General features: G+C 68.1%; 92 protein-coding genes and 17 pseudogenes (2 of these 109 cut by a window edge). 30 read left to right on the forward strand and 79 right to left on the reverse strand.

Annotated features, from left to right (window positions below; all coding sequences use genetic code 11):
* The 10 genes from RGU41_RS07545 to hrcA all read right to left on the reverse strand — a co-directional run.
* A protein-coding gene (locus RGU41_RS07545) for a bifunctional lysylphosphatidylglycerol flippase/synthetase MprF (RefSeq protein WP_134446049.1) crosses the window boundary here: on the reverse strand, positions 1–2,465 show its 5' portion. Its footprint begins 109 nt before the window's first position; only the first 2,465 of its 2,574 coding nucleotides appear in the window; the start codon lies at positions 2,463–2,465; its stop codon lies off the left edge, out of view.
* 5 nt (positions 2,466–2,470) lie between these two features.
* Entirely contained in the window at positions 2,471–3,733 is a 1,263-nt protein-coding gene (locus RGU41_RS07550) for an alpha/beta hydrolase (protein ID WP_322135908.1), read from the reverse strand.
* A gap of 133 nt (positions 3,734–3,866) precedes the next feature.
* Positions 3,867–4,769, reverse strand: coding sequence for a GTPase Era (gene era / locus RGU41_RS07555; RefSeq protein ID WP_134446051.1), 903 nt, complete (start codon positions 4,767–4,769; stop codon positions 3,867–3,869).
* Complete coding sequence (locus tag RGU41_RS07560) at positions 4,753–6,081, reverse strand: hemolysin family protein (RefSeq protein ID WP_322135909.1); 1,329 nt, start codon at positions 6,079–6,081, stop codon at positions 4,753–4,755. The genes era and RGU41_RS07560 overlap by 17 nt, the downstream gene beginning before the upstream one ends.
* On the reverse strand, positions 6,078–6,545 hold the full coding sequence (gene ybeY, locus RGU41_RS07565; protein WP_134446053.1) for an rRNA maturation RNase YbeY: 468 nt from the start codon (positions 6,543–6,545) through the stop codon (positions 6,078–6,080). The genes RGU41_RS07560 and ybeY overlap by 4 nt, the downstream gene beginning before the upstream one ends.
* Entirely contained in the window at positions 6,542–7,558 is a 1,017-nt protein-coding gene (locus RGU41_RS07570) for a PhoH family protein (protein ID WP_134446126.1), read from the reverse strand. Before RGU41_RS07570 ends, ybeY begins: the two co-directional genes overlap by 4 nt.
* 100 nt (positions 7,559–7,658) lie before the next feature.
* Positions 7,659–8,048: an HIT domain-containing protein gene (locus RGU41_RS07575; RefSeq protein WP_134558466.1), complete on the reverse strand. Its 390-nt coding sequence runs from the start codon at positions 8,046–8,048 to the stop codon at positions 7,659–7,661.
* 24 nt (positions 8,049–8,072) lie between these two features.
* Positions 8,073–8,846: a 16S rRNA (uracil(1498)-N(3))-methyltransferase gene (locus tag RGU41_RS07580; protein WP_322135910.1), complete on the reverse strand. Its 774-nt coding sequence runs from the start codon at positions 8,844–8,846 to the stop codon at positions 8,073–8,075.
* 4 nt (positions 8,847–8,850) lie between these two features.
* Positions 8,851–9,963, reverse strand: a complete 1,113-nt coding sequence (gene dnaJ / locus RGU41_RS07585; protein ID WP_134561406.1) for a molecular chaperone DnaJ — start codon at positions 9,961–9,963, stop codon at positions 8,851–8,853.
* Positions 9,964–10,025: 62 nt separating this feature from the next.
* On the reverse strand, positions 10,026–11,039 hold the full coding sequence (gene hrcA, locus RGU41_RS07590; RefSeq protein WP_134446057.1) for a heat-inducible transcriptional repressor HrcA: 1,014 nt from the start codon (positions 11,037–11,039) through the stop codon (positions 10,026–10,028).
* Between the two features lie 167 nt (positions 11,040–11,206).
* On the opposite strand from hrcA, the gene RGU41_RS07595 reads away from it, so the two are divergent.
* Positions 11,207–11,629 (forward strand): DUF4870 domain-containing protein, encoded by a 423-nt coding sequence (locus RGU41_RS07595; protein WP_134446058.1) that lies wholly within the window; start codon positions 11,207–11,209, stop codon positions 11,627–11,629.
* A gap of 125 nt (positions 11,630–11,754) precedes the next feature.
* Positions 11,755–12,078 (forward strand): DUF4870 domain-containing protein, encoded by a 324-nt coding sequence (locus tag RGU41_RS07600; RefSeq protein ID WP_134446127.1) that lies wholly within the window; start codon positions 11,755–11,757, stop codon positions 12,076–12,078.
* Between the two features lie 11 nt (positions 12,079–12,089).
* Here RGU41_RS07600 and hemW read toward each other — a convergent pair.
* The 3 genes and pseudogenes from hemW to lepA all read right to left on the reverse strand — a co-directional run bounded on the left by hemW (position 12,090) and on the right by lepA (position 15,822).
* A pseudogene (gene hemW / locus RGU41_RS07605) lies at positions 12,090–13,315 on the reverse strand (radical SAM family heme chaperone HemW).
* A 2-nt stretch (positions 13,316–13,317) separates the two neighbouring features.
* On the reverse strand, positions 13,318–13,965 hold the full coding sequence (locus RGU41_RS07610; RefSeq protein WP_134446060.1) for a DUF1990 family protein: 648 nt from the start codon (positions 13,963–13,965) through the stop codon (positions 13,318–13,320).
* A gap of 4 nt (positions 13,966–13,969) precedes the next feature.
* Positions 13,970–15,822, reverse strand: a pseudogene (gene lepA / locus RGU41_RS07615) (translation elongation factor 4).
* Positions 15,823–16,063: 241 nt separating this feature from the next.
* On the opposite strand from lepA, the gene rpsT reads away from it, so the two are divergent.
* From rpsT to RGU41_RS07630, 3 genes are all read left to right on the forward strand, one after another.
* Positions 16,064–16,327 (forward strand): 30S ribosomal protein S20, encoded by a 264-nt coding sequence (rpsT, locus tag RGU41_RS07620; RefSeq protein ID WP_134446062.1) that lies wholly within the window; start codon positions 16,064–16,066, stop codon positions 16,325–16,327.
* Positions 16,328–17,084: 757 nt separating this feature from the next.
* Positions 17,085–17,705 (forward strand): hypothetical protein, encoded by a 621-nt coding sequence (locus RGU41_RS07625; RefSeq protein WP_322135911.1) that lies wholly within the window; start codon positions 17,085–17,087, stop codon positions 17,703–17,705.
* A gap of 1,333 nt (positions 17,706–19,038) precedes the next feature.
* Positions 19,039–19,368, forward strand: coding sequence for a hypothetical protein (locus RGU41_RS07630; RefSeq protein ID WP_322135912.1), 330 nt, complete (start codon positions 19,039–19,041; stop codon positions 19,366–19,368).
* 24 nt (positions 19,369–19,392) lie between these two features.
* Here RGU41_RS07630 and istB read toward each other — a convergent pair whose 3' ends face one another.
* Positions 19,393–20,157, reverse strand: coding sequence for an IS21-like element helper ATPase IstB (gene istB / locus RGU41_RS07635; RefSeq protein ID WP_322135186.1), 765 nt, complete (start codon positions 20,155–20,157; stop codon positions 19,393–19,395).
* Positions 20,154–21,395, reverse strand: coding sequence for a Mu transposase domain-containing protein (locus tag RGU41_RS07640; protein WP_322135187.1), 1,242 nt, complete (start codon positions 21,393–21,395; stop codon positions 20,154–20,156). Before RGU41_RS07640 ends, istB begins: the two co-directional genes overlap by 4 nt.
* A gap of 198 nt (positions 21,396–21,593) precedes the next feature.
* On the opposite strand from RGU41_RS07640, the gene RGU41_RS07645 reads away from it, so the two are divergent.
* From RGU41_RS07645 to RGU41_RS07660, 4 genes are all read left to right on the forward strand, one after another.
* A complete protein-coding gene (locus RGU41_RS07645; RefSeq protein WP_322135913.1) occupies positions 21,594–22,415 on the forward strand; it encodes a hypothetical protein in 822 nt (273 codons plus the stop codon).
* On the forward strand, positions 22,399–23,286 hold the full coding sequence (locus RGU41_RS07650; protein WP_322135914.1) for a hypothetical protein: 888 nt from the start codon (positions 22,399–22,401) through the stop codon (positions 23,284–23,286). The genes RGU41_RS07645 and RGU41_RS07650 overlap by 17 nt, the downstream gene beginning before the upstream one ends.
* Before the next feature lie 579 nt (positions 23,287–23,865).
* On the forward strand, positions 23,866–24,396 hold the full coding sequence (locus RGU41_RS07655; RefSeq protein WP_322135915.1) for a hypothetical protein: 531 nt from the start codon (positions 23,866–23,868) through the stop codon (positions 24,394–24,396).
* Between the two features lie 274 nt (positions 24,397–24,670).
* Positions 24,671–24,862 carry a hypothetical protein gene (locus RGU41_RS07660; protein ID WP_322135916.1) on the forward strand — a complete coding sequence of 64 codons (192 nt, stop codon included), beginning with the start codon at positions 24,671–24,673 and terminating at the stop codon, positions 24,860–24,862.
* Positions 24,863–25,409: 547 nt separating this feature from the next.
* On the opposite strand, the gene RGU41_RS07665 is transcribed toward RGU41_RS07660, so the two are convergent.
* Genes RGU41_RS07665 through RGU41_RS07675 form a run of 3 tightly spaced genes read right to left on the reverse strand, consistent with a single transcriptional unit; the run spans position 25,410 to position 27,818 of the window.
* Positions 25,410–26,246: an ABC transporter permease gene (locus RGU41_RS07665; RefSeq protein WP_134446063.1), complete on the reverse strand. Its 837-nt coding sequence runs from the start codon at positions 26,244–26,246 to the stop codon at positions 25,410–25,412.
* Entirely contained in the window at positions 26,243–27,205 is a 963-nt protein-coding gene (locus RGU41_RS07670; RefSeq protein WP_134446064.1) for an ATP-binding cassette domain-containing protein, read from the reverse strand. The genes RGU41_RS07665 and RGU41_RS07670 overlap by 4 nt, the downstream gene beginning before the upstream one ends.
* Before the next feature lie 52 nt (positions 27,206–27,257).
* Entirely contained in the window at positions 27,258–27,818 is a 561-nt protein-coding gene (locus RGU41_RS07675; protein WP_322135917.1) for a DUF4097 family beta strand repeat-containing protein, read from the reverse strand.
* Between the two features lie 68 nt (positions 27,819–27,886).
* On the opposite strand from RGU41_RS07675, the gene RGU41_RS07680 reads away from it, so the two are divergent.
* Entirely contained in the window at positions 27,887–28,096 is a 210-nt protein-coding gene (locus tag RGU41_RS07680; RefSeq protein ID WP_322135918.1) for a hypothetical protein, read from the forward strand.
* 99 nt (positions 28,097–28,195) lie between these two features.
* On the opposite strand, the gene RGU41_RS07685 is transcribed toward RGU41_RS07680, so the two are convergent.
* The 12 genes and pseudogenes from RGU41_RS07685 to RGU41_RS07740 form a co-directional block, all read right to left on the reverse strand.
* Complete coding sequence (locus tag RGU41_RS07685; protein WP_134446066.1) at positions 28,196–28,684, reverse strand: toxin-antitoxin system HicB family antitoxin; 489 nt, start codon at positions 28,682–28,684, stop codon at positions 28,196–28,198.
* A gap of 82 nt (positions 28,685–28,766) precedes the next feature.
* Positions 28,767–29,803: pseudogene (holA, locus tag RGU41_RS07690) on the reverse strand (DNA polymerase III subunit delta).
* A 93-nt stretch (positions 29,804–29,896) separates the two neighbouring features.
* A complete protein-coding gene (locus RGU41_RS07695; protein ID WP_322135919.1) occupies positions 29,897–32,479 on the reverse strand; it encodes a ComEC/Rec2 family competence protein in 2,583 nt (860 codons plus the stop codon).
* A gap of 41 nt (positions 32,480–32,520) precedes the next feature.
* The gene (locus RGU41_RS07700) at positions 32,521–33,411 is read right to left on the reverse strand and encodes a helix-hairpin-helix domain-containing protein (RefSeq protein WP_322135920.1); all 891 of its coding nucleotides are present in this window, start codon (positions 33,409–33,411) and stop codon (positions 32,521–32,523) included.
* Between the two features lie 163 nt (positions 33,412–33,574).
* A pseudogene (gene leuS, locus RGU41_RS07705) lies at positions 33,575–36,171 on the reverse strand (leucine--tRNA ligase).
* A 59-nt stretch (positions 36,172–36,230) separates the two neighbouring features.
* On the reverse strand, positions 36,231–37,739 hold the full coding sequence (locus tag RGU41_RS07710) for an anthranilate synthase component I family protein (RefSeq protein ID WP_322135921.1): 1,509 nt from the start codon (positions 37,737–37,739) through the stop codon (positions 36,231–36,233).
* Between the two features lie 87 nt (positions 37,740–37,826).
* The gene (locus tag RGU41_RS07715; RefSeq protein ID WP_322135922.1) at positions 37,827–38,660 is read right to left on the reverse strand and encodes an ATP-binding cassette domain-containing protein; all 834 of its coding nucleotides are present in this window, start codon (positions 38,658–38,660) and stop codon (positions 37,827–37,829) included.
* Positions 38,657–39,508: an ABC transporter transmembrane domain-containing protein gene (locus RGU41_RS07720; protein ID WP_322135923.1), complete on the reverse strand. Its 852-nt coding sequence runs from the start codon at positions 39,506–39,508 to the stop codon at positions 38,657–38,659. The genes RGU41_RS07715 and RGU41_RS07720 overlap by 4 nt, the downstream gene beginning before the upstream one ends.
* Positions 39,501–39,863 carry a hypothetical protein gene (locus RGU41_RS07725; protein WP_322135924.1) on the reverse strand — a complete coding sequence of 121 codons (363 nt, stop codon included), beginning with the start codon at positions 39,861–39,863 and terminating at the stop codon, positions 39,501–39,503. Before RGU41_RS07725 ends, RGU41_RS07720 begins: the two co-directional genes overlap by 8 nt.
* Positions 39,800–41,224 (reverse strand): ABC transporter ATP-binding protein/permease, encoded by a 1,425-nt coding sequence (locus RGU41_RS07730; RefSeq protein WP_322135925.1) that lies wholly within the window; start codon positions 41,222–41,224, stop codon positions 39,800–39,802. Before RGU41_RS07730 ends, RGU41_RS07725 begins: the two co-directional genes overlap by 64 nt.
* Before the next feature lie 94 nt (positions 41,225–41,318).
* Positions 41,319–42,323 carry a cytochrome d ubiquinol oxidase subunit II gene (cydB, locus tag RGU41_RS07735; RefSeq protein ID WP_322135926.1) on the reverse strand — a complete coding sequence of 335 codons (1,005 nt, stop codon included), beginning with the start codon at positions 42,321–42,323 and terminating at the stop codon, positions 41,319–41,321.
* Positions 42,323–43,744: a cytochrome ubiquinol oxidase subunit I gene (locus tag RGU41_RS07740; protein ID WP_322135927.1), complete on the reverse strand. Its 1,422-nt coding sequence runs from the start codon at positions 43,742–43,744 to the stop codon at positions 42,323–42,325. Before RGU41_RS07740 ends, cydB begins: the two co-directional genes overlap by 1 nt.
* A 97-nt stretch (positions 43,745–43,841) precedes the next feature.
* Between RGU41_RS07740 and RGU41_RS07745 the strand changes: the two genes are divergently transcribed.
* Both RGU41_RS07745 and RGU41_RS07750 read left to right on the forward strand, forming a co-directional pair.
* Entirely contained in the window at positions 43,842–44,228 is a 387-nt protein-coding gene (locus tag RGU41_RS07745; RefSeq protein WP_134446075.1) for a BlaI/MecI/CopY family transcriptional regulator, read from the forward strand.
* Positions 44,229–44,299: 71 nt separating this feature from the next.
* Positions 44,300–45,103, forward strand: coding sequence for a hypothetical protein (locus RGU41_RS07750; protein ID WP_322135928.1), 804 nt, complete (start codon positions 44,300–44,302; stop codon positions 45,101–45,103).
* Between the two features lie 181 nt (positions 45,104–45,284).
* On the opposite strand, the gene RGU41_RS07755 is transcribed toward RGU41_RS07750, so the two are convergent.
* From RGU41_RS07755 to RGU41_RS07775, 5 genes and pseudogenes are all read right to left on the reverse strand, one after another.
* Positions 45,285–46,211, reverse strand: a complete 927-nt coding sequence (locus tag RGU41_RS07755; RefSeq protein WP_322135929.1) for an ABC transporter substrate-binding protein — start codon at positions 46,209–46,211, stop codon at positions 45,285–45,287.
* 2 nt (positions 46,212–46,213) lie between these two features.
* Positions 46,214–46,951 (reverse strand): ABC transporter permease, encoded by a 738-nt coding sequence (locus RGU41_RS07760; protein ID WP_134446077.1) that lies wholly within the window; start codon positions 46,949–46,951, stop codon positions 46,214–46,216.
* The gene (locus tag RGU41_RS07765) at positions 46,948–47,646 is read right to left on the reverse strand and encodes an ABC transporter permease (protein WP_134446078.1); all 699 of its coding nucleotides are present in this window, start codon (positions 47,644–47,646) and stop codon (positions 46,948–46,950) included. Before RGU41_RS07765 ends, RGU41_RS07760 begins: the two co-directional genes overlap by 4 nt.
* Positions 47,643–48,535, reverse strand: a pseudogene (locus RGU41_RS07770) (ABC transporter ATP-binding protein). Before RGU41_RS07770 ends, RGU41_RS07765 begins: the two are co-directional and overlap by 4 nt.
* Positions 48,536–48,621: 86 nt before the next feature.
* Complete coding sequence (locus RGU41_RS07775) at positions 48,622–49,323, reverse strand: TetR/AcrR family transcriptional regulator (RefSeq protein WP_241975252.1); 702 nt, start codon at positions 49,321–49,323, stop codon at positions 48,622–48,624.
* A gap of 167 nt (positions 49,324–49,490) precedes the next feature.
* On the opposite strand from RGU41_RS07775, the pseudogene RGU41_RS20790 reads away from it, so the two are divergent.
* Positions 49,491–50,536, forward strand: a pseudogene (locus tag RGU41_RS20790) (App1 family protein).
* A gap of 55 nt (positions 50,537–50,591) precedes the next feature.
* Here RGU41_RS20790 and RGU41_RS07790 read toward each other — a convergent pair.
* The 3 genes and pseudogenes from RGU41_RS07790 to hisD form a co-directional block, all read right to left on the reverse strand.
* Positions 50,592–51,619, reverse strand: a pseudogene (locus RGU41_RS07790) (quinone-dependent dihydroorotate dehydrogenase).
* Between the two features lie 3 nt (positions 51,620–51,622).
* Positions 51,623–52,113 (reverse strand): annotated as a pseudogene (gene nrdR / locus RGU41_RS07795) (transcriptional regulator NrdR).
* 170 nt (positions 52,114–52,283) lie between these two features.
* On the reverse strand, positions 52,284–53,588 hold the full coding sequence (hisD, locus tag RGU41_RS07800; RefSeq protein WP_322135932.1) for a histidinol dehydrogenase: 1,305 nt from the start codon (positions 53,586–53,588) through the stop codon (positions 52,284–52,286).
* 73 nt (positions 53,589–53,661) lie between these two features.
* On the opposite strand from hisD, the gene RGU41_RS07805 reads away from it, so the two are divergent.
* Entirely contained in the window at positions 53,662–54,216 is a 555-nt protein-coding gene (locus RGU41_RS07805; RefSeq protein WP_322135933.1) for a flavin reductase family protein, read from the forward strand.
* A 27-nt stretch (positions 54,217–54,243) separates the two neighbouring features.
* Here the strand turns inward: RGU41_RS07805 and RGU41_RS07810 are convergent, their stop codons facing one another.
* The 22 genes and pseudogenes from RGU41_RS07810 to RGU41_RS07920 all read right to left on the reverse strand — a co-directional run bounded on the left by RGU41_RS07810 (position 54,244) and on the right by RGU41_RS07920 (position 79,270).
* A complete protein-coding gene (locus RGU41_RS07810; protein ID WP_134446085.1) occupies positions 54,244–55,032 on the reverse strand; it encodes a lysophospholipid acyltransferase family protein in 789 nt (262 codons plus the stop codon).
* Positions 55,033–55,117: 85 nt separating this feature from the next.
* Positions 55,118–58,585 (reverse strand): DNA polymerase III subunit alpha, encoded by a 3,468-nt coding sequence (gene dnaE / locus RGU41_RS07815; RefSeq protein WP_416172975.1) that lies wholly within the window; start codon positions 58,583–58,585, stop codon positions 55,118–55,120.
* A gap of 107 nt (positions 58,586–58,692) precedes the next feature.
* Entirely contained in the window at positions 58,693–59,613 is a 921-nt protein-coding gene (locus tag RGU41_RS07820; protein WP_134446087.1) for an RluA family pseudouridine synthase, read from the reverse strand.
* Positions 59,614–59,621: 8 nt separating this feature from the next.
* Positions 59,622–60,248 carry a signal peptidase II gene (lspA, locus tag RGU41_RS07825; protein WP_322135935.1) on the reverse strand — a complete coding sequence of 209 codons (627 nt, stop codon included), beginning with the start codon at positions 60,246–60,248 and terminating at the stop codon, positions 59,622–59,624.
* Positions 60,238–60,864: a DivIVA domain-containing protein gene (locus tag RGU41_RS07830; RefSeq protein ID WP_134446089.1), complete on the reverse strand. Its 627-nt coding sequence runs from the start codon at positions 60,862–60,864 to the stop codon at positions 60,238–60,240. Before RGU41_RS07830 ends, lspA begins: the two co-directional genes overlap by 11 nt.
* A gap of 138 nt (positions 60,865–61,002) precedes the next feature.
* On the reverse strand, positions 61,003–61,299 hold the full coding sequence (locus RGU41_RS07835) for a YggT family protein (protein ID WP_134446090.1): 297 nt from the start codon (positions 61,297–61,299) through the stop codon (positions 61,003–61,005).
* Between the two features lie 8 nt (positions 61,300–61,307).
* On the reverse strand, positions 61,308–61,844 hold the full coding sequence (locus tag RGU41_RS07840; protein ID WP_134446091.1) for a cell division protein SepF: 537 nt from the start codon (positions 61,842–61,844) through the stop codon (positions 61,308–61,310).
* A gap of 35 nt (positions 61,845–61,879) precedes the next feature.
* Positions 61,880–62,572, reverse strand: a complete 693-nt coding sequence (locus RGU41_RS07845; protein WP_322135936.1) for a YggS family pyridoxal phosphate-dependent enzyme — start codon at positions 62,570–62,572, stop codon at positions 61,880–61,882.
* A gap of 7 nt (positions 62,573–62,579) precedes the next feature.
* Positions 62,580–63,680, reverse strand: a pseudogene (gene ftsZ, locus RGU41_RS07850) (cell division protein FtsZ).
* A 233-nt stretch (positions 63,681–63,913) separates the two neighbouring features.
* Positions 63,914–65,116, reverse strand: a complete 1,203-nt coding sequence (locus RGU41_RS07855) for an FtsQ-type POTRA domain-containing protein (protein WP_322135937.1) — start codon at positions 65,114–65,116, stop codon at positions 63,914–63,916.
* 9 nt (positions 65,117–65,125) lie between these two features.
* On the reverse strand, positions 65,126–66,532 hold the full coding sequence (murC, locus tag RGU41_RS07860) for a UDP-N-acetylmuramate--L-alanine ligase (protein ID WP_134446094.1): 1,407 nt from the start codon (positions 66,530–66,532) through the stop codon (positions 65,126–65,128).
* Positions 66,533–66,595: 63 nt separating this feature from the next.
* Positions 66,596–67,711: a UDP-N-acetylglucosamine--N-acetylmuramyl-(pentapeptide) pyrophosphoryl-undecaprenol N-acetylglucosamine transferase gene (locus RGU41_RS07865; RefSeq protein WP_322135938.1), complete on the reverse strand. Its 1,116-nt coding sequence runs from the start codon at positions 67,709–67,711 to the stop codon at positions 66,596–66,598.
* Positions 67,708–68,991, reverse strand: coding sequence for a putative lipid II flippase FtsW (gene ftsW / locus RGU41_RS07870; RefSeq protein WP_134446096.1), 1,284 nt, complete (start codon positions 68,989–68,991; stop codon positions 67,708–67,710). The genes RGU41_RS07865 and ftsW overlap by 4 nt, the downstream gene beginning before the upstream one ends.
* Positions 68,960–70,503 (reverse strand): annotated as a pseudogene (gene murD / locus RGU41_RS07875) (UDP-N-acetylmuramoyl-L-alanine--D-glutamate ligase). The gene ftsW and the pseudogene murD overlap by 32 nt, the downstream one beginning before the upstream one ends.
* Before the next feature lie 2 nt (positions 70,504–70,505).
* Positions 70,506–71,597 (reverse strand): phospho-N-acetylmuramoyl-pentapeptide-transferase, encoded by a 1,092-nt coding sequence (gene mraY / locus RGU41_RS07880; protein ID WP_134446097.1) that lies wholly within the window; start codon positions 71,595–71,597, stop codon positions 70,506–70,508.
* Positions 71,594–73,057 (reverse strand): annotated as a pseudogene (locus tag RGU41_RS07885) (UDP-N-acetylmuramoyl-tripeptide--D-alanyl-D-alanine ligase). Before RGU41_RS07885 ends, mraY begins: the two are co-directional and overlap by 4 nt.
* Positions 73,058–74,603: pseudogene (locus RGU41_RS07890) on the reverse strand (Mur ligase family protein).
* 13 nt (positions 74,604–74,616) lie between these two features.
* Complete coding sequence (locus RGU41_RS07900) at positions 74,617–76,404, reverse strand: peptidoglycan D,D-transpeptidase FtsI family protein (protein ID WP_241975250.1); 1,788 nt, start codon at positions 76,402–76,404, stop codon at positions 74,617–74,619.
* 65 nt (positions 76,405–76,469) lie between these two features.
* Positions 76,470–76,922 carry a hypothetical protein gene (locus RGU41_RS07905; RefSeq protein ID WP_322135941.1) on the reverse strand — a complete coding sequence of 151 codons (453 nt, stop codon included), beginning with the start codon at positions 76,920–76,922 and terminating at the stop codon, positions 76,470–76,472.
* Between the two features lie 196 nt (positions 76,923–77,118).
* Positions 77,119–78,072 carry a 16S rRNA (cytosine(1402)-N(4))-methyltransferase RsmH gene (gene rsmH / locus RGU41_RS07910; protein ID WP_322137317.1) on the reverse strand — a complete coding sequence of 318 codons (954 nt, stop codon included), beginning with the start codon at positions 78,070–78,072 and terminating at the stop codon, positions 77,119–77,121.
* 98 nt (positions 78,073–78,170) lie between these two features.
* Entirely contained in the window at positions 78,171–78,602 is a 432-nt protein-coding gene (gene mraZ, locus RGU41_RS07915; protein WP_134446101.1) for a division/cell wall cluster transcriptional repressor MraZ, read from the reverse strand.
* Positions 78,603–78,859: 257 nt separating this feature from the next.
* Positions 78,860–79,270, reverse strand: a complete 411-nt coding sequence (locus RGU41_RS07920) for a DUF3040 domain-containing protein (RefSeq protein WP_134446102.1) — start codon at positions 79,268–79,270, stop codon at positions 78,860–78,862.
* Between the two features lie 70 nt (positions 79,271–79,340).
* On the opposite strand from RGU41_RS07920, the gene RGU41_RS07925 reads away from it, so the two are divergent.
* A complete protein-coding gene (locus RGU41_RS07925; protein ID WP_134446103.1) occupies positions 79,341–80,429 on the forward strand; it encodes a polyprenyl synthetase family protein in 1,089 nt (362 codons plus the stop codon).
* 158 nt (positions 80,430–80,587) lie between these two features.
* Here the strand turns inward: RGU41_RS07925 and RGU41_RS07930 are convergent, their stop codons facing one another.
* Positions 80,588–80,929, reverse strand: coding sequence for an Rv2175c family DNA-binding protein (locus RGU41_RS07930; RefSeq protein WP_134446104.1), 342 nt, complete (start codon positions 80,927–80,929; stop codon positions 80,588–80,590).
* 237 nt (positions 80,930–81,166) lie between these two features.
* Between RGU41_RS07930 and RGU41_RS07935 the strand changes: the two genes are divergently transcribed.
* Both RGU41_RS07935 and pknB read left to right on the forward strand, forming a co-directional pair.
* Positions 81,167–82,483, forward strand: a complete 1,317-nt coding sequence (locus tag RGU41_RS07935) for a muramidase family protein (RefSeq protein ID WP_322135943.1) — start codon at positions 81,167–81,169, stop codon at positions 82,481–82,483.
* A 60-nt stretch (positions 82,484–82,543) separates the two neighbouring features.
* Positions 82,544–84,499 carry a Stk1 family PASTA domain-containing Ser/Thr kinase gene (gene pknB / locus RGU41_RS07940; RefSeq protein ID WP_322135944.1) on the forward strand — a complete coding sequence of 652 codons (1,956 nt, stop codon included), beginning with the start codon at positions 82,544–82,546 and terminating at the stop codon, positions 84,497–84,499.
* A gap of 201 nt (positions 84,500–84,700) precedes the next feature.
* Here the strand turns inward: pknB and RGU41_RS07945 are convergent, their stop codons facing one another.
* The 3 genes and pseudogenes from RGU41_RS07945 to RGU41_RS07955 form a co-directional block, all read right to left on the reverse strand.
* Positions 84,701–86,071 (reverse strand): class II 3-deoxy-7-phosphoheptulonate synthase, encoded by a 1,371-nt coding sequence (locus RGU41_RS07945; protein WP_370295004.1) that lies wholly within the window; start codon positions 86,069–86,071, stop codon positions 84,701–84,703.
* A gap of 84 nt (positions 86,072–86,155) precedes the next feature.
* The gene (locus RGU41_RS07950) at positions 86,156–86,845 is read right to left on the reverse strand and encodes a lysophospholipid acyltransferase family protein (RefSeq protein ID WP_134558345.1); all 690 of its coding nucleotides are present in this window, start codon (positions 86,843–86,845) and stop codon (positions 86,156–86,158) included.
* A gap of 30 nt (positions 86,846–86,875) precedes the next feature.
* Positions 86,876–87,822: pseudogene (locus tag RGU41_RS07955) on the reverse strand (ROK family glucokinase).
* Positions 87,823–87,990: 168 nt separating this feature from the next.
* Between RGU41_RS07955 and RGU41_RS07960 the strand changes: the two are divergent.
* Positions 87,991–89,826: an AMP-dependent synthetase/ligase gene (locus RGU41_RS07960; protein WP_322135945.1), complete on the forward strand. Its 1,836-nt coding sequence runs from the start codon at positions 87,991–87,993 to the stop codon at positions 89,824–89,826.
* 7 nt (positions 89,827–89,833) lie between these two features.
* Here RGU41_RS07960 and def read toward each other — a convergent pair whose 3' ends face one another.
* The 3 genes from def to RGU41_RS07975 form a co-directional block, all read right to left on the reverse strand.
* Complete coding sequence (gene def, locus RGU41_RS07965) at positions 89,834–90,325, reverse strand: peptide deformylase (RefSeq protein ID WP_134446110.1); 492 nt, start codon at positions 90,323–90,325, stop codon at positions 89,834–89,836.
* Between the two features lie 51 nt (positions 90,326–90,376).
* Positions 90,377–91,741, reverse strand: a complete 1,365-nt coding sequence (locus RGU41_RS07970; RefSeq protein ID WP_322135946.1) for a MinD/ParA family protein — start codon at positions 91,739–91,741, stop codon at positions 90,377–90,379.
* An 89-nt stretch (positions 91,742–91,830) separates the two neighbouring features.
* A complete protein-coding gene (locus tag RGU41_RS07975; RefSeq protein ID WP_322135947.1) occupies positions 91,831–95,235 on the reverse strand; it encodes a pyruvate carboxylase in 3,405 nt (1,134 codons plus the stop codon).
* Positions 95,236–95,312: 77 nt separating this feature from the next.
* Here RGU41_RS07975 and RGU41_RS07980 point away from each other — a divergent pair, with 77 nt between their 5' ends.
* A complete protein-coding gene (locus RGU41_RS07980; RefSeq protein ID WP_134446112.1) occupies positions 95,313–96,119 on the forward strand; it encodes a ParA family protein in 807 nt (268 codons plus the stop codon).
* A gap of 218 nt (positions 96,120–96,337) precedes the next feature.
* Here the strand turns inward: RGU41_RS07980 and RGU41_RS07985 are convergent, their stop codons facing one another.
* From RGU41_RS07985 to RGU41_RS08005, 5 genes and pseudogenes are all read right to left on the reverse strand, one after another.
* Positions 96,338–96,889: a MerR family transcriptional regulator gene (locus RGU41_RS07985; protein WP_134446113.1), complete on the reverse strand. Its 552-nt coding sequence runs from the start codon at positions 96,887–96,889 to the stop codon at positions 96,338–96,340.
* Between the two features lie 190 nt (positions 96,890–97,079).
* Positions 97,080–97,777 (reverse strand): annotated as a pseudogene (locus tag RGU41_RS07990) (MerR family transcriptional regulator).
* On the reverse strand, positions 97,777–98,190 hold the full coding sequence (locus tag RGU41_RS07995) for an FHA domain-containing protein (RefSeq protein WP_134446136.1): 414 nt from the start codon (positions 98,188–98,190) through the stop codon (positions 97,777–97,779). The pseudogene RGU41_RS07990 and the gene RGU41_RS07995 overlap by 1 nt, the downstream one beginning before the upstream one ends.
* A 139-nt stretch (positions 98,191–98,329) precedes the next feature.
* Complete coding sequence (locus RGU41_RS08000) at positions 98,330–98,893, reverse strand: CDP-alcohol phosphatidyltransferase family protein (protein ID WP_322135948.1); 564 nt, start codon at positions 98,891–98,893, stop codon at positions 98,330–98,332.
* Positions 98,894–98,921: 28 nt separating this feature from the next.
* Entirely contained in the window at positions 98,922–99,785 is an 864-nt protein-coding gene (locus tag RGU41_RS08005; RefSeq protein ID WP_134446116.1) for a Ku protein, read from the reverse strand.
* Positions 99,786–99,899: 114 nt separating this feature from the next.
* Here RGU41_RS08005 and RGU41_RS08010 point away from each other — a divergent pair, with 114 nt between their 5' ends.
* Positions 99,900–102,542 (forward strand): ATP-dependent DNA ligase, encoded by a 2,643-nt coding sequence (locus RGU41_RS08010; protein ID WP_322135949.1) that lies wholly within the window; start codon positions 99,900–99,902, stop codon positions 102,540–102,542.
* 52 nt (positions 102,543–102,594) lie between these two features.
* Here the strand turns inward: RGU41_RS08010 and RGU41_RS08015 are convergent, their stop codons facing one another.
* A complete protein-coding gene (locus RGU41_RS08015) occupies positions 102,595–103,167 on the reverse strand; it encodes a hypothetical protein (RefSeq protein ID WP_322135950.1) in 573 nt (190 codons plus the stop codon).
* A gap of 230 nt (positions 103,168–103,397) precedes the next feature.
* Here RGU41_RS08015 and RGU41_RS08020 point away from each other — a divergent pair, with 230 nt between their 5' ends.
* The gene (locus RGU41_RS08020; RefSeq protein ID WP_322135951.1) at positions 103,398–103,865 is read left to right on the forward strand and encodes a nitroreductase/quinone reductase family protein; all 468 of its coding nucleotides are present in this window, start codon (positions 103,398–103,400) and stop codon (positions 103,863–103,865) included.
* A gap of 10 nt (positions 103,866–103,875) precedes the next feature.
* Here RGU41_RS08020 and RGU41_RS08025 read toward each other — a convergent pair whose 3' ends face one another.
* The 3 genes from RGU41_RS08025 to RGU41_RS08035 form a co-directional block, all read right to left on the reverse strand.
* The gene (locus RGU41_RS08025) at positions 103,876–104,379 is read right to left on the reverse strand and encodes an NUDIX domain-containing protein (RefSeq protein WP_134446118.1); all 504 of its coding nucleotides are present in this window, start codon (positions 104,377–104,379) and stop codon (positions 103,876–103,878) included.
* 90 nt (positions 104,380–104,469) lie between these two features.
* Positions 104,470–104,997: an adenine phosphoribosyltransferase gene (locus RGU41_RS08030; RefSeq protein WP_134446119.1), complete on the reverse strand. Its 528-nt coding sequence runs from the start codon at positions 104,995–104,997 to the stop codon at positions 104,470–104,472.
* Between the two features lie 9 nt (positions 104,998–105,006).
* Positions 105,007–105,633: a MarR family winged helix-turn-helix transcriptional regulator gene (locus tag RGU41_RS08035; RefSeq protein WP_322135952.1), complete on the reverse strand. Its 627-nt coding sequence runs from the start codon at positions 105,631–105,633 to the stop codon at positions 105,007–105,009.
* A 78-nt stretch (positions 105,634–105,711) separates the two neighbouring features.
* Here RGU41_RS08035 and idi point away from each other — a divergent pair, with 78 nt between their 5' ends.
* The 9 genes and pseudogenes from idi to RGU41_RS08085 all read left to right on the forward strand — a co-directional run bounded on the left by idi (position 105,712) and on the right by RGU41_RS08085 (position 112,152).
* Positions 105,712–106,248: an isopentenyl-diphosphate Delta-isomerase gene (idi, locus tag RGU41_RS08040; RefSeq protein ID WP_416172939.1), complete on the forward strand. Its 537-nt coding sequence runs from the start codon at positions 105,712–105,714 to the stop codon at positions 106,246–106,248.
* On the forward strand, positions 106,241–106,804 hold the full coding sequence (locus RGU41_RS08045) for a polyprenyl synthetase family protein (RefSeq protein ID WP_322135953.1): 564 nt from the start codon (positions 106,241–106,243) through the stop codon (positions 106,802–106,804). Before idi ends, RGU41_RS08045 begins: the two co-directional genes overlap by 8 nt.
* 2 nt (positions 106,805–106,806) lie before the next feature.
* Positions 106,807–107,286, forward strand: a complete 480-nt coding sequence (locus RGU41_RS08050) for a polyprenyl synthetase family protein (RefSeq protein WP_322135954.1) — start codon at positions 106,807–106,809, stop codon at positions 107,284–107,286.
* Positions 107,283–108,190, forward strand: a pseudogene (locus RGU41_RS20795) (phytoene/squalene synthase family protein). Before RGU41_RS08050 ends, RGU41_RS20795 begins: the two are co-directional and overlap by 4 nt.
* Positions 108,187–109,933: pseudogene (gene crtI / locus RGU41_RS08065) on the forward strand (phytoene desaturase family protein). The pseudogenes RGU41_RS20795 and crtI overlap by 4 nt, the downstream one beginning before the upstream one ends.
* Positions 109,930–110,265, forward strand: a complete 336-nt coding sequence (locus tag RGU41_RS08070) for a lycopene cyclase domain-containing protein (RefSeq protein ID WP_134448986.1) — start codon at positions 109,930–109,932, stop codon at positions 110,263–110,265. The pseudogene crtI and the gene RGU41_RS08070 overlap by 4 nt, the downstream one beginning before the upstream one ends.
* Positions 110,262–110,528 (forward strand): annotated as a pseudogene (locus tag RGU41_RS08075) (lycopene cyclase domain-containing protein); the annotation flags it as partial. The gene RGU41_RS08070 and the pseudogene RGU41_RS08075, both read left to right, overlap by 4 nt.
* Positions 110,529–110,781: 253 nt before the next feature.
* Positions 110,782–111,675 (forward strand): prenyltransferase, encoded by an 894-nt coding sequence (locus tag RGU41_RS08080; protein ID WP_322135957.1) that lies wholly within the window; start codon positions 110,782–110,784, stop codon positions 111,673–111,675.
* 93 nt (positions 111,676–111,768) lie between these two features.
* Complete coding sequence (locus tag RGU41_RS08085) at positions 111,769–112,152, forward strand: RNA-binding S4 domain-containing protein (protein WP_322135958.1); 384 nt, start codon at positions 111,769–111,771, stop codon at positions 112,150–112,152.
* Positions 112,153–112,188: 36 nt separating this feature from the next.
* Here the strand turns inward: RGU41_RS08085 and RGU41_RS08090 are convergent, their stop codons facing one another.
* The 3 genes from RGU41_RS08090 to RGU41_RS08100 all read right to left on the reverse strand — a co-directional run.
* Positions 112,189–113,631: an NAD(P)/FAD-dependent oxidoreductase gene (locus tag RGU41_RS08090; protein WP_322135959.1), complete on the reverse strand. Its 1,443-nt coding sequence runs from the start codon at positions 113,629–113,631 to the stop codon at positions 112,189–112,191.
* Positions 113,624–115,090, reverse strand: a complete 1,467-nt coding sequence (locus RGU41_RS08095; RefSeq protein WP_322135960.1) for a lipase maturation factor family protein — start codon at positions 115,088–115,090, stop codon at positions 113,624–113,626. The genes RGU41_RS08090 and RGU41_RS08095 overlap by 8 nt, the downstream gene beginning before the upstream one ends.
* An 86-nt stretch (positions 115,091–115,176) precedes the next feature.
* Positions 115,177–115,343, reverse strand: the final stretch of a protein-coding gene (locus RGU41_RS08100; protein WP_322135961.1) for a cytochrome c oxidase assembly protein. Its footprint extends 271 nt past the window's final position; 167 of the gene's 438 nt are visible here — the last part of the coding sequence; the start codon falls outside the window, past its right edge; the stop codon is at positions 115,177–115,179.

A 115,343-nucleotide genomic window follows, 5' to 3' on the forward strand; every position in this document is an offset into this window, starting at 1 on the left:
GCCATGAAGAGCGGGTGGAATTCGGGCTGGAACTTCCGTTTGAAGGCGAGGAGCGAACGGAACCCGTAGACGGGCTCCAGGCTGCGCCCGAGGAAGTCGATGAACCGGGAGGCGAGGCTCGACGCCCGGTTGTCTCCGTCGCCCGCGCCGGTCTGGGCGAGCGGGGCCGCGGAGAGGCTCAGGAATTCGATTTCCGGCTGTTCGCTCATCTGCCGGGCGGTCTGCGCGATCAGGAATTCCATCACACCGTTCATGCTGTCCGGGCGCCGCCGCATGAAGTCGAGCGTCCAGCCGATCACCTTCCCGTCCCGGTAGCTCGGGAGCCAGCTCGTCACCGCGTGCACGACCTGGCCTTCGTCGATCGCCAGCATGAGCCGGACCGCCGGGTCACGGAGCTCGTCGAGTCCGCCGAGGGTGAAGCCCAGTTCGGGGAGTTCCTTCTCCTGCACCCAGAGCTCGGAAATCTCGGAGATCTGCACGTTCTCGAGCACGGGAAGCGCGCGGTACGTCGTCCATTCCGCGCGCACTCCGGCACGTTCCGCCCGGTTGATCGACGAGCGGATGTCCTGCCACTTCTTCCCGGTTGTGTCCCAGGTCCGGGGCCTCAGGATCGTCTCTTCGCCGATCCCCATGGTCTGCCAGCCCATCCGGGCGAAGGTCGCCTGCCAGCTGCCGTGCAGGCTGTAGAAGACCGGGACCCAGCCGTGGTCGTCGCACATGATGGCGAAGTCGGCGATCGCCCGCGCGGCGTCTTCGACGGGTCCGACCGGCTCCGTCGTGGTGATGGCGACGCCGGCCTCCACGCGATACGCGATCGCGGTCGATCCGGAAGCGTTGAACCACAGTGAGTTCCCCTCCCACGTGGTCATGTATGCGAGGGAGCCTCCACCGCCCCTGCTGAGGATGGCCCGCAGCCGGGCCGCGTCGTCGCTCCGGCCGCCGGCGACGGTGCTGCGCATGCACTGGATCGCCCCGATGATGACGATCGCCCAGAACACCGGTCCGACCCACTGGTAGAGCAAGGTCGACGCCCAGTCGGTCGGCAGGAAGGAGAGTCGTTCGAGTCGGAGGAATCCGACGGGAATGAACCGCTCCGGCACGTCGCTGACGAGGTCCACGAGGTTCACGGCGGGGGTGAACCGGTCGCTGAGCGCGAGTCCCCCGATGACGTACACGGCCGCGAGGCCGAAGAAGGAGACCACGGTCGTCACGAAGAAGCGGCGGAGCCTGCCCGGCCTGCTGCGCACGGGGAAGCGACGCAGGTTCACGATGATCAGCACGGCAGTTGCAAGCGGAACCAGCACCGACACGACGAGCACGACGGCGACCTCCCAGTACTGGAAGGAGCGCCAGTGCCAGACGTACGGCTGGCCGGAGATCGGCAGGAGGCCGTAGTACCAGGCGCCGAGAACGGCCATGCCGGTGTTCACGACGATCGCGAGCCAGGCCGCGAATCGTCTGCCCCGCAGGACTCCGAAGGCGGCGACAAGAAGGGTGAGGAGCGGCAGCAGCGAGACGAGCACCGGCCCCACGCCGGCGACCCTCTCGAGGGTTAGTTCGTGCACGCACTGCCGGGTGATATCGCCCAGGAGGCACCGGTCCACGACATCGGTGACGGAGGGCACGCCCTGGGTGAGCAGGAGTCCGAGCGGAGCGAGGAGGCCGAAGCGCGTTCCGGAGAAGATCGTGATGACCGGGCCGACGGCGAGGATGCCGAGCACGGACGCGAGGAGTGTCCGCGTCTCGCGGTGCGAACTGCGGCGCCAGGTCAGGTCGATCCGCCGGGGCCGGAAGACGGCCCCGAGCGCGAGACCGGCGAGGGCCCCGAGAAGGCGGTACACGTCTGAGGGCTGGCCGGAGTAGAGCACGAGCACGAGGGCAACCATCAGGGTGAATACGCGAATGCGTCGCCGCCAGAGCGGCCCTGCGAAGCTGCTCGCCGCCATGATCGTGCCGAAGATCGGCGTGAACGGGTCGAGCGCCCAGAGTTCGCTGACGCCCCGTGACCACATCTCTCCGCTCGCGACACCCGCGTCCTGGAGCAGGAGACCGATCCCGGTGCCGAGGATGGCCGTCGACAGGAAGGCGATGACCGTTCGGCCACTGCCGAGGAGATGCTCGGCATAGCCGAGGACCACGAGGGTCGCGAGGATCGCGAGCAGGAGTTCCGCGAGATTGTCCACGAGGAACACGCTCGTGATCGGCGACCACCAGTGCCCGCCGTCGATGACCGACTCGTATCCGGTCCCGAACCAGAGCCGGATCCACCGCGACGGCCCCTGGACGATGCCCGTCGAGAGTGCGAGGACGAGCAGGATGAGCGCGTAGCCGAGGGACACCGGCTGTGTCCTGAGCCGTCGCCAGACGACCCGGATGGTCACGGCGAGACCGGCTCCGGCCCGGGAGAGCCACCCGGTTTCGGCTGTTCCGCCGGCACCGTGGGAGCCTTCGGTGGACGTCGACATGGCGTTCACGGGGTCACCGCGAGTCCGGTGCGGGCCGCGATCAGCGGCAAAGCGGTCGTCCAGGCGAACTGCACGGTGTGCCAGTCGTGCGCGGTCCCTGGCGAGACGATCAGGTCCGTGCCTGCGCCGGCCGCGGTCGCCGCGGCGTCGAGGGTGTTCGCCCAGGCCAGGAAACGCGTGTCACCTGCCCCGACGGCGAAGATGATGTGCAGGTTGGAATAGGGGGCGTGCGCAGCGAGGATCGCGGCCGGCGCGGCGGCCGCGTAAGCGGTGGCACTGCCGGCGAACGCGGTCTGGATCGTGTGGGCGGCATCCCCGTTCCTGGGCACGAGCTCGCCTGAGATGTCGAGAATGGTGCCGAAGAGCTCCGGGTGCGCGGCGCCGAGCTGGATGGAACAGGTGCCGCCCTGGGAGAACCCCGCAATGGTCCACCCGGCGGGGCTTGCGGCGACCGAGAAGGTGGACCGGATCCAGGCGGGCACGTCGACAGTGAGGTAACTGGCACTGTTGCCGAGCACGGAGTCGACGCACATGGGGTTGCGGTCCGCTGCCCCCAACTGGTCAGGGACGACGACGATGGGCGTCTGGCCGGCGTGGGCGGCGGCGTACGTGTCGAGGATCGCGTCGAGTTTCCCTGCGGTGAAGACGTCTGCCGGTGTTCCCGGCTGGCCGGAGAGCATCACGACGACGGGGAGCACGGGAGGATGTGCCGTGCGGGCGGCGGCCGGCAGGTACACGATGGCCCGGCGGGCGTCGAAGCCGGATACGGTTGCCGGAATCGTGACGGTGCCGATGCTGCCCGCGGTCTCCCCCACGCTGCTCGCCGTTGCGGCGGTCGCGCCCACGTCGAGTGCTCCGTAGAGCGGAACTCCGAGTGCCGCGCGCACCGTGGTGTACTGCCCGAAGTCGGCGTTGATGCCGGCCGCGGCGGCGAGGAGGCAGAGCGGAATCAGGGCGATCGCGACGCCCCGCCGCCAGCCACGGCCGGTCAGGCTGTTGATCGCGAGACCGATCCCGGCGAAGACGGCCACGACCCAGCCGCGGGTCACCATCGACAGCGACACACCGAACAGGTCCCAGACATCGCTCGTCAGCCAGGCGAGCACCCAGCCGAAGAGCGCCCCTGCTGAGAGACTCGCGGCGACACGGAAGAAGACGATTCCGCTGTACCGGCGGACGAGCACGAGGAGGACGGCGAGTCCGGCAAGAACGTAGAGGACCACGACGACGGGCCCAGCAACGATGCTGGTGTCAAGCAATGCGGCCATTTCGGTTTCCTCCTCCCTACCCTCACACTCCGAGGGATGGCCTTCCCGCCAAATCGCGGGTTCTGAGCAATAGCTCAGGGAAGGATGCTGGCAGGCCTGCCCGTCCCCAGCAAAGGTTCAGGGCGACGAACCCCTAGAACCCGAGGCGACCGAGCTGCTTCGGGTCGCGCTGCCATTCCTTGGCGACCTTGACCCGGAGGGACAGGAAGACCCGCTTGCCGACGAGGGGTTCGATCTGCTTGCGCGCCCGCACCCCGACGTCCTTGAGCCGGCTGCCTGACTTGCCGATGATGATGCCTTTCTGGCTGTCCCGCTCGACGAAGAGGTTGGCGTAGACCTCGACGAGTTCCTGGTCGTCGCGTTCGATGATGTCGTCGATCGTCACGGCGATGGAGTGCGGCAGTTCGTCGGTGACGCCCTCGAGCGCCGCCTCACGGATGTACTCGGAGATGCGCGATTCGAGGCTTTCGTCCGTGACGGCATCCGCGGGGTAGAGCGGGGCGTCGGAGAGCGGCAGGAGGCGCAGGAGCTCGGCGGCGAGGATGTCGAGCTGGATGCGGCTCGTCGACGAGATCGGGACGATCGCTTCCCAGTCCCGGAGTGCGGACACCGCGAGCAGCTGGTTCGCGACGCTCGTCTTCGAGGAGAGGTCGATCTTGGTCACGATCGCGACCTTGCGGGCGCGCGGGAAGTTGTCGAGCTGCTCGTTGATGAAGCGGTCCCCCGGGCCGATCGGCTCGTTGGCGGGGATGCACAGGCCCACCACGTCGACACCGGCGAGGGTGGACTGGACGAGGCTGTTGAGTCGCTCGCCGAGCAGGGTCCGCGGCTTGTGGATGCCCGGCGTGTCGACGAGGATCAGCTGGCCGTCCTTCTGGTGCACGATCCCGCGGATGGCCCGCCGGGTCGTCTGCGGCTTCGACGAGGTGATGGCGACCTTCTCACCGACCAGGGCATTGGTGAGGGTCGACTTGCCGACGTTGGGTCGGCCGACGAACGACACGAACCCCGCCCGGAATTCATTTTCTGTGGTCATGGCCGTTTACTCCCTCATCGTCCGTCACTCCGAGGAATGCGGTCTGCACTTCGATCAGCGCTTCGTCTCGTTGGACCAGCACTGTGCTGATCCGTTTGCGGCGGCCCTCGGTGCGTTCCGCGGTGAGGACCAGCCCGCTCGTTCGTGCGACCGACCCGGCAACGGGCAGTCGTCCGAGGGCCTTGGCCAGCAGTCCGCCGACCGAATCGACCTCGTCGTCGTCGAGTTCGAGGTCGAACAGTTCGCCGAGTTCATCGACCGGGAGCCGGGCGCTGACCCGGAACCGGCCGTGGCCGAGGTCTTCGACCTCGACGACATCACGGTCGTACTCGTCGGAAATGTCGCCGACGAGTTCTTCGATCAGGTCTTCAAGCGTGACCAGGCCCGCTATGCCACCATACTCGTCGACGACCATCGCGAGGTGGTTAGACTCGAGCTGCATCTGCCGGAGGAGCTCGTCGGCCTTCTTCGACTCGGGGACGAACACGGCGGGCCGGGCGAGGTCGCCGACGGTGAGGCTCTCGATGTTCGGCGGTCGCTCGTAGACGAGCCGGGCGACGTCGCGGAGGTACACGATGCCCGTGACATCGTCGACTTCGCCGTCGATGACGGGCACTCGGGAGAAGCCCTTGCTCAGGAAGAGGCCCATCGCCTCGCCGAGGGAGGCATCGACCTCCATCGTCACCATGTCGGTGCGCGGGATCATGACCTCGCGGACGACGGTGTCGTTGAACTCGAAGATCGAGTGGATGAGTTCCCGGTCGTCCTCCTCGAGGACGTCGAGCTCGGTGGCCTCGTCGACCATGCTGAGCAGCTGGTCTTCCGAGGTGAAGGTCGCGAGCCGGGTGCGCCCCGGGGTGACCCGGTTGCCGAGGGCGACGAGGGCGTTCGCGATCGGCCCGAGCAGTACGCGCAGGAAGTGCACGAGCGGCGCGGTCCCGGCCAGCAACCCGTCCGGGTGCGCCCTGCCGACGCTGCGCGGACTCGCGCCCACGAGAACGAACGACACGGCCGTCATCAGGGCCGCGGACAGCACGAGGGCGAGCCAGAGCTGCTCGATCGTGGTGGCGAAGACGAGGGTCACGAGCACCGCGGAGGTCGTCTCTGCGATGATCCGCATGAAGCTGATCGCATTGAGGTGGGCGCCGGTGTCTGCGGAGATCGCGCGGAGGGACCGTTTCGCCCGGTGGGTCTCGGCGAGCTCGGCGATGTCGACGCGGGAGAGGGCGAGGATGGCGGAATCGACGGCGGCCATCAGGCCGCCGAAGGCGACCAGGACGATGGCCGCCACGAGAAACCACCCGATGCTCATCGCGCGCGGCGGCGTTCCTGCATGGCGAAGCCGATCAGGATGTCGCGCTGGATCCCGAACATTTCCTTCTCCTCGTCGGGCTCCGCGTGGTCGAAGCCGAGAAGGTGCAGGATCCCGTGCGCGGTCAGCAAGAGGAGCTCGTCAAGGGTCGAGTGCCCGGCCGTCTCGGCCTGGCCCTGGGCGACCTGCGGGCAGAGCACGATGTCACCGAGGAGGCCGGCCGGTGTTTCGGCGTCTTCTGTGCCCGGCCTGAGTTCGTCCATCGGGAAACTCAGGACATCGGTGGGCCCCGGTTCATCCATCCACTGCACGTGCAACTGCTCCATCGCGCCCTCGTCGACGAGGAGGATCGCGAGATCGGCGTCGGCGTGCACGTGCATGGTGTCGAGGGCGAAGGCCGCGAGGCGCTGGAGCGCGACCTCGTCGACCGGGATGTCGGATTCGTTGTTGATTTCAATGCTCATGAGGGTCTCCGTTTCGGAAAGCGGTCGCGGATGCCGCCGGGTCGTTCTGGGCCGCGCTTGACGAACTCGTGGGCCTGTTCGCTTTCGATGCGCTGCGCCTGCCTGAGTGCGTCGTATTCGGTCCACGCGTCGACGATCCTGCCGACGAGGGAATGGCGTACGACATCCGCGCTCGTCAGGCGCACGAAGCGGATGTCGTCGACCGTGTCGAGCACCCGGGTCACCAGGCGCAGCCCGCTCGTGCCTGCGGGCAGGTCGATCTGGGTGACGTCGCCGGTGACGACCATCTTCGACCCGAAGCCGAGCCGGGTGAGGAACATCTTCATCTGTTCCGGCGTGGTGTTCTGCGCCTCGTCGAGGACGACGAAGGAGTTGTTCAGGGTGCGGCCGCGCATGTAGGCGAGCGGGGCGACCTCGATCGTGCCGGCCGCGAGCAGTTTCGGCAGGAGTTCCGGCTCCATCATCTCGCCGAGCGCGTCGTAGAGCGGACGCAGGTAGGGGTCGATCTTGTCGGTCAGGGTGCCGGGCAGGAAGCCGAGGCGTTCCCCCGCTTCGACGGCCGGACGGGTGAGGATGATCCGGTCGACCTCCTTGCGCTGCAGGGCCTGGACAGCCTTCGCCATCGCGAGGTAGGTCTTGCCGGTTCCGGCGGGGCCGATCCCGAAAACGATCGTGTCGGTGTCGATGGCATCGACGTATTCCTTCTGGCCGATCGTCTTCGCGCGGATGCTCTTGCCCCGTGAGGTGAGGATCGGCGGCCCGAGGCGAACGGAGGGGCTCGAGGTGCTGTCCTCGCCGAGCATGCGGGCGCTCGACTCGACCTCGGCCGGCGCGAGGTCACGGCCCTCGCGGATCATCACGAGCAATTCTTCGATCAGACGGCGGGCGGCGGCGACCTGGCTCGGCTCACCGGAGAGCGTCATCTCGTTGCCGCGGACGTGCACGCTGACCGCGGGGTGTTCCTTCTCGATCGCGCCGAGCAGCCGGTCCTGCGCGCCGAGGAGGCGCACCATGGCGACCCCGTCGATGAGGATCCGGGTCTCGACCGTCGTTTCGGACGGGAGCGCACCGGAGGGCAGGGACGGCACGGACTTCTCTGACGGCTCAGACAGCTCAGACGGAACCAAGTGTTCCCTCCCCGAGCGAGCCGGTCGCCCCGTCCTCCGACGGTTTCAGGGCGAGCACGTGGGCGTGGACGTGGAACACGGTTTGTCCGGCGGCGGCGCCGGTATTGAAGACGAGGCGGAACTGGCCGTCGGAAAGCTCGGTGGCGACCCGCCCGGCGACGGCGACGAGCTCGGCAAGGAGTCCGGGGTCGCCGGCGGCGAGTTCGACGACGTTGCGGTACGCCTCCGTCTTGGTCGTGACGACGATGTGCACGGGGGCCTGCGGGTTGATGTCGACGAATGCGATGATGCGTTCGGTCTCGGCGACGATGGTCGCGGGGATGTCGCGCGCGACGATGCGGCTGAAGACGGAGGGTTCTGCGCCGGTTTCTGACATGGTCCTATCTTAACCTGCCGGGGGTCACCACCGGTCGAGGGCGGCGTTGAGCACGGCGAGGGCGGCGGGCCCGGCCGTCGACGTGCGCAGCACGGTGTCGCCGAGGCGCACCCGCACGGCCCCGGCGGCTTCGAGCATCTCGAGTTCCGAGGCGGCGATGCCACCCTCCGGACCGACGACGAGCACGATGTCCCGCGCCGCGGTTGCCTGGGAATCGGCCGCGTCGGCCGCGTCGTCAATCGACGGCAACCGGGTCAGCCGGATGTCGGCGGTGGGCTCGAGGAGCAGCATCCGCGTGCCCCGCGCCAGCACGGCGAGTTGTTTGGTGCTCGTGAGGTCTGCGACCTCGGGAAGCCAGGGCCGGATCGATTGCTTGGACGCCTCGCGTACGATGGCGCGCCAACGCTCCCGTCCCTTGGCGACCTTCTGGCCCTCCCAGCGCGTCACCGAGCGGGCGGCCGCCCACGGAACGACGCCGTCGACGCCGAGTTCGGTCGCGGCCTGCACCGCCATCTCGTCGCGGTCGCCCTTGGCGAGTGCCTGAACAAGGCGGATGCGCGGGCTCGGCCTCGCGATGTTCCGCGCGCTGTCGACCCGCAGGACCAGCCGTCCGGTCTCCGCTTCCTCGACGGTCGTCTCCAGGAGCAGGCCGGACCCGTTCCCGGCGAGCAGGTGCTCCCCCGGCCGGACCCGGCTCACGGTGACCGCGTGCCTGGCCTCGGCACCGGTGATGGTCGCGACGGCTCCGACGGGGCAGTCCTCCGCGCGGAGGGACTCGTCGATGAAGAAGTGCGCCATCCGGTTAGACGCGGAACCGGTCGCGGAGCTTCGCGAAGAGTCCCTGCTGCACCGCACTGAGCGCGGGAGCCGGGGACTTGTGCTTCGCGGCGAACTGTTCGATCAGTTCCCTCTCCTTGTGGTCGAGCTTGGTCGGCGTCACGACGTGGATCCCGACCTTGAGGTCGCCGCGGCCATTGCCGCGGAGGCGCGAGACTCCGCGGTCCTTGACCGTGATGACTTCGGAGCCCTGCACTCCGGCACGGATCTCGACGGTGATGTCGCCGTCGAGGGCCTTGACCGTCGTGGTCGTGCCGAGGATCGCATCCGTCATGGGCACGTCGAGGGTGCAGAGCAGGTCGTCACCGTCGCGGCTGAACACGTCGTGGTGGCGGACCTTCATTTCGAGGTACAGGTCGCCGTTGGGGCCGCCGGCAGGTCCGGCCTCTCCGCTCCCGGGCATCTGCAGGCGCAGGCCCGTGTCGACGCCGGCGGGGATGTCGACCGGAACAGTGCGGCGGGCGCGGACACGGCCCTGGCCCTGGCAGGTCACGCACGGGGTTGCGATGATCGTGCCGAAACCGCGGCAGGAGCCGCAGGGGCTCGAGGTCATCACATTGCCCAGCAGGGAGCGCACGGCGCGCTGGATGTTGCCGGTGCCGTGGCAGATGTCGCACGTGACAGGGGCGGTCCCCGGCTGGCAGCAGGTTCCGCTGCAGGTCGCGCAGACGATGGCCGTGTCGACCTCGAGGTCGCGGTGGGTTCCGAAAATGATCTCGTCGAGGTCGAGTTCGACCCTGATCAGGGCGTCCTGGCCGCGTTCGCGGCGAGACCTCGGTCCACGGCTGCCGCCGCCCCCTCCGAAGAAGGTCTCGAAGATGTCGCCGAAGTTGCCGAAGTTGCCGTCGAACCCGGCGTTTCCGCCCGTACGGCCGTTGCCGCCGTGGTCGTAGTTGTCGCGCTGCTTCGGGTCGCTCAGCACGTCGTAGGCGTGGGTGACGTGCTTGAACCGCTCAGACGCATCCGCGCCGGGGTTCACGTCGGGGTGGAGCTGGCGGGCGAGGCGACGGTACGCCTTCTTGATTTCGTCGGTGGAGGCATCGCGTGCGACGCCGAGTACTTCGTAATGGTCAGCCAAAGCTGGCTCTCCTAGGTCTGTTTTCGTAGGTGTGCGGCGTGGGGGCTGGTCGAGGGACTCGCCTATTCGAGCAGGCGGGACAGGTAGCGGGCGACGGCACGGACGGCCGCCATGTTGTTCGAGTAGTCCATCCGGGTGGGGCCCAGGACGCCGAGGCGGGCAAGGTCTCCACCCTGCGAGCTGTAGCCGCTGGTCAGCACGCTGGTCTCGGAGAGTCCGAATGGCGCGTTCTCCCTGCCGATACTCACCGACACCCCATGCTGGTCTGTCGCCATCTCGCCGAAGAGGCGCAGCAGGACGACCTGCTCCTCGATGGCCTCGAGCACCGGATAGATGCTCCCGGTGAAGTCTTCCTCCGTGCGCACGAGGTTCGCGGCGCCGGCCATCACCAGCCGCTCCTGCCGGTTCGCACCGACCTGGTCGCGAAGGGTGAGGGTGACCAGGGAGACAACGTCCGGTTGCTCGCCGGCCAGGTCGGCGGCATCCGTGAGCGCGATCGCTGCTGCGCTCATGCTGAGGCCGACCACGGCGGCGTTGAGGCGGGCGCGGAGGCGGACCAGCAGCTGCTCCTCGAGCGGCCGGGGCAGCTCGATCACGCGTTGCTCGACCCGGCCGGCATCCGTGATCAGCACGGACAGGAGCCGGGTCTCCGAGAGCGCCACGAGCTCGATGTGGCGCACCCTCGCACGAGACAGCGAGGGGTACTGCACGAGCGCGACCTGGTGGGTGAGCTGGGAGAGCAACCGGACGCTGCGGGCGAGAACCTCGTCGAGGTCTGCGGACTGCCCGAGGAACGTCTCGATGGCCTGGCGCTGCGCTGCGGAGAGCGGGCGCAGATCGGCGAGGTGATCGACGAAGAGCCGGTACCCCTTGTCGGTCGGGATCCGCCCTGAGGAGGTGTGCGGGGCGATGATGAGCTCCTCCTCCTCGAGGAGAGCCATGTCATTGCGAATGGTCGCCGCCGACACTCCGAAGGAATGCCGGTCAACGATGGTTTTTGACCCGACGGGCTCGCGCGAGGCGACGTAGTCTTGAACAATGACCCGCAGAACTTCGAGGCTGCGATCCGAAACCATGACTGAATCGCCTCCTTTCCGGGTGACTGGGTGCCGGCGACTTTGGCACTCACGGCGTTTGACTGCCAATCATATCGCGACACACGGGGACACCCCCATTGCTAGCGGATGATTGGGCGCAGTACCTTGAGTCTTGTAACGGTCCTCCATCCGCACGGAAAGGCACGATGATGAGCAATTCAACCGGTAACAACGGCGAAGATCCGAACCTGGGCCAGCGCCCCCCGCAGCAGCCATACCAGCCGGCAGCACCCACACCCGTTGCCGCTGCTCCCCTCACCGAGACCGAGGACCGCCAGTGGGCGTCCTTCGCGCACCTCGGCGGCATCATCGGCCCGCTCCCCTCCCTGATCATCTGGCTCGTGTTCAAGGATCGCGGTCGCTTCACCGCCCAGGAAGGCAAGGAAGCCCTGAACTTCCAGATCACGATCGCCATCCTCTACGTGATCGGCTCGATCCTCCCGTTCGTCGGTGCCCTGATCATCTTCGCCGCCTGGGTCGTGGCGATCATCTTCTCGATCCTCGGGTTCCTGAAGGCGAAGGACGGCCAGGCCTACCGCTACCCCTTCGCCCTGCGTCTCATCAAGTAGCGCGGCGACCGGCGGAACCTCACACCACCCGGAGTATCTCGCGGGACCAGCACAACCAGATAACGCGTACAAGGAGCCCGAATGTCCACACCACCCCCGCCAATTCCTACCAGCCCGTTACGCCGATGAACCCGTCGGACGAACGCTTGTGGGCCACCCTGATCCACGTGGGCGGAATCCTCTTCGAGTTCGTGCCCGCGCTCATCGGTTACCTCGTGCTCAAGGACCGCGGCCCGTTCATCCGCGCGCACGCGGCGACGGCGCTCAACTTCCAGATCACCCTGGCCATCGCCTATGTGGTCAGCGGAGTGCTGACGCTGGCGCTGGTCGGGTTCCTGCTGCTGCCCGCCGTCTGGGTCTTGAGCGTCGTCTTCAGCATCATCGCGGCCCTCGCGGCCAACAAGGGCGAGTACTACACCTACCCGCTCACCATCAAGTTCGTCAGCTAGACCGCAGCACCTTAATCCGCGAGAAGCCGCCGTACGACGGCGTCCGCGAGAAGCCGTCCTCTCCTGGTCAGTTCGACCGTCCCGGAGAGGGCGGCTTTCGCGTTGACGAGTTCATCGGCGATGAGACCGGCGACCTCGCGGCGACCGAGCGGCGAGAGCGAGTCGATCCGGATGCCCTCCCGGATGCGGGTGAGCAGGAGGACCCGCTCCACCTCGCGGGTCGTGTCGTCGAGGGTCTCGCGCCCTGCGGCAGGTGAGTCCCCGGCGAGGATCCGGTCGGCGTATGCGGAGGGGTGCTTGACGTTCCACCACCGCACGCCGCCGACGTGGCTGTGCGCACCGGGTCCGACCCCCACCAGTCCTGGCTGCGCCAGTATGCGAGGTTGTGCCTGGACCGGTGCGCGGCATCCGTCGCCCAGTTGCTGACCTCGTACCAGCCGTAGCCGGCCGCGTCGAGGAGTTCGTCGGCGAGTTCGTAGAACTCGGCCTGGGTGTCCTCGTCGACGGGGGCGAGTTCGCCTCGGCGGATCTGCCTTGCGAGCTTCGTGCCGTCCTCGACGATGAGCGAATACGCGCTGATGTGGTTCGGGGACAGGCCGATGGCCTGCTCGAGGCTCGCGCGCCAGTCGGCACGGGTCTCCCCCGGCGTGCCGTAGATGAGGTCGAGACTGACGTCGAGCCCGGCATCGCGGGCCCACCCGGTGACGAGCGGGATGCGCTCCGGGTCGTGGGTGCGCTCGAGGGTCGCGAGCACCCGGGGCACGGCGGACTGCATGCCGAAGGAGACCCTGGTGAAGCCTGCGGCGGCGAGAGTGTCGAGGTAGGCGGCGTCGACGGAGTCCGGGTTGGCTTCCGTGGTCACCTCGGCGCCGTCCGCGAGGCCCCAGGTGTCGCGGACGGAGTCGAGCATCCGGACCAGGTCCACAGCGGGCAGGAGTGTGGGGGTGCCGCCGCCGAAGAACACCGTCGCGGCTTCCCGGTCCGGAACCCCGGAGTCGCGGAGGATGCGCCCTGCGGACTCGACCTCGGCGACGGCCTGGCCCGCGTAGTCGTGCTGGGACGCTCCGCGCAGCTCGGTCGCGGTGTAGGTGTTGAAGTCGCAGTAGCCGCAGCGCACCCGGCAGAACGGCACATGCAGGTACACGCCGAAGTCGCGCTCGGATGCCCCGACGGCGGCGGATGCCGGGAGCAGGCCGTCGCGCGGTGCCGGATCGCCGAGGGGAAGGGCGCTGCCCATCGTCAGACCGCGCCGACCGGGTGCAGGGCGCGCAGGTAGCGGGCGGTGTACTTGGCCTGCTGCATGCGGACGATCGGCCAGGCGAGCCGGTAGTACCAGGTGCTCGGACGTGAGAAGGCCCGGATCGTCAGCCAGACGGAGTCATCGGCCTGTCGGTCGACGATGAACGCCTCCTCGCCGCTCGCGGGGTGGCCGTCAAGGGTGCCGTAGCCGAAACCGATGCGGTCCGTCTCGTCGATGACGTAGACGACACGTACGGGCGAGTCGACGGTGAACGGGCCCACTGCCACCGAGAGGCGCGCGGACATGCCGTTGACGATGTACGGGGTGCCGTCGTCGGCGAACGTCGCCTCGTCGACCGGGTGCTCCTGGTTCACCGAGGGGGTGCCGTCGGCGTTGAACACGATCCCGGAGTACTGGACGCCGGTGCTCTGCTGGAGGTCGGTGACGGTCATGCCACTGCCGAGCTGCACGCCCCAGGTCATCAGGAGCGCGGCAGCGGTCCGGAACCGCTCTTCACCGCTGCCGAGGCGAACGGTGCGTTCGAGCGGCCGGTAACCGCGCGGCGGGTACCGGAGCAGATCGGGGGCGAGGGTGCCGCCGATCGCCGCATAGGTCACGGCCGCGTCGGTGAAGGTGGAACGCCGCATCCGCCTACTTCTTCTCTTTCTTGGCCGGCTCGTCCCCCGAGAGCGCGGCGATGAAGGCCTCCTGCGGCACCTCGACGCGGCCGACCATCTTCATGCGCTTCTTGCCCTCTTTCTGCTTCTCGAGCAGCTTGCGCTTGCGGGAGATGTCGCCGCCGTAGCACTTGGCGAGGACGTCCTTGCGGATGGCGCTGATCGATTCGCGGGCAATGATGCGGGCTCCGATCGCGGCCTGGATCGGAACGTCGAACTGCTGCCGTGGGATGAGTTTCCGCAGCCGCCCGGTCATCAGCACGCCGTAGTCGTATGCCTTGTCGCGGTGCACGATGGCGCTGAACGCGTCCACCTGCTCGCCCTGCAGCAGGATGTCGACCTTGACCAGGTCTGCCTCCTGCGAGCCGATCGGTTCGTAGTCGAGCGAGGCGTACCCGGCGGTCTTGCTCTTCAGCTGGTCGAAGAAGTCGAAGACGATCTCGCCGAGCGGCATCGTGTAGCGGATCTCGACCCGGTCCTCACCGAGGTATTCCATGCCGAGCAGGGTGCCGCGGCGGCCCTGGCAGAGTTCCATGATGACGCCGACGTAATCCTTGGGCGCGAGGATCGCGGCCTTGACGATCGGTTCCTCGACCTTGGCGATCTTGCCGTCAGGGAACTCGCTCGGGTTCGTCACGGTGACGGACTTCTTGTCGTCGGTCGAGACCTCGTAGATCACGCTCGGGGCCGTCGTGATCAGGTCGAGGTTGAACTCGCGGTCGAGGCGCTCGGTGATGATCTCGAGGTGCAGCAGCCCGAGGAACCCGCAGCGGAACCCGAAGCCGAGGGCGACGGATGTCTCCGGCTCGTAGACGAGGGACGCGTCGGAGAGCTTGAGCTTGTCGAGTGCTTCACGGAGAGCGGGGTAGTCGCTGCCGTCGATCGGGTAGAGGCCGGAGAACACCATCGGCTTGGGCTCCGTGTAGCCGGGGAGGGCGACGGTTGCCGGGCGCAGCGCGGTCGTGACGGTGTCGCCGACCTTGGACTGGCGGACGTCCTTCACACCGGTGATCAGGTAGCCGACCTCGCCGACGCCGAGACCCTTGCTCGGGGTCGGTTCGGGGCTTGTCACGCCGATCTCGAGGATCTCGTGCGTCGCCCGGGTGGACATCATCTGGATCTTCTCGCGCGGGCTGAGCTTGCCGTCGATCATACGGACGTAGGTGACGACGCCGCGGTAGCTGTCGTAGACCGAGTCGAAGATCATCGCGCGGGCGGGGGCGTCCGGGTCGCCGACGGGGGCGGGAATGAGCCGGGTGGCGCGGTCGAGCAGTTCGGCGACGCCGATTCCGGTCTTGCCGGAAACGCGCAGCACGTCCTCCGGCTTGCCGCCGATGAGGCTCGCGAGTTCCTTCGCGTACTTGTCTGGATCTGCGGCGGGCAGGTCGATCTTGTTGAGCACCGGGATGATCGTGAGGTCGTTCTCGAGGGCCAGGTAGAGGTTCGCGAGGGTCTGGGCTTCGATGCCCTGGGCCGCGTCGACGAGCAGGATGGCGCCCTCGCAGGCCGCGAGGCTCCGGGAGACCTCGTAGGTGAAGTCGACGTGACCGGGGGTGTCGATCATGTTGAGCGCGTAGGCCTGGCCGTCGAGTTCCCAGGGCATCCGCACGGCCTGGCCTTGATGGTGATGCCGCGTTCGCGTTCGATGTCCATGCGGTCGAGGTACTGGGCCCGCATCAGGCGGTCGTCGACGACGCCGGTGATCTGCAGCATCCGGTCGGCGAGGGTGGACTTGCCGTGGTCGATGTGCGCGATGATGCAGAAGTTACGGATGAATGCCGGCGGTGTTGCGGCCGGCAGGAACGCCGTGAGGGGTCTGGGTGACATGATCCGGTAATTCTCCCATAGCTCAGGCCCGCCGCCGATTTCGCCGTCTCCGCTGCGGCAGATCGAACGCGGTTCGGCCGGGGAGACCGAGTAGCCGACCCGATTATCGGCCGGACCGATTAACTGGTATCGTTGCCTGTTGGCTTGCGTGTTGGGTCCCACCCCACCACGATTTTGCCGTACGGCGCCCTCTACCGCCACGCGGCCCATCCGAACAAGAACCTAACGAAAGCGTATAAACGTGGCAAATATCAAGTCGCAGATCAAGCGAATTGGCACCAACAAGAAGGCCCAGGAGCGCAACAAGGCGGTCAAGAGCGAGTTCAAGACCGCTGTTCGCGCTGCGCGCCTCGCTGTCACCTCCGGCGACAAGGACAAGGCTGTCGCCAGCCTCGCGATTGCGTCGAAGAAGCTCGACAAGGCCGTCAGCAAGGGTGTCATCCACCGCAACCAGGCCGCAAACAAGAAGTCGGCGCTCGCCAAGTCCGTCGGCGCGCTCGTCTAGTCTCTGCACCACCCAAAAAGCCCTCCGCCTCAGGCCACCTCGGCAAGAGGTGCTGATGTGGGGATACAAATAAAGCCGGCTCTGAATCTCAATTTCAGGGCCGGCCTGGCTGCGTTCAGGATGGAGGATACAGGTGCGTCAACGCTCGAAATACAAAATGCTGCCACTGGGCTGATCGGCATGCCGGTTCAAAGTGGTTGCCAACTGGCGCACGAACGTTTACACCCGTCACGATCAAGCGTTGTTAAGTAACGTGCGGCTCAGGGACGCGATCCTCGCTTCCCCGCCGGTGTCTTTCGTGTCGCGGAACGGAGAGGGAGTCCTCGTCTTCTCATGCGGACGCAGCCTCGGCGACGTGTGTGCGTGGGGCGACGAGGTTTCGGGTGACTATCCAGCGGATCTCTGACGGGTCGTAACATCAGGTATGAAGGCGAACTGGGGGCGCTCGCCTGAACGACTCTAAAGCGGTCCTCTGAATGCACGCTTCGTCTTCTCAGTAGCCGCGCATGTACGCAATGACTCGATCCATCTATCAAGGGATCCGACCATGACGAATGAGACACCGATGGAAAGGATACGGCAGCAGTCCTAGGAATCAGCGCTCGCTGCTAGACAGCAGGCATCGCTGATCACTATCTTCACCGACTAGTAGCCAAGGCAGCAGATGACTAGACATAATGACGAGAGTCAGGGTTGGATCGACCGGATTGGACCGGAAGCGACGAGAGCACGGCGCCGGGCCATTCCTATTGCATACGTGGTTCCTGCTGCAGGAATACTTGTAATTGTGATCGGCTTTTTAGTCGCCCGGCTGCTCAAAGCTCCTCCGGAATACGCTGCGTGGTCGCTAGTCGTTGGCGCAGCGATCTTCTTTCCCGTCATACTGGGATCGATGTTCTTTGGTGCAGTATTGATGCGCCGCGCTGGATCGCTGGCAGCGCAATACATTCGTTTGGCCGATCATTCCACGTTGAGTGCAGTCCCGAATATGTACCTTCGCAGGTTGGATCGATTTGACGATTTCATGGTCATTGTCGGCACCCCATCAGAGGGCAATTTCACCCCGAATCCGTCACCGATGGCCTACCTGACCGCCGAACGCGAGCACGATCGCGTGGCGCGTAAAAATGGCTCCTCACCGGGCAGCCAGACCCCAAGAGCTGCAAAACGCAACAACTGGGCACTCGTCGGTGGCAGCCTTATTCTCACCGGTATACTCAGCGCGTTGATTGCGGCAGGTATAACTTTGGTCTCGACATATGAACGTGCGCCAGAGACCTATCTCGTGACAGGCCTGGTGATCGCCTGCATCGTTTGCTTCGCAGTAGGAACACCGATGATCTATCGCAATCCCGCAAAATCATCCCCGAAGGATTGACCTTGGAGGGTTGACATGTGGTCGCGCGAGGATCGGCGCATTGCATTGCGGGGCGCGAACGGACTCACCGGCGGCGACGACTGCGCTTCCGCGAAAGCAAAGAATGGCTGATACTTCGCGAGGGCACAGGGAGAAGTCTTCGCCTGCAAGGGATAGCAAATACCGAAGCACGGAATATCCGCCGGACGTCGGTCAAGCCGGGAAAGTACGACGCTCGAAGGCCGTTCTCAGCATTCTGGCCACATGTCCCCGTCAATGCCACGCCGCGTCGACGAGCGGTGTGGTCCGGTCACGCTCGTTAGGCAGCGTTTCCCACCGGTATCTCATCCGCAGGGCCTTCTTAATGAATTTCGTGGAACGTCCAAGTTCTCGAGCGATCTCTCTAGGGGACAATCCGTTCCAGTCACAGACCTCGATCGCACTGAGAAGGACAACCTCACGGGCGAAGGCGGCGTCCCTGCAGGCTTTTGTGGCCGCGCGAATAGCGCGCTTCGCATCGCCCACGCTTCGTGTGATGGGAGCCTCGTACTGGTGAATCATTTGTATGCCTTCGTCCGCGCAGATTTGATGTGGAGGTCGAATGGAACATGCGCGGCGGCTGCGAAGAAATGACAATCTGGAACGCAATTCCATCGGAGTCGTCCAAAGCAGTTTGGTGACTACGGGATCAGTTCGCTAAGTACATCGGTGGCTCCAAGGGCTGTTGACATGTGCGACCGCGGTTTGTCGTAAGCTTCGGGTCGTCATGGCGGCTTCCTAACCGCCTGGTTCGGTGTTGGCGAAGTTTCCGCTCCGTGAGGTAACCGGAGTGCGAAACGGCTGGCCAGGCGCCTAGCCGATCAGTGGTGACGGGGTAGCCTCAAAGTGGTTGTGTCCGTGAGCATTGGAGTGCCTGGTGCCGAGAGATGCTATTGCTGTCCGCTGCCTTGAGCGACGTCACTCGGGGAGCAAGATTCGCAAGGCAGGCCGCCGGACAGATGACCACGGCCGTCAGTGGCAGCGTTATGAATGCATCTTGGCTTCTGGCCATGCGCACAAGTTCCAGGTCCTTGTTGGCGGCGCAGAGGTCCCAATTGTTCTGACTTCGCCGTCGCCGGCGTGTCCGGCACACCCCGGATCTGACATCGTGCGCAACGGTTCGTACGGGACGCTCGTCAAGAAACAGCGGTATCGGTGCACGACGGGGACAGGTACCGTCCACTACTTCACTCTGAATCTTCCGCGCGAGTACATCGGACAGTCCGAAGTCCATTGTCCGGACTGCGAGGAGCTCATTGGTGTCAATCGAGGGACCCAGGCCTCCTCACGCCGTGCAAAGTGGCCGGTTCGAGCAGTGCTTGAAGCCCTCAACGAGCTGTCGATCGGGGTCAGCTACGCGCAGTCATCGCTCAACGTTCTAGAGAAGACCGGGCACGCAGAGCGCCACGCGCTCAGCCATCGAGGATCTGCATCCCCCGACCGTCGCCCGATGACGTCTAGCGCCGCTGACGGTGCGGACGTTTGGCACCTCTCTGCCGATCTGCTGGAGCAATACGGTCCCGTACTTTACGACGACGTCATCGCAACTATTCGTGACCAAGAGCACATACAGCGTCTTGCAAATGACAGCGATCGAGCCAAGATGTTAACGCCAACCGAAAATAGGGCCACTTCTGCCAACTGAAAACAGGGCCACTCTCGTGTGGTTCTAGTGTGCCGTAGTCGCGGTGGGTTGGTGTTGCTTGAGCCGGTAGCTGTTGCCTTTGAGGCTGATCACGTCGGCGTGGTGAACGATGCGGTCGATCATCGCGGAGGCGATGGTGAGGTCGCCGAACACGTCGCCCCAGCGGGCGAAGGGCAGGTTGCTCGTCATGATCAGTGAGGCGTGTTCGTAGCGAGATGACACGAGTTGGAAGAACAGGTTCGCGGCGTCCTGGTCGAAGGGGATGTAGCCGACCTCATCGACGATCAGCAGGCTGTAACGGCGCAGCCTGATGAGTTCGGCGGCGAGTTTGCCTCGTGAGTGGGCTTCTTGGAGTCGAGTCACCCAGCCCGTCGCGGTGTCGAAGAGGACCCGGTGGCCGGCTTTGGCGGCCTTGATTCCAATGCCGACGGCGAGGTGTGTTTTCCCGGTTCCGGGAGGCCCGAGGAGGACGACGTTCTTCGCTTCGGTGAGGAACACGCTCGTGCCCAGGTGCGCGATCAGGTTCCGGTCTGCGGAGGGCTGGTGGTCGAAGTTGAAGTCCTCGAGGGTTTTGTGACCCGGGAACCGGGCGGCCTTGATGCGGAGCGCTGCCCCGGAGGCTTCGCGTTCGGAGACCTCTTTGGAGAGCACTGCGGCGAGGTATTCCTCGTGGGACCAGCCCGCGTCGCGGGCCTGGTCGCCCAGGCGCCGGAAGGCTTCGCTGATCCGTGGGGCCCGCAGCGCGCGGGCGTAGTACTCGATCTGCGAGGCCGCTTCCGACCCGGTCATGACGCGACCGCCAACACGGTCGGGGTGGTGTCTAGGTCAACGCTGAAGAGTTCGTCGTAGCGGGCCAGTGAGGCCATCTCGACGACGGCAGTGACCGCGGGCCGGCGGGCGCGTTGGGCTTGGAACTGCGCGCGCAGCTCGGCCGCGCGGAGGACGTGCGCCGGATCGGTCACGGTCAGTTGCCGAGCCCATTTCCGGCGGTGCGCGGCGATGAGGACCCCGTCGTGGTGGACGGTGACGCGTTCCAGGCCCGCTGTCACGTCCACGACCCGGCCGATCATGGTCGGGTCGACGGAGTAGTCGTTGCTGAAAGCGCGAACGTAGTAATCCCGTGGGAGCCGGACGCTATTTCGGAACATCACTTCCGGCGCCAGCGGCGGCAGCCCGCGCATCGCCGCCCGGTCGATGCTGATCAGGTCCTGCGGGCGGCCTCTGCGTGACCGGGAGAGACGGTTGTTCGCGATGGGCAGCCACCCGGCCAACTGCTCATTGAAGTCGTCGGGCGAGGTGAACGCCCGGCCCGACATGAAGCGGCTGCGGAAGAACCGATTCATCCGCTCGACCATGCCCTTGGACTCGGGGTCACGGGCCTTGAGTAGCTTGATCTGGGTGCCGAGCGTACCGGCGAACGCGGCGGCGGGCTCGGTGAGTTTCCCGCGCCCGATGCCGGTCTCGTTGTCCCAGGTCAGCCGGGCGGGAACGGCCTCGGCCTCCTGCAGCAACGACCACATCCCGCCGAGCAGATCCGGCGTCGTCCGAGACGGCAACATGCGGGCCTGGATGAATCCGGAGAACGTCGAAGTCATCACCAGCACCGGCGGCGCAGCAGCCTGGTCATGGCCCAGCGGCAGGTCTTCGTGCGGGAACCAGAGATCACACTGGACCTGGAACCCGGGCGGGTGCACCAGCCGGTCCGCGGGGTCCGGCACCGCGTACTCCGGGCGCAGCTCGGCGATTTTGGCCCGGAACAGCGACGGAGACCCCGACCAGCCCACCCGTTCGGCCGCGGTCGCGGCCGGCATCGTCGGCGTTGCCGCAAGCAACACCCGCACCTGCGACGCAAACGCGTCGAAACTCGACCCGGTCGGCTCGCGCTTATACGTAGGCGACCTATCCACAGCCAACGCCCGATCCACCGTTCCCCGGGACACCCCGGCCAGCCGGGCTATCTCCCGTTTCGAATGCTTGCCCGTCGAATGCAGGTGGCGAATCTCTGCCCAATCATCCAATTTGATCACCTTCCATAATGGTTGGTGGCCCTATTTTCAGTTGGCGTTTCTGGCCCTGTTTTCGGTCGGCGTTAACACAAGAGCGCGACTCCGGAGAAGCCGATCACTTTTGTCTTCGACGAAGTACCGATCTACGTCCGCCGGAAAGGCGGCCGGTCGCAGCTGGGCTGGACCATCCATAGCGTCGTTACGACCACATGGCGGCCCGTGGGCGACACTATTCGAAGGGAAAACAGGCTGCGTCTGGCCCGAGCGTTGCCTGGCACATCGACCGCGCAGAGCTGGAAGTACATCCTCACTGAACTAGGCGTCCGGCCCGACGTCGTCATCTCTGACTTCGGCAACGCGATTAGCGGCGCGCTCGACGCGGCTTTCAAGTCGGCCGAGATCACGAGGATCCCGAGTCTGTACCACTTCATCGACTTCATGCGTCTGATGCTCCGCGACACCGTCGGATTTAACGACGGCACGACCAGAGACCGGCGCCCCCGCCAAGAGTTCCGAGACCATCTGGCAAAACTCAGCCGCGACATGCTCGTCTCGGGCGGTGTCACCGGCTGGGCCAGGTGGTGGGACGAGTTCGAAGCGATCGCAAGGGCGGTCGGATCGCCACTGGCGCCGATCACGATCAGGCGTGGCCTCTACGAGCCTGCATTCGCCGACGCCATCCCGGCACTCATCGCGCAACCACACCTGCCGGCGTCTAACGCCGCGGTCGAGATCAAGAACCGCGATGTACTGAAGCCGATCCTGGCCGGACGGCAACACCAATTCCGAAACGTCGAACGGACCAACACGCTGCTCGATCTCGTCGTCTGTCGCGAGTACGGACTCCTCAACAACATGGACCGAATGAGGGAACTGATTCGAGCTGACAACCTTGCCCACGGAGGTTGGTCGACCAGGCGCCGCGGCTACGACGACCGGCAGCCGCCTCACGTCAACACCGACGAACGGGTATGGCGTTACGCATCGCTCCTGGACACAAGCCTTATCGAAAGGCTGTCTTCCCATGATCCAGAACGCTGAGCACCTGGCTTCCCACGGCACACTCCTGCCCGACGATGCCTCTGCAGCGGACGTGATGGTATGGGTCGCTCGCGCCCGGGAGTGCGCCGTCCAGAGATGCGAGCTCCTCCGATCCGAGTGCGAAGCCTTCGATGACAACCACAGATCCGAGCTCTTCAAGGCTTTCGCCCTTCCCGCGCAGGATCTATCGGAGCCAGGTCAACTAGCGACATTGGTCGGTGGGGCCATGAGGCTGCTGAAACCGACCATCACACCACGACCCGAGATCTGGTGGTGGCGCAATATCAACGCAGCGATTCGATCCGCACCCAGATGCAGGAAGGGGGCAGCATGCCCTGACTGTGAGGAACGCCGTCCGTGCCCGCTCGATGTCGCACACGAATACGTCGCATTGTCTTTGTTGAGCGACAATGCCGGATACCAGACCGACAAACGCATCAACGGCCTCATCATGAAAACGTCCAGCACAGATTCGTATCTTGGGAAATGGTCCGAAAACTACCCCGTTGTGGCCGGCCACGTCGCCTACCTCTGCATCAAGAGATCTGAGCTCGCCGGGGAGCACGGCCGGGCAGAAACCTACTCCGGGAATGCCCGACGTCTTGATCTGCATCTTGTCGAACCACATCTCACAATCAGACACGCTCAAACACTGCTCGGTCAGCAGCATGTCAACGAGGCCGAAGCCATGATCAAGGGAGCCCTCATACCGGGCTCCACGAACCCGAGCCAAGAGATGCTCCGAGCAGCCCTTATCCGGATTGCATCCTTCCGAGCTCAAGACGAACACCGCAAACGCGGAGAGCCAGACCCTCAGTACGTACTGCTCCGACGGCCAGCAGATCGCGTGAGAACGCGTCGATTCAGCTAGTAGCCGGACCCACCAATGTGGACGAAGCCCTTTGAACGGGGCTGATTTCGCCCGTGACACTATTCCTGGGCGCGATGTACGTAACCGCATCCTTGGCAGCTCCGCAATTCCCTCTCCCTCGATGTGGACCATAGACCGAACGCACCTAGTGCCGCTGAGTCTGTGGCCTTGCGATACGTATTTCCCGCGCATGCACATACCACAGCCAACGGCACCACGCACGAAATTTCTCTGCGGGAGCCACGGGATTGCCGCACACATAGGTGAAGGAGGATTGAAATTAATGACTTGAGACGGCGTGAGAACAGTAGACACGAATTGCCACAAGGACACGGGACCGAATCCTATAGACAGATTTGCGACTATAGCTGCTGCCGTAGCATCGCAGTCGCCGCTCCAAAATGGTACTACGATCAGGCGTATTGCAAGGGCGATGTACAAGAATGGGTGGGAAGACTTGTGACCCTAAATCGGTGGAATAGACAAATTGTCATCGGTGCACTGTCGGTGGGGGCGTTATTGCTACTGTCGGGGTGCGCGGTGGTAGCCCCGGTAGTACCGGGCCCGACGATCGCCGCGATGCAGGATGCCGAACGTGACAGCCTCAATGCCGCGAGCTTGGCGCAAAGTTGGACAGACATCGTTTCACAATTTCCAGACGCCAAGAAGCCAGACCCAAGTGTCGTGAGGGTTCGCTATGTGACTCTGGATGACATGCCGGCCGTGAACGCAAAGTGTTTGACTGAACAGGGATTTCCTTCAACGGTCGATGCTGGCGGGGTGTCAACGCAAACGAGCGCTGGCCAAGAAGAAGCCATAATGTTGGCTCGCTACGTATGTGATATCGAGTATCCGCTTGACCCCAAATTCAACAAGCCATTCAACAAGTCTCAGCTGGACTATCTCTATGACTACGATGTGAACACGCTTAAGCCGTGTTTGGAAAAGGCGGGATACTCGATCCCGGAACCTCCCAGTCTTCAGTCATTCGAGGACAATTACGCCACGAGTGGGGCCTGGACTCCTTACCTTGGAGTAACACCTTCAGGTGACGGTTGGGCTGAGATAAATAAGACCTGTCCGCAAACGCCCGCGGGAATATACGGCTGAATGGCTCCAATTGAATTTCGAGCGTAGTGCTCCAGTCGAACAGTCGGACGTATCAAGAACCTCGGCAGCCGGGAAACTCGATCCGGCCGCCGGAATTAAAACGCGGTGGCCGACGTTATTTTCAGTAGGTCCATGCTCGTACCCTGAAATTAGGGGTTGTTGGTATCACCACGCTTCGCCTGGGAGGAACACAATGTCGACGTTGCTAAGGGAACTCAGCTTCAGTGAGCAGACAAACATATTGCGTGAACGAGCAAAGACTCTCGCGGAACTTGTGAAGAACACCCCAAATCTCCCTATTGAAACCCTGTTGGAATCTGCGGCATCAGCTCACAGCGTGGCTCCTTCCCAGATGATGTATGCCTTGAGCTTTGCGGACGTGAAGAATCTTGTAGAGATTGACTATGACGCAGGAACCGTGAGTCTTGTCGCGGCGAAGGTCATTGCGTCCCGCCGCGCGGCCTAGGCTGCTTCCGATGGTCAGGGAATGCGGCCCGGCTATCTAGCCGGCCCTCGCTTTCACTAGCAGATAGGCGCACCACGGAGCAGTCGCTACGGACGTCCTTCGGGTGCAACCTTTCTAAGGGACGATTGCAGGTTGCCCGGACAGCAGCAGCACATCGATGCGGCTAAAGCGGCGATACTGGAGCTCTCTCTCAGATCTCGTTCAACGACCGCGAGCCAAGACCTGCTCCAGGTACTTCTCGTCCGGGCCGCATCGTTCCGCGCACAAAGACGCACCGCAACGTCGATGAGCCCAGCCCTCATGCCTACTATTCCCGACGCTGAGCAGATCCTATGACAGCGCGCCGATTTGCTAGACCGAGATGAAGAAGAGCGGGACCGGCGAGCCTCATTCAGCTCGCCGGTCCCGCTCTGTAATATTCACTTGTCGTCGGGGATCCCGGACTAAATTCTTGTCACCCCAGCGTCAGCACCTCTTGCCGAGGTGGGCCTCAGGCGGGGGGCTTTTTTGTCGTCCCGACCCCTTCGCGGGGCGGGACCCGGGTCTGTCAGCGCACCGAGGTGCGCTCGTAGAGGGCCATCGACCAGACGTAGCCGGCGACCGAGAGCAGGGCGCACCATCCGATCGCGAGCATCGGGTTCCAGCCGAGCGGGGTGCCGAGCAGGAGACCGCGGACGGTCTCGATGAACGACGTAAACGGCTGGTACTGCGCAAACGACTGCATCCATTCCGGCATCGAGCCCGTCGGCACGAAGCCGCTGCCCAGGAGCGGAAGGATCGTCAGGATCATCGGCAGGTTACTGGCGGTCTCGACGGTTTTCGACTGCATGCCCATGGCGACTCCGAGCCAGCTGACCGCGAACGAGACGAGCACGGTGAGTCCGGCGACGGCGAACCACTCTGCGACTCCCGCCGTCGGCCGGAATCCGACGAGGAGGCCGACTCCGAGCACGAGGGCGACGGCGATGATCGCCTGGATCGTGTTGCCGACGACGTGCCCGGCGAGGACTGCAGCGCGCGAGATCGACATTGTGCGGAACCGTGCCGTGATGCCCTCGGTCATGTCCATCGCGACGGTGATCGAGGCGCCGCTCGCGGTCCCTGCAATGGTGATCACGAGGATGCCCGGCATGACGTATGCGAGGTAGGCGTCGCGGCCGCTCGCGGGATCGACGCCGGGCAGTCCTGCCCCGAGCGTGCCGCCGAACACGAAGACGAGGAGCAGCAGAATCACCACGGGCCCGAGGATGGTGAACATCGACAGGCCGGGATACCGAACCATGTGCAGCAGGTTGCGACGCAGCATGGTGATCGCGTCGGCGACGGTATGCGATGGCCGGCGGCCGCGTGGTGTTGCCTGACGCCGGGCCGTGAGGGTGGTCATGATTCGGTTCCCTTCGTGTCGACCCGGCCCGGCCGATCCTTCGTGCCGGTGAGGGCGAAGAACACGTCGTCGAGATCCGGGGTGTGGATGCTGAGGTCGTCGACCTCGACGCCGGCGGCATCGAGGCGATCCAGGATGCCGCGCAGCGCGCCGACCGTACCGTCGCCCGGCACCGTGAGCGCGAGTCCCGCCTCATCGCGAGCGGACTCACCGAACAGGCGCGAGGCAGCGTCGAGCGCCGCGCTATCCGGGAGACGCAGCCGGATGTGCCCGCCTGGCACGAGGCGCTTGAGCTCGTCCGGCGTTCCCTCCGCGACGATCCGGCCGCCGTCGAGCACCGCAATGCGGTCCGCGAGTTCGTCCGCTTCCGCCAGTTGCTGGGTGGTGAGCAGCACCGTCGTCCCCTGCGCGACGAGGTCGCGCACGATGTCCCAGACGGTGTGGCGACTCCTCGGGTCCAGCCCGGAGGTGGGCTCGTCGAGGAAGATCACGCTCGGGGCCTGGACGAGCGTCATCGCGAGGTCGAGACGGCGGCGCATCCCGCCGGAATAGGTCGCGAGCGGCTTGCGGGCCGCCTCGACGAGGTCGAACTGCTCGAGCAGTTCGGTCACCCTGGCCTTCGATCGTTTCGCGCCGAGGTGACGCAGCCTGGCCATCAGCTGGAGGTTCTCCTCGCCGGTGAGCAGGCCGTCGACCGCCGAGAACTGGCCGGTGACGCCGATCGCGGCGCGCACGCCGTCGTGGTCGCGCAGGACGTCGCATCCGTTCACGAAAGCCGTGCCGCCGTCCGGTCGCACGAGCGTGGACAGGATGTGCACGGTTGTCGTCTTCCCTGCGCCGTTCGGGCCGAGCAACGCTGTGACGGTGCCCGCGGCAACGGAGAGGTCGACGTCGTCGAGTACGACCCGTCCGCCGTAGGACTTGCACAGTCCGTGGACGTCGATCGCTGAGCTGGTCATGGTCTTCCCTTCTCGTGATGTCTTCTGGTGGTGGGGATCTCGGACGGCACGGTCATCGGGCGCGCCGGATGCTGATGTCGCTGTGCTGGGTGCGGGCACGGACCGAGACGGTCGGCTCCGAAGCGTCGGGAGCGCGGTCGCCCGCCAGTTCGTTGCGCACCCTCCCGTCTTTCGAGGAGAGGTCGAGCCAGGCGGGCACGCCGGACCGGACGCCGATGGTGACCTGGCCGTAGCCGCTCTCGACCTGGATGGAACCGCTCGAGACCTCGTGCACGTGGATGCTGCCATATGCGGTCTTCGCCGTGACGGAGGCGAGCGCCTGTGTCACGTCGAGGTCGCCGTAGGAGAGTTTCGCGTCGAGATCGCCACAGGCCTCCCCGACCATGATGCTGCCGTGGGACGCCTTGAGGATCGCGTCACCGGCAATGGTGCCGACCCGGATCTGGCCGTGGTCGGCCGTGACCTCGATTCCACCCCCGACGGTCGCAACGGTCGCGTTGCCGTGCGCCGCGCGCAGCCACAGGTCGCCGGTGGCGTCGAGGTCGACGGGTCCGGTTGAGGACTTGATGCGGGTGTTGCCCAGGCGCCCGACGGTCCGCCACGCCGCCGACACTGATCTCTGCGGTCAGCCGCGACCCCGCGGGGAGCTCGACCGTCACGTCGACGGACTCCGTCGGGCCGATGACGCTGAAGCGGGGCTTCGGACCGGTCACGGTCAGTCGCCGGCCGTCGAAGTCGACCGTCGTCTCCTCCGCGCCGCGGCGGTCGACGGCCTTTGCCGGGTTGGTCGCCGACACCGTTACGACGGTCTCCGTGCGGTCGCCGGCGAAGACGTCGATCATGCCGACCGGCAGGTTGATGGCGAGGTCGATCGGGGTGGGTGTTGGGTAGCTGGGCATGCTGGCGCCTCCCTTTCTGTGGGCTGGAGCAGTTCTTGGAACGGGTGTCCGGCCCCGACATGCGGGCCGGTGGATGCCGGGGCGGGGCCGGTCAGCGCGCCCAGCCTGCGAAGTTGTCGCCGGTGCGGAGCGTGCGCTGGGCGGAGCGTCGTTGCCTGGGCTGGACTTCCGCAGCGATCGCCCGGACGAGCCAGGTGTTGACGGACAGCCCGTCGGCCGCGGCCGCCTCATCCACCCGCGCTTTGAGGGCATCGGGCAGGCGCAGCGTCGTGCGCGAGGTGCTCGCATCGTCGAGGTCGACGGGTGTGGCCGGCCGCTCGTCGGCGTCCGACTCCGGGTTCGGCTGGGTCACCACGAACTCGATCTCGCGGCCACGGAGTCGCAGGTCGACCGAACCGGGCGCGAGCTCACGGGTGATCTCCCCGACCGCCGCCGACAGGACGTCGAGGAGCACAAGCCTGGCCGCGGCATCCAGCCCGGCGGCGAGCCGTTCGGCGACGGCTCGGGTGTCCTCCGCGCCGTTCGCCGCGGTCTCCGCCAGCTGGAGTTGCAGGTCGGTGACGTACTGTCCGAGTTCCATGTCACCATGGTGACACCATCGTGGTGTCATGTCAAGCGATTATGGTGTCACGCGGTCAGCTGGGTCGTGACGGGGCGGGAAGTCAGTCCTCGCCCCGGCGGGCGATGACGCCGATGAGGCGTTCGAGGGCGAAAACGGGATCCCGTTCGGCGCCCTTGACCGCGGCATCCGCTTCAGCGAGGGCGACGATGCAGCGTCCGAGTCCCTCGTCGGTCCAGCCGCGCAGGTCGCGCTGGGCGCGTTCGACCTGCCAGGGCGCCAGGCCGAGCTGGCCGGCGAGCTGGCCCGATCCGCCACGGGCGCCGTAGACCTTGGCCATCGTGCGGATCTTCATGGCGAACGCCGCGACGACGGGGACCGGGTCTGCACCGGAGGTGAGCGCGTGACGCAGGATGACAAGGGCGTCGCCGTACTTGCCCGCGATCGCGGCGTCGGCGACCTTGAACGCATTCGCCTCGACACGGCCGCCGTAGTACCGGTCGACCGTGGTTTCGGTGATCTCGGCCGTGGAGTCGGCGATGAGCTGCTGGCACGCCGCGGAGAGTTCGGCGAGGTCTCCGGAGAACGCAGCCACGAGGGCGCGCAGGGCACTGCCGCTCACCCGTTTGCCTGCCGTGCGGAATTCGGCCGCGGCGAAGTCGTGCCGGTCGGTGTCCTTCTTGAGTTCCGCGCAGACGATCTCGATGCCGCCGCCGAGACCGGACCGGATGGTGTCGAGGAGTTTTTTCCGCGCACGCCACCGGCGTGGCGGAGCACGACATAGGTGTCGTCCGCGGGGTTCTCCAGGTAGTCGAGGGCTTCGGCGAGGAAGGTGTCGCTGCACTTCTCGACGTTCGTAACCCGGATCAGGCGTGGTTGGCCGAAGAGCGACGGGCTCGCCATCGTGAGCAGCTCACCTGGCGCGTAGCTGTCGGCGAGCACGTCGCTGATCTCGAGGCTCGGGTCCTCGAGCTTGAGGAAGTCCCGCAGCTGCCGGATGGCCCGTTCGGCGAGGAAGGTCTCTGTGCCGGAGACGAGCACGATCGGGGCGGGACGGACCTCGTGCCAGGCGAGTTGCGGGATCGCGACGGCCTTGCCGGTGCGGGCGGTCTTGGCGGGTGCTGCGCTGCGGACGGCCACGCGAGTCCTCTCCCCTGGGCCTGCTCACGGGCGGGCTCAGGGTTTCCAGCCTAACCGGCACCGGGGACACTGAGCCTCGACACGACACCGGTTTCAGCCGCCCTTCTCCGTCCAGACCGTGAGGGCTCCTCCCCCGGCGGCGGCCGGTGCAACGACCGAGAGCCCCTGCCGGTCGGTGCGCACGGCGAGGGTGCCGACCGAGCGGAGCATGTCGAGCAGGGAGGCCGTCGGGTGCCCGTAGCCGTTGTCGGCACCGACGGAGATGAGTCCTACGGTTGCGTGCAACTCGGCGTAGAACTGTGGGCTCTGGTCCCGGCTGCCGTGGTGGGCGACCTTGACGACGTCGACCCTGCCCGGCGCGGACACCCGGTCGAGCGCGACCTGGGCGTCCTCGCCGAGGTCGCCCAGAAACACCGAGCGGATGCCGCGCCCGTCGAATTCGATCGTGACGCTCCCCGGGTTGCCGGTCTGCATCTCCGACCCGCCGGGCACGGGCCAGAGGATGTCCCAGCGCAGGCCGCCGAGCGTGCCCGCGTCGCCCTTCGCCGCTTGCCGTACCTCGGCGCCGCCCTCGGTGAGCCGGGCGTGCAGCCGTTCGTCCTGCGCGTTCTCGGGGATGCCGACGAGTGCGGTGCCGACCCGGCCGATCACGGCCGCGATTCCGCCGATGTGGTCCATGTCGTAATGGGTCAGCACCAGCAGGTCGATCCGGTCGATCCCGAGCGAGCGCAGGCACTGCTTGAGCGGCTTCGGGTCCGGCCCGACGTCGACGAGGGCGAAGCGGTCCCGGTCGGTCCCGTGGTCCCTGACGACGACGGCATCACCCTGGCCGATATCGCACGCTGCGATCTGCCAGTCGGCGGGGAAGGTCAGGGCGCGGCCGATGCCCTTTCCGATCAGGGTGCCCGCGTATCCACCGACGACCAGCACAAGCACCACGAGCGCGACGGCCGACCAGCCGTCGAGCGTCGAGCGGGTCCGGCGGGCACCGCGTGAACCGGCGTCGCCGTCGCGGCCTCCCATTCGCTCCCCGATTCCGGCTCGTGACCCGGTCCGTGTGCCCTGCCGCAGAAGCAACACGAGCACGGCCGCGGTGAGGACCAGGGTCACGAGCACCCCCAATGGCCCGCCGAGCCAGGGCAGGCTGCTGCCCGGCAGCTCCGCCGCGGTCCGCGCGACTGCGGCGATCCACGCGGACGGGACCCACGCCGCCCAGAGAACGACGCCTGCCACGCCGGGGAGCCAGGGCAGCAGCAGGCACGCCGCAAGGCCGAGGACCGTGGCGAGCGGGGCCGCCGGCTCGGCGAGCAGGTTGGCCGGAACGCCATAGAGCGGAAAGGTGGGGCTTAGCAGCACGAGCACGGGCTGGCAGGCCAGCTGCGCTGCGAGCGGGATCGCGATCAGGGCGGCGAGCCCGGTCGGCAGCCAGCGGGCCAGGGATCGGGTCAGCGGCCCGGCAAGCACGAGAAGGCCGCCGGTGGCGAGCACGGAAAGTGCGAACCCGTAGCTGCGGGACAGCCAGGGGTCCGTCGCCAGCAGCACGATGACGGACAGCGCGAGCAGGGGCAGACCGCGACCGGGCCTGCCGATGCCCAGTCCGATGAGGAGCACCGCCGCCATCACGGCGGCGCGGAGCACGCTCGGCTCGGGGGTGACGAGCACGACGAAGCCGAGCAGGACGCCGAGCGACAGGGTGATGCGCGCACCGCGCCCGAGCCGGAGCCGGCCGAGCCTGAGCCTGGCGCCGATCAGCATGATGATCGCGATCACGACCGCGCAATTCGCCCCGGAGACCGCGGTAAGGTGGCTGAGCGAGCTGGACTTCATCGCCGCGTCGAGGTCGTCGCCGACGGCACTCGTGTCGCCGATCGCGAGCCCGGGCAGGAGCGCTCCCCCGTCACCGGGGAGGGTTGCGGCCGAGGCGGCGAAGCGGGCGCGCAATTCGTCGGCCCAGTCGAGCCACCACGGCGCTTCGGCGACGGGCACCGGTCGTCCGTCGCCGAAGACCAGCAGCGCGGCGGAGTCGCCCGGCTCCGTGGACACGAGTGTCGCGTCCAGGCTCACGGTCGCACCGATCCGCAGGCTCTCCCCCGCCGCCGCTGCGAACACGAGGACCGGAACGGACAGGCCGTCCCCGGTGTCGTGCGCGGCTGCCCTGGCCGAACCGGTCCCCGCGTCCAGTGCGACGAGGGCGCCCCTGAACCGAATGCGCCCGCTCCCTGCGCCGGCGCCGGGATCGGCATCGGCACCGGCATCGGAACCACCGAATCCCGACAGTGCCGGGGCCCTGGCCGGCACGGAACCGACCACGATCCGCGCCGCGACAGGCACATGGGCCGCCGCGATCTTCGCGACGCCGGCCGGCAGTCGGGCGGGTGCCGCGACCGCGACGAGCGAGGCCAGGAGGGCCGCGGCCGTGCAGCAGACCAGGACGGTTCCCGCGGTCACCGTCCGGTTCGCGGGCAACCGGGTCGCCAGGCGCCGGATCGCCCGGCGGATCCCCGCGCCGGCCGCGGGGCTGGACACCGAGCGCGGGTCTCCCCTGCGCGCCAGGAGGACCGCGTATCCGGTCGCAGCGAGCACGGCCCCCCACAGGGCCGCCGCGGCCGGCCCTGCGGACACCGGGGCGCCCGTGAGCCACCAGGCCGTTGCCCAGGCCGTTGCCGCGGGGATCACGAGGCGTGCGTCCGCCCTGGAACTACCTCCCGTCGGCGGTCTCACACCGTCACGAGGTCTTTCAGGGCCTCGAAGGTCTTGTCTCCGATCCCGGTCACGTTCCGGAGGTCCTCGATGGCGGCGAAGGGTCCGTTCGCGGACCGGTAGTCGACGATGCGCTGCGCCATGGCCGGGCCGATCCGTGGCAGCGCGTCCAGCTCGGACACCGTCGCCCGGTTGAGATTGATCTTCACCGCCGGAAGACCGGCCGCTCCACCTGAACCGGCCGCGCTTCCGCCGGTGCCGCCGGTGCCACCGGTGCCGCCCGCTCCACCCGGTACCGTCTCACCGATGGCGGGCAGGTAGACCTGCTCGCCGTCCGCGAGCGGCCGGGCGAGATTGGTCCCTGCCGGATCGGCCGCCGCGGTGAATCCCCCTGCAGCCGACACGGCGTCGACCACGCGGGCACCGACCGGCAATTCGAACAGGCCCGGCCGGAGGACGGCACCGAGGACGTGCACGAGGATGACGGGTGTGCGAGCGGCGTCCGGAGACGGCGAGGCCCGCCCCGTTCCGGAGCCGGCCGCTCCGGAGGCAGGACCCTTGTCTGGGGAGGCCGGCGGGGACGCCGTCGACGTTCCGCGGCCTGCGGCTCCGCCCACCGCGGAGACGAGGACCTGCCGCCCGGCCTGCGGCCCGAGCGCGGTGACGATCACCGCGAGGAGGAGAGCGGCCAGCACAAGCACGACCGCCGCGCCCAGGCCGATCCGGAGCCTGGCCCGGTTCGGCCGGCGGGCGGACGGCGAGAGGGTGTCGAGCGGCGACATCCGGTCGGGAAACGGCCCAGCCGCGTCGGCGGGGTTCGGCTCCAGGTCGTGACCCCGGCCGGACCGCCCTCCCTGCCCTGTCCCGGGTTCCCCGTCCGGCCAGGACGAGGGTCGTGGAGTCTCCATCCGGGCAGGCTATGCGCGCCGCCCCGCGGGGCGCCGGCCCGGGCCGGACCGGTGGACAACCGGACCGGCCCCAGGCCTGTCGAGGGCGCGCAACGCGCATCGGCGAGGGCACTGGCACCTCGAGGATCCTCGAGGTGCCTCAGGACCTCACGACGTCAGGACCTCAGACGGGCTTGGTGACGATGCTCACGAGCTTCGGCGCCCGGACGATCACGTGGACGATCTCCCGGTCCCCGATCGAGCGAATGACCGATGCGGATGCGCGGGCGAGGCCCTCGAGGTCGTCAGCGGAGATCTTCGGCGAGACCACGAGGCGCTCGCGCACCTTGCTGTCGACCTGCACGATCGCCGTGACGGACTCCTCGACGAGGAGCCGCGGGTCGGCCTTGCGCCACTGGGCGAGCGCGACGCACGGCTCGTAGCCGAGGCGCTGCCACATGTCCTCCGCGGTGTACGGCGCGAAGAGGTTGAGCGCCATGGCGGTCGCCTCAGCGGCCTCCCGCACCGCGGCATCGGCCGGGCCTGCGCCGGTGTCGATGACCTTACGGGTCGCGTTCACGAGCTCCATCAGGCGTGCGACGACGACGTTGAACTTGAAGGACTCGATCAGGCCGGGCGCGTCGGCGAGGAAGCGGTGCGTGACCCGGCGGAGGGCGGGGTCACCGGTCTTCCACAGCACGTCGGGCGCGCTCGTGACGTCCTTGGCCATGCGCCAGGCGCGGGCGAGGAACTTGGCCGAGCCGACCGGGGAGACGTCCGCCGCAGCTCGATGTCGTCCTCCGGCGGGCCGGCGAAGGCCATCGTGAGGCGCACGGCGTCGACGCCGAACTGGTCGATCTCCTCGGTGAAGTAGACGAGGTTGCCCTTGCTCTTGGACATCTTGGTGCCGTCGAGGATGACCATGCCCTGGTTGAGCAGTGCGGTGAACGGCTCGGTGAACGTCACGTAACCGAGGTCGAAGAGCACCTTGGTGATGAACCGGGCGTAGCAGCAGGTGCAGGATCGCGTGTTCGATGCCGCCGACGTACCTGGTCGACGGGAGCCCACTTCTCGGCTTCCTTCGGGTCGAAGGCCTGGGTGTCGTCGTTCGGGTTCAGGAACCGGAGGAAGTACCAGGAGCTGTCGACGAAGGTGTCCATCGTGTCGGCGTCGCGGCGCGCAGGGTGCCGTCGATCGGGTTGGGTACGTTGACCCAGTCCGTGGCGCCGCCGAGCGGCGAGGTCCCCTTCGGCTTGAGATCGAGGCCCTCCGTCGAGGGCAGCAGCACCGGAAGCTGGTCTTCGGGCACGGGGATCTCTGCGCCGTCCTGGCCGTGGATGATCGGGATCGGGGTGCCCCAGTAACGCTGGCGGGAGATGAGCCAGTCGCGCAGCCGGTAGTTCTTCGCGGCCCTTCCGGTGCCGTCCTGGGTGAGCTGCTCGACGATGCGCTTGATCGCGTTGTTCTTGCTGAGGCCGGTGAGGGCTCCGGAATTGATCAGGCGGCCTTCCCCGGCCAGCGCGACACCGGTTTCTGCCGGATCGAGCGGCGTGGGGTCGAGCGGCAGTTCCTCCGTGCCGTCGATCATGCCGGGCGTGATCACGGGCAGGGTACCGGTCAGGGCGCCGTCGTGTCGACGACGACCCGGACGGGCAGGTCGAACTTCCGGGCGAAATCGAGGTCGCGCTGGTCGTGTGCGGGAACGGCCATCACGGCGCCATGTCCGTAGTCCGCGAAGACGTAGTCTGCGGCCCAGATCGGCAGGCGTTCACCGTTGACGGGGTTGATCGCGAAACGTTCGAGGAAGACGCCGGTCTTCGGCCGGTCGGTGGCCTGGCGCTCGATGTCCGTGCTCTTCTGCATCTGCACGAGATAGTCCTGGAAGCGCTTGCGCACCTCGGGAGTGGAGTCGGCGACGAGCTCGGCGGCGAGGTCGGAGTCGGGGGCCACGACCATGAAGGTCGCGCCGAAGAGGGTATCCGGGCGGGTCGTGAAGACGCTCACGACGGCCTCCCGGCCCTCGATGGCGAAGTCGACGTCGGCGCCGATGGAGCGGCCGATCCAGTTGCGCTGCATGTTGAGGACCTTGGCCGGCCAGGTGCCCTCGAGCTGGTTGAGGTCGTCGAGCAGGCGGTCGGCGTAGTCGGTGATCTTGAAGTACCACTGGGTGAGCTTCTTCTTGATCACGATCGCGCCGCTGCGGTCGCTCGTGCCGTCCGGCAGGACCTGCTCGTTCGCGAGCACGGTCTGGTCGATCGGGTCCCAGTTGACCCAGCTGTCCTTGCGGTAGGCGAGGCCCTTCTTGTACAGCTGCAGGAACAGCCATTGGTTCCACTTGTAGTACTCGGGGTCGCTCGTGTGCAGTTCACGCGACCAGTCGAAGGAGGCGGCGTAGAGCTTCATGCTCTTCTTCTGCTGCGCGATGTTGTCATAGGTCCAGCCGCGCGGGTCGATGCCGCGCTTGATGGCCGCGTTCTCGGCGGGGAGGCCGAAGGAGTCCCAGCCGATCGGGTGCAGCACGTTGAAGCCCTGCTGGCGCCAGTACCGGGCGACGATGTCGCCGAGCGCGTAGACCTCGGCGTGGCCCATGTGCAGGTCGCCTGAGGGATACGGGAACATGTCGAGCACGTACTTGCGCGGACGGGTGTCGTCGGGGTCGCTCGTCCGGAACGGTTCGAGCTCGTCCCAGATGGGTTGCCACTTCGCCTGGATCGCGGCGAAGTCATAGACGTCCTCGTCGATCTCTACGCCGTATGGGGTGCGGTCGTGCTCGTGTGCCACGGGACTCTCATTCTGGTGATTCGGGCGTGAACGCTTCACAGTCCAAGCTTCTAGGTTACTCAACCCGCGCCGGTAACGAGGTCAGGGCCGCAACCGAGCACGGTCAGGAGCGCCGCGGCCTTGATCCGGGTCTCCTCGACCTCCTCCGCCGGGACGGACAGGGTGGTGATTCCGCCGCCGGTTCCGATCGAGGCTCCTGCGGGATCGAGGACGATGCTGCGGATCACCATGGCGAGGTCGACGGCTCCGTCGCGGCCGAAGTAGCCGAACGCACCCGAGTAGATGCCGCGCGGACCGTCCTCGAGGCCGCGCAGCAGGCTGACGGCGCTCTGCTTGGGCACCCCCGTCATCGAACCGGCCGGGAAGCAGGACCGGACGGCATCCGTGCCCGTGAGCCCCGCGGCGAGGCGCGCCTCGACCGTGCTCACGAGCTGGTGGACGTGCGCGTAGCTCTCGACGTCGAGGAGGCGGGTGACGGCGACGGTGCCGAGTTCGGCCACCCGGCCGAGGTCGTTGCGCATCAGGTCGACGATCATCAGGTTCTCGGCGCGTTCCTTGTCACTCGCGGCGAGGTCGGCGCGGAGGCCGGCATCGGAGGCGGGATCCGCGGAACGCGGCCTGGTGCCCTTGATCGGTTTGCTCGAGAGGCTGCCGTCGGTGCCGACGGTGAGGAACTGCTCCGGCGATGCGCTCAACAGGGCGGTGTCCCCGAAGCGCAGCAGGCCGCCGTGGTGGCTCGGGCTGCCGGCCCGCAGCCGGTGGTAGGCCACGACGGGGTGCGGTCGCACGTCGACGGTGATCTCGTTGGTGAGGCAGAGCTGGTAGGCGTCCCCCGCGGCGATGAAGGCCTGGCAGCGTTCGATCAGGGCCGCGTAGTCGGCTGAGCCGTGCCGCCAGCGGGCGCGGGGCGGTGATCCGGGCTGCTCGGGCGCGACGTCCACCGCAGCCACCGCGCCGGCCGACGACAGTGGATGCCGCGCCGCAGGAGAACTGTCCCGTCGCGCCCGCACGGCGCGGGCCCAGTCCTCGGCAAGGCGGGCCGGCTCCCCCGGCTGCCTGCGGGCGAGCAGGGTGACGGTGCGGCTCTCGTGGTCGAAGGCGAGCATCCGGTCGACCTCGAGCAGGGCGGCGTCGGGGTAGCGCGAGGGAGGCTGCGGCACGCCCAGGGTCTGGGCGCCGAGCTCGTACCCGAGCCAGCCGACCCAGCCGAGGTGGAAGCCGCCTGCTCCCTCACCGCCCGGCGGGCCGCCAGGCGTGGTGAGATCGGTGCTGAGAAAGTCGAAAACGGTGCCGGTGCTCGTGGCGGGCACGGTGAGCGGGTCGCCGGGAACCGTCACGGTCACGGTTCCATCCAGTACCGAGGCGGTCACGAACCGGGAGCGTTCGGTCGGCCCGGCGAGGTAGCTGAAGCCGGCCTGCGCGCCGGGGCCGGCGTCGAGCCAGATCGCGTGGGCACTGTCCCGGTAGAGCGCGTCGAAGGCATCCGCCGGGTCCCACCAGCCGTCGAGGTCCCAGCGTTCGACGTCGCCCCTGCCGGGACTGCGACGAGGACGGGCTGATGCGGACACGCCCCCAGCCTAGGGCGCTCGCCGGACCGGACCGGCAGATTCAGACGGGCGGGCCCGGGAGTGCCGGACGGGCTCGGACGGGCAGGGTCAGGCGGGAAGGGTCACCCGGGCGGTGATGAGCTCATCGGGCACCGGGGTGTGCGAGATGAGCAGGACGGCCCTGCCGTCCTCTGCCGCCGTCGCGAGGATGTCCCGAACGAGACGGTCGCCCTGCGCCTCGTCCACGTTCGCGGTGGGTTCGTCGACGACGAGCACGGGGAAGTCCGCCAGGAGCGCCCTGGCGAGGGCGATCCGCTGGGCCTGGCCGCCGGAGACGAGGGCACCGCGTTCGCCGACCCTCGCGTCCAGTCCTCCGCGCTGTGCGGTCCAGTCGCCGAGGCCGACCCGGTCGAGCACGGCGAGCAGGTCGTCGTCGCTCGCGGTTTCCCTGGCGAACAGCAGGTTCTGGCGGATGCTGTCGTCGAAGAGCCAGGGTTGTTGCTCGCACAGTCCGACGACGCGGCGCACGGCGGAGGGTGCGAGCGTGTTCGCCTCGACCCCGTCGAGCGTGTACGAACCGGTGTAGTCGAGGAAACGGACGAGCACCTGCGCGAGCGTGGTCTTGCCGGCGCCGCTCTGGCCGGCGAGGTGGACGCGTTCACCGGGGCCGAGGCGGAGGGTCACGCCGGAGACGCCGGGCTCCGTGGCGCCGGGCCAGGAAGCGCCGACCCCTCTCAGCAGCAGCACAGGCTGCGCGGACATGGCGGCGACGGCGTCCCGCCCGGAATCGGCGTCGCTCTCGATCGGGATCTCCCGCGGGACCGTGGTGGGTACGGCATCCGCAACACGTTGGGCGCTCGATCGCACCTGGCGCCAGGCGCCGAGGGCGGCCGGCACGACGGCGAAGATCTCGAAGACCGCCATCGGAACGAGCACGATCACGGCGAAATCGGGGCCGGGCAGGCTGCCGCCCGAGAGCCCGCCGAACCCGGCGAGCAGCGCTGCGACGGTCGCGGCGCCCGCGAAAAGGAGAGCACGGCGCCCTGGATGCCGACGCCGACGGATCGGCGCAGGGTGGCCAGGCGCAGCCGGTCGTCGGCGCCGGCCAGCCCTTCGAGACGGGCGTCGAGCACTCCGAAGGCCGTGAGCACGTCGATGTTCTCGACGAGTTCGAGCACCCGGTCGGCGAGGTCCCCGCGGAGTGGAGCGAGCTCCCGCTCGGAGCCGGCGGCGACGCTCCCCGACGCGGCCGTGCCGAGCACTCCGGCGAGGACGAGACAGAGCGCCAGTCCGAGGGCCGCGAGCGGCGAGAGCAGCCAGACGCCCACGACGCTCACCACGGCGAGCATCCCGGCCGTTGCCAGCGGTTGCACGACCCGCAGCGGGAAGTCCTGCAGGTCGTCGACGTCCCGGACGAGACGCGTGAGCAGGTCACCGCGGCGGGTGTTCGCGAGTCCAGCGGGGGCGAGCGGCAGGATGCGTTCGAAGACGCCGACCCGGAGCGCTGCGAGCTGGCGGAAGGCGGCATCGTGGCTCGTGAGCCGGTCGAGGTAGCGGAACGCGGAGCGGCCGAGGGCGAAGGCGCGCACGCCGACGATCGCCATCGACAGGTAGAGGATCGGCGGCTGTTCGGCGGCGCGGGTGATCAGCCAGGCGCTCGTCGCGAGCAGGGCCACGGCGGAGAGGGCGCTCGCGACGCCGGCGGCCAGCCCGGGCAGGAAACGCCGCGTGGACGGCTGGGCGAGCCGCAGGATCGCGCGGACCCTGGCGGGGGGCAGGAACTCAGACATGGGCGTCCTCCCCGAGCGAAACGGCGGATGCCGGCACCTCGGACACCGGGACGACCTGCAGAACGAGGTCGGCCGCGGCGACGACGGCCGGTCGGTGGCTCACCACGATGACGATCGTGCCGGCGGCCGCGAGCTCGCGAAGGCCCGCGATCAACCGGCCTTCTGCGGCCTCGTCGAGGGCGGAGCTCGGTTCGTCGAGGACGAGCACCGGGCATCGGTCCGCCAGCGTGCGATAGATGGCCCTCGCCGCGGCGACGCGTTGAGCCTGGCCGCCCGAGAGACCGTCCCCGTTCACGCCGAGGGCTGTCCCTGGGTCCAGGTCGCCGCCGCCGGCGAGGTCGAGTGCGCGGGCCACGAGGGCCTGGTCGACGCCGGGGGCGCCGAGCGCGACGTTGTCTGCGATCGTCCCGGAGAGGAGTCCCGGCCGTTGGCCGGCCCAGGCGAGCCAGGGCCGAGGACCCCGGGCACGACGGCCGTTTCGCCGAGGGTGATGGAGCCGGAATACGGCACGAAGCCCTGGAGGGTCGCGACGAGGGTCGACTTGCCCGCGCCGCTCGGCCCTGCGATGACCGCGAGCCGGCCGGGCGCGAGCGTCGCGCTGAACGCGGCGAGCGTCACGGTCGTTCCGCGTCGCACGGTGACCGCGTCGAAGCGAAGGGAGCCCGTCGGCGTCGTGACCGAAGCCGGCACCGCAGGCGCCGCGGCATCCGCTGCATCCGCTGTCTTCGCTGAATCCGCTGTCTCCATCGCCGTCCCGGCTGCCGGACCGCCCTCGATGATCAGGAAGACTTCTTCGGCCGCGGCGAGTCCGTCGGCGGCGGCGTGGAACTGAACGCCGATCTGGCGCACCGGGAGGAACGCCTCCGGCGCGAGCAGCAGCACGAAGAGTCCGACGCCGAGTCCGAGCGAGCCGTCGACGAGCCGCAGGCCGATCGACACCGCAACGAGCGCGACCGAGAGGCTCGCCCCGAGCTCGAGCACGAAGCCGCTCAGGAATGACACCCGGAGCACCTTCATGGTGCGAGCCCGGTAGTCCTCGGTGATCGTGCGCACCCGTTCGGTCTGCCGGCGTTCCCTGCCGAAGATCTTGAGGGTGCCGAGGCCGCCGACGAGGTCGAGGAAGCCGGTGCCGAGCCGCTGCAGCGACTCCCACTGCTGCTTCTGTACGGCCTGGGTGGCCTGGCCGATCAGGACCATGAACAGCGGAATGAGCGGGAGCACGATGATCACCGTGATGCCGCTCGGGAGGTCCTGCCACAGCATCACGAGCACGAGGATCGGCGTCGCGATCCCGGCGAGGAGCAGCTGCGGCAGATACCTGGCGAAGTAGTTGTCGAGGGCGTCGAGCCCCTGGGTCGCGAGGGTGGAGACGCGTGCGCCCTGCTGGCCGGCAAGCCAGTCCGGGCCACGCTCGGCGACCCCGCGCAGTACCCGGGTGCGCAGCTGGCTCTTGACGGATGCCGCGCCGCGGCTCGCCGCGACCTCGAGCAGCCAGACGAGCGCGGCGCGCAGGACCACGACCGCGGCGATCCCCCCGACGTACGGACCGAGTTCGGTCACGTCGTGGCCTCCCACCGCGAGCGTGATCACCTGGCTGAGCAACCAGGAGAAGACGACGACGACGAGCGTCTGCGCCAGACCGAGCACGGCACCGATGACCAGGAACCACCGCGCGGCAGAGGCGTAGCGGAGCAGCCGGGGGTCGAGGGGTCGCATGTACTCGTTCTGTTCGGTGGAAACTGTTCGCCGGTAACTATTCGGTGGCGGCGGTCGCGGCAACTACTGCTGGCGCAGCGGGAGCGCCCGCAGGTCAGAGCGCGGCGAGCTCGATGCTACTGCGGCTGACGCGCTTGCGCAGGACCCAGTATGTCCAGCCCTGGTAGAGGAAGATCACCGGGGCGGCGATCACCGCGGTCCACGTCATCACCTGGAGCGTGTACGGCGTCGACGACGCGTTGTCGATGGTCAGGCTGTTCGCGGCGTCGTTGCTCGCCGGCATCACGTCCGGGAACAGCGAGGCGAACAGGGTGAGCACGGCCAGGCCGATCGTCGCCGCCATGAGCGTGAATGCCCAGCCCTCTTTGCCGCGGAGGTTGAGCAGGAACGACCCGATCAGCGCGACGGCCGCGGCAACGGCGAACAGCGCGGTGAAGAGGCTGCCGAACGCGAGCACGGTCCAGAGCAGGAACGACGCTGCGACGACGATCGTCACGAGCCCTGCCTTGGTGGCGAGCTTGCGGGCACGAAGGCGGATGTCCCCTTCGGTCTTGAGGGAGACGAAGACGACGCCGTGGGTGAAGAACAGGAGCAGCGTCGTCACCCCGCCGAGGAGGGCGTACGGGTTGAGCAGGTCGAAGAAGGTGCCGGTGTAGTTGTGCCCGGCATCGAGCTGGACGCCCTGGACGACGTTGGCGAATGCGACGCCCCAGAGCAGGGCAGGGAGGGCGCTGCCGACGACGATCATGCCGTCGAACCACTTCTTCCATTCGGATTCCGGCCGCTGGTGCCGGTACTCGAAGGAGACCCCGCGCGCGATCAGCGCGAGGAGGATCACGAGCAGGGCGAGGTAGAAGCCGCTGAACATCGTGGCGTACCACTCGGGGAAGGCGGCGAACAACGAGGCGCCCGCGACGATGACCCAGGTCTCGTTGAGGTCCCAGACCGGTCCGATCGAGTTGATCAGCACCCGGCGGTCGGTGTCGTCCTTGCCGAGGAAGGGCAGGGACATGCCGACGCCGAAGTCGAAGCCGTCGAGGACGAAGTAGCCGATGAACATCACGGCGATGATCCAGAACCAGAGAATGTTGAGTTCCATCAGTTGCTCCTAGTAGACCGTGACGCGCTGGGGGTGATGCCGGTCTCAGCGTCCGGCACCGGGGCATCCTCTGGGCCCTTCCGCACGGCACGGAGGATGAGCCGGAACTCGACGACCGCGAGGGCGCCGTAGATCAGCGTGAAGGCGATGAGGGAGATCAGGATGGTCAGGCCGGTCACGTTGGGCGAGACGCCGTCCTGGGTTTTCAGGAGCCCGAACACGAGCCAGGGCTGACGACCCATCTCGGTGAAGACCCAGCCGACGCTCATGGCGGCGAGGGAGAACGGGAAGGACCAGATGGCGACCTTCCAGACCCAGGTGGCCCGGGGGCTGCGGCCCTTGCGGGTGAGCCAGAGGCCGACCACGGCGACCAGGATGTGCGCGATGCCGAGTCCGATCATCCAGCGGAAGGCCCAGTAGGTGACCCAGATCATCGGGGTGTAGTCGCCGGGCCCGTACAGCGTCGTGTACTGGTCCTGCAGGTTGTTGATGCCTTCGACGGTGCCGTCGAGGGTGTGCGTGGAGAGGAATGAGAGCAGGTAGGGGATGCGGACGGAGAACAGTTCGCTCACGCCGTCGGGGGTACCGAGGGTGAAGAGCGAGAAGGACGCGTTGGCGCCCGTCGCCGTGTGGTACATCGCCTCGGCCGCGGCCATCTTCATCGGCTGGGCCTTGACCATCGCGAGGCTCAGGGAGTCGCCGAAGACGGTCGTCAGGGCACCGGAGATGACCATCATCCACAGGCCGAACTTGAGCGCCGGACGCATCGTGTCGACGTGCTGCTTGCGGTAGAGGTGGAACGCGGCGACCGAGATGATCAGGCCGGCGGACACCATGAAGCACGCGAAGATCGTGTGCGGGAACGAGGCGAGCGAGATCGGGTTGGTCAGCAGCGTGCCGATGTCGGTCAGCTCGGCCCGGCCACGTTCCTCATTGATCCGGAAGGCGATCGGGTTCTGCATGAAGGCGTTCGCCGCGAGGATGAAGTACGCGGACGCGATCGATCCGACCACGGTCAGCCAGATCGTCGCGAGGTGCAGTCCCTTGGGCAGCTTGTCCCAGCCGAAGATCCACAGGCCGATGAAGGTGGCCTCGAGGAAGAACGCGGTGATGCCCTCGAAGGCGAGCGGTGCGCCGAAGACGTCGCCGACGAAGCGGGAGTATGTCGACCAGTTCATGCCGAACTGGAACTCCTGCACGATGCCGGTGACAACGCCCATAGCGAAGTTGATCAGGAAGAGCTTGCCGAAGAAGTGCGTGAGCTGGAGCCACTTGGTCTTGTCGGTGCGCACCCATGCGGTCTGGAAAATCGCGACGGTCAGGGCGAGGCCGATCGTGAGCGGGACGAACAGGAAGTGGTACACGGTTGTCAGTCCGAACTGCCATCTCGATAGCAGCAGCGGGTCAAGCCACTCGTTCATGCGCCCTCCCGGCGATCGTCATTTCTACGGTACGTAGAAAATATACACTTCTACACCCCGTAGAAGAAGGCGGAACGGCATACTAAACTCCCTGACTATGGGAAGTCTCGGTGTGCTGGAGAGATTGCTGATGGATGTCCTCTGGGATTCCGGGGAATCGTTGCCGGCGAATGAATTGCGTGACCGCCTGCTCACGCCGGCCGCGAGTGCAGCGAACCGCAAGCCGCTCGCAACCACGACCGTGCTCACGGTGCTGTCGCGTCTCGAAACCAAGGGCTTCGTCGTTCGAGACCGGGGCATCCGCCCGCATCGCTACCGTGCCATGACGACCCGCGCCGAACACACTGCAGGGCTGATGCACGAGGTGCTCGGCTCCGCCCCCGACCGGCAGGATGCCCTCGCCCGGTTCATCGGCAATGTCAGTCCCCAGGAGGCGGAGACTCTCCGCCGCCTCCTCGAAACGATCCCGTTGCACCGCGAGTGAACCGGTCGTCGTGCTGACGACGGCGCTCGCCCTCGGCGTGCTCGCGGTCCTGCTGGACCTGGCCGGTTCCGGTGCTGCTCGCGCGGTCCGCCTGGCCGGCAGGCTCCCCCGGCGTCGCCCTCGTGCTCTGGCAGTCGATCGCCCTCGCGGGCGGGCTCGCGATGATCGGGGCGCTCCTCGTCTACGGGCTGATCCCGTTCGGCGCGAACCCGGTCGCCGGCATCCGCTCGCTCGCCGACCACCTCGCGACCGGCTCGGTCCCGGCAGGCACCTCCCTCGACCACGTTCTCGCCCTCTGCGGGGCGCTCCTGCTCGGCGGTCACCTCGTACTCAACCTCGCCGTGACCTTCGTGCACGCGGAGCGCCAGCAGCGCAGGCACCTCAACCTGGTCCGGCTGCTCAGCGAGCCCCTCGAGGGACGACCGGGCACCCGCGTCATCGACCACGCCTCCCCGGTCGCATACTGCCTGCCGAGCGTGACGCACTCGGCGACGGTGCTCTCGCGCGGGTTGCTCAGCCTGCTCGACCCGCCGCAGGTACGCGCCGTCGTCGCCCACGAGGAGGCCATCACCTCGCCCAGCGGCACCCCCTCGTGCTCGTCGCGTTCAAGTCCTGGCACAGTGCCCTGCCCTGGTTCCCGATCGCGAACCGGGCCGAGAACGCCGTCGCCCTTCTCGTCGAGATGCTCGCGGACGACCAGGCCAGGCTCGCCGTCGACGACCACACCCTCGCGACGGCGATCGCGCTCGTCGGCTCTGCGGGGCTCGGCCGGTCGCCTGAGGCCCGGTTCTCCGCCGGGGCGGCGGATGCCGCGGCGTTCGTTTCCCGCGACCGTCCCGTCGATCTCGTCACGCCCCGGGTCCGCCGGCTGCTGACCCCGCCGCCCCGCCTCACCGCGGCGGCCTCCGTCGCCGTTCTCGGCTCTGCCGCTGCCCTCCTCGTCCTGCCGGCCGTGCTCCTCGCCCAGGCCTGAGCGGACACAGACAGGACCGCCCGGCTGCGAGGCAACCGGGCGGTCCTGGAGGTCGCGGGTGACCGCGGTGAGAGAGCGACGAACTAGAAGAGCTTCGCCTGCGCGAGCCACGCGGAGGCGATCTTGTCCGCCGACTCCTTGTCGTTGACGCTCTGGGCGTTGAGGCTCACGAGGTCCGCAGCGGTCATCGCCGCGCTGATCTTGTTGAGGACGCTGGCAGCCTTCTCGTCGACCTTGCTGGAGACGATGGGCACGACGTTGTCCGGGAAGAACAGGCCGTCGGGGTCGGAGAGGGCGACGAGGTTGTTCGACTTGATGTTCGGGTCTGCCGTGTAGATGTTGGCGAGCTGGATCTTGTTGTCGACCAGCGCCTTGACGGTGAGCGGTCCGCCGTTGTCCTCAACGGGCACGAATCCGGCGATCGTGATGCCGTACTTGTCCTTGAGCGCCGTCGGCCCGTATGGCCGCGTCTCCAGTTCGGAGTTGCCGCCGACCGTGATGGGCTCGGTGACGTTCTTCAGGGAGGCGAGATCGGTGAGCTTGTAGGTGTCGACGAAGGCCTGGGTCGCTGTCCACGAGTTCTGGTCGCTCGCGTCGGACTTGTCGAGGGCGGTCAGGCCGCTCGGGAGGGCCTTGACGAGCTGGTCGTGAACGGCATCGCTCGTTCCGCCGGCCGCGGCCTTGTCGAGCGCCTGCAGCAGGCTTCCGGTGTACTCGGGGAAGACGTCGATCGACCCGGACTTCAGCTCGGGCAGGTAGACCTCGCGCTGTCCGATCCGGAACTGGCGGTCGACGGTGAATCCGTTCGACTCGAGCGCCTGGGCGTAGATCTCGGCGATGATCTCGTTCGAGTAGTAGTCCTGGGATCCGACGACGAGTGTCGTCGGTGCGCTCGACGCGTTACTTCCGGTGCCCAGTGGATTACTGGACGCACACCCTGCAAGGGCTACGACGGCCCCAACCGCGACCGCGGCGACTGCCGCGAGCCGGCCTTTTTTCGCTGTGAACATTGTCAGATTCCTTTCGTGATGGCGGGTTCCATCCCCGGGCGACGTCGGGTCGACGCCTTCCGGTCGACTGGGGGGCGTCCGACTGCGACGCCGCGGGGTACGACGAGTTTCTGGAGACCGGCGAACAGGCCCTCGAGAACGAGGGCGAGCAGGATCACCAGGATCGACCCGCCGAGCATCTGGGCGTAATCGTTGGTTTTGAGCCCCGCGAAGAGGAACCGGCCGAGCCCGAAGTCGGCGACGTATGCGGCAAGGGTGGCCGTTGCGACGACCTGCAGGGTCGCCGACCGCAGCCCGCCGATGAGCAAGGGCAGTCCGAGGGGTATCTCAACGTGGCGCACGATCTGAAGCTCCGTCATGCCGACGGCCCTCGCCGCGTCGATCGTCGCGCGGTTGACCGCCTCGAACCCGGTGTATGCGCCGGCGAGAATGGGCGGGATCGCGAGCACGGTCAGGGCAACGTATGGGGCGCCGAGCCCGATGCCGATCCAGAGGGCGACGAGGGTGAGCAGGCCGAGGGTGGGGATGGCGCGCAACCCGCCGGAGGTCGCGACGGCGATCCCCCGTCCGCGCCCGGTGTGCCCGATCAGGAATCCGACCGGGATGGCGATGACAGAGGCGAGCACGAGGGTCACCACCGTGAAGAGGAGCTGCTCGCCGAGCCGGGCCGGGATCCCGGTCGGCCCGGGATAGTGCGCCGGGTCGAGGAGCCAGGCGACCGCATCCGTGAAGTAATTCATGCGACACTCCGAACGACGGGCATGGGTCCGAGCACCGCAGCGGGTGCCGGGCGGATGCGCCGGGTCCGGCGGGTCCACGGCATCAGCACCCGGCCGAGCAGCACGACAGCCCCGTCAAGCACGAGGGCGAGCAGGACGGTCGCCACGATGCCGGTGATGATCTCGACCTGGATGCCGCGCTGGAAACCGTCGGTGAACAGGCTGCCGAGGCTCTTTGCTCCGATCACGGCGCCGACGGTCGCGAGGCTCACGGTGCTGACGGCGACGACGCGCACCCCGGCGAGGAGCACGGGGCCGGCGAGCGGGAGTTCGACGAGCCAGAACCTGCTCCACGCCGAGAAACCGACCGCGGTGGCCGACTGCCGCACGTCGGGGTCGACGGACGCGAGTCCGTCGGCGACGACACGCACCATGAGCGCGAGCCCGTAGAGGGTGAGTGCGGCGATCAGGTTCGCCGGCGAGCGGAGGCTCGTTCCGATGATCACCGGCAGGATGAACAGGAGCGGCAGGGACGGAATGGCGTAGAACAGGCCGGCGATCGACAGGATCGCCCCGCGGGTCGGCCGGTACCGGTTGGCCAGCCAGCCGAGCGGGAGCGCGAACACGAAACTCAGCAGGATCGGCGGCAGGCTCAGCACGATGTGGTCGAGGGTGCGGAGCCAGACCAGGTCGAGGTTCGACCAGAGCCACGTCACCGGGGCGGGCCTTCCGTCGGTACGATGTGCGGGACGTCTGACCGGGCCCCGCCGGACGGGCCAGCGCCGGAGCGCTGGCCGACGAGAACGCCAGCGGGTCGCCCGTCCGAGTCGACGAGCACGTCCGAGCCGTCCTGGCTCTCGACGTGCAGGGCGCGCTTTCCCCGGTCGGCACCGACGAAGCTCGCGACGAAGTCGTCGGCCGGGTTGGCGAGGATCTCGGCCGGGGTGCCGAGCTGGGCGATCCGGCCGCCCTCCCGCAGGATGGCGATCTGGTCGCCGAGCAGGAACGCCTCGTCGATGTCGTGCGTCACGAACACGACGGTCTTGCCGAGCTCGTGCTGCAGCCGGATGAGCTCCTGCTGCAGCTCCGCGCGCACGATCGGATCGAGCGGCGCCGAAGGGCTCGTCCAGCAGGAGGATATTGGGATCGACGGCGAGGCCGCGGGCAATCGCTGACCCGCTGTTGCTGGCCGCCGGACAGCTGGCTCGGGTACCGGTCGGCGATGGCGCGGTCGAGCCCGACGGTGTCCAGCAGGCGCAGCGCATCCGCCCGCGCCGTCCTGCGCGGCACACCACGCAGAAGGGGCACGGTCGCGACGTTGTCGACGACGGTGCGGTGCGGGAGCAGTCCCGAATTCTGCATCACGTAGCCGATGCTGCGCCGCAGCTTCACGGGTTCGAGGGACGCGACGGAGACGCCGTCGATCTCGATCGTGCCGGACGTCGGATCGACCATGCGGTTGATCATCCGCAGCAGGGTGGTCTTCCCGGAGCCGGAGGATCCGACGAGCACGGTCGTGCGGTGCGAGGGAACCGTGAGGCTGAAGTCGTCGACCGCAAGGGTGCCGTCCGGGAATTCTTTCGTCACCGATCGGAACTCAATCATGGAAGTGGCCCATTCCTCGCTTGATGTCGAATCAACACGTGCCAGCGATCTCCCACCCAATCAGGAAAGCCGCCGGATGCCAAGCTCTACTCAGCAGATTCCAAGACTGGGACTGCTGCACCGTCCTGCTCGAGTTCCTCGCCGTAGTAGCCCGCCAGGTATACCGCGATGACCCGCCTCGCCTCCGCGATGTATCGCTCGTCGCCCAGGACGTTGGACTGGAACCCTCTCGACAGGACCGCTGCGGCCATCTCGACCATGACCTCAAGCCGGAACAGCAGATCCGGCCCGTACGGGAGGCCGAACCGCTCGGAGAGAGCGATTGCGAGCTGGCCGGCCAGGAAGCCGACCTCGATCCCGTCGGCCGGGCTCGCCGAGCTGATCGGAAGCCGTTCCCTGTCGGCGAAGTGCATGATGCGGAAGCCCGGTTCGGTCCGGTACATCTCGACGAAGGCCGTGATGGCGCAGTCGATGGTCTCCCAGGCGGTCTTCGGGTCTGCAAGCTTGATTTCCCTGGCGACGCGGAGTCGATATCGCTGAATGGCCCGCTCACGCAGGGCATGCAGTACTGCGACCCGGTCCGGGTAGTAGCGGTACACGGTTCCGATCGATGCCCCCGCGCGTTCAGCCACCATCGCGGTCGTGATCCGGTCGAAGCCGACCTCGTCGACGACGACGGCAGCGGCATCGAGCAGGCCGGACAGGCGTGCCGTGCTGCGCTGCTGGATGGGTTCGATCCGGACCTGTGCGCCGGCCTCAACGATGTCCCCCTCGAAAAGGTCACTCACTGACACTTGTCCTCCTTGAAGTAGGACCCAATCCTACGGGTCTTGTCCCCCCGGCGATGCCAAACGGGTCGCGGCACGACTGGATCCTCCCGAAAGGGGCGGCACATGACAAACTAGGAGGCGTGCCGAAGCCTTCCAGAACAACGAATGCGGGCCGACCTGCGAAAATGATGCATCGCGCAGCCCGGATCGAAGACTGGATGCACGAACGTCGCGAGCGTAGCGCCCGCAAACGCGGTTATCTGCCCACGGTCATCCCGTACGCGGGATACGGAAGCACCGAATGGGTGCGGATTCTCTGCCGGGTTCTGCTGGCCAAGCCGGCTCGGACCAAGAAGGCCGTCACGCGCAGACGCTGGCGAGCCGAACGGCGCGAGGCCGGCATCCGCGGTTGGCGCAGTTTCACCGCGGTTCCCGTGCACGACGTCACCGTCACGATCGAGATCAACGGCTTCAGCCACCGCGTGAGCGCCGACCGCGGCGGCGTCGTCGACACGGTCATCCGGCTGCCGCTCACGCCGGGCTGGCAGGTCGCCCGACTCAGCACGGATGCCTCGGCACCCGTCGATGCGCCGCTCTTCATCGTCGCTCCGCTCGTCGATCGCGGCATCATCTCCGACGTCGACGACACGGTGATGGTCACGACCCTCCCCGGCCGTTGCTCGCCGCCTGGAACACGTTCGTGCTCGACGAACACGCGAGGGTGCCCACCCCCGGCATGGCCGTACTCCTGGACCGTCTCACCGCGGCGGCGCCGGGGTCCCCGGTGATCTACCTGTCGACGGGCGCCTGGAATGTCGCGCCGACCCTGACCCGGTTCCTCTCCCGTAACCTCTACCCCGCCGGCGCGTTGCTGCTCACCGACTGGGGCCCCACCCACGACCGGTGGTTCCGCAGCGGCACCGACCACAAGCGCGCCAACCTGCGTCGCCTGGCCCTGGAGTTTCCCGGGATCCGCTGGATCCTGGTCGGGGACGATGGCCAGCACGACGAGGACATCTACAGCGAGTTCCAGCGCGAGTTCCCCGGCAGCGTCGAGGCCGTCGCCATTCGCGAGCTCTCCCCGAGCGAGGCGGTTCTCGCCGGACGACGGGCAAAGGATGCCGCCCTCGAGTCCACGGACCCCCGCTGGGTCTACGGGCCGGACGGTGCGAGCCTCGCCAGGCAACTCGTAGCGCTCGGAGTCCTCGCGCCGGGCGCACCGCTCATCTGAGCGATCGGCGGATGCCCGCGCACCTCGCACCGGCCGCTGACGTCAGGCGGGGAGGTTACGCGCGGAGCCGGTCGAGGCCGCGGTTGACCTGGCGCGCCCAGAGCGGGCCACGGTACAGGAACGCCGTGTAGCCCTGGACGAGGGTCGCCCCGGCATCGAGCCGCTCGGCGACGTCGGCGGCGGTGTCGATTCCTCCGACGGAAATCACGCAGAGGCCGGCGGGAACGCTCGCGCGGATCAGGCGCAGTACCGCGAGCGAGCGGGCCCGGAGTGGGGCCCCCGACAGGCCGCCGGCTCCGATGGCCTCGATCCTGGCGGCATCCGTCGAGAGACCCTCGCGTGAAATGGTCGTGTTGGTCGCGATGATGCCGTCGAGGCCGAGCCGCACGACGAGTTCGGCGATGCGGGTGACTTCCTCGTCGCGAAGGTCAGGGGCGATCTTGACGAGCAGGGGGTGCTCCCGGACGCCGCCCGGACGGCGGTGAGAAGCGGGGCCAGCTGGTCGAGTTCCTGCAGGCCGCGGAGGCCGGGGGTGTTCGGCGAGCTCACGTTGACGACGAGGTAGTCGGCGAGGGGCGCGAGGGCCCTGGCGCTCACGAGATAGTCGCTCGTGGCGTCGTCCACCGCGGTCGCGCGGCTCTTGCCGATGTTGATGCCGAGCACCGGCCGTCCAGCGATCGAACCCACCCGGGCGAGGCGCACTGCTGCCGCTGCAGCGCCCTGGTTGTTGAAGCCCATCCTGTTGATCACGGCGCGGTCGGGGACCAGCCGGAACAGCCGCGGTTTCGGGTTTCCCGGCTGCGGCAGCGCCGTGATCGTGCCGACCTCGACGTGGCCGAAACCGAGGCGGCCCAGGCCGATCACGGCGAGGCCGTCCTTGTCGAAGCCTGCGGCGACGCCGAACGGGGAATCGAAGCGCAAGCCGAGGGTGTGCACGGCCTGGTCGGTTCTCGGCCGGGTGAACGCATGGACAAGCCGCCCGATGCCCCGGCTCGGAATGAGACGGATCACCGTGAAGGCGAGGTGGTGTGCGCGCTCGGGGTCGAGCCGCGCGAGCACGTGCCGGAAGAAGAAGGGGTACACCGGCTACAGTTCGGGCTCGTCGCCGAGGGCCCCGTTGCGGAGACTCTCCTCGTGTTCACTGCGGAGCTGGTCGATGGCGCTCTCGAAGTCTTCGAGGGAGTCGAACGCGCGGTACACACTCGCGAAGCGGAGGTAGGCGACCTCGTCGAGTTCACGCAGCGGCGGCAGATCGCGAGGCCGACGTCGTTCGCGGCGACCTGGGAGGCACCCGTCTGGCGGATGGTCTCCTCGACGCGCTGGGCGAGGAGGGCGAGGTCGGAGTCCGTCACCGGCCGCCCCTGGCAGGCCTTGCGGACACCGGTGACGATCTTGTCCCTGCTGAACGGTTCGACGACGCCGCTGCGCTTGACGATGTTGAGGCTCGCGGTCTCCGTCGTGCTGAACCGGCGACCGCATTCGGGGCACTGGCGACGGCGACGGATGGAAAGTCCGTCGTCGCTCGTGCGCGAGTCGATGACTCGGGAGTCCGGGTGGCGGCAGAACGGGCAGAACATTGTGCTGCCAGCCTAGCGCCCCTTTCCGGGGGATTCGCCGTCGCCCGGGCGCGTCGCGCCACACCCTCGCCCCGACGCCCTGACCGATTCGACGGGCGCTCGGTCTGAAACACCCCGGAACGGCACTCCCCCGTGGCTTCCGGACACAATCTCCGTCGAATCGGTTCGGGTCAGGCGAAGCGGGCGGTCACGGCCGCGCCGTGCGCGGGGAGATCCTCGGCGTCCGACAGCGCCGCGATATTGGCGGCGACACCGCGGAGTGCGTCCCTGCTGTACTCGACGACCTGCTGCGGGCGGAGGAACGTGTACGCCCCGAGGCCGGACGAGAACCGGGCCTGGCCGCCGGTCGGCAACACGTGGTTGGAGCCCGCTGAGTAGTCGCCGAGGCTCACCGGTGAGTTCGGGCCGAGGAAGATGGCCCCGGCGTTCTCGATGAGCGCGAGTTCGACGTGCGGGTCCCTGGTCTGGATCTCGAGGTGCTCCGGCCCGAAGGCGTTGCTGAATGCGGCGGCGGCGGCGAGGTCGTCGACGAGCACGATCGCGGACTGGGTTCCGGAGAGCGAGGCGGTCACCCGCTCACCGTGAGGGGTTGTCACCGCGAGCACGGCGAGTCGCGCGGTGACGGCATCCGCGAGCTCGACCGAATCGGTGACGAGCACGGCGGCCGCGAGTTCGTCGTGCTCGGCCTGGCTGACCAGGTCGGCCGCGACGAGGAGCGGGTCTGCGCCGGAGTCGGCGATCACGAGGATGTCGGTGGGGCCGGCTTCCGCGTCGATGCCGGTGACGCCTCGGACGAGCCGCTTGGCGGCGGCGACGTAGACGTTGCCGGGGCCGGTGACGAGCTGGACGGGGTCGAGGCCGAGGCTCGGCACCCCGTATGCGAACGCGCCGACAGCGCCGGCGCCGCCCATGGCGTAGATCTCGGTGACGCCGAGGAGCCCGGCGACGGCGAGGATGGTCGGGTGCACGCGTCCGCCGAACGCCTGCTGCGGCGGTGAGGCGAGCGCGATCGAGCTGACCCCGGCGACCTGCGCGGGCACGACGTTCATCACGACGCTCGAAGGGTAGACGGCCTTGCCGCCCGGCACGTAGAGGCCCACGCGACGGATAGGCTGCCACCGCTGGGTGATCACGGCTCCTTCGTCGATGGTCGTGGTCACGTGCGGCGGCACCTGGGCCTCGCTCGCGAGCCTGACCCGCCGGATGGTCTCCTCGATGGCGATGCGCACTTCGGGCGAGAGCCCGGCCAGGGCGTCGGCGATGTCGCCGGCCGGGACCCGGAGCGCGTCAGGGCGCACCCGGTCGAGCCGTTCGGCCTGGTCGTAGAGCGCCGCCTCGCCGCGCGCGCGGACGTCGGAGATGAGCTCGGCGGCCACGGCGCTCGCGGCGGTCACATCGGTGACGGCGCGCGGAATCGTGGCGAGCAGTTCGGCCGGCGTCGGCCGGGTGCCTCGTAGGTCAAGTCTCTGGATCATGTCTGACCAGCCTAGCCACCAACATCCATCACACGGGAATAGGGTGGCCTTCACAGACCTTGGGGCAAGTGACATGAACGAACTGAACGACATCCGCGAAACACCGACCGTTCCCCGGCTCGAGGGAGATCCGAACGCCCCTCTCGACCTCGCCGCGTTCAAGCAGGCGTTCCGGCGCCACGCCGCCGGTGTCGCGTGCGTGACGGCGCGCCAGACCGACGGAACCCCCGTCGGCTTCACGGCGACCTCACTTGCCTCGCTGTCGTCCGTGCCGCCGCTCGCGACCTTCAACATGGCCAGGACGGCAAGCTCCTGGCCGGCGATCGCCGAGACGGACCGCGTCGTCATCCACACCCTTGGCGCACGCAATCGCGCCCTCGCCGAGCGGATGAGCGGGCCGAACGCCCTGCGCTTCGCCGGTGACCACTGGCATGAGGGTCCGCACGGCCTGTTGGTGCTGAACGACGTGACGAGCTGGATGGTCGGCCACATCATCGAGCGGGTCTCTGTGCACAACGGCGCCGTGATCGTCGTCCAGATCGAGGAGGGCGGCCTCGGCGACGAAGACGAGGCGTTGCTCTACCACGAGCGGATGTACCGGGTGCCCGGACCGGAAGCGGCGCTCTGAGCCGAGGCGAACGACCCGTTGGCCGGGTCAGGCGTCGTCGCGTGTCGCGGCAGTGCGCTTGAGCGCGCGGAGTCGCTGGCGTTCTGCCTCGACGACCGCAGCCTCCTCCGGGGTCGGAGCCGCGCCGCCGAGATGGCGCGGCTGCCACCACTGGCCGGAACCGTCGACGGGATACCCGGCCTGGAGTTCGTCGACCATGGCCTGGAGGGTGTCGTGGAGCTGCGCGGTGAGCTCCTGGGCGTCGACGGCGGGGTCGAGCTCGAACGGCGCTCCCACGGAGAAGCGGATCGGCACCCGGTACGCCTCCCGCAGGGTGGGCTTGTGGTTCTTCGTCAGCAGCCGGTGGCCGCCCCAGACCGCGACAGGGATCACCGGGACGCCGGCCTCCCTCGCCATCCGGACCGCGCCGGACTTGAGCTCGCGCACGGTGAAGGAGGCGTTGACCCCGCCTTCCGGGAACACCCCGAGGAGTTCACCCGCGCGCAGGGCGGCCACGGCCTCGCCGTATGCTGCGGCCCCCGCCTGCATGTCGACGCTGATGTGGTGCATACCGCGCAGCAGCCAGCCGACGACGGGCTTGTCGAAGGCGCCCTTCTTGGCCATGAAGCGGATGTGCCTGCGGTTGTGCAGCCAGGCCTGCCATTCGACGAGGGCGAAGTCGGCATAGCCGAAGTGCGTGATCGCCAGGACGGCTCCCCCGGTATCGGGGAGGTTCTCGAAGCCGGTCGCCGCAGCCTTGAGCCGGAAGACCCCGAAGATGGCCCGGCCGGCCACGATGGCCGGGGTGTAGAACGGTTCGCTCGTGCGACGTGTCATGGTCCAAGGCTATTCCCGGGCGCATAGCCGACGGGCTATGCGCCCGGCGCGGCGGACGCGGCCGGCTCGGCTGGGACGGCGACCTCTAGCTGAGGCAGAACGGGCCGAGCAGGCTCTTGAGCTCGCCGAACAGGTCTGCGCTGATCGTGACCTGGTACGGCAGTTCGAAGACGCGGGCCGAATCGTTCTTGATCAGCTTGAGCCGCACCTCCGAGGAGCCACGGTGCCGGATCAGCACGTCGCCGAGCGCGGTGACGGTGTCGGTCGTCGCGCGCGCCTCTGCGAGGGTGATCGCGAGGGTGCCAGAGTCGCCGGTCTGTCCGAGGTCCGGCGCGAAGAGACTGTATGCGTGGATGTTCATGCCGTCGTCCCGGAGGCTCACCCGACCGCGCACCACGACGATCGAGTCGTTGATGAGCGCGGGCGCGAACTCCTGGTACGCCTTGCCCATGAACATCACGTCGATGTCGCCGCCGAAGTCCTCGACCTGGATGATGCCGTACTGGTTGCCGCTCTTCTTGGCGATCCGGTGCTGGACGCTCGTGATGAGGCCGGCGATCGTGACGGTGTCAGCGTCCTGGGTCTGCTCGGAGGCGAGCAGGTCGGCGATGGAGGTCGAGGCGTGTTTCGCGAGCGGGATCTCCAGGCCGGCGAGCGGATGGTCGGAGACGTAGAGGCCGAGCATGTCGCGTTCGAAGGCGAGTTTCTCCTTCTTGCTCCATTCCGGACGGTCCGGGACCTGTTCGGTCTCCTGCGGGTCGTCGAAGAGGCTGTCGAAGTCGAAGCCGACCATGCCGTGTTCCTCGTCGCGCTTGATCTTCACGGCGGACTCGACGGCGCCCTCGTGGATCTCGACCATGGCCCGGCGGGTCGCTCCGAGGGAGTCGAAGGCGCCGGCCTTGACGAGGGATTCGACCGTGCGCTTGTTGGCGACCTGGATCGGCACCTTGCGGAGGAAATCGTGGAAGGACTCGAAACGGCCCTTCTCGTCGCGCGAGGCGCGGATCGCATCGACGACGTTGAAGCCGACGTTGCGCACGGCGCCGAGCCCGAAGCGGATGTCCGGACCGACGGCCGCGAAATAGCCGATGGACTCGTTGACGTCCGGCGGGAGCACCTGGATGCCCATCCGGCGGCACTCGTTGAGATAGAGCGCGAGCTTGTCGCGGGAGTCGCCGACGCTCGTCAGCAGGGCCGCCATGTACTCGGCCGGGTAGTGCGCCTTGAGGTAGGCGGTCCAGTAGCTGACCACGCCGTACGCCGCGGAGTGCGCCTTGTTGAAGGCGTAGTCGGAGAACGGCAACAGGATGTCCCAGACGGTCTTCACCGCCTCCATGGAGTACCCGTTGGTCTTCATCCCGGCGGAGAACCCGGCGAATTGCTTGTCGAGCTCCGATTTCTTCTTCTTGCCCATGGCCCGGCGCAGCAGGTCGGCCTGGCCGAGCGAGAAGCCGGCGAGCTTCTGCGCGATCGACATGACCTGTTCCTGGTACACGATCAGGCCGTATGTGGTGCCGATGACGTCCTTGAGGGCTTCCTCGAGTTCGGGGTGGATCGGCACGATCTCCTGCTGCCCGGTCTTCCGCAGCGCGTAGTTGGTGTGCGAGTTCGCGCCCATGGGCCCCGGCCGGTAGAGCGCGATGACGGCGGAGATGTCCTCGAAGTTGTCGGGTTTCATCAGGCGGAGCAGTGCGCGCATCGGGCCACCGTCGAGCTGGAAGACGCCGAGGGTGTCACCGCGGGCGAGCAGCTCGTATGCGATGGGGTCGTCGAGGCCGAGGTCCTCGAGCACGGGCCGGTGGCCGCGGTTGACGGCGATGTTGTCGAGGGCGTCGTCGATGATCGTGAGGTTGCGGAGCCCGAGGAAGTCCATCTTGATCAGTCCGAGGGACTCGCACGCCGGGTAGTCGAACTGGGTGACGATCTGGCCGTCGGCCTCGCGCTTCATCACGGGCACGATGTCGATCAGCGGGTCTGACGACATGATCACGCCGGCCGCGTGCACGCCCCACTGGCGTTTCAGGTTCTCGAGGCCGAGCGCGGTGTCGAAGACCGTGCGGGCCTCGGCATCCGTCTCGATGATCGCGCGGAAGTCGACGGCCTCGCGGTAGCGCGGGTGGTCCTTGTCGAACATGCCGGTGAGCGGCATGTCCTTGCCCATGATCGGCTGCGGCATGGCCTTGGTGAGCTTGTCGCCCATCCCGAACGGGAAGCCGAGTACCCGGCTGGAGTCTTTCAGGGCCTGCTTGGCCTTGATGGTGCCGTAGGTGACGATCTGGGCGACGCGCTCGGAGCCGTACTTCTCGGTGACGTAGTGGATGACCTCGCCGCGGCGACGATCGTCGAAGTCGACGTCGAAGTCAGGCATGGAGACGCGGTCCGGGTTGAGGAACCGCTCGAAGATCAGGCCGTGCACGAGCGGGTCGAGGTCGGTGATGCCCATCGCGTACGCGACCATCGACCCGGCTCCCGATCCGCGCCCTGGGCCGACCCGGATGCCGTTCGTCTTGGACCACATGATGAAGTCCGCGACGACGAGGAAGTAGCCGGGGAAGCCCATCTGGGCGATGATGCCGACCTCGTAGTCTGCCCGGGTGCGCACCTCGGCGGGAATGCCGTTCGGGTACCGGCGGGCCAGGCCGAGCTCGGTCTCCTTGACGAACCAGCTTTCCTCGTTCTCACCCTCCGGGGTCGGGAAGCGCGGCATGTAGTTGGCCTGGGTGTCGAACTTCACCTCGCAGCGCTCGGCGATCAGGAGCGTGTTGTCGCAGGCTTCCGGGTTGTCGCGGAAGAGGTGCCGCATCTGGGCCGCGGTCTTGAGGTAGAACTCGTCTGAGTCGAACTTGAACCGGTTCGGGTCGTCGAGGGTCGACGCCGACTGCACGCACAGCAGGGCGGCGTGCGCCGTCGCATCGTGGGCGTGCGTGTAGTGCAGGTCGTTCGTGGCGACGAGCGGGAGGTTGAGCTCCTTGGCGAGGCGGAGCAGCTCGCTCATGGTGCGGCGCTCGATGTCGATGCCGTGGTCCATGATCTCGCAGAAGTAGTTCTCCGGTCCGAAGATGTCCCTCAGCTCCCCCGCAGCCTTCTTCGCCTCGTCGTACTGGCCGAGACGGAGGCGGGTCTGCACTTCGCCGCCGACGCAGCCGGTCGTGCCGATCAGGCCGTTCGAGAACTCGCTCAGCAGCTCGCGGTCCATGCGGGGCTTGAAGTAGTAGCCCTCGAGTGAGGCCTTCGTCGAGAGCCGGAAGAGGTTGTGCATGCCCGCGGTGTTCTCGGCGAGCAGCGTCATGTGCGTGTACGCGCCGCTGCCGCCGACATCGTCGCGGTTCTGGCCGCTCGTGCCCCATTTGACCCTGGTCTTGTCCCGCCGGTCGGTGCCGGGGGTGATGTAGGCCTCAGTACCGATGATGGGCTTTATGCCGGCGTCCGTCGCGGACTTCCAGAAGTCGAACGCGCCGAACATGTTGCCGTGGTCTGTGATGGCGACCGCGGGCATTCCCTGTTCGACGGCCTCTTTGATCAGCGGTTTGACCCGCGCGGCTCCGTCGAGCATGGAGTATTCGCTGTGCACATGCAGGTGCACGAAAGAATCATTCGATCCGTTCGCGCTAGTGGTATTCGACACGGATGCTCCGGTAGATGGTGTGTGGTGTTCCTGGCCTAGACATCCCTGAGCACGGTCAGGGCATGCTCGAGGTCCGCGGGGTATTCGGCGGAGAAGGTGACCCATTCCCGGGATTCCGGGTGGAAGAACGCAAGCTGTTTGGCGATCAGCCACTGCCGGGTGAGTCCCAGCCTGGCCGTGATCGAGGGGTCTGCACCGTACATGGCGTCGCCGACGCACGGATGCCGCTGGGCGGCCATGTGTACCCGGATCTGGTGGGTGCGTCCCGTCTCCAGGTGCACTTCGAGCAGGGACGCCGAGGGGAAGGCCTCGAGGGTCTCGTAGTGGGTGACCGAGTCTTTGCCGCCGGCGATGACCGCGAATTTCCAGTCGGAGCGCGGGTGCCTGCCGATGGGCGCGTCGATCGTGCCTGCACTCGGGTCGGGATGGCCCTGCACGACGGCATGGTAGATCTTCTCGACCTCGCGGTCGTGGAAGGCCTTCTTGAGGGCGACGTACGCCGTCTCCGACTTCGCGACGACCATGAGTCCGCTCGTGCCCACGTCGAGGCGATGCACGATGCCCGCGCGCTCCGAGGCCCCAGAGGTCGCGATCCGGTAGCCGCCGGCGGAGAGCGCGCCGAGAACCGTCGGGCCCGTCCAGCCGACGCTCGGGTGGGCCGCGACACCTGAGGGCTTGTTCACGACGACGATGCTCTCGTCGTCGTAGACGATCGTGAGGTCTGGGACCTCGATCGGAACGATTTCGAGAGCGTCCTTCGGTTGCCAGTTCACCTCGAGCCAGCTTCCCGCGTGCAGGCGGTCGGACTTGCCGACCACGACGCCGTCGATCGCGACACCGCCTGCCTCGGCGACCTCTGCGGCGAAGCTGCGGGAGAAACCGAGGAGTTTGGCGATGCCGGCGTCGACGCGAACGCCGGCGAGGCCGTCCGGAAGGGGGAGGGAGCGGGTTTCCATGGGGGGAATCAGGGTGCTAACTGGGTGGGTGTTGCCGGGGTGCCTTCGGCGGGCAGGGGCGGTGCCGGGGTCGAGCCGGGGTCGGCCGGATCGGCATCATGGGCGGTGCCGGCCGGCTCGCGCACGGCCCTGCGTCCGTCGAGGCCGATGCCGCGGATGGTGAGGATCATGAAGATCACCATGCTCGTGACGATCGACGCGTCCGCGACGTTGTAAATGGCGGGGATCAGCCAGGGTGTCGTGATGAAGTCGACGACGTGGCCCAGGCCGAAGGACGGCTCCCGGAAAAGCCGGTCGGTGAGGTTTCCGAGCACGCCGCCGAGGAGCAGGCCGAAGACGAGCGCCCACGCCAGGGAGCGGATGCGCCCGGCGAAGATCACGATGAACACGACGACCGCCGCGGCGATGATCGTGAAGATCCACGTCATGCCGGTGGCGAGGCTGAACGCCGCGCCCGGGTTCCGGACGTAGTGCCATTGCAGCACATCCCCCAGAACCCGGACGGTACTTCCTTCGGTCAGCGAACTGACGACGAGGAACTTGGCCGTCTGGTCGAGCGCATAGACGCCCAGCGCGGCGAGGCCCAGAACGATGAGCGCGCTGGATCGCCCTTTCGTTCGGACCTTAGGAGCCAAAGCCCTGGTAGCTCGGCTTCTGCGCGCTCTCGGCGCCGACCGGTGAGGCAGCGTCGAGGTCGTGCAGCTGGCCCTCGATGTAGCTCTTCAGCTTCTGGCGGTATTCGCGCTCGAAGGTGCGGAGCCCGTCGATCTTGTTCTCGAGGACGGAGCGTTCCTTGTCCAGGATCGTGTTCTGCGCGCGCTGCTTGGCTTCGGCCTCCGCAACGAGGCGGGCCGCGGTTGCGTGACCCTCGGCGATGAGGGCGTCGCGCTTCTCGGCGCCTTCCTTGACGTGTTCCTCGTGCAGGCGGCGGGCCAGCTGCAGCAGGTTCGTGGTGCCGGCGGTCTCGTCGATCGGCTCGGCCACGGGAGCCGCTGCGGCGACGACCGCGGGAACGACGACGGGCGCGGGAACGACCTCGGGAGCCTTGACGGCTTCGACGGGGGCGACGACGGGAGTGCTTCCGGCTTCGGTGCTGACACCGGCGCGGAGCTCCTCGTTTTCGGCAGTCAGGCGGCGAAGCTCCACGACGACCTCGTCGAGGAAGTCATCCACCTCGTCCTGATCGTATCCTTCACGGAACTTGGTCGACTGGAACCGCTTGTTGACTACATCTTCCGGAGTTAGCGCCATGGCTTTCCACCCTTAAAACTCAGTTGAGAACTTTTTGTCGAACGAATAATTGACGCTACCGGACGGAGCGTGTTGCACACGCGAACCCGGGACGCCTCGATCAAGAATACATGCCGCACTCCGGAACGGACGCGAGAACTACCGGAGAGCGCCGACGACGCCCATGCCGATGATCGTGCAGAGCATGGTCAGGCTCCAGCCGAAGTCGAATGCGATCGGGCCGACCCGCAGTGGCGGCAGGATGCGCCGGAAGAATTTGACCGGTGGATCGGTGACCACGTAGATGAATTCGACCAGAACGAGCGTGATTCCCTGCGGGCGCCACGAGCGGTTGACGCTGCGGACGAGGTCGACGATGAAGCGTCCCCACATGACGAAGAAATACAACAGCAGGGCGTAGTAGATGATCCAGGCGAGCAGTGTGACGACGAACACGGCCGAGACTATGACTGCGCGAAGAAGGACGACTCCGTGTCGGACTCCTCGGCGGCGTTGTCGCCCGAGACGACGATGTGGGACGGCGAGAGCAGGAACACCTTGGCGGTGACACGTTCGATCTTGCCGTAGAGGCCCTGGGAGAGGCCACTTGCGAAGTCGATGAGCCTGCGCGCGTCGGCGTCACTCATCTGGGAGAGGTTGATGATGACCGGAATGCCCTCGCGGAAGGATTCCGCGATCAGCTGGGCATCGCGGTACTGGCGCGGGTGGACGGTGAGGATTTCATTCATTTCTGAGGCAGCCACATTCTTGGGAGTGGAGGTCTTGCGCAGCGGGGTCACCGGGGCGCGGCCATTGGTGCCGTGAGAGCCCTCGACGCGCGTCGCGGACGGGCCGGCCTGGTGCGGCGCGGCGGTCTTCGGCTGGGCGGAATTCGAGACGGCATTCTGATCGGCCGCGGGTGGGGCGACGGGCGCCTCGTACTCCAGCTCTTCGTCTGCCAGCCCCAGGTAAACCATGGTTTTCTTGAGCGGGTTGGACATCTCGACCTCCGTGTTGGTGATTCTTCGTACTCAGATTAACCGAGAGTCGGGCGATTCCCGGTGATTGCGGTGCCAATTCGAAGGTGTGTCGCCCCTTCGCGGATGGCCTCCGGATAGTCCTGCGACATGCCCATCGACAGGAATCGCGCCTCGGGCGCGGCCCTTCGGATGCCCTCCCCGAGTGACCGGACCCTGGCGAACTCCGCTGCCGGTTCCGCCCCGAGCGGGGCGACGGCCATGAGCCCGAGCAAGCCCAATCCCGGCGTGCCGAGCACGTGCTCGACGAGCGCATCGAGCCCGGAGGGATCGACGCCCCCGCGAGCGGGGTCGTCCGTGAGGTTCACCTGGATGAAGCAGTCGATGGACGAATCGGCAGAGCCGAGGGCCGTCGCGAGGGACGCCCGGTCGACGGAATGCACGACGTGAGCGTATGCGCGCACCTGCCGGGCCTTCTTGCCCTGGACCTGGCCGACGAAATGCCAGGTGAGGTCGCGGCCGGCCAGGGCGCCGGCCTTTTCCTGGGCCTCCTGGTGGCGATTCTCGCCGAAGTCGTGCACACCGAGCCGGAGGAGTTCCTCGATCATCGTGACGGGATGGAACTTGGTCACGACGATCGTCGTCACGTCCGCCGGGTCCCTGCCCGCGTCCCTGGCGGCCGAGGCGACCCGTTCGCGCACGACGTCGAGCCGCCCGGCGAGGCCGGACGGCTCAGGACGCAATTCGGTCACGATGGGTTTACTTGAGGAAGTCGGGGATGTCCAGGTCGTCGGGGTCTTCTTCGAAGGCCGGGTCGGCGACGGCCGTCCCTGCTTCTCCGGCGGACCAGGTCGCGACGCTTGCCTCTTCGGTGCCGAAGACGCTCGCAGCGCCGCCCGATGCAGCATCCGCCGTAGCGGAGACGGCGCCGGCGGCGACACCCGCGGCCACGAGGTCCGCGTGGCGCACCTCGACGGCCTTGACACCGGGTTCTCCGCCGTCGAAGCCTGCTGCGATGACCGTCACCCGGACCTCGTCACCGAGGGTGTCGTCGATGACGGCACCGAAGATGATGTTGGCTTCGGGGTGCACGGCCTCCTGGACGAGGCGGGCCGCGTCGTTGATCTCGAAGATGCCGAGGTTCGAGCCGCCCTGGATCGAGAGGAGCACTCCGTGTGCGCCGTCGATGGACGCCTCGAGCAGGGGGAGGCGACGGCGAGTTCTGCCGCCTTGATGGCGCGGTCTGCACCGCGTGAGGAGCCGATGCCCATGAGCGCGGAACCCGCGCCCTGCATGACGGACTTCACGTCGGCGAAGTCGAGGTTGATCAGACCGGGGGTCGTGATCAGTGACGGTGATGCCCTGCACGCCGGCGAGGAGGACCTGGTCGGCCGTTGCGAAGGCCTCGAGCATGCTGATGCCGCGGTCGCTGATTTCCAGCAGGCGGTCGTTCGGCACGACGATGAGCGTGTCGACCTCGTTCTTGAGGGAGGCGACACCCGCCTCGGCCTGGGCCTGGCGGCGCTTGCCCTCGAAGCCGAACGGCTTCGTGACGACGCCGATGGTGAGCGCGCCGATGGACTTCGCGATGCGGGCGACGACGGGTGCGCCGCCGGTGCCGGTGCCGCCGCCTTCGCCGGCGGTCACGAAGACCATGTCGGCTCCCGCGAGGGCTTCTTCGATTTCTTCGGCGTGGTCCTCGGCGGCACGACGGCCGACCTCGGGGTCCGCGCCGGCGCCGAGGCCACGGGTGAGGTCGCGACCGACGTCGAGCTTGACGTCGGCGTCGCTCATCAGCAGCGCCTGGGCATCGGTGTTGATGGCGATGAACTCGACGCCACGGAGGCCGAGTTCGATCATGCGGTTGACAGCGTTGACGCCGCCGCCGCCGATTCCAACAACCTTGATGACAGCGAGGTAGTTCTGGTTTGTTGTTGACACGTCCGGCCTCCGGTGGAACCCTAAACCTCTGGTCGAAGTTTAAAGTTATGCTGAGTATGCAATTCCTGATTTCGAAGGTAAGCGCCACGCATCCCCCTCCGGGGAGGCGCGCCCGCGTGTCGCGAACAACCCCGGAAAAATCACCGTGCGGATTACGCGTGGCGGGACGACTCGGTTCCCCGGCCGGCGGATGGCCCGCGGATCAGCGGAGGACGGCGCTGTCCGGAGAAGAGACGTCGTATTCCTTGACGGTGCCGACGGGGTGGCTCACGATGAGCGCGGCGAGCACGACGGCCTTGTACTCCGATCGCTCCGCACTCCCCCACACCACCCGGGCCCCACCGGTCAGGACCAGGGTCACGTCGTCGGTGGTCGCCGCCGTGACCGTGTCGAGCTGCTGGCGGACGGCATCCGGGACGGCAGCGATTGACGGCCGTCGCGGCCTGGAACCCGGCGCTGCCGACGCCGGCCCGCGCGTCGATCACGGGATAGCCGGCCAGGCGTGCAGGGCCGTTCTGGATCACGACGCCCGCGGCATCGACGAGGTTGAACCCGCCGGGGACGACGACCGTGCCGACGGGCGTCCGTTCGACGATCCGCACCACGAGGGTGTCCGGCGGCCTGCTCTCGGTCACGTAGCTCTGGATCAGCGGGAACGTACCGAGGTCCTCGCGAATCCGCGCGAAGTCCACGAGGGGCAGCGGGGTACCGAGCTGGTCGCCGAGCGCGGCGGTGACCTGGTCGGCGGAGATCCGGCTGGTCCCGACGACCTCGATCGTGCGGAGCGCCATCAGCGGCGAGTACGTCCCGATGAGAACGAACCCGAGGAGAGCGGCCACGGTACCGAGCGCGACGAGCCAGGCCGTGCGGCGGCGGCGCGAGCGCCAGGTGAAGCGGCGCACCTCCTCGCGTTCGTAACGCTTGCGTGCACGTCGGGCGGCGCGGAACTTGCGCCGGGCCGTTGCGGGGGTCAGCGCGGGCTCTGCGTCCTCCCCTGCCGTACCGGCGGTCTCCGTCTTTGCGTCAGACGCCCGCCCCTTCGGCGGCCGTGCGCCCGGTGACCGCGCCGGCACCGTCGTGATCGGCTCGGTGACGGGTTCGGCCTGCTGCGCTCCTGACGAGTGCAGAGGCGAGACGGAGGCGAGGTGCGGCTGCTCTGGCCGGCGTTTCGGGACCGTGATGGGTTCGGTGCTGGTGCCGTCGGTCGTTCCCCGGCCGCCGGCGGGAGTCGCGGTGTCCGCGGGGCGGCGCGACGAACGCTTCGTTCCCCGGCCGCCGGGTGTGGCAGCGCTGGGCGCGGCGCCGTCCCTGGTGGGCGGCTGCTCCGGCCGGTCGAAGCCCTCTGGTCGCCTCATTCCCCCGTGCTATCCCTGGGCCTGGACGCGGTCGCCGAGCGATTCGAGCAGCTGGGGGACGATCCGGTAGACGTCACCGCAGCCGAGTGTGACGACGAAGTCGCCGGGTCTGGCGATGCGCGCAACGTAGTCGGCGGCCTCCTGCCAGTCGGGCACGTAGGCGACCTTGGATGCGTCGTGGAACTTTCCGGAGACCAGGGCGCCGGTCACGCCGGGTTCGGGATCCTCGCGGGCGCCGTAGACGCCGAGCACGACCGTCTGGTCAGCGGTGCGTTCGAGGGTGTCCGCGAACTCCTGCGCGAAGAGGCGAGTGCGGCTGTACAGGTGCGGCTGGTGCACGGCGATGATGCGCCCGGTCCCGACGACGGTCCGTGCCGCGGTGAGCGCGGCCGCGACCTCCGTCGGGTGGTGGGCGTAGTCGTCGTAGACACTGACGCCGTTCACGGTGCCGTGCAGTTCGAAGCGGCGCTGGGTGCCTCCGAAGGTGGCAATGGCCGCGAGCGACGCTGCGGGGTCGCAGCCGAGTCCGACGAGCACGGCGAAGGCGCCTGCCGCGTTGATCGCGTTGTGCCTGCCGGGGATCCGCAGGGTCGCTGAGTAGTCCTGGCCCGCATACGAGACGGAGAAGCTCACGGGACCATCCGTCACGACGGAGTGCACGCGCACGGTCGCGTCGGCGGCCTCGCCGAAGGTGACGACCTTCTGGCCGGTGAGGCTCCGGGTGACCCGGACCGCGCCGGGGTCGTCTGCGGAGATCACGACGAGCTCGGTGGCTGCGTGGGAGAACTGCACGAAGGCGGCCTCGAAAGCTTCGAGGGACCCGTAGTGGTCGAGGTGGTCCGGATCGACGTTCGTCACGAGCGCGATGGCCGTGTTGTACAGCAGGAAGGACCCGTCGGATTCGTCGGCCTCGACAACGAACAGGTCATCGGTTCCCGCGCCCGCCGAGACGCCGAGGGACTCGATCACTCCGCCGTTGACGAAGCTCGGGTGCTTGCCGATGCCGAGCAGGCCCGTGACGATCATCCCGGTCGACGTGGTCTTGCCGTGTGCGCCGGCGACGGAGACGAGGCGGTGCTTCTGGATCAGCCAGGCGAGCGCCTGGGCCCGGTGCAGCACCGGGAGGCCGCGCTCGAGGGCGAGGACGTACTCGGGGTTGTCCTGCCAGAGCGCCCCGGTGACGACGAGGGAATCGGCATCCCCGACATTCTCCGCGGCGTGGCCGATGCTGATCCGCGCTCCGAGCTCGCGCAGGGCGAGCACGTTCGCGGACTCGCGCACGTCGGAGCCGGTCACGGTGTGGCCGGCCGCAAGGAAGAGCCGCGCGATGCCGCTCATTCCGGAACCGCCGATGCCGACGAAATGTACCGTTCCCAGGTCCGCAGGAATGACGAGGTTCAGGTCGGGCTTGATCACGTGGTGCCGCTCTTCTCAGTGTCGAATCTCAGTGTCGAAATCGGGTGTGGTGCGGCCTCTACGTTACGCGTCGGCGCCAGGGATTGCCGGATTGACGCCGCCGTGTGGGTGGCCGAGGGCATCGCTGACGAGGTCCGCCATCCGCTCGGCGCCGTCGCGGCCTCCGACGGATGCCGCGAGCTCCCCCATCCTGCGCACGCGCGGCCGGTCGGTGAGGAGCGGCACGAGCTCGTCAGCGACCCAGGCGGGCAGGAAGGCCGCGTCGTCGACGATGATCCCGCCACCCGCGGCGACGACGGAGGCCGCGTTGAAGCGCTGTTCCCCGTTTCCGACCGGGTAGGGCACGTAGACGGCGGGGATGCCGAGCGCGCTGAGCTCGCAGACCGTCCCGGCCCCTGCCCGGGAGACGGCGAAGTCCGCGCTCGCGAGGGCGAGGTCCATCCGGTCGCAGTACTCGATCATCCGGTAGTGGTCGATGGCCGGGTCGGGGACCTCGGACTTCTGCCCGGTGATGTGCAGCACCTGCCAGCCGGCCGCGACCAGCGCCGATGCTGACTGCACGGCCGTGCCGTTGAGGCGGCGCGCGCCGAGGGACCCTCCCGTGACGAGGAGGGTCGGCCTGCCGGGGTCGAGGTCGAAGAAGCGCAGCGCCTCCGCCCGGACACCGGGGCGGTCGAGGTTCTGGATCTCCGGCCGCAGCGGCATTCCCACGACCCGGCCGTGGCGGATCCGGGTTCCGGGGAACACGACGCCGACCCGGGTGGTCAGCCAGGCCCCGAGGCGGTTCGCGAGTCCCGCGCGGAAGTTCGCCTCGTGGATGGCGATCGGGATGCCCGCCCGGCGGGCCGCGAGGTAGGCCGGCGTCGAGACGTAGCCGCCGAAGCCCACGACGACGTCGACCTTCCTGGCACGGAGCACGGCGGCGAGGTCGCTGACGGCGCGGTTGAACCGGGGCAGGAAGAGCACGGCGGCGCGGTTCGGGCGGCGCGGGAACGGCAGCCGTGGCACGAAGATCAGCTCGTAGCCGCGTGCGGGTACCAGGCGGGCCTCGAGGCCTTCCCTGGTGCCGAGCACGATCATGACCGCGTCGGGTTCGCGCGCGCGGATCGCATCGGCGACCGCGAGCAGGGGGTTGACATGGCCGGCGGTCCCGCCGCCGGCCAGGAGGTACGTGGTCACTCGGACACCCGTCTCGGTCCGGGCCGTGCCGCCGGGTGCTCGGTTCCGCCGGGGGTGCGCCCGGCCGGATCGGGGTGCGCGCGGGCGAAGGACAGCACGATGCCGATCGCGATCAGGGTCGAGAGCAGGGCTGTGCCGCCCGCGGAGACGAGCGGAAGCGGGACGCCGAGGACGGGGAAGACGCCGAGGACGACACCGATGTTGACGAGCGCCTGGCCGATGACCCAGACCATCACGGCGGCCGTCGACACGCGCGCCTGCACGCTCGTGCTCGAGCGCATGATCCGCAGGAAGGCGAACGCGAGCAGGATGAACATGCCGAGCACGACGATGGCGCCGATCAGGCCGAGCTCCTCGCCGATGATCGCGAAGATGTAGTCGTTGTCCGCAGCGGGCAGCCAGGACCATTTGGCCTTGGAGTTGCCGAGTCCGACGCCGAAGATCCCGCCGTTGGCGAGTGCCCAGGTGCCGTGCAGCGGCTGCCAGCACGCCGCGGAGATCGTTCCGGTGTGGTCGTCGCAGCCGGTGTTAAGGAAGGAGAGGATGCGGGTCATCCGGTTGGAGCTCGAGACGGCGACGAGCACGCCCGCGACCGTGCCGACCAGGAGCGGGAGCGCGAGCATCCGCAGCCGGACGCCCGCGAAGAAGAGCGCGCCGAAGAGGATTCCGGCCATGATGATGACGGTTCCGAGGTCGCCGCCGATCAGTACGAGCATGATCGATCCGCCGCCGACGCCGAACACGGGAATGTAGACGTGGCGCCAGTCGTCGAGCAGGTCCTGCTTCTGGGAGAGGATCATGCCGAGCCAGATGACGAGCGCGAGCTTGATCGCCTCGGACGGCTGGAACTGGACCCCGCCGAGGGACAGCCAGTTCGTGTTCCCTGCGACGGTGATGCCGAGCGGGGTGAAGACGACGAGGCACTGCAGCAGGCACGCGATGATCAGGGTCGGCCAGGCCACCCGCTGCCAGAACTTGATCGGCATCCGGCTGACGAAGAGCATCAGCGGGACACCCACGGCCGCGAAGCCGCCCTGGCGGAGCACGGTGCCGAAGAAGCCTGCGTTCTCGAGGTAGGAGTCGACCGACGATGAGGACAGCACCATCACCAGGCCGAAGGCGACGAGGAAGAGGGTCGTTCCGAGCAGCAGGAAGTAGCTCGTCGATTCCGCCTTGAACACGCGTCCGAGATGGATGCGGGTGGCGGGGTTGTGCGCCTCGGGCGCCGGCTGGTGGGGGGCTGCGGTCCTAGGCGTTCGAGCCAGGGGCAGTCTCGCCATCCGCCTCACCTCCCAGATAATCGTGAACGGCTTCCGCGAAGAGGCGGCCGCGTGCTGCGTAGTCGGAGAACTGGTCCATCGATGCCGCCGCCGGTGCGAGCAGCACGACGTCACCTGACTCGGCGATGCCTGCCGCGGCAGCGACGGCGTTCGGCATCACCTGTCCAGTGTCAGCGGCATCGATCTCGAATACGGGCAACCCGGGGCGTGTCGCAGGAATGCCGCCCGCAGGGCGTCCCGATCGACGCCGATGATGACGGCGCCCCGGAGCCGGGGCACGTGGGTGCTGACGAGGTGGTCGATGTCGACGCCCTTGAGCAGGCCGCCGACGAGCCAGACCACGGAGTCGAACGCGGCGAGCGACGCATCCGCTGCGTGCGGGTTCGTGGCCTTCGAGTCGTCGATCCAGCGGATGCCCGCTGCGTCTGCCACGATCTCGATGCGGTGTTCGTCGAGCTGGAAGGTCTCGAGCACGTCATGGATGATCGGTGCGTCGACGTCGAAGGACCGCGCGAGGGCACTCGCGGCGAGGATGTCGGCCACGAGGTGGGCGGCGCCGAGGCCGCGGGCGCGGAGCTCGGGCACGGTGGTCAGTTCGATCGCGGTGTCGAAGCGTTCCTCGAGGAAGGCGCGGTCGCAGAGGATGCCGTCGACGACGCCGAGGTCGCTCGGACCGGGGACGCCGAGGCCGAAGCCGATGGCGCGGGCGCCCTCGCGGACTTCGGCGTCCTCGACCATCGTGCGGGTGGCCTCGTCGTCCTTGTTGTAGACGCACGCGATCTTGGTGTTGGCGTAGACGGTGGCTTTTGCCTCGCGGTAGGCGGCAGCGGAGCCGTGCCAGTCGAGGTGGTCGTCCGCGATGTTCAGGCAGACGCTCGCCCACGGCACGAGGGCGCCCGGCCCGGTGCGTGGCAGGTGGTGCAGCTGGTAGCTCGAGAGTTCGACGACGAGCACGTCCCAGCCGAGCGGGTCGCGGACGGCGTCGAGGACGGGCACGCCGATGTTGCCGCAGGGGGCGACCCGGTGGCCTGCTGCGGCGAGGATCGTCGCGGTCAGCTGCACGGTCGTGGTCTTGCCGTTGGTGCCCGTGACGAGGATCCACTCTGCCGGGGCGCCGACCTTGTCGCGCAGGCGCCAGGCCAGTTCGATGTCGCCCCAGACGGGGATTCCGGCTGCAGCGGCCCAGAGCAGCAGCGGGTGGTCGGGGTGGAAGCCGGGGCTGACGACGAGGAGTTCCGGACGGTGGGCGGCGAGTTCAGCGGGGACTTCGCTCAGGTCGGCCTGGACGAGCCCGGCGCCGATCACGCCGAGGAGCCTGGCCCGGTCGTCCGGGGCGTTACCGGCGACGACGAGGACGTCCGCGCCGAGTTCGGCGAGGGTGTCCGCCGCGGCGAAGCCGGTCACGCCAAGGCCGAGGACGGCGACCCGGAGCCCGGTCCAGTCGGCGTGCCAGCTGATGAGGCCGTCGAGGCGGCGATGGCCAGAGTGAGTGTCGTATGGGTTGTTGCTCATCATCATGCGGTCAGCCATTCGAGGTAGAACGAGCCGACGCCCGCCGCGACGAGGAGTCCGCCGACGATCCAGAACCTGACGACGACGGTGACCTCTGCCCAGCCCTTGAGCTCGAAGTGGTGGTGGATCGGGCTCATCAGGAAGATCCGTTTGCCCCGGGTGACCTTGAAGTACGCCCTCTGGACGATCACGGAGCCGGCTTCGATCACGAACAGGCCGCCGAGGAGCACGAGCAGGAGCTCGGTGCGGCTGAGGATCGCGAGTGCGGCCAGCGCCCCGCCGATGGCGAGGGACCCGGTGTCGCCGAGGAAGATCTTGGCGGGTGAGGTGTTCCACCACAGGAAGCCGATCAGGCCGCCGACGATCGCTGCGGCGACGATGGCGAGGTCGAGGGGGTCGCGCACGTTGTAGGAACGGTAGAGGTCGCCGATATCCGCTCCCCCGTACCTGGCCTGGTTGGACTGCCAGAAGCCGATCACGATGTACGCCCCGATGGCGAGGATCGATGACCCGGTCGCGAGCCCGTCGAGGCCGTCCGTCACGTTCACTCCGTTGGAGGTCGCGGCGACGAGGAAGCAGATCCAGACGATGAACAGGGCGATCCCGACGATGGTCCCGAGCTTCATGAAGTCGAGGGGCAGGTCGCGCAACAGTGAGATCTTGGTGGATGCCGGGGTGAGGCCGTGCCTGTTCGGGAACTGCAGCGCGAGAACGGCGAAGACGCCGGCGACGAGCACCTGCCCGCTGATCTTCTGCCAGCCGCCGAGGCCGAGGCTGCGCTGGTTCCGGGTCTTGATGAAGTCGTCGAGGAATCCGACGAGCCCGAGTCCGACCATCATGAACAGCACGAGCAACGGGGACGCCGTGATCGGGGTGCCCGTGAGCCACATCGCAAGGAAGTAGCTGATCAGGGTGCCGAGGATGATGACGATGCCGCCCATGGTCGCGGTGCCGCGCTTGGCGTGGTGGCTCTTCGGGCCGTCATCGCGAATGAACTGTCCCCAGCCGAGCTTGTGGAAGAGCCGGATGAACAGCGGGGTCAGGGACAACGTGAAGACGAGCGACATCGCGCCGGACATCAGCAGGGCTCTCATGAGAAGAACTCCCCGAGGCGGTCGCCGAGGAACCTGAGGCCCGCGGAGTTCGACGACTTCACGAGCACCGTGTCACCGGGGCGGATGGTCGCGGTGAGGAGGGCGAAGGCGTCGTCCTGGTCGTCGACGAAGAGCGACTCCCCGTCCCAGGACCCCTCGTTGATCGTGCTGATGTGCATCCGGCGGGCGGCGGGTCCCACCACGACGAGCTGGGAGATGTTGAGTCGCACGGCGAGCAGTCCGATGCGGTCGTGCTCGTCCCCGGAGAATTCGCCGAGTTCGCTCATTTCGCCGAGGACGGCGACGGTGCGTTCTCCCGGCCGCCGGATCTGGGCGAGGGTCTTGAGGGCCGCCGTCATCGAATCGGGGCTCGCGTTGTACGCATCGTTGATGACCGTGACCCCGTCACGCCCGCCGAGCACCTGCATCCGCCAGCGTTCGGCCGTGACGACGGATTCGAGTGCCGCGACGATGTCGTCGATGCCGACCCCGAGCACCTCTGCGGTGGCCGCAGCGGCGAGGGCGTTCATCACGTGGTGCTCTCCGAGTACCTGGAAGGTCACCGGGCGGGTGTCGCCGCCCGCGAGGTGCAGGGTGAACGTCGTTCCGCTGCTCGAGACCTCGATCCCGGTCGCGTGCACGCCGGAGAAGTCCGTTCCGTCCGGTGCGCGCGAGGTGCCGGTGGCGTCCTGGCACGAACCAGACCACCCTGGCGCGGGTGTGTGCCCGCATTCCGGCGACGCGGGGGTCGTCGGCGTTCAGCACGGCGACATCCGTTGCGAGGAGGTCGGTGACCATTTCGGTCTTGGCGGCCAGGGTCGCTTCGATTCCGCCGAATTCGCCGGCGTGGGCGAGGCCGACCTTGAGGACGATCCCCACGTCCGGACGGACCATCCGGATCAGCCTGGCGATCTCGCCGATGCCGCTCGCGCCCATTTCGGCGACGAGGAACCGGGTGTCGAAGTCGACGGCGAGCATCGTGATCGGCGCGCCCACCTCGTTGTTGAAGGAGGCGCGGGCGGCGACGGTCGGGCCGACGCGTTCGAGGATGGCGCGCAGCAGGTTCTTGGTGGTCGTCTTGCCGTTGGACCCGGTCACGCCGATCACCCGGAGCCGACCCTCCGCGCGGACGCGGGCCACGACGAAGGTGGCGAGGTCGCCGAGGGCGACCACCGCGTCTGCGACGATGATCTGGGCGACGGGGAGGTCGAGCGCGCGCTCGACGATGAGGAGCGCGGCGCCGTTGTCGATTGCGGCAGGAGCGAAGAGGTGACCATCGGTGGTCTCCCCGGCTTCGCGACGAAGATGCCGCCGGGGCGGATCTCACGCGAGTCGGTGTCGACGGCACCGGAGACGACGGTCGCCGGCGTCGTCGGCGAGCCGTCGGCGTTCAGGGCTCCGTCGAGGTGCAGGGCGCCGTTGACGGCGCCGGCGATCTCGGAGAGGGAGAGGGCGATCATCTACTGCCACCCCGCTTCGCGCAGCGCGGGCCGGGAATCGTCGCGGGCGGAATAGGGGATCTTGACGCCGTTCACTTCGTGATAGTTCTCGTGGCCGGGGCCCGCATAGAGGATCGAGTCGCCCTCGACCGCGAGGCCGAGCGCGGTGCGGAAGGCGGTGCGCGGGTCGGCGACCTCGTAGAGCTCCACGTCGGGGACGGCCTCTCGGGCGCCGGCGATCAGGGCGGCCCTGATCGAGGCCGGGTCCTCGTAGCGGGGGTGGAAGTCGGTGATGACGACGACGTCTGCGCCCCTGGCTGCGATGGCACCCATGGCCGCGCGCTTGGTGGTGTCGCGGTCGCCGTCGGCGCCGAAGACCATGAACAGTCGCCCCGGCGTGAAGGTGCGGATGGCCGCGAGGGTGTTGAGGAAGGCGTCCGGGCTGTGACCGTAGTCGATGTAGACGAGCGGTCCGCGGTCGCCGGAGATGCGCTCGGTGCGCCCCGGGATGTAGACGTCGATGCCGCCGTCGCGGGCGAGGGTGTGATTGATGGCATCGAGGTCGTAGCCGGATTCGACGAGCATCAGGATGGCCAGTGCGGCGTTCGCGGCCATGAACCAGCCGATCAGCGGAACACGGGTCTGCAGGCGGCGGCCCTCCGGCCCCTCGAGCAGGAACTCCGTGTAGAGGGCGTCCTCCGACACGATCGAGAGGTGCCAGTCGGCGTCGACCTCTGGATGGATGCTGAGGGTCGTCACCGGGATGCGGCACTCTGCGACGATCCGCTGGCCCCATTCGGAGTCCACGGTGATGACGCCGCGCCGGGACCGGTCGGGCTGGAAGAGTTCGAGTTTGGCCTGGAAGTACTCGTCGAGGCTGGCGTAGTCGTCGAGGTGGTCGTGGCTGAGGTTGGTGAACCCTGCGACATCGAAGACGAGCCCGTCGACGCGGTGCCTGCTGAGGGCCTGCGCGGAGACCTCGATCGCGACGGCGCGCACTTCGGCTTCGTCGCATCCTGGCGAGGAGGGCATGCAGTTCGGTGGCCTCCGGGGTGGTGAGCGAGCTCACGACGGCGAGGTCGCCGATGCGGCGTTCCGCGGTCGAGGTGAGGCCTGTGACGACGCCGAGCTGGTTCAGGATGGCGACGAGGAGGTAGACGACGCTCGTCTTGCCATTCGTTCCGGTCACTGCGAAGAGCGTTGCCGGGTTCTCGTCGGTCCGGTAGATCCAGGCGGCGACCGCGCCGAGAGCGGCGCGCGCGTCCGGGGTGACGAGGATCGGCAGGCCGCTTCCGGCGGCGACGAGCGCACCGGCCTCATCGGTCAGGATGGCGACGGCTCCGGCCTCCCTGGCGTCGTCGGCGAAGCTCGCGCCGTGGAACGCTCGCCCGGGAACGCCGACGTACAGGTCGCCCGGCTGGACGGAACGGGAGGAGATACTCACGCCGGAGACTTCGAGACCCTCGATGTCGCCGCGCAGGAAAAGTTCGAATTCATCAACCATGCCCGACAACGACCGCGCAACCGGGTGCTGAGGACGGAGAGCCGATGGTGCCAACTCGGTCACGGGGCTCGCTTTCTTACCAGGTACCGGGAAGGGCAGGCGCTGGAGCGCCCGATGGAACTGCCCGGTACTTCTTCAGCACCTGGCTCATGACCTCCTGGAAGATCGGAGCGGGCGCTGCAGACGAATTCAGTTTAACAGGATCGGCGAGACTGACCGAAACGACGTACTCCGGATCGTCTGCGGGAGCGAACCCGGAAACCGACACAAGGTACCCGTGGGTGTACCCGCCGTGGCCGTCCGGCATCTGGGCCGTTCCGGTCTTCGAGGCGACCCGGTAGCCGGGAATGTTCCAGACCTTGGACAGCCAGGCCTTCTGGTACACCATCTCAAGCATGTCCGAGGTGTCGTGCGCGGCCGATGCCGAGACGACCTGGGTTCCCGCTGCTGCCGGCACATTCGTCATGGTGCCGTCCGCCTGGCGGCAGCCGGCGACGAGCTGGACGGGCAACCGGACGCCCTTGTTCGCAATGGTCTGGTAGATGCTCGCGATCTGGAGCGCCGTCGTGGTCAGGCCCTGGCCGAACATGGTGGCGTACTTGGTCTGGGGGTCCCATTCGTCGTAGGGATGCAGGATTCCGGAGTCTTCGGCGGGGAACCCCGCCTCCGTCGCAGTGCCGAGGCCGAACTTGGTCATGTAGTCATAGCGCTGCTTGTCGGTCAGCAGTTCGCCGAACTTGGACATGCCGGTGTTCGAGGATTCGATCAGCACGCCGGTGAGGGTGAGGTGCAGGTCGGCGTGACCGGAACTGTCGTTGATGTTCGCGCCGTTGCCCGGCAGGTATCGATAGGGCGCGACGACCTGGGTATTCACCGTGGCCTTGCCCGCATCGAGCACGGATGCCGCGGTGAGCGCCTTGAAGGTCGACCCCGGTTCGAAGGAGGCCGTGAAAGCGCGCGAGCCGCGGTCATCGGGGTTGGTCGTTCCGTTGACGTTGTTCGGGTCGACACTGGGATAGTCGGCGACCGCGACGAGCTTCCCGGTCTTGACCTCCTGCACCACGACCGTTCCCCACGCCGCGCCGGTGGCCTGGGCCTGCTTAGCCAGGGCCTGCTGGACGAACCACTGCAGGTCGGAGTCGATCGTCGTCACGACATCTCCGCCATCGACGGCCGCCTTCTCCGTGACGGTGCTCTGCGGCAGCCGGACGCCGTCTGCGCCCTTCTCGTAGGTCTCCGTTCCGTCGGTGCTCGCGAGGCAAGAGTCCTGGCCGATTTCAAGGCCGGCCTGGGCTTCACCCTCTGACGACACGAATCCGACGAGGTTGCCTGCGACCGCACCGTCCGGGTACACCCGGCCGGGCTTCTTCTCGAAGTAGATCCACGGGATCTCGAGCGCGTCGACCGCCCGGAACACCGAGACATCCACTGCCTTGGTCACCATGGCGTAATCCGACGCGGGATTGGCGGCGAGCGACGAAGAGATGATCGCGAGGATCGCGTCTCCGGTCTGACCGGTGATGGCGCCGACCTCCGCAGCGGCCTGGGCGACGGTGACCGTCTGGTCTCCCGCCGCCGTTGTGCGGGTGAACTCGACGGCATTGCGGGGAGACAGCGTGATGTTGTAGCGCATCACCGTCCCGGCGAGTACGACGCCGTTGGCGTCGACGATGTCACCGCGTGAGCCGTAGATGGGCTGCTCGACCGATCGGTTGCCGAGTGAATCGGCGCTGAGGGTGTCGGCACGGACGACCTGGATGTCGACGAGCCTGACCACGAAGAGTGCGACGATCGCGAAGAGGAGAACGACCGTGATCGCGATGCGGCGCTTGCCGCTGCGCGTCGACCTGGCACTGACACCCACAGTTTCGGTTCCTTACTGCGGACGGGGCCGCGGTTGTGGCACCCCGGCTCGTGCGGGAATGCGTTCTAGCGAGTCGTGGGCGTCGGGAGTCCGGCGCCAGGGGCTGGCACGGCGGCGGTTGAGGTTGTCGGGGCGGTCGTGGTGGCTGGTGACGTCGCGGCGCCGGCGACGCTCGCGCCCTGCCCGGTGGCCTGGGCTGGCTGTGTCACCAAAGGTACGCCGGTGAGCAGCGCGTTCGGCACGAGACTCGCCGCACCGGCCTGACTGCCCGTTGCGGAACTCGGGGCGCCGAGCACTGCGGAGTCGGAGAGGCGCAGGTAGACCGGGTTGGAGTTGCTGATCATGCCGATGGCCTCGGCGTTGGCCGCGAGGCTCTGCGGGGAGGAGACCCGGACGAGGTCCTCCGTGACGCTGTCGGCGGTGCGGCTGAGTTCCGTCTGGCTGGCCTGCAGGCGGGACACCTCGTACGCGCCCTGCGAGATTCCGACGCTCAGCAGGAGCTGCGCGACAATGATCACCGCGACCCCGGCGACGGCGGACAGGGCGAAGGCGATCTTGGGTCGTGCCCGGCGCTGGCTGCGCGTTGCGACGATCTCGATGTGGCGAAGCCGCGAGCCTGGCTGGCCTGCCGGAGCGTCCAGCGGTTTCTGGTCGGGGGTGTCGTGCCGGGGGCACTTTCCCAGTTCGGTCGCAGCACGCGTGCGAGATTGTCGCTCATCCGGCTCTCCTCAGTCGCTCGGCGGCGCGAAGTCTGACCGACGTCGCACGGGGGTTTCTCGCCTTTTCTTCTTCCGAGGCGAGTTCGGCGCCCCGGATCAACTGTGTGAACAGTGGCTTGTGTTCCGGCAGCTCGATGGGCAGGCCGGCGGGGGCGCTCGAGGTGGATGCCCGGGCGAGCGCCTTCTTGACGATCCGGTCCTCGAGCGACTGGTAGGCCTCCACGACGATCCGGCCGTGCACGGCGACGGCGTCGAGGGCGGCGGGGATCGCGCGTTCGAGAACGGAGAGTTCCTGGTTGACCTCGATGCGCAGGGCCTGGAAGACCCGCTTCGCCGGGTGTCCGGTGCGCTGGACGACGACGGGGGTGACCTTCGTGAGGATCGCGACGAGCTCGGCAGAGCGGACGAGAGGGGCGGTGGACCGAGCCTCGACGATGGCCTTGGCGTAGCGTGCCGCGAGTTTCTCTTCGCCGTACTCGTGGAAGATCCGGCGCAGTTCGGACTCGCTGTACGTCGCGAGGATGTGCTCCGCCGTCAGGTCGCTCGTGTTGTCCATCCGCATGTCGAGCGGAGCGTCCTTGGAGTACGAGAAGCCGCGTTCGACCCGGTCGAGCTGGAGCGAGGAGACTCCGAGGTCGAAGAACACGCCCTGGACCTCTTCGATGCCGAGGGAGTCGAGGGCGTCCTGGATGCCGTCGTAGACGGTGTGCACGAGGTGGATCCGGTCGCGGAACGGCTTGAGGCGCTCCTCGGCGATCGAGAGCGCCTCGCGGTCACGGTCGAGGCCGACGAGGGTGAGTCCTGGGAAGCGGGTCAGGAAGGCCTCGGAGTGCCCGGCCATGCCGAGGGTCGCGTCGACGAGCACGGCGCCGGGCTGGTTCAGGGCCGGCGCGAGGAGCTCGACACAGCGTTCGAGCAGTACGGGGGTATGGATTTCGTCGATGTTCATGGTCCCGGGGAGTAGTTCCTGGATCCTGATCCCCATCCGGCAGTCCTGGCACCGGGGAAGTGTGTCAGGGCGTACGGCTGGGAGTCAGGCGCCAGGTTCTAGAAGAGTCCCGGAATCACCTCCTCCGTGGTGTTGGCGAACGAGGTTTCCTGTTCGGCGAGGTACAGGTCCCAGGCCTCGGTGTCCCAGATCTCGACACGGTCGCCCGCACCGATCACCGTGAGTTCGCGGTCGAGGCCGGCATAGCTGCGGAGGTTGGCGGGGATGGTGACGCGGTTCTGGCTGTCGGGAGTTTCCGCACTGGCTCCGGAGGTGAAGACCCGGAGGAAGTCACGGCCCTGCTTGCTCGTGATCGGGGCCTGCTTGATCTTTTCGTGCAGTTCCTCGAACGCCCGGGTCGTGAAGACGTAGAGGCAGTGCTCCTGGCCGCGGGTCATCACGATGCCGGTGGACAACTGCTCACGGAACTTCGCGGGGAGGATGACGCGTCCCTTGTCGTCGAGCTTGGGGGCATAGGTCCCGAGGAACATTCATCACCCCTTCTCTTCCGGCCAAGTTCAGGTGTTACTCCACTTTACTCCACTTTGGACCACGAAAACGGGAAATGCCACGATCAACGAGTAAATTTCTAGAAAAATACCAGATGAACAGGCTAAGCCAAGGGTGGAGGGAAATCCAAGGGCGAGCGGGGTCGAGAGTCGATTTTGGGCACAAAAAAGGGCCGATCTGTGATCGGCCCTGCTTTTGTGACGTTTCGGTCGTGCTGTGGAGGATGGGAGCCGAAGGGCTAGTTGCCGTCCTGGCGTCGATCCCAACGGTCATTGAGACGGTCCATGAACCCGCGGCCGGACTTGCCGGAACCCGACGGGCGTGACCCGCTCGTCCCGGACGGTGACGTGCCGGAGGATGAGAAGCCGGAGGACGACAGCCTGCGGGCGGCCTTGCCCGGTGACGTGGCGAGCAATACCCCTGCGAACATGACGACGAAGCCGAGGATTCCGAGCCACAGCTGCTGCACTGCGACTCCGGCGATCAGTCCCCCGATACCGGCGACGACCGCGAGAACGCCGAGGGCGATCGAGCGGTAGTTCGGGCGAAGCGATGAACCGCCAACGGTCGCGACGAAGTCGGAGTCGTTGTGGTAGAGCCCGCGCTCCATCTCTTCAAGGAGTCGCTGCTCTTGTTCCGAAAGCGGCATCTTATTCCTCCTCTGTAGGATCACCGGTGAATCCCAATTCTAGCCCCGCCGCGATAGCTAGGCTAGGCGGGTGGCTGAAAGCAATCAACTGGTCGATCTGGTTCAAACTCGCATCGACGAATTCCTGAAAACCCGTCAACTAATTGTGACTACTGTCAGCCCGGATCTTAGCGCGCTGGTGAACTTCTCACGGCAGTTTCTCAGCGGTGGTAAGCGCTTCCGGGCCCAGTTCTGCCACCAGGGCTGGCAGAGCGTCCCCGGTTCGGACGCGCTCGATTCCGCGCCGGTCATCGCGGCGGCCGCCGCCCTCGAAATCTTCCATGCCGCCGCCCTCGTCCACGACGACATCATCGACAATTCGGACACCCGCAGGGGTTCGGCGTCCGCCCATAAACTCTTCGAATCCCTGCATGCCACGGGCGGCTGGGCCGGCGCTCCTGTCGAGTTCGGCCGGGCCTCCGCCATCCTTCTCGGGGACCTGCTCCTCGGGTGGAGCGACGAGCTCCTCGACGAGGGCCTCCAGGCCTCCGCAGATCCTGTGGCGGCCAGGCTCGGTCGCCACGAATTCAACCAGATGCGCACGGAGGTGACAGCCGGTCAGTACCTCGACATCCTCGAGGAAAGGGCCTGGCTCGTGCAGCAGGAGGAGGAGTTGCTCGAACGCGCCATGCGGGTCATCGTCTTCAAGTCCGCGAAGTACAGCGTCCAGGCTCCCCTCGTCATCGGGGCGGCACTCGCGGGCGCCGACACGGCCCACCTCGACGCGTTGCGCGCCTTCGGGCTTCCGCTCGGCATCGCATACCAGCTCCGGGACGACCTTCTCGGAGTGTTCGGCGACGCGGCCGTGACGGGCAAACCGAGCGGTGACGACCTGCGGGAGGGCAAGCGCACCGTGCTCATCGCACTCGCCAGGCGCGCGCTCGAACCGGCCGCGCGGGAGTACCTCGACGGACTCCTCGGAGACCCGGGGCTCGACGCGGCCCAGATCCTGTCGCTGCAGGAACTCATCAGGGCCAGCGGAGCCGTCGAGAGCGTCGAGACGCTCATCACGGACCAGGTCGCGGATGCGCGCGGCGCGCTCCACGCCTCTCCGATCGCCCCCGACATGCGGGACCAGCTCGAGAGGCTCGCCGAAACCGTGACGCGCCGGTCGTTCTGAGACCGGGGCGACCCGGGAGCGGGGCGAGCCGAGGGGTTCGCCCTGTGAAGGGGCTCGCCGTGTGAAGGGGCTCGCCGTGTGAAGGGGCTCGCCGTGTGAAGGGGCTCGCCGTGTGAAGGGGCTCGCCGTGTGAACTGGGCCCGGGGTCGAACCTGTGGCTAGGCGAGCGCCTGGGCGACGCGGCGGACCTCGGCCTTACGACCGGCGAGAAGTGCCTGGATCGGCGGGACACCGAGGCTGTCGTCGACCTCGAGCAGCCACTGCATGGCCTGCTCGTCGGTGAAGCCGTCATCGGCGAGCACGATCAGGGTGCCGCGGAGTTCAGGGAGCGGGGAACCGTCCTTGACGAATGCGGCCGGCACCGAGATCACACCGTTCCGGCGGATCGCGAGGAGCTGCTTGTCATCGATGAGTTGGCGAACCCGGCTTTGACTGGTCCCGAGCAGGGAAACGAGGTCGGGGATGGTCAGCCAGGGTTGATCTGAAAACGAATCGGTCACCCTCCAAGCCTCCCATGATTCCCGGGCCACTTCAAACACCGAATGCCCCGGTGCGCGCTCCGTGCGGCCCGGATGGGGGTCATACCGATTGACTCCGGCAGTCATGTGTGAAAACGTTGAAGGTCGTGGACAAGTTAACGCTCGTGGACACGGTGAAGGTTGTAGCCAGTCTCAAGCTCGGGCGGCGGTTTTCGGCTCGACAGCATCTGAGTGTCAGACCAATCTGAATGGAGCGTCATGTCAGCACAATCCAACAGGATCGTTCGACCGCCGGCCAGTGGCGAGCTCGTCCCCGCCAGGCCCCGCAAGTCCTCGGCCATCCGTTCCCGCGCGCTCGGCATGTTCGCGGCCCTGCCGCTCGCCGTGGCGTGCACGGTCGCCATCGGTCTCAATCTTGCGTCGCCCGCCGAGGCAGCCTCCCTGAGCCGGAAGCCGCTCAAGAACCCGGCGCAGCTGCCGGCATCCGCTGGGACCAGCGCCCCTGCGCAACGCGTGCAGGCCGAGGCTGCACCGAACCAGTACACGGTCGTCGCCGGCGACACCGTGAGCGGCATCGCGAGCAGGTTCGGGCTCTCGACCGCTGCCGTCCTCGCGAGCAACGGGCTGAGCTGGTCGACGAAGATCTTCCCCGGCCAGCAACTCACCCTCGCCGAGGGTGCCGCCCCGGCAGCGGCCCCTGCCCCCACGCCGGTTGCCAGTGAACTCACGCGCTACACGATCGTGACGGGCGACACCATCAGCGGGATAGCGGCCGCGCACGGCATCGCGGTCGCGGCCGTGCTGAGCGCCAACGGCCTCGACAGGGCGAGTATCATCTTTCCGGGCCAGGCCCTCGTCATTCCCACCGGTTCGGCCCCGGCAGCAGCGGCCCCGGCTGTTGCGCTCGTCAGCGCGACGACCGCCGCGCCCGGCGCGAGTCACACGATCGCAACGGGAGAAACCGTCTCGACGATCGCGGCAGCCGCCGGAGTGTCCATCCGCGCGATCCTGCAGGCGAACAACCTCGGCTGGTCGAGCATCATCTACCCCGGCCAGCAGCTCTCGATCCCCGCGCCCGCGGCGGAATCGGTCGCCACGGCGTCCGTCACCCCGTTGCAGGCGCCCGAACCCGGGCCGGCTCCCACTGCCGTCCTCGGCCAGGTCACGCCGCTCTCCGACGAAATGCGCGCCAACGCCCGGATCATCGTGGCGACCGGCCGTGCGGCCGGCGTGAACGACCAGGGCCTCGTCATCGCCCTCGTCGCCGCCGCCCAGGAATCGGGACTGCGGAACGTCCACTACGGCGACCGGGACTCACTCGGACTCTTCCAGCAGCGCCCAGGCAAGGGGTGGGGGTCGCCGGACCAGGTGATGGACCCGGTCCGGGCGAGCCAGGCGTTCTTCGGCGGCGCCGGGAACCCCAACCCCGGGGTCACCAGGGGGCTGCTCGACATTCCCGGCTGGGACGGACTCTCCGTCACCCAGGCGGCGCAGGCCGTGCAGCTCTCCGCCTTCCCCGACTACTACGCGAAGTGGGAGACCTCTGCCCGTTTTTGGCTCTCCGAACTCGGCTGATCAGCCGTGCCGTGCGAGTGTCCAGCAGCGGATCTGCCCGCTTCTCCCTAGACTCGACTGGTGAGCGATAGTCCTGCCGATCCGATGATCGGCCGTCTGATAGACGGCCGATATCAGGTGCGCTCTCGCATCGCCCGGGGCGGAATGGCGACCGTTTACCTCGCCACCGACCTGCGCCTCGAGCGCCGGGTGGCGCTCAAGGTGATGCACGGCCACCTTGCCGACGACAATGCCTTCAAGGCGCGGTTCGTCCAGGAGGCCCGTTCGGCTGCGCGCCTCGCCCACCCGAACGTCGTCAACGTCTACGACCAGGGCCAGGACGCCGACATGGCGTACCTCGTGATGGAGTACCTGCCGGGCATCACGCTGCGCGACCTGCTCAAGGACTACGGGCGCCTCACGAGCGAACAGACCATCGACATCCTCGAGGCGGTGCTGTCCGGCCTCGCCGCAGCGCACAAGGCCGGCATCGTGCACCGCGACCTGAAACCCGAGAACGTGCTGCTCGCCGATGACGGGCGGATCAAGATCGGCGACTTCGGGCTCGCCCGCGCCGCGAACAACAACACCGCAACCGGGCAGGCGCTGCTCGGCACGATCGCCTACCTCTCCCCCGAGCTCGTCACGCGCGGTATCGCCGATGCGCGCAGCGACATCTACGCCCTCGGGATCATGACCTACGAGATGCTCACCGGCGAACAGCCGTACGTCGGCGAGGCTCCGATGCAGATCGCATACCAGCACGCCAATGACACGGTGCCGATGCCGAGCCTGCGCGTCATGACCGTCCCGCACGAACTCGACGAGCTCGTGAGCTGGGCGACCGCCAGGGACCCCGAGCAGCGCCCCCGGGACGCGAAGGTCATGCTCGACCAGCTCCTCGACGTCGAGAAGCAGATGCGCCCCTTCGACGGCGAAACCGGAGTGCAGCAGACCCTGCTGATGCCGAGCGGTGCGGCGGCCGCCCAGGCCGATGCCGACACCATGATCTTCGGCGCCGCGGCGCAGGCGCAGGCCCCCGGTGCGACGACCGTGCTGCCCGCGCCCGTCGTGAAGCCGCCGAAGGACGCGGAACTCCTCAGCACGAAGACCCGACGCCGCAAGGTACGCGGGTACTGGCTCTTCGCGCTCGTTCTCCTGCTCGCCGGCCTCGGCACGGGCACCGGCTGGTACTTCGGCAGCGGCCCCGGGTCACAGGTCGAGGTGCCGTCACTCGTCTCCGTCGCCCCGGACGCCGCCGCCGCCCAGCTCGCCGAACTCGGACTCCAGTCCGCTCTCGCGCAGCAATACAGCGGAACCATTGCGGCAGGACTGGTCGCGAGCACCGACCCCGGCGAAGGCGGCCACGTGAAGAAGGGCAACGCGGTCACGCTCTACGTCTCGCAGGGGCCGCAGCCGATCACGCTTCCCCCGCTCGCCGGCCTCACCACGGATGCCGCGTCCTCCGCTGTCACGGGGCTGAACGCCGCGATCGGCACGGTGGACCAGGTCTTCTCCGGCGAGGTCGCCGCCGGCATCGTCATGTCGGCGACCCGGGAGAGCGATGGCACCGAGGTCTCCCAGGGCGGCCCGTACTTCGAAGGCATGAAGGTCAACCTCGTCGCCTCGCTCGGCTCGGTGCCGAACGTCTCGGGCAAGTCGGTCGACACCGCGACGTCGCTCCTGCACGACAAGGGACTGAAGGCGACGACCGGCGGCTCGGAGCATAGCGAGACAATCGACAAGGGCGACGTGATCAGGGCGGCACCCCAGAACGACGGGCCCGTGCGTGTCGGCGACACCTACGTGCTCACAACGTCCGATGGGCCTGCGCCGGTGGTAGTGCCCAACGTCATCGGCATGCCCTGGGTCGATGGAAAGGCAGCCCTAGAGGCACTCGGCTTCAGGCTCCAGTATGGACCGCTGGCGGACGCGCTTGGAGTCGGCGGCGCCACCGTGAAGTCGACCGATCCCAAGGCCGGAACTTCGGTGCCCAAGGGCAGCACGATCACGATGACCGGGACGACGATCTTCTAGAACGCGGAGCATTTCGGTGGTACTGGGCCACCATTCCTTGTTGAGCGGCGCAGTACGTGCTCCCGGCACAGGCCGGCGCGTCTATGTCTCGCGCTGGCGGCATCCGCTCCAGGAGGCAAGAGGCGCCGGATGCGCCGAGTGCCGCCGCCCTGCCGGGTGATCTCGGCGGGTACGGCGGCACTCTGGCGGGATGCCTGCGGGTCAGCGGGCTGCGAGCTCCTCGGCGACGAGGAAGGCGAGCTCGAGGGACTGCATGTGGTTGAGCCGCGGGTCGCAGAGCGATTCGTAGCGGGTCGCGAGGTCGGCCTCGTCGATGTGCTCCGAGCCGCCGAGGCACTCGGTGACGTCGTCGCCGGTGAGCTCGACGTGCACGCCGCCCGGGTGGGTTCCGACCGCGCGGTGGGCCTCGAAGAAGCCGCGGACCTCGTCGACGACGTCGTCGAAACGACGCGTCTTGTACCCGGTCGGCGTGGTCACGCCGTTGCCGTGCATCGGGTCCGTGATCCAGAGCGGCTTGGCCTCGCTCGCCTTGATCGCCTCGAGGAGCGGCGGGAGCGCGTCGCGCACCTTGCCTGCTCCCATCCGGGTGATGAAGGTGAGGCGGCCGGGCTCGCGGTTCGGGTCGAGCTTGTCGACGAGGCGCAGCATGTCGTCTGCCGAGGTGCTCGGGCCGAGCTTGACCCCGATCGGGTTCCGCACCCGGGACAGGAAGTCGACGTGGGCGCCGTCGAGGTCGCGGGTGCGCTCACCGATCCAGATGAAGTGCGCTGAGGTGTTGTACGGGGTTCCGGTGCGGGAGTCGATCCGCGTCATCGGGCGCTCGTAGTCCATCAGCAGGCCCTCGTGGCTCGTGTAGAACTCGGTGCGACGCATCGCCTCGAAGTCAGCACCGCACGCGATCATGAACTTGATGGCCCGGTCGATCTCCTTGGCCACCTTCTCGTAGCGCTGGTTCGCGGGGTTCGCGGCGAAGCCCTGGTTCCAGCTGTGCACCTGGCGCAGGTCGGCGAAACCACCCTGGGTGAACGCACGGATCAGGTTGAGCGTCGACGCGGCCGTGTGGTACCCCTTGACCAGTCGGGCAGGGTCTGCCTCGCGGGATTCGGGGGTGAAGTCGTAGCCGTTGACGATGTCGCCGCGGTAGGCAGGCAGGGTGACGCCGCCGCGGGTCTCGAAGTCACTCGAGCGCGGCTTCGCGAACTGGCCGGCCATCCGGCCCATCTTGATCACGGGCATCGAGGCGCCGTAGGTGAGCACGACGGCCATCTGCAGCACGGTCTTGACCCGGTTGCGGATCTGCTCAGCGGTCGCACCGCTGAAGGTCTCCGCGCAGTCGCCGCCCTGGAGCAGGAAGGCGTGCCCTGCGGCGGCCTGGGCGAGCCGGTCGCGCAGGATGTCGACCTCGCCGGCGAAGACCAGGGGCGGCTGCGTCGACAGTTCGGCGGATGCCGCTGCGACGGCGCCTGCGTCCGGCCACGTCGGCTGCTGCTTGATGGGAAGAGTGCGCCAATAGTCCAGACCGGCGATCACAGCTTCATCGGCCACAACGACGGGTTCGGTAGTGTCTACCACAGGACTATCTCTGTTTTCTCTTGGTTGGCGCGCGGAGTGCGCGCCAGGGGACTGGCTGGAAGAGCCGGGAAGGGATACGCGATCTTATCGCGAAAGACTGGCGCGCTTTTCTTTCACGCTCGTGGCGTACACGTCGACGTACTCCTGCTTGCTGAGCGCCTGGAGCTCGTACATCAGCTCGTCGGTCACGCTGCGGAGCACGAACCTGTCCCCCTCCAGCCCCTCGAAGCGGCTGAAGTCGAGGGGTTTTCCGATCACGATCCCGATCCGGCGGATCTTCGGGATCCTCGTGCCGGTCGGCATGGCCTTCTCGGTGTCGATCATCGCAACGGGAACGACGGGCACCCCGGCCTCGAGGAGCATCCGGGCCACCCCGGTGCGGCCGCGGTACATCTTCGCGTCGGGGCTGCGGGTGCCCTCCGGGTAGATGCCGAGCACGCCGCCGCCGGAGAGGACCCGCAGGCCCGTGTTGAGCGAGTCCTCGGAGGCCTTGCCGCCCGAGCGGTCGATGGGGAGCTGACCGGTCGCCTTGAAGAACTGCTTCGTCGCCCAGCCCTTGAGCCCGGTTCCGGTGAAGTATTCGCTCTTGGCGAGGAAGATCACCCGGCGCGGCACCACGAGCGGCAGGAACACCGAGTCGATGAACGAGAGGTGATTGCTCGCGAGGATGACTCCCCCGGTCCTGGGAATGTTCTCGAGGCCCACCACCCACGGCCGGAAGAGCCCCAGTAGAAGGGGTCCGACGACAATGTTTTTCATGATCCAGTAGAACATCGGTCGCTCTCTTCTTGGGTCGGGCACAGCCTAGATCGGGAAGACGTGCTTCCGCGCCAGGTCTGCAGCGCCGACAACTCCGGCATCGTTGACGAGTTGGGCAATCGCGAATTCTGCTTCGGGATGGTAGCCCCGTGCCGGAAGGTTTTCGAGGTACGCGGTGCGAATCGGTTCGAGGAGCAGCTCGCCGGCGTCGGCGACTCCCCGCCGAAGACGAAGATCTGCGGGTCGAGCACGGCCGCGAGCGAGGCGCAGGCCTGGCCGAGCGCGTCGCCGAGCTGGCGGAGGGCCGCGAGTGCCCCCGGGTCGCCGTCCTGGATCAGGCGGCCGACGTCCTTGCCGCTGAGCTTGCCCTTGCGGTCACGGGCGGATGCGAGGCCGAGGCCGATACCGCCGGCATCCGCAAGGGAGTTGGCGATGCGGAGCAGGGCCCTGCCGGAGCCGTACTGCTCGATGCAGCCCTGGGCTCCGCAGCCGCACGGCAGGCCGTCTGGGACGATGCGCACGTGGCCGAGCTCGGCGCCGCAGCCGAAGCCGCCGCGGAACAGGCGGTCGTTGGAAACGATCGCGCCGCCGACACCGGTGCCGATGGTCAGCGTGACCATGTCGCTGTAGACCTGGCCCGCGCCGAAGCAGAATTCGGCCCAACCGGCCGCGTTCGCGTCGTTCTCGATCAGGATGGTGAGGTTGAGCCGCTCTTCGAGGGTCGCCCGGAGCGGTTCGTTGCGCCAGTTGATGTTGGGGGCGTAGTACACCGTGGACTGCGCGGAGTCGATGAAGCCGGCAGCTGCCACGCCGGCCGCGATGACGTCCTCTCCGACGGCGAGTTTCTGGATCATCTCGACAACGGCGTCTTCGATGGCGCGCGGGTCCCCCGCCGTTGTGGGCGTGCGCTCGGAACGGAGAATGGTGCCGAACTCGTCGACCAGGGCTCCAGCTATCTTCGTGCCGCCGATGTCGATTCCAATGGCGTGCACAGCCGGCCTCTTTCGTAGATAGTCTCGGGCATCCGCCCAGCTCAGCACACACTTATGCTGAGGCGTCCCTCTAGAGTGTACTGAGCCGCGGCGCTGCGAGTCGAAACGACTGCTCCGCATTCCGCCCGGCTAGAGTGTGCACATCCGCCCGGTACCAGAGGAGTTGCCGTGAAACAGTTCGATATGCCCGCAGTCGTCCCTGCCGATCCAGGGGCGAACATCACCGACCTCCTCGCAGCTCGCCTCGCCGCGACCCCGGATTCCGTGCTTTTCTCGGTTCCCCGCGGTGCCGGCTGGGCTCCCGTGACCACATCCGAATTCCACCGTCAGGTCGTTGGCCTCGCCAAGGGGCTCGTCGCAGCAGGCATCGAACCCGGCGACAAAATCGGCCTGATGTGCAAGACCCGCTATGAGTGGACCCTGATCGACTTCGCGACCTGGTACGCCGGCGCCGTCCTGGTCCCGGTCTACGAGACCAGCTCTCCCACCCAGATGCAGTGGATCCTCGGCGACTCCGGCGCCGCCGCCGTGATCCTCGAGACCGCCGACCACTTCGCCAAGTTCGACGAGGTGCACCCCGACCTCCCGAACATCGGAACCGTCTGGCAGATCGACCTCGGCGACCTCGCGAAGATCGCCGCCGGAGGTGTCAACGTTCCGGATGCCGAGATCGAGCGCCGCCGCCACCTCGCGACCGGCGCCGACATCGCGACCCTGATCTACACCGCAGGGACCACGGGACGGCCGAAGGGGTGCGTGCTCACGCACTCCAACTTCGTCGAGACCTCCCGGAACGCGGGCGTCGCCCTCTCGGACGTCCTCACCCACGAGGACGGCGCATCCACCCTGCTGTTCATTACGACCGCGCACGTCTTCGCCCGGTTCATCGCCGTACTGTGCGTGCACGGGAACGTGCGGGTCGGACACCAGCCGGACACCCGGCAGTTGCTGCCTGCGCTCGCGACCTTCAAGCCGACGTTCCTTCTCGCGGTTCCGCGGGTGTTCGAGAAGGTCTACAACTCGGCGGAGCAGAAGGCAGAGGCCGCCGGTCGCGGCAAGATCTTCGAGGCGGCCGCGCACCTCGCCGTCAAGCACTCCAAGGCACTCGCCGAGGGAACCCCGGTGAGCCTCTCGATGAAGATCCGGTTCGCGATCTTCGACCGTCTCGTCTACAGCAAGCTCCGCACGGCCATGGGCGGGAAGGTGCGCTACGCCGTCTCCGGCTCCGCTCCCCTCGGCGAGTTCCTCGGCCACTTCTACCACAGCCTCGGCATCAAGATCCTCGAGGGCTACGGGCTCACCGAGACCACGGCCCCTGCGACGGTCGGCCGCACAGACCAGTTCAAGGTCGGTACCGTCGGCCCTCCCATCCCCGGCGTCTCGATCCGCATCATGGACGACGGCGAGATCGAGGTGAAGGGCGTCAACGTCTTCAAGGAGTACTGGCACAACCCGGAGGCGACCCAGGCCGCCTTCGACGACGGCTGGTTCCGCACGGGCGACATCGGCGACTTCGACGCGGACGGCTTCGTCACCATCACGGCACGCAAGAAGGAGATCATCGTCACGGCGGGCGGCAAGAACGTCGCCCCTGCCGCGCTCGAGGACCCGATCCGCTCCAACCCCCTCGTCGGCCAGGTCATCGTCGTCGGGGACCGCAAGCCCTTCATCGCTGCGCTCGTCACACTCGACCCCGACATGCTCGCGGTCTGGCTCCACAACAACGGCGAGGATGCCTCGATGTCACTTGCCGAGGCGGCCGTCAATCCTGCGGTGCTCGCCGAGGTGCAGCGTGCCATCGACCACGCCAACTCCCACGTGTCGCGTGCGGAGTCGATCCGCAAGTTCGTGATCCTCACCGTCGAGCTCACCGAGGACAACGGCTATCTCACGCCGAAGCTCAGCATCAAGCGCGACGTGATCATGCGGGACTTCTCCGCGACCATCGAGGGCATGTACCAGGGCGTGCCCGTCGTCACCGAGCAGAACCCGGTCGTGCGCTGACCGTCGGTCAGAACCAGTCCGACTCGCGGATCTCCTTCATGGCCGCCCGGCGGTTCTCCTTGTCGAGCTTGTCGATGTAGAGGAAACCGTCGAGGTGGTCGGTCTCGTGCTGCAGGGCCTGGGCCATCAGCCCGTCGCCGGCGAGTTCGACGGGCTCGCCGGCGAGGTCGGTTCCGGTGACCCTCGCGAACGGGTACCGCTTGGTGGGGTACCACAGGCCGGGAACGGACAGGCAGCCCTCTTCGACGAGGGCGGGCTCGCCGGATACCTCGACGACGACGGGGTTCAGGATGTACCCGATCACGCCATCGACGTTGTAACTGAACGCGCGCAGGTTGACGCCGATCTGGGCAGCGGCGACGCCGGCGCGGCCGGGCAGGCGCACGCTGTCGAGGAGATCGACGACGAGCCGGGTGACCCTGTCGTCGATGATCTCGATCGGCGCGGACACGGTCTTCAAAACGGGATCTCCGAAGAGACGGATCTGGCGCTCAGGCACAGGAATACTCCAAGTCAGTTGGTACGGGCACGTCGGTTGACCGGGTGCGCTTCACGCGCCGCGGTGGGCGGGAAGGCCCTCGACCACGAGAGCAGCAAGGGTGCGGGCGGCAAGCCGGGTGATCGGTTTCAGGTCCTCCCACGAGATCACGCTCCCCGCCGCCAGTTGCGGGTCGTAGGGGATGCGCACGATCTCGCGGACCCTCGACCGGAAGTGCGACTCGATCTCCTCGAGTTTCACGAGGTTGGTGCCCTGGGTCGCGGTGTTGAGCGCGACGATCGAGTTGCGGACGAGGTCGCCGTAGCCGTTGGCGTCGAGCCAGGTCAGGGTCTCAGAGGCGAGCCTGGCTTCGTCGACGCTGCCTCCGGAGACGACCACGATCGAGTCAGCACGCTGCAGGGTCGCCCGCATCACGGAGTGCACGATCCCGGTGCCGCAATCGGTGAGCATGATCGAGTAGTACCGGGCCGCGAGGTCGGCCACGACGTTGTAGTCGTCCTCGTCGAAGGCTTCGGACAGGAGCGGGTCTGTGTCGGAGGCGAGGATGTCGAGCCGGGTCGCGTCGCGGGACACGAGGGTGGAGAAGTCGGTGAAGCCACCGATGGACGCGGCCTTCGTGACGACGTCGCGCACGGTCGACCTCGTCTGCTTGCTGACCCGTTCGGAGAGGGTGCCTCGGTCGGGGTTGGCGTCGACGGCGATGATGCGGTCTTCGCGTGCGTCGGCGAGGGCCATGCCGAGCAGGGCCGTGACCGTGGTCTTGCCGACACCGCCCTTGCGGGTGAGGATCGGCACGAACCGGGTGCCGCCGTCGAACTCCTTGCGGATCAGGGCGTCCATGTCCTTGTGGGCGCGGACCTTCGCCGAGTCGCCGAGGTTGACGAGGTGCAGCGTCGCGGCGTAGACGAAGGCGTTCCAGCCTCCGTGGGGCGGCGGCTGGGTGCGGCGATTGACCGCGAGCAGGCGTTCCGACGTGAGCATGGCCGCCGATTCCGGGACGGTGCCGCCATCGGGGCGCAGGCGCTCCCTGCGGGACTGCGCCGCGGCATCCGCCGGACCGGTCTGCGCAGGGCCGGAGAGGGACTGCACGGCCCCTGCTGCGGCGGCGCCGAGGCGCTCACCCCGGTCGGCGCGGTCGTTCCGGGTCACGCGGTCGCCGGCCGGGACCCGGATGCCCGGCCCGGTGTTGATCTCGATGGTGTGCGTCGCGGGGCGGCCAGCATCGCCCCCGCCTGCGGGGCCGGTACTCCCGAGCGCCGGCGACGCGAGGGGTGCGGCTGCGAGCCCTGCCGGCAGCGCAGCGGCGAGGTTGTCGATCGTGTGCGGCGGCAGCTCGCTGTTGTACTCGTCACCGGGCTGCGCGTCTCCGCCGCCCGTCGAAGAGATTCCGGTATCCGTGCGCTTTTCCGGCACCACAGTCCGTCCCTTCGTCGTGAAAATATCGGCCCGGCCTGGGCCCCCGGCCGGCCGGCGCCACGGTGGGCGACGGCCGATCGACCTTCAGCCTAGCGCGGGCGCACCACCACGAGGAGGTCGCCGGCGTCCACCTGCTGCGTCTTCGGGATCGCCACCCGCTCGACGACACCGGCGATCGGGGAGGTGATGGCCGCCTCCATTTTCATGGCTTCGATGGATGCGACGGTCTGGCCGGCCTCGACGATCGCGCCTTCCTCGACCTGCAGGGTGACCACCCCGGAGAAGGGAGCCGCGACCTGGCCCGGCCGGTTCGCATCCGCTTTCTCGGCGGCCTTGGTGCTCACGGTGATGCCGCGGTCGCGCACGAACACGGGGCGCAGCTGGCCGTTGAGCGTGGTCATGACGGTGCGCATGCCCTTGTCGTCCGCCTCGCCGATCGCCTCGAGTCCGACGTAGAGGCGAACGCCCTTGTCGATCTCGACCGAGTGTTCGATACCCTGCTGCAGCCCGTTGAGGTAGTCGACGGTGTCGACGACGGAGAGGTCGCCGAACAGCTCGCGGATCTGCTCGAACTGGCGGGTCGGTCCGGGGAAGAGCAGCTGGTTGAGCATCGAGCGACGGGTCAGGCTGTCGCCGTCGAGCGCCTCGCGCTCGGGTGCTGTCAGCTCGGTGACGCCGATGTGGATGCTGCGACCGGCGAGCACCTTGCTGCGGAAGGGCTCCGGCCAGCCGCCGGGCAGGTCGCCCAGTTCGCCGGCCATGAAGCCGATCACCGAGTCTGGCACGTCGTAGTTGCCCGGGTTCGCGGCGAAGTCCTCCGGATCGGCGCGGACGGCGGCGAGGTAGAGGGCGAGGTCGCCGACGACTTTGGACGAGGGCGTGACCTTGGGAACGCGGCCGAGGATCTGGTTCGCGGCGGCGTACATGTCCTCGATGAGCTCGAAGTCGTCGGCGAGGCCGAGTGCGACGGCCTGGGTGCGGAGGTTGGAGAGCTGGCCACCGGGGATCTCGTGGCTGTAGACCCGCCCGGTCGGGGCCCGGAGTCCCGATTCGAAGGGGTGGTAGACGCGGCGCACGTCTTCCCAGTACGGTTCGAGGTCGCAGACGGCCTTGAGCGAGATGCCGGTGTCGCGTTCGGTGTGCGCGAGCGCGGCGACGAGCGAGGACGCAGAAGGCTGGCTCGTGGTGCCGGCCATCGGTGCGCTCGCGACGTCGACAGCGTCGGCGCCCGCGCGCGCGGCGGCGAGCAGGGTCGCGAGCTGGCCGCCGGGAGTGTCGTGGGTGTGGACGTGCACCGGGAGCGCGAAGCGTTCGCGAAGCGCTCCGACGAGCTTCTCCGCGGCCGCCGGGCGAAGCAGCCCGGCCATGTCCTTGATCGCAATGATGTGCGCGCCGGTGTCGACGATCTGCTCCGCGAGGCGCAGGTAGTAGTCGAGCGTGTAGAGGTCCTCCGCGGGGTCGAGCAGGTCGCCCGTGTAGCAGAGTGCGACCTCGGCGATGCTCGTTCCGGTGCCGAGGACGGCATCGATCGCCGGGCGCATCTGCGAGACGTCGTTGAGGGCGTCGAAGATCCGGAAGATGTCGACGCCCGTGTCGGACGCTTCCCGCACGAAGGCGTCGGTGACCTCGGTCGGGTACGGCGTGTATCCGACCGTGTTCCGGCCGCGGAGCAGCATCTGCACGTTGATGTTCGGGAGCGCGGCCCGCAGGGCGGCGAGCCGTTCCCACGGGTCCTCGCCGAGGAAACGGAGCGCGACGTCGTAGGTCGCGCCGCCCCAGGCCTCGATCGAGAGGAGCTCCGGCGTCATCCGGGCGACGTACGGCGCGACGGCGACGAGGTCCCTCGTGCGCACGCGGGTAGCCAGGAGCGACTGGTGGGCGTCGCGGAACGTGGTGTCCGTCACGGCGAGTGCGGTCTGGGCGCGGAGTTCCGCGGCGAAACCGGCCGGGCCGAGCAGCTGCAGCCGCTGGCGGGAGCCCGCGGGGGCCGGGACGCTGAGGTCGAGCTTCGGAAGCTTCTCTGCCGGGTTCAGCAGGGTGATCGGGACCCCGTTCGGCTTGTTGACGGTGACGTCGGCGAGCCAGTTCAGGATCTTCGTTCCACGGTCCTTCGAGACGCGGGCGCGGAGCAGGTCTGGCCGTTCGTCGATGAAGGAGGTGCTGAGGTCGCCGGCCGCGAAGCCCGGGTCTTCCAGGACGGCCTGGAGGAAGGCGACGTTCGTGGAGACGCCGCGGATGCGGAACTCGGCGAGTGCCCGCTTGGAGCGCGTGACGGCTGCGGTGAAGTCGCGACCGCGGCAGGTGAGCTTCGCGAGCATCGAGTCGAAGTGCGGGCTGATCTGCGCGCCCGGGTTGATGGTTCCACCGTCGAGGCGGATGCCTGCCCCGCCGGGTGAGCGATACGTCGTGATCTTCCCGGTGTCCGGCCGGAACCCCATCGTGGGGTCCTCGGTGGTGATGCGGCACTGGAGCGCGGCGCCGCGCAGGTGGATCTGGTCCTGGAGGAGCCCGAGTTCGGCGAGGGTCTCCCCCGCGGCGATGCGGATCTGGGCGACGACGAGGTCGACGTCTGTGACCTCTTCCGTCACGGTGTGCTCGACCTGGATCCGCGGGTTCATCTCGATGAAGACGTGCTGGCCTGCGCGCTCCCCGACGGTGTCGAGCAGGAACTCGACGGTGCCCGCGTTGACGTAACCGATGGAGCGGGCGAAAGCCACGGCATCCGCGTAGAGACGGGTACGGATCTCGTCGCTGAGGTTCGGGGCCGGCGCGATCTCGATGACCTTCTGGTGGCGACGCTGCACGGAGCAGTCCCGCTCGAAGAGGTGCACGGTTTCGCCGGTCGAGTCCGCGAGGATCTGCACTTCGATGTGCCGGGGGCGGAGCACGGCCTGCTCGAGGAACATGGTCGAGTCGCCGAAGGCGCTGTTGGCCTCGCGCATGGCCTCCTCGAGGGAACCGCGCAGGTCCTCTATGCTCGCGACGCGGCGCATGCCGCGGCCGCCGCCGCCGGCGACGGCCTTGGCGAAGATCGGGAAGCCGATGTCGGCAGCTGCGGCGATGAGCTCGTCGAGGTCCTTCGATGGCGCGCTCGACTTGAGCACGGGAACGCCAGCAGCGATCGCGTGCTCCTTGGCGGTGACCTTGTTTCCGGCCATTTCGAGCACGTGCTCGCCGGGGCCGATGAAGGTGATGCCGGCCTCGCGGGCGGCGAGTGCGAGCTCGGGGTTCTCGGAAAGGAAGCCGTAGCCGGGGTAAATGGCGTCGGCGCCGCTCTCGACGGCGACCCGGATGATCTCGCTCACGGTCAGGTATGCCCTGACCGGGTGCCCGGGTTCGCCGATCTGGTACGCCTCGTCCGCCTTCAGGCGATGGAGGGAATTCCGGTCTTCGAACGGATAAACGGCGACGGTTTTCGCGCCGAGTTCATACGCTGCACGAAACGCGCGAATCGCGATTTCTCCGCGGTTGGCAACAAGAATCTTCGTGAACATACAGACCTTTCAGGAGGCGACGGGCACACAGCTGGCGGTTAGGTTCTCTAAGACTAGTGAAGGTAACGTATCTACTTGTGCACGTACTAAGCGTTAGCTCCCTCAAGGGAGGAGTAGGCAAGACCACAGTGACCCTGGGTCTGGCGTCTGCTGCCTTCGCCCGCGGCGTACGGACCCTGGTCGTCGACATCGACCCGCAATCGGACGTGTCGACCGGCATGGACATCGAGGTCGCCGGCCACCTGAACATCGCCGACGTCCTCGCATCCCCCAAGGAAAAGATCGTCCGTGCCGCCATCGTGCCGAGCGGCTGGACCCGCGGCCAGCAGGGCACGATCGACGTCATGATCGGCAGCCCGTCCGCCATCAACTTCGACGGTCCGCACCCGAGCATCCGCGACATCTGGAAGCTCGAAGAAGCCCTCTCGACGGTCGAGAAGGACTACGACCTGGTGCTGATCGACTGCGCGCCCTCCCTCAACGCCCTGACCCGGACCGCGTGGGCGGCGAGCGACCGCGTCGCCGTCGTCACAGAGCCCGGGCTGTTCTCCGTCGCCGCCGCCGACCGCGCACTGCGCGCGATCGAGGAGATCCGCCGCGGACTCAGCCCGCGGCTGCAGCCGCTCGGCATCATCGTGAATCGTGCCAGGATCGCGTCCCTCGAGCACCAGTTCCGGATCAAGGAACTGCGGGACATGTTCGGACCGCTCGTGCTCAGCCCCCAGCTGCCGGAGCGCACGTCGCTGCAGCAGGCGCAGGGCGCCGCGAAGCCGCTGCACACCTGGCCCGGCGACAGCGCGCAGGAGATGGCCCGCTACTTCGACCAGCTGCTCGACCGTATCCTCCGCACCGCACGCATCGGCGAATACGCGGAGCAGCGCTAGGCGGATCCGCCCCCAAACCGGGTCACATTCCCGCGCTGGGTTGCGGACGAAAGACCTTCCCAGGCGGGACGAAGGTGCCTTTTCCGCACCTCGATCGCGGGGGCCGCGAGAAAGCGGGTGTCCTTGCGGCGAGCGAGTCCTGCCAGCGAGCGCGTCTTGCCACCGAGCGAGTCCTGCCACCGAGCCAGTCCTGATGGCGAGCTCGACCTGCTGGTGGGTTAGGAGACCTTGCGGGCGAGGCGGCGGACGGCGAGTTCGTCGGAAGGGTCGGACGGCTGGGAGTCGAGCTCGACGAGGGTCGTCTCGACCTCGCGCAGGACCTTGCCGACGGCGATTCCGAAGACGCCCTGGCCGCGGCTGACGAGATCGATGACCTCGTCGTTGGACGTGCAGAGATAGACGCTCGCGCCGTCGCTCATGAGCGTCGTCTGGGCGAGGTCGCTGACCCCGGACTCGCGGAGCTGGTTGACGGCCGTGCGGATCTGCTGGAGTGAGATGCCGGTGTCGAGGAGGCGTTTGACGAGCTTGAGGACGAGAATGTCGCGGAAGCCGTAGAGCCGCTGCGTGCCGGAGCCGGTCGCACCGCGCACCGTCGGTTCGACGAGTTCGGTACGGGCCCAGTAGTCCAGCTGGCGGTAGGTGATGCCGGCGGCACGGGCCGCGACGGCGCCCCGGTACCCGGAATTCTCATCGAGGTCCGGCATGCCGTCTGTGAACAGGAGTCCGTCACCGTAGCGGGAGGCGTCGTCACGCTTGCTGAGCTCGCTCATACGATGGCCTCTCGGAATGGGGTGCGGCGCGGCCGCAGATGCAACGCTACCGAGGTACTGGACCCAGGCCCGGACATCCGCCCGAACGCGTCGGCGTGTCGTACGACTGCCATCGGTGGGGTTCGCCCGGATCGGATTCGGTCCGGCGGCGCTTCCAGCAGTCTACGACTTCCTGGCGATCCGGCCGAGCTTAACTGGTGAGGCGACCGAGCGCCGAACGGATCAGGCTGCCGCGGATGACTTCGAAATTGCCGGCGATTTCGACGGCCATTTCCGCGGCCTTCGCCCGGCTCGACGCATCCCTGCGTCGGGACAGCGGCACCAGGGCGCTCTCGATCAGCCCCAGTTCCCGTTCTGCCGCGCCGCGGAAGCCGCGCAGGTGCCTCGGTTCGATCCCGCTGTGCTGGAGCTCGACAAGGGCACGCAGGACTCCGAGAGCGTCGTCACCGTACACTTCCGCCGGAAGGATGATCGAGGCGGACACGGCGTCGTGCAGCAGGGCGGCGGATGCCCCGGCCTCGCGGATGAGCTCGTCCCGGCTGAGGCGCCGTTCGGTCGACAGCATCGACGGACCCGGAGTCACTCCCCGGGCAGCGTCGGCGAGTTGCCGGCGTCGAGGTCGTCGAGGTAGCCCCGGATGACCTTGAGCGGAAGGTACAGGTCGCGCTGCATCGACAGGATCAGGCGGAGCCGGTCGAGGTCGCTCGCGCAGAACTTGCGGTAGCCGGATTCGGTGCGCGCGGGAGAGACGAGGCGCTGCTCCTCGAGGAAGCGCAGCTTCGACGGGGTGAGGTCGGGAAAATCCGGGGTCAGGCGAGCGAGCACCTGTCCGATGCTCAACAGCGACGTCGCACCCGGCTGCCTGGCCTGGGCGGAGGACGCTGCCACTACTCGCTCGCCTGTGGCGCCAGATCGAGTCGCGAGGCGTAGAACGTGAGCCGGAACTTGCCGACCTGGACTTCATCCCTGTCGTGGAGCGCTGCGGTTTCGATGCGCACTCCCTCGAAATAGGTGCCGTTCAGGGAGACGAGGTCCTTGACCTCGAACGAGGTTCCGTGGCGGAGGAACTCGGCGTGCCGACGGGACACGGTCACGTCATCGAGGAAGATGTCCGCGTGCGGGTGCCGACCGACGGTCGTCACATCGGCATCGAGCAGGAACCGGGCGCCCGAGTTCGGACCGCGGCGAACGACGAGGAGAGCCGACCCGGAGGGAAGGGCCGAGATCGCTTCCTGTTCTTCTGCCGTCACGTCGTTGTCGACGGCCGCGAGCTGGGCTGCGAAGCCCTGGCTGAACGTCATCGTCGTGTCGGTGCCGGAATATTCTTCGGGCGCGGCCTTACGCTGGCTCTCATCTGGCTTTTTGGAATCAATCACCGGTACACCTCCTACCCCCCAATCGTATCCGATCGAATGGGCGGTATGGCCCGCGGAATCCGAATCACCCTGGCCGTCTCGAAAGCGTAGATGATTCCGGCCCACCAATACAGGAATGCCCCCAGATTCCGAAGGCCCAGCCGATCGGAAGGGACCACCAGCCGAGCATCGGGAAAGCCTGGCCGGGCATGATCAGCGGCAGCGCATAAAAGAGGCAGAAGGTCGCGGCCTTGCCGAGCAGGTTGACCGGGAGCGGACCGTAGCCGTGGCTCGCAAGGACGATCCCGAGGCCGAGCAGGAAGACGTCCCTGCCGATCACGATGAGGACGATCCACCAGGGCACGAGGTCGCGCCAGGCCAGGCCGAGGAGCGCCGCGAAGATGTAGAGGCGGTCGGCCGCGGGGTCGAGGAGCTGGCCGAGCCGGGTGATCTGGTTGAAGCGCCGCGCGATCACGCCGTCGAGGTAGTCGGTGAGGCTCGCGACGAGGAGCACGAGGAGGGCCCAGGCATCCGCGCCGCGGACGAGCAGGACGAGGAAGACCGGGACGAGGGTAAGCCGGAGGGCGCTCAGCAGGTTGGGCAGGGTCAGAACCCTGGAACTGATGATGGGTACTTCCGCCCCTGCCATTGTGCGAGTCTACCGATGCGCCGACGCTCTACGGAATGCGCCGTTTCGCGGGCCGCGCCGTGTCGTCGCCCTCCGCTGCGGTGCCGCCCTTCCCTCCTCCCCGGCTGCGCTCGACGCTGCGCCGGAGCGCCTCCATCAGGTCGAGGACCTCGCCGCCGCCGGACTCCTCTCCTGTGGCCTCCCCCGCCTCCCCTGCCTCGGCCGCCTCGACGGTCTCTCCGGCCGCGAGTTTGGCTTCGATCAGCTCCCTGAGCTGGTCCTGGTAGTCGTCGCGGTAGTCCTGGGGGGTGAAGTCGGAGGCGAAGGACTCGACGAGCGCCGCCGAGAGTTCGAGCTCCTGCCGCGAGATCTTCGTGGATTCGGCCAGGGCGGGGAAGTCGGCCTCCCGCACCTCGTCACTCCAGAGCAGCGCCTGCAGGAGCAGCACGTCACCGCGCACCCGGAGCGCGCCGAGCCGGGTCTTCTGGCGGAGTGCGAAACGCACGATCGCGGTGCGGTCGCTCGCCTCGAGCGCGCGCCGGAGCAGGACATACGCCTTGGGCGATGCGCCGTCCGGTTCCAGGAAGTAGCTCTTCTCGAACAGCATCGGGTCGAGCTGCTCGCTCGGCACGAACTCGACGACGTCGATCTCCCTGCTCTTCTCCGCCGGCAGCCTGCGGAGCTCCTCCTCGGTGAGCACGACCGTGTTCTCGCCGTCGTCGTACGCCTTGTCGATGTGGGCGTAGTCGACGATCCGGCCGCAGCGGGAGCACCGCCGCTGGTAGCGGATGCGTCCGCCGTCGGCGTCGTGGACCTGGTGCAGCGCGGTGTCGTGGTCTTCTGTCGCGCTGTAGACCTTGACGGGCACGTTGACGAGGCCGAAGGTGATGGAGCCTTTCCAGATCGATCTCATGCGAACCAGTAGACACCGCATCCGCCGCCCGTACTAGCCGGACGGGGAGTGCGCGGGCATGCTGGTGGAACGGCATCGGGAGAACCCGGGCGAATCGATCGGAACGGAGGCCGGATGAACGAGGCGACGAGCCAGGTCGTGTCCGTCGACGGTCACCGGATCACTCTCACGCACCTCGACAAGGTGCTCTACCCCGAGACCGGCACCACAAAGGCGGATGTCCTCGGGTACTACGCCGCGATCGCCGAGGTGCTCGTGCCGCACGCCGCGAACCGTGCGGCGACCCGCAAGCGCTGGGTGCACGGGGTCGGCACGGTGGAGAAGCCGGAGAAGATGTTCTTCCAGAAGAACCTCGAGGACTCAGCGCCGAGCTGGGTGCAGCGCCACTCGATCGAGCACACCGACCACACGAACGTGTACCCGCTCGTGAACGACGTCGCGACCCTGACCTGGCTCGGGCAGATGTCGGCGCTCGAGCTCCACGTTCCGCAGTGGCAGTTCGGGCGGGACGGCAGCCGGCGCAACCCCGACCGGCTCGTGCTCGACCTCGACCCCGGTGAGGGCGTCACCCTTCCGGAGTGCGCAGAGGTGGCCAGGCTCGCCCGCGCCATCCTGCGCGATATGGGACTCGACCCGCTCCCGGTCACGAGCGGGAGCAAGGGCATCCACCTGTATGCCGCGCTCGACCTGACCCATACCTCCGACGAGATCTCGCAGGTTGCGCACGAACTCGCCAGAGCACTCGAAGCCGACCACCCCGACCTCGTGGTGAGCGACATGAAGAAGTCGATCAGGGGCGGCAAGGTGCTCGTGGACTGGAGCCAGAACAACGCTGCGAAAACCACGATCACGCCGTATTCCCTGCGCGGCACGTTCCGGCCGATGGTCGCGATGCCGCGCACCTGGCGGGAGCTCGCCGAGCCCGGACTCGCCCAGCTCGACTACAAGCAGGCGCTGAGCCGGGTCGAACACGGCGGCGATCCGCTCGCCGCGCTGCTCGGAGCGCACGGTTCGGGGGCGCGCGAACCGGCCCGGGACGCGGCGCGCGATGCGGGGGCGGATGCCCCCGCGCCGGACCCCGGGGACCGGCTGGCCGTGTATCGCAGCAAACGCTCGGCGGCGCGCACCCCGGAGCCGGTGCCGGAAGCAGGCACCGGGGCCGTGACCGCGAGCCCCGACCGGCAGGGCTTCGTGATCCAGGAACACCACGCCAGGAACCTGCACTACGACTTCCGTCTCGAGCACGAGGGTGTCCTCGCCTCCTGGGCGCTCCCGCGCGGGGTGCCGACGGATCCGGCGAAGAATCACCTCGCCGTGCGCACCGAAGACCATCCCCTCGAGTACGGCGGGTTCGAGGGTGAGATTCCGGCAGGGGAATACGGGGCGGGCACGGTGTCGATCTGGGATCGCGGCCGCTACGACCTCGAGAAATGGCGGGAGGACGAGGTCATCGCGACCCTGCACGGGGAGCCGGGCGGGGGCCTCGAGGGCACTCGGAGGTTCGCACTCATCCGCACGAACGCGCAGGGTCAGGGTTCTCACGACCGCTCTGCCCAGAACTGGCTCATCCACCTGATGAAGCCGAAGGCCGGCGCCAGGGTCCGGCGGGCGGTGGCACCGGCCGCCGCATCCGCTGTTGAATCAGCCGCTGCCGAACCGGACACCGCGACGACATCGGGTCACCCGGTCCCGGAGACCGGTGCGGACTCCGGACGGATTCCCGGAACAGCCCCCGGCACCGGGACCGGCGGAGTCGCGCCGGGCGGGCGGCCGGATGCGAGCCCGCGCGGGCGGTACACGCCCATGCTTGCGACGCTCGGATCGGCCGCGGACCTGGTCACGGACATACGGTGGGCCTTCGAACCGAAGTGGGACGGCATTCGCGCGCTCGCCTACCTGTCGACGGTGGGCACCGAGCGGCCGGTGCGGCTCTTCACCCGGGCGGGCAACGAGGTGACGGATGCCTACCCCGAGCTCCTCGCGGCGGTTCCGACCGCTGTCGACACGGCCAGCGCGGTGCTCGACGGGGAGATCGTCGCACTCGACCGTTCCGGCAGGCCGAACTTCGGCCTGCTGCAGAGCCGGATGCACCTGACCCGCCGCACGGTGGCCGCCGCGGCCGCCGCCACCCCGGTGCAGTACCTCGTGTTCGACGTGCTCGAACGCGACGGGGTCGACCTCAGCCGCACGCCGTACTCGGAGCGACGGGCGATCCTCGAGTCGCTCGTCACGGGCGACGGGGCGGTGCAGCTGTCGCCTGACCTGCCCGGCGACGCGCAGGATGCCGTGCGGGTGAGTCGCGAGCTCGGCCTCGAGGGCATCGTCGCGAAGGACGCCGACGGCGGATACGAGGGCGGGCGGCGGTCGCGGTCCTGGATCAAGATCAAGCACCACCGGGCTCAGGAGGTCGTGATCGGCGGCTGGCGCACCGGGAACGGCAACCGGTCGCGGTCGCTCGGTTCGCTGCTCCTCGGGATTCCGTCCGAGGCGGGGCTCGAGTACGTCGGGAGGGTCGGCACCGGTTTCCGCGACAGGGACCTGGTCGTGCTGCGTGGCCGGCTCGACCGGCTCGCGCAGGCGGAGAGCCCGTTCGCTGCGGTGCCGGCGGCCGATGTGAGGGACGCGCACTGGGTGCGGCCTGTCCTGGTCGGGGAGGTCGACTATCTCGAGTGGACCTCGGATGGCCGGTTGCGGCATCCGTCGTGGCGGGGCTGGCGCCCGGACAAGGCCGCGGAGGAGGTCGTGCGGGAGGCCTGAGCCTGCGTCGCGGCGCCCTGCGACATTCGGGTGGGGTCCGTAACGCGCCAGGCTAGCGCGGCGGTGCGGTGCGCGGCGGCTTCGGGGTGCGCGGCGGCCTCGGTGTGCGCGGCGGCTTCGGGGTGCGCGGCGGCTTCGGGGTGCGCGGCGGCCTGGGGAACGCCTCGCGCATGTGGTCGGAGGAGAGGTAGTCTCCGACGCCGATCATGATGAGGCTGAACAGGATCTGCTCGCTGACCATCCACAACGGGTACAGGCCCGGGATCGCGGCGAGGACGAGCGTGATCACCGGAAAGATCTTGCTGAACAGGCGCAGCCGGAGGTAGGCCCAGTAGAAGCCCTTCTGCGCCCGCCAGGCGAAGTAGAGCAGGGTGAGCGTCATCGCGAGCACGACGAAGGTGCGCATCCAGACCGAGGTCGGGATCTCGGTGCCGCCGAGGAACAGGACGACCGCGATGACGACCGCGGCCGCGCCGAGGACCAGTTCCGCGGCGAGGAGCCACAGGATCGCGACGAACGTGCGCCTGGTCCTGGGGTGCCGGCGCATCTCGGGCGCGATGGTGTATTCGACGGACCGACCACCGGCGACCCGGTCGAGCCTGAGGAACAACGGTTCCAGTTTCATGATTCCTCCGGGTGTCAACGGTAGCGGGTCGCACGGGGCCGGTGTCACGGATCGGGTGGAGCGTGCCGGAAGCACGGTGCCGGACGGCCGAACCCGGCGTACGCTTCGGGCATGGACACGGACTATCCCGCATACCAGCGCGTGACGAGCCCGACCGTGCCGTGGCTTCCCCGGGGCGATGCGCACGCGGTCCCCCGGACGGCGTCCCGTCCGGTGAGGAGGGCGCGGTAATGGGCGCCCAGGCAGACCGGCTTCGCGCGATGTATTCCGGCGGGCAGGGGAACGCCACGGCGAAGCGCTATGCACGGTTGTGGAACCGGGCGCTGCGCCTCGGAGTGCTGCCGAGACGCTGGGTCTCCCTCGAGGTCATCGGGCGACGCAGCGGACAGGTGACCCGGTTCCCGATCGGGATGGCCGACGTTGACGGCCAGTGGTACCTCGTCTCGATGCTCGGCGAATGCAACTGGGTGCGGAACGTGCGCGCTGCTGGCGGCCGGGCGACGCTCCGCAGGCGCACGGCGCGCCCGGTCTGGCTCGTCGAGGTGCCGGCGGAGGACCGCGCGCCGATCCTGAAACGCTTCGTCGAGAAGGCCCCGGGCGGGCGCCCGCACATTCCCGTGGAGCGGCACGAACCCGTTTCGGCATTCGAGGCGATCGCCGCGGACCATCCCGTCTTCCGGGTGCTGACCGCCGTCTGACTGCACCGGGTCAGGCGCGCGACTCCGGCGAGCGGACGTCGGTGGCCGGGCCGCCGGCATCCGCCCCGTCCAGGCGGGCGCGCAGGGCCGGCCAGCTCAGGGCGAAGCCGGGGTGCAACGGCAGTGCGTCGACGAGCTCGGCGGGCACCCAGCGCAGTGCGATGCTCTCACGGTCGCTGATCACGGGCTCGAAGGGTTCGAGGGCGCGTACGACGACCGTCGTATACGACCAGAAGCCGAGATCGAGTACCGAGCTGAACTGCACGCTCACGAGTTCGGCGGGCACGCCGGCCTCCTCGTTCGCCTCGCGGAGCGCGGCTTCGAGGGCGGTCTCGTGTTCATGCCGGGCGCCGCCGGGAAGCCCCCAGGTGTCGCCGTTGTGGCTCCACGCGGCGCGATGCTGCATCAGCACCCCGAGGTCGGCGTGGTGCACGAGCAGCCCGGCGGCCCCGAAGCGTCCCCAGAACCTGCGGCCGTCTGGCGCGAAGACCCACTCGTCGCCGTTTCCCGTCATGAACCAAGCATGCGGCATCCGGCCGCCATTCGGCCCAGAGCGTGCGGTTTTCGCACAGTGCGGTCGGTGCCTGCCCGCTGCGGGGTGGTTCTACAGGGCGACGATGGTGTGCAGCGGGGTGGTGCCGAGGCGGTCGCGGCCGAGGAGTTCGGTGAGCTCGAGCACGACGCCGACGCCCGTCAGTCGATAGCCGGCACGCCGGACGAGCCGGGAGGTGGCCGCGATCGTTCCGCCCGTCGCGAGCACGTCGTCGAGGACGAGCACCCGGGATCCCTCCGGCAGCTGGCCGATCTCGAGTTCGAGGCACGCCGAACCGTATTCGAGGTCGTAGTTCTCCGACAGCACGGAGCCGGGCAGCTTGCCGCCCTTGCGCACGGCGAGCACGGATGCCCCCGCCGCGTATCCCACGGCCGCCGCGAGCAGGAAACCCCGCGCTTCGATTCCTGCGACCGCGTCGAACTGCCCGGCGAACCGCCCGGCGAGTTCGTCGATGAGCGCCCGGAAGGCCACGGCGTCCGCGAAAACGGGGTTGAGGTCCCGGAAGAGGATGCCCGTCTCCGGGAAGTCCTGGTAGGACGCGAGGAGGGCGGTCACATGGTCTGCTGCTGGTGTTGGCACCGGTCAAGCCTAGGTGGTCGAGTGCCCCTGAACCGCTTCGGTCCCCCCGCTCGGGGCTGTGACCCCGGTCGGAGTGCCGCCGTGGTGCGACGCGGTGTCCGTCGTCGTTGCGGACATGGCGTCGGCGATGGCCGTGAGGAAGCGGATAACGGCGTTTCGTTCGGACGGTTCGAGGTCCTCTGCGGCCGCGAACATCCGCTCGTGCACGCCCCCGAGCGCCCGGCGCACCTCCTGATGCGCCGCCGGCGTCGCGAAGATGAGCTGGACCCGTCCGTCCACGGCGTGCGCCTCGCGGCGGATGTGCCCGGTGCGGGTCAGGCGCGCGAGCAGCTTCGACGTCGCGGCAGAGGAGATCCCGAGGTGGGAGGTGAGATCCTTCGGGCTGACCGGGGTCCGGCGGGCCTCGCGCTGGATCAGGTGCCTGATGGCCACGAGGTCGGTCTCGTTCACCGCGAGCTCGGCCCTGGCGCGCTCGCGCATCGCGGCATCCGCGGCCCGGAATGCCCGGAGCGCGGCGAGAACGTCGCGAGCACCGGTGGTCCCGGTGGTCCCGGTCGTCCCGTTGTTCCCCTGGCCGGTCCAGAAGCTCGGCTCCGGCGACGGAGACCGGGGCGGGAAAGTGGCTCGTTCGGACATTCCACCATGCTAGCCTCACGATTAGCTAACTTGGTTAGCAATATCTACGGGTATGGTGGCGGGAAGGGGAGGAATCACATGCAGGCTGTGGACCAGACGGTCGAACTCGTCGTACTGCTCGACGAATCAGGGCGCCCGATCGGCTCGGCGCCCAAGAGCACGATGCACGACGCCGATACCGCCCTTCATCTCGCCTTCTCGGTCTATGTCTTCAACGAACGCGGGGAGGTTCTCGTCACCCGGCGCGCCCTCGGCAAGCGGACCTGGCCGGGAGTCTGGACGAACTCCTTCTGCGGGCATCCCCTCCCGGACGAGTCGCAGCGGCGGGCCATCGCACGGCGCGGCCGGTTTGAGCTCGGCCTCGACCTCGACGAACTGACCGTGGCGCTTCCCCTGTTCCGCTACCGGGCGACGGATGCGAGCGGCATCGTGGAAAACGAGATCTGCCCGGTGTACCGCGCGACGGTGCAAACCGACCCCGTGCCGAATCCCGATGAGGTTTCCGAATACGTGTGGACCGACCCCGAAACCCTGCGCGCGAGCGCGCTCTCCAGCCCGTGGGCCTTCAGCCCATGGATGGTGCTCCAACTGAAGGAGTTGAGATTCGATGCCTGAGATCGCCCACATCGAAGTAGAGACCGAACTCCAGCGATACTTCGCGGCGGCCAGGCTGCGAGCGAGCGACTACGGAACGCACTACGTCGCTCTCTGGGACTCGCTCGAGCAGGCCAGCAGTGGCGGCAAGCGGGTGCGTCCCGCGCTCGTGCTCGCCGCGTTCGCCGGACTCGGCGGAACAGAGATGAGCCTGGCGATCCCGGTCGCCGTGAGCTTCGAACTCCTGCACACCGCGTTCGTGATCCACGACGACGTGATCGACCGCGACCTGCACCGTCGCGGCGTCGCGAACGTCGCCGGCAGGTTCACGGAGCGCGCCCTCGCCCATGGCGCAGTCGGGACGCAGACCGGCGCCTGGGCGACCACGGCGGCGATCCTCGCCGGCGACCTCGCCCTGAGCGAGGCGCACCGCGCACTCGCCCTGCTGCCGATCGGCGCCGAGCAGCGCGGCCGGCTCCTCGACCTTCTGGACCGGGCCGTCTTCGTGTCGGCGGCCGGTGAACTCGCGGACGTCACGAACACCGCTTCGAAGACTCCCTCTCTGTCGAGGAAGTGACCGTGACCCTCGAGCAGAAGACCGCCGTCTACTCCTTCGAGGCTCCCCTGATGGCCGGGGCCGTGCTCGCGGGGGCGAGCGAGGAGGCGATCGTCGCCCTCGGACGGTTCGGCAGGCTCGTCGGCGTCGCCTTCCAGCTCACCGACGATATCCTCGGCGTCTTCGGAGACCCCGCGCGCACGGGGAAGAGCGCACTGACCGACCTGCGCGAGGGCAAGCAGACCGCGCTCGTTGCCTACGCCGGTACGACGGGCGACTGGCCGGCGATCGCACCGTTCGTCGGCAAGGCCGACCTCACCCAGGACGAGGCAGAGGAGGCCAGGGTACTCCTGCGCAGCTGCGGGGCACTGCAGTCCACCGACGAGCTCGCGATCGACCACGCCCGCAGGGCGGTCGCCGCGCTCGACACCGCCGCGATCCCCGCGGTCCTCCGCACGACCCTCACCCAGCTCGCCGACACCTCAGTGAATCGCAGCCGATGACCGACACCCGACGCCCGACGCCCACGACCGGCACGGCCACCCAGATCGCGACGTACACCCGGGCTGCTCATGCGAGCTCAGCCCAGGTCATCGGCGTCTACTCGACATCGTTCGGGCTGGCCTGCCGCCTCCTCGCCGCGCGGGAACGCCGCCAGGTCGGCTCGATCTACGCCCTCGTGCGGATCGCGGACGAAATCGTCGACGGCGCGGCCAGCCAGGCCGGTCTCCCGGACGCGGCCCAGCGTGCGGCTCTCGACGGGCTCGAGGACGAGACCCTGAGGGCGATCGAGACCGGCTTCAGCACCAACCTCATCGTGCACGCCTTCGCGGACACCGCGCGGGCGACCGGCATCGACGCCCGGCTCACGGCGCCGTTCTTCGCGTCGATGCGACGCGACCTCGACCCGGCCCCTTCGACGCCGCCGGCATCGCCGACTACATCTACGGCTCGGCGGAGGTCGTCGGGCTGATGTGCCTGCGCTCGTTCCTGCACGAGTCCGAACGCACGGAGACCGAACTGGCGACGCTCACGGCCGGCGCCCGCAGCCTCGGAGCAGCCTTCCAGAAGGTCAACTTCCTGCGGGACATCGCCGCCGACCGGGACGATCTCGGACGCAACTACTTCCCGGGAGTGAACCTGCTCACCATGACCGACGAGGAGAAGGACTTCCTCCTCGACGACATGGACGCGGACCTCGACGCCGCGGCGCGCGCGCTGCCCCTGCTCCCCCGCGGGAGTCGGCGTGCGGTTGGCGCAGCGCACGGCCTCTTCGCGAGCCTCGCGGTCAAACTCCGCGGAACGCCCGCCCGATCCCTGCTGAACACCCGGGTGCGGGTACCCGACCCGGAAAAACTGATGATCGCCCTCGGCGCAGCCCTCGGCCCTGGAGCGTGGAAGAAATGACCCCTTCGAATGGAAACCGCACGATCGTGATCGGCGGCGGGATCGCCGGCCTCGCCAGTGCGGCCCTGCTCGCCCGTGACGGGCACCGGGTGACCCTGCTCGAAACCAACGACACCCTCGGTGGCCGCGCAGGATCGTGGACGGAACAGGGGTTCCGGTTCGAGACCGGACCGTCCTGGTACCTGATGCCCGGCGTCTTCGACCACTTCTTCCGCCTGTTCGGCACGAGCTCTGCCGAGCAGCTCGAGCTGCGCCGTCTCGACCCCGGCTACCGGGTCTTCTTCGAGGACGACCCGGACCCGATCGACATCCGCGCCGAACGCGCCGACAATATAGCCCTGTTCGAAAGCCTCGAGCCAGGAGCGGGTGCCGCGCTCGACCGCTATCTGGACTCAGCGGAGGACACCTACCGGATGGCCGTGTCCAGGTTCCTCTACACGAGCTTCCAGTCGTTCCGGCCGCTGCTCGTTCGGGACGTCCTGACCCGCCTCCCCCGGCTCGCCCGGCTGCTCCTGCAGCCGCTCGACACGTTCGTCGCCGGCTACGTCCGCGACCCGCGACTGCGCCAGGTCCTCGGCTATCCGGCCGTCTTCCTCGGTTCCTCCCCGACCAGACCCCGTCGATGTACCACCTGATGAGTCATCTCGACCTTGCCGACGGCGTGCTCTACCCGCAGGGCGGCTTCACCCGCCTGATCGACAGCATCGCCGACCTCGCCAGGGCAGAGGGCGTCGAAGTGATCACGGGCGCGAGAGTCACCGCCATCACCACCACACCGGGAACGCGGCCTGGCGTGTCGAAGCGACTTCGAGCATCCGTCACCGGGGTCAGCTACGTCGACAGGGCAGGGACCACCGTTCGGCTCGCCGCCGACCGAGTGGTCTCGGCCGCCGACCTGCACCACACCGAGACCGAGCTTCTTCCCGAGCCGTTGCAAAGCTACCCGGAGTCCTGGTGGCAGCGCCGGGTATCCGGGCCCGGCGCCGTGCTCGTTCTGCTCGGCGTGAGCGGCCAGCTGCCGAAACTGCAGCATCACACCCTCCTGTTCACCCGGGACTGGGGTGAGAACTTCGGCCGCATCTTCGGGAAGACGCCGAGCGTCGCCTCACCGGCGTCGTTCTACGTCTGCATGCCGAGCGCGACAGACCCCGGCGTCGCACCGGACGGCTCCTCGAACCTGTTCCTGCTCGTGCCGATCCCGGCAGACCCCGGCCTCGGCCACGGCGGAATCGACGGCGCGGGCTCCCCGCCATCGAGGCGATCGCCGACGACGCCATCGGGCAGCTCGCCGACTGGGCAGGCATCCCCGACCTCGCCGACCGGATCGTCGTACGCCGCACGATCGGGCCGGGCGACTTCGCCGACGACCTCAACTCCTGGCGCGGCGGGGCACTCGGCCCCGCACACACGCTCAAGCAGAGCGCGTTCTTCCGCGGGTCGAACGCCTCCTCGAAGATCGACGGCCTCTACTACGCGGGCGGTACGACGATCCCGGGCATCGGGCTTCCGATGTGCCTGATCAGCGCCGAAATCCTGCTCAAGAGGATGCGCTCGGACACGAGTACGGGACCGCTCGCGGAGCCCCTGCCCCGGCGCGTGCCGGTTCCGGCGGCGGTCCGGGTCACGGTGCCGTTGCGCCCGGAGCCCGGCGCAGCGGGCGGCACCGCCGGCGCCGGCGCCGCGGAAGCCGCCGCGACCGGGGTCCGCACCGCGGACGGGCCGGACGCGCCCGGAACACCGTGAGCGTCGCCTACCTGCTGAGCCTGCTCGTCTCGCTCGGCGCCATGGTGCTGCTCGACCGCAGGTTCCGGCTGTTCTTCTGGCTCGACGGCCGCAAGGCCGCCGCCGTGCTCGCCATCGGCGTGGCCTTCCTGCTGGCCTGGGACGCGGGCGGCATCACTGCGGGGATCTTCTACCGTGGCGAGACGGACCTGATGACCGGCATCCAGCTCGCGCCGGAGCTCCCGCTCGAGGAGCTCTTCTTCCTCACCTTCCTCTGCTATCTGACCATGAACGCCGTGCGCGGGGCCGAGCTGCTTCTCGAACGCGGTGCACGTCGAAAGCGGCGCACGTGACCTACCTGCTGCTCGACCTCGTCTTCGTCGTCGCTGCGGCCCTCGCAGCGGTCGTTGCCGGACTGCGGCGACGTCCTTCCCGGCGCAGGGTCGCGGCGATCGGGTGCGCATTGCTCGCTGTGCTCGTGCTGAGCGCGATCTTCGACAACGTGATGATCGGCGTCGGGCTCGTCGCCTATGACCCCGCCCACACCTCTGGCCTCCGCCTCGGCCTGGCCCCGGTCGAGGATTTCGCCTACCCGCTCGCCACCGCCCTCCTGCTGCCCGCACTCTGGACGCTCCTGCCGGGGCGCCGGGCTCCGGGCGGACGGGCCGCCCCGGTCAGCCCCGGGTCGGTCGACAGGTCGGTCGCCGGGTCGGTCGACAGGTCGGTCGCCGGGTCGGTCGACAGGTCGGTCGACGGGACCGGAACCGTGGGAGAATCCAGTCAGGGAAGGGATCAGGGGCGGGATCACGGTCCCGCACAGGATCACGACAACAGCGCCAGCAGCCGATCGGCCACGCGCGGGGGAACCGATGAGCAGCATCCGTACGACGACACTCTGGAAGACGCGGCAGGTGCTGCTGTCCTCGCGGCCCCTGAGCTGGATCAACACGGCCTACCCGTTCGCGGCCGCCTACATCGTGACGACCGGGCGCGTCGACGCGCTCCTCGTGGTCGGCACACTGTTCTTCCTGATCCCGTACAACCTGCTGATGTACGGCATCAACGACGTGTTCGACTACGAGTCCGACCTGCGCAACCCGCGGAAGGGCGGCGTCGAAGGCGCGATGCTCGACCCTGCCCTGCACCGCACGGTGCTGGTGTCCGGGATCGTGACGGCGGTGCCCGTGCTCGGCGCGATGCTCGTGCTGGCCGGCACCGGGCATCCGGTGTCGTGGGTCGTGCTCGCGGTGAGCCTCTTCGCCGTTGCCGCGTACTCGGTGCCCGGGCTGCGGTTCAAGGAGCGCCCTGTCGTCGACTCCGTGACGTCGAGCACGCACTTCGTCAGCCCGGCGGTCTACGGGCTCGCGGTCGCCGGGGCGCAGTGGACACCGGGCCTGGTGGCCCTGCTCGCCGCGTTCTTCCTCTGGGGTATGGCCAGCCACGCCTTCGGGGCCGTGCAGGACGTCGTGCCCGACCGGGAGGGCGGGATCGCCTCGATCGCGACCGCGCTCGGCGCCGGCCGGACGGTGCGGCTCGCGATCGGCTGCTGGGCTGCTGCCGGGCTGCTGATGCTCGCGACCGGGTGGCCCGGCCTTCTCGCCGCCGTGCTCGCGGTTCCGTACATTGTGGCCGCGTGGCCGTTCCGGTCGGTGAGCGACGCGCGCGCCGAGACCGCCAATGCCGGCTGGAAGCGCTTCCTCTGGCTGAACTTCGTGTCCGGGTTCTGCGTGACCATGCTGTTGATCGTGTCCTCGCTGCTCTGAGGCGGGTGCCGACGCGCGGATGTGGCGAGGCCGGCATCCGCACGCCCGCGCCTGGTCGTAGAGTCGAGGGATGGACCCCTGACGACGGCACGCGTGGACAGCTGGGCGTGGGCCGTGCGGATGTTCAAGACCCGGTCGCTCGCGACGGCCGCGTGCCGGGCCGGTCACGTCAAGGTGAACGGCGAACGGGCGAAGTCGGCTCAGCCGGTGCACATCGGCGACGAGGTCCGGGTGCGGTCGAGCGGTTTCGACCGGGTGCTCGTGGTCTCGAAGATCGTGAACAAGCGCGTCGGCGCACTCGTCGCCGCCGAGTGCTTCGTGGACAAGACCCCGCCGCCCCCGCCGCGGGAGGAGGTCGCGCTCGTGCCCATGCGGGACCGCGGCGCCGGGCGTCCGACCAAGCGGGAACGCCGCGACATCGACAAGCTGCGCGCCACGGAGCGGCAGGGCCCCGAGGACTGGCCGGAGAACGACTGAGGCTCCCCCGGCATCCGCTCGCCGCCGCCCGCTCGGTCAGGGGGCGAGGTCGGGAAGGGTATGGATTCCGAAGTGCTCGCGCAGGGCGAGCGCGGCGGCGAAGCATCCGTTCATGCCGTGCACGGCGGGACCTGGCGGCGTCGACGCCGAGCAGAGGTAGAGCCCGGGAACAGGCGTGCGCCAGGGGTGGGTCGACACCACCGGTCGCTTGACGAGCTGGCGCAGGGAGACGGCCCCGCCGAGGATGTCGCCGCCGATGAGGTTCGGATTCCCTGCGGCGAGCTCTGCGGGCGTGTGGCTCGCGGCGGCGAGGATCGTGTCGCGGAATCCGGGCGCGTAGCGTTCGATCGCGCGCACGATCGCGAGGGCCGGGTCGCCGTTCCAGCCGGCCGGAACGTGGGTGTACGCCCAGAGCACGGCCTTCCCTGCCGGCGCCCGCCTCGCGTCGAGCACACTCGGCTGGGCGAGCAGCACGAACGGATGCCGCGGCGAGCGTCCCCCGGACAACAGCCGTTCGGCACGTTCGACCTCGACCCGGATGCCGCCGAGATGCACGGTCGGCGCGAGGGCGAGCCGGGGGTTCGTCCAGGGCACCGGGCCGGACAGCGCGAAGTCGACCTTGGCGACCCCGGTGCCGTAGCGGTACCGGCGGAGCGCACGCCGGTAGCCGTCGGGAAGCGCCGGGCCCGCGAAACGGTCGAGGAAGACCGTCGAGGTGTCGAGCAGGGTCACCCTGGCCGGGTCGAGGTCGCCGGGCCCGCGCACCTCGGTGTTCAGCCGCAGCGTGCCGCCGTGGGCGAGCAGGTCGGCGACGAGAGCGTCGGCGATCGCCTGCGCTCCGCCGACGGGGTAGCCCCAGCCCTCGGCGTGCGCCTCCGCCGCGAGGAGCAGCCCGGCCCCCGCCTGCGCGAGTGCGGGCTGGCGGCCGGGAGCGTGTGCGGCCACGCCGGAGAGGAGGGCCGGCGCGGCCGGGCCGTGGAACAGCATCCGCCCGGCGGGGGTGCCGAGGGCGAGCACGCGGAGGCCGTAGTCGAGGGCGGCGCGCGGGTCATCCGGCCAGCGCAGCAGTTGGTGGCCGGTGAAGGAGACGAGGCCGTCGATCCGGTCGACGAGGGGCCTGAGCAGCCGGGTCCAGGCCGGGCCGTCGCGGCCGAGCTCCGCGGCGGTGCGGTCGAGGTCGCGGTAGGCGATGGCGGTGCGGTGCGCATCGAGCGGATGCGCATAGGACACCTCGGGGATCACGAACGGCACCCGCTCGCTGAGCCCGAAGGCGCGGAAGAACGGGGAGGCGAGCGCTGCGGGGTGCACCGCGGAGCCGAGGTCATGCCGGAAGCCGGGCAGGGTGAGCTCGCTCGTGCGGAGTCCGCCGCCTGCCGTTCCGGCGCGCTCACTGACGGTCACGGACAAGCCGGCCCGCGCGCAGACGACCGCGGCGGCGAGACCGTTCGGCCCGGCCCCGACCACGTTCACGTCAGGCACGGGGGCCGCCCGGGAGCGCGACCGGGCGCACGTAGAAACCAGCAGGCGTGCGCACCCACCAGTCCCGGGTGGCGCTCCGCTCGGCGCGCGTCGTAAACCGATAGCGGAACAGCCGCGCGCGCACGTAGCGGGGCGGAGCGTCGGGGAACGGGTTGACCCGCAGCATCCGCAGGGTCGGCCGGTCGCCCTCGAGCAAGCGCACCAGGAACATCTCGAACCACCGGGTGTCGCGCACGCCGAGGGCGAGGAACCACATCAGCCAGTCGAGCCGCAGGTGATACGGGGCGAACTGGCGGGGCAGGCGGGCGGGGTCCCCCGGTTTGCCGTGGAATTCGTAGGCGCGCCAGGCCGCCTCATCGCCGGGGTCTTCGGCGGAACTGCCCTCGACGACGATCTCATAGCGCTCCTTCGTCACGGTGCCGAATGCCCCGTAGGCGTTCACGAGGTGATACCGGTTGAAGCTCGCGTTCATCAGCTGCCTGCGCGCGACCAGGTTGCGGGCCGGCCAGAAGCTCAGCACCACGAGCAGGAGGGTGACTGCGAGCACGAGCACGACGAACCACGGCGGGGCGCCGGGGAGGGCTGTCGAGGGCTCGCCCGCGGCGCCGGGGAGGAACGGGAAGACCGTCCGGAATGCGCGGTCGTCGACCGCGGCGAAGACGAGCACGATCGTGATCCAGTTCAGCCAGGCGAAGTTTCCGGTGACCACGAGCCACAGCTGGGTCAGGGCGAGCACGGCGGCGGCGACGGATGCGACGGGCTGGGGTGCGAAGAGGAAGAACGGCACCACGAGTTGCGCGACATGATTGCCGAGCACCTCGCCGCGGTGGAACCAGGCCGGCAGCCGGTGCACGAAGGTGCTCACGGGATTCGGCATCGGCTGCGTCTCGTGATGGTAGAACATCGCGGTCAGGTCCCGCCATTCCGGGCCGCCGCGCATCTTGATCATTCCGGCGCCGAATTCCAGCCGGAAGACCAGCCAGCGCACGAAGAGAATGATCGTGAGCGGCGGGGCCACCTCGTTCGACCCGAGGAAGGCGACGACGAACCCGGCCTCGAGCAGCAGGCTCTCCCAGCCGAAGGAGTAGAAGGTCTGCCCCACGTTGACGATCGACAGGTACCCGGCCCAGAGCAGCAGGAAGGCGAGCATCGGAAGCCAGGGCGGGCCGAGTTGCGGCAGGCCGGCGACGAGGGTTGCGGCCAGCAGGACGCCGCCCCAGGCCAGCACCCGCAGCATCCGGTCGGAGTAACGCCAGTGGAAGAGGCTCGGCGCGTCGCGAAACCGCACGCGGGACACCCAGTCGCGCACCGGCAGCAGGCCGTGATCCCCGAGCAGCGCCGGGAACTGGTTGGCGGTGGACAGGAACGCCACGAGGAAGATCGCGGCTACTCCGCGCTGCAGGACCTGCCGCGCTATCGAGTAGTCGCCGGCCTCGAAGAAGGCACCGAGGAGATCCATCGTGCAGTCACCCTAGCCCCGCCTGGCCCGGCAGGGCAGGGTCAGGAAGGGCAGGGTCAGGGTGGGCAGGGTCACGGTGGGCAGGGTCACGGTGCGCGGCGCAGGTGCTCGGCGGTGAGGGCAGCCATCTGCTCGTCGGAGAGCTCGTCGAGTTGCTTCGCCTCATGCCGGTCGGTGCGGTTCCAGCGCAGGAACAGGATGATCAGCACCGGGATGTCCGCGACCTCCGCGATGAACCAGAGGAAGTCGCCGG

The organism is Cryobacterium sp. 10C3, assembly GCF_034314285.1.
Lineage (GTDB): Bacteria > Actinomycetota > Actinomycetes > Actinomycetales > Microbacteriaceae > Cryobacterium > Cryobacterium glucosi.

Excerpts from the sequence above, each read along its gene's own strand:
- RGU41_RS07550 (WP_322135908.1), bottom strand. The coding sequence starts at position 3,733 with ATGGCCGCATTGCTTGACACCAGCATCGTTGCTGGGCCCGTCGTCGTG.
- era (WP_134446051.1), bottom strand. The coding sequence starts at position 4,769 with ATGACCACAGAAAATGAATTCCGGGCGGGGTTCGTGTCGTTCGTCGGC.
- RGU41_RS07560 (WP_322135909.1), bottom strand. The coding sequence starts at position 6,081 with ATGAGCATCGGGTGGTTTCTCGTGGCGGCCATCGTCCTGGTCGCCTTC.
- ybeY (WP_134446053.1), bottom strand. The coding sequence starts at position 6,545 with ATGAGCATTGAAATCAACAACGAATCCGACATCCCGGTCGACGAGGTC.
- RGU41_RS07570 (WP_134446126.1), bottom strand. The coding sequence starts at position 7,558 with ATGGTGCGCCTCCTCGGCGCGCAGGACCGGCTGCTCGGCGCGATCGAG.
- RGU41_RS07575 (WP_134558466.1), bottom strand. The coding sequence starts at position 8,048 with ATGTCAGAAACCGGCGCAGAACCCTCCGTCTTCAGCCGCATCGTCGCG.
- RGU41_RS07580 (WP_322135910.1), bottom strand. The coding sequence starts at position 8,846 with ATGGCGCACTTCTTCATCGACGAGTCCCTCCGCGCGGAGGACTGCCCC.
- hrcA (WP_134446057.1), bottom strand. The coding sequence starts at position 11,039 with ATGGTTTCGGATCGCAGCCTCGAAGTTCTGCGGGTCATTGTTCAAGAC.
- RGU41_RS07595 (WP_134446058.1), top strand. The coding sequence starts at position 11,207 with ATGATGAGCAATTCAACCGGTAACAACGGCGAAGATCCGAACCTGGGC.
- RGU41_RS07600 (WP_134446127.1), top strand. The coding sequence starts at position 11,755 with ATGAACCCGTCGGACGAACGCTTGTGGGCCACCCTGATCCACGTGGGC.
- RGU41_RS07610 (WP_134446060.1), bottom strand. The coding sequence starts at position 13,965 with ATGCGGCGTTCCACCTTCACCGACGCGGCCGTGACCTATGCGGCGATC.
- istB (WP_322135186.1), bottom strand. The coding sequence starts at position 20,157 with ATGACCGGGTCGGAAGCGGCCTCGCAGATCGAGTACTACGCCCGCGCG.
- RGU41_RS07650 (WP_322135914.1), top strand. The coding sequence starts at position 22,399 with ATGATCCAGAACGCTGAGCACCTGGCTTCCCACGGCACACTCCTGCCC.
- RGU41_RS07655 (WP_322135915.1), top strand. The coding sequence starts at position 23,866 with ATGCAGGATGCCGAACGTGACAGCCTCAATGCCGCGAGCTTGGCGCAA.
- RGU41_RS07665 (WP_134446063.1), bottom strand. The coding sequence starts at position 26,246 with ATGACCACCCTCACGGCCCGGCGTCAGGCAACACCACGCGGCCGCCGG.
- RGU41_RS07670 (WP_134446064.1), bottom strand. The coding sequence starts at position 27,205 with ATGACCAGCTCAGCGATCGACGTCCACGGACTGTGCAAGTCCTACGGC.
- RGU41_RS07680 (WP_322135918.1), top strand. The coding sequence starts at position 27,887 with ATGACGCTGAAGCGGGGCTTCGGACCGGTCACGGTCAGTCGCCGGCCG.
- RGU41_RS07685 (WP_134446066.1), bottom strand. The coding sequence starts at position 28,684 with ATGGAACTCGGACAGTACGTCACCGACCTGCAACTCCAGCTGGCGGAG.
- RGU41_RS07700 (WP_322135920.1), bottom strand. The coding sequence starts at position 33,411 with ATGGAGACTCCACGACCCTCGTCCTGGCCGGACGGGGAACCCGGGACA.
- RGU41_RS07720 (WP_322135923.1), bottom strand. The coding sequence starts at position 39,508 with ATGTCTGAGTTCCTGCCCCCCGCCAGGGTCCGCGCGATCCTGCGGCTC.
- RGU41_RS07730 (WP_322135925.1), bottom strand. The coding sequence starts at position 41,224 with ATGCGACCCCTCGACCCCCGGCTGCTCCGCTACGCCTCTGCCGCGCGG.
- cydB (WP_322135926.1), bottom strand. The coding sequence starts at position 42,323 with ATGGAACTCAACATTCTCTGGTTCTGGATCATCGCCGTGATGTTCATC.
- RGU41_RS07740 (WP_322135927.1), bottom strand. The coding sequence starts at position 43,744 with ATGAACGAGTGGCTTGACCCGCTGCTGCTATCGAGATGGCAGTTCGGA.
- RGU41_RS07745 (WP_134446075.1), top strand. The coding sequence starts at position 43,842 with ATGGGAAGTCTCGGTGTGCTGGAGAGATTGCTGATGGATGTCCTCTGG.
- RGU41_RS07755 (WP_322135929.1), bottom strand. The coding sequence starts at position 46,211 with ATGTTCACAGCGAAAAAAGGCCGGCTCGCGGCAGTCGCCGCGGTCGCG.
- RGU41_RS07760 (WP_134446077.1), bottom strand. The coding sequence starts at position 46,951 with ATGAATTACTTCACGGATGCGGTCGCCTGGCTCCTCGACCCGGCGCAC.
- hisD (WP_322135932.1), bottom strand. The coding sequence starts at position 53,588 with ATGATCCAGAGACTTGACCTACGAGGCACCCGGCCGACGCCGGCCGAA.
- RGU41_RS07805 (WP_322135933.1), top strand. The coding sequence starts at position 53,662 with ATGAACGAACTGAACGACATCCGCGAAACACCGACCGTTCCCCGGCTC.
- RGU41_RS07810 (WP_134446085.1), bottom strand. The coding sequence starts at position 55,032 with ATGACACGTCGCACGAGCGAACCGTTCTACACCCCGGCCATCGTGGCC.
- dnaE (WP_416172975.1), bottom strand. The coding sequence starts at position 58,585 with ATGCTCGACGGAGCCGCGCGGGTCAAACCGCTGATCAAAGAGGCCGTC.
- RGU41_RS07820 (WP_134446087.1), bottom strand. The coding sequence starts at position 59,613 with ATGGAAACCCGCTCCCTCCCCCTTCCGGACGGCCTCGCCGGCGTTCGC.
- RGU41_RS07830 (WP_134446089.1), bottom strand. The coding sequence starts at position 60,864 with ATGGCGCTAACTCCGGAAGATGTAGTCAACAAGCGGTTCCAGTCGACC.
- RGU41_RS07840 (WP_134446091.1), bottom strand. The coding sequence starts at position 61,844 with ATGTCCAACCCGCTCAAGAAAACCATGGTTTACCTGGGGCTGGCAGAC.
- RGU41_RS07855 (WP_322135937.1), bottom strand. The coding sequence starts at position 65,116 with ATGAGGCGACCAGAGGGCTTCGACCGGCCGGAGCAGCCGCCCACCAGG.
- ftsW (WP_134446096.1), bottom strand. The coding sequence starts at position 68,991 with ATGGCGAGACTGCCCCTGGCTCGAACGCCTAGGACCGCAGCCCCCCAC.
- mraY (WP_134446097.1), bottom strand. The coding sequence starts at position 71,597 with ATGAGAGCCCTGCTGATGTCCGGCGCGATGTCGCTCGTCTTCACGTTG.
- rsmH (WP_322137317.1), bottom strand. The coding sequence starts at position 78,072 with ATGAACATCGACGAAATCCATACCCCCGTACTGCTCGAACGCTGTGTC.
- mraZ (WP_134446101.1), bottom strand. The coding sequence starts at position 78,602 with ATGTTCCTCGGGACCTATGCCCCCAAGCTCGACGACAAGGGACGCGTC.
- RGU41_RS07920 (WP_134446102.1), bottom strand. The coding sequence starts at position 79,270 with ATGCCGCTTTCGGAACAAGAGCAGCGACTCCTTGAAGAGATGGAGCGC.
- RGU41_RS07935 (WP_322135943.1), top strand. The coding sequence starts at position 81,167 with ATGTCAGCACAATCCAACAGGATCGTTCGACCGCCGGCCAGTGGCGAG.
- RGU41_RS07950 (WP_134558345.1), bottom strand. The coding sequence starts at position 86,845 with ATGTTCTACTGGATCATGAAAAACATTGTCGTCGGACCCCTTCTACTG.
- RGU41_RS07975 (WP_322135947.1), bottom strand. The coding sequence starts at position 95,235 with ATGTTCACGAAGATTCTTGTTGCCAACCGCGGAGAAATCGCGATTCGC.
- RGU41_RS07985 (WP_134446113.1), bottom strand. The coding sequence starts at position 96,889 with ATGAGCGAGCTCAGCAAGCGTGACGACGCCTCCCGCTACGGTGACGGA.
- RGU41_RS07995 (WP_134446136.1), bottom strand. The coding sequence starts at position 98,190 with ATGACGTTCAGCCAGGGCTTCGCAGCCCAGCTCGCGGCCGTCGACAAC.
- RGU41_RS08000 (WP_322135948.1), bottom strand. The coding sequence starts at position 98,893 with ATGGCAGGGGCGGAAGTACCCATCATCAGTTCCAGGGTTCTGACCCTG.
- RGU41_RS08005 (WP_134446116.1), bottom strand. The coding sequence starts at position 99,785 with ATGAGATCGATCTGGAAAGGCTCCATCACCTTCGGCCTCGTCAACGTG.
- RGU41_RS08010 (WP_322135949.1), top strand. The coding sequence starts at position 99,900 with ATGAACGAGGCGACGAGCCAGGTCGTGTCCGTCGACGGTCACCGGATC.
- RGU41_RS08015 (WP_322135950.1), bottom strand. The coding sequence starts at position 103,167 with ATGAAACTGGAACCGTTGTTCCTCAGGCTCGACCGGGTCGCCGGTGGT.
- RGU41_RS08020 (WP_322135951.1), top strand. The coding sequence starts at position 103,398 with ATGGGCGCCCAGGCAGACCGGCTTCGCGCGATGTATTCCGGCGGGCAG.
- RGU41_RS08025 (WP_134446118.1), bottom strand. The coding sequence starts at position 104,379 with ATGACGGGAAACGGCGACGAGTGGGTCTTCGCGCCAGACGGCCGCAGG.
- RGU41_RS08035 (WP_322135952.1), bottom strand. The coding sequence starts at position 105,633 with ATGTCCGAACGAGCCACTTTCCCGCCCCGGTCTCCGTCGCCGGAGCCG.
- idi (WP_416172939.1), top strand. The coding sequence starts at position 105,712 with ATGCAGGCTGTGGACCAGACGGTCGAACTCGTCGTACTGCTCGACGAA.
- RGU41_RS08045 (WP_322135953.1), top strand. The coding sequence starts at position 106,241 with ATGCCTGAGATCGCCCACATCGAAGTAGAGACCGAACTCCAGCGATAC.
- RGU41_RS08080 (WP_322135957.1), top strand. The coding sequence starts at position 110,782 with ATGAGCAGCATCCGTACGACGACACTCTGGAAGACGCGGCAGGTGCTG.
- RGU41_RS08095 (WP_322135960.1), bottom strand. The coding sequence starts at position 115,090 with ATGGATCTCCTCGGTGCCTTCTTCGAGGCCGGCGACTACTCGATAGCG.